The organism is Moraxella nonliquefaciens, from assembly GCF_001679005.1.
Lineage (GTDB): Bacteria > Pseudomonadota > Gammaproteobacteria > Pseudomonadales > Moraxellaceae > Moraxella > Moraxella nonliquefaciens.
The window spans coordinates 235,944-351,286 of the sequence record NZ_LXTW01000003.1 but is presented as its reverse complement, the minus strand read 5'-3'; the positions used below and the strand labels follow the sequence as shown (position 1 = coordinate 351,286).

The following is a 115,343-nucleotide window of genomic DNA, read 5'->3' as shown; positions in this document are numbered from 1 at the left end:
AGCCTGAAAATTGGTACATCACCAACCCCAATTTGGGGGCAAGTGTGGACGTGGACTATCTGACCGACACGCTAAAACACGCCAAAGAGTCGCATGATAAAAACACCTTGCAAACCGCCCTTGCCAAGCATTTAAATGTAGAAATTGGCATCTCACTTAGAGCCAACCGCTGGGCAGGAGCGGAGTTTTGGGAGCAAGCAGGACGACAATTTACGCTTGACGAACTCATTGAAAAATCGGAAGTGATTACAATGGGCGGTGATGGCGGTGGTCTTGATGACCTTTTGGGCTGTGCGGTCGTTGGACGCTTGCCAACCCCAAAATACATCTACACAGACGATAACAATGTCCGCCATGAAGTCAAACAGTGGTGGGTGTGGGTGCGTGCGTGGTGTCATCCGATTGCCTTAGAGCGACGAAAACAGGACGAGCCACGCTATCGTGATTTTGAAACCGATGGCGACCTTGTTATCGTGCAAAATGTGGGCGATGATGTGGCAGAATTTGCTGACATTGCCAAAAAAGTCTATGACAGTGGCAAACTGGATAAAATCGGTCTTGACCCTGCTGGGGCGGACGATATTGTCATCGCCCTTGAAAGCATTGGCATACCCAAAGACACGCACATTACAGGCGTGTCGCAAGGTTGGAAATTGGGCGGTTATCAAAAAGTGTGCGAGCGTAAGATTGCCAGTGGTGATTTGACGCACGCAAATCAGCCCCTAATGGCGTGGTGCGTAGGTAATGCACGGGTCAAGCTGTCAGGCTCTGGGGTAAGTATGAGTAAGTCTGAGAGTGGTAACGGTAAGATTGACCCTGTGATTGCCATGCTAAACGCCGTGGCACTTATGAGCCAAAACCCACCGCCGCCAAAGTCGGCTGATGATGTGGGGGTTTATTTTTAACCAAAGCAAGCAAAAGAACCAAAAGGCGATAGGCAGGCTGTTACAAGAAACCCAAAGGCAGGTTTATTAAAAACTCTCATAAGACTAAGCCAAATCCGCCATCGCCAATTGTGCCAGATAGTTTGAACGGCTTTTGTATAGCGATTTATGAGCCGAGACTTTTTCGTCAATTTTGGCAATCAGATGGTTAGGTAAGGTAATGTTGATTTTGTGGCTTTTTACATCATATTTTGATAAGTCCACATCTACCCATGCCCACATCATGCCATCAAATTGGCTGTTTTGGGTGTGTGCATCAAAATTGGTGGGCAGTGGGATTTCTTCGCCGTCTTCTACCAAGCCACTAAAATACACATGAAGACATTCTAACGCCATTTTGTGTATGTCTTGCAAGTCATCGCACGCACTGGCAAGATTTGGCACATCAGGAAAAAAGATGCCGTGGGCGGTTTTATCATCGCCTTTTAAGATTGCAATGGGGTATAACATCATCGTCTCCTAGTTATCAAGGTGTTGCAAGGGCTAATTGCTTAGCCCTGCTTGTCTCATAATGCTGTCAATGGTGAGTTGTGGCAAATCTTTTTTTTGGGTGGGGAACAGTGACACGACCTTTTTTGGTGGGGTGTTTAAATTGCTGATGACTACCGCCATTTGATTTGACACGATACCAACCGTCAGCTTTTATGAGTTTAATGACTTCTCTACTGCTTACCACCCATCACCTTGCTGTGTTATTGATATGTATGTTATACTTCTAGGGTTATAATTGTCAAGTGGTTTTTAAGGTATTTTTTATTATCCAAATAAAAACCAGCCAGATTGTGTCTAGTTGGGTTTTTTGATGGTTTGGATTTCGGTTGGGATTTGGGTGAGTTTTTCGCTAAGTTCATCGTCGGAGAGTTTCTTGATTAAATTCAACCAAGAAGCGCAACGTTTAAATATATAGAGAAAAAGAGTAAGATGTGCAGTGTTGTACTTGTTACCTCAACTTTCACATATCAGAAACGTTTGCAAAAATATACACATCTTACTCTTGAACAAAGATACCAAATTTCATCTGATTTGAAAAGCAATATTTCTATTAGTGAAATTGCTAGACGACTGGGCTGTCATAAATCCATCATCAGCCGTGAAATTAAACGCAATACAGGCGTGGGCAATTTTGCAAAAACTTATCATTCATGAGAGCATGGCACTAGGGCGTGCCTGCCCTTTATAACACTATTTACAATATAGAATATTTTAGAAATAAACTAATCGTTTTTGCATGAAAAATGGCTAAATCTTGTTTTTTATCGTCAAAAGCTCGTTTGATAGAACGACCATCAAACTTCGCTTTTTCCTTGAAAAACGTGCGATTCCCCTGCTTTTTTAAACAGGCATTTTTCATTGCAAATACAAAAGGCAGGCACGTCCTAATGAGAATACCAATGAACTCATACAGCAATTTTTACCTAAGTCTGCCAGATTAGATGTGATTGACGATGAATAAATACAGCAGGTCTAAGATTATTTGAACAATAGACCAAGAAAAGTGCTGGGTTTTAGAACACCTCTTGATATAAAATCTGATTTTTGGTGCGTTGCAGTTGGTGGTTGAATCTGTCAGTTAAAAAATGAGTGAACCAACTCTAACCGAAGTATCACGCACCGAGGCACAGGTATTACAGAGCTTTATCGCACAGGTGGACTTTTGGAAAAACCAACATGGCGATAAAGCCAGTACCATTGAGATTACCTACTATCCTGATGATGATGGCTTTGAAGTTAGTAACAATGAAGCTAACAACGGTGTGCTAAAACGCAATCGCACCACGGTGTTTCGTGCTGACCTGTTGGCATGGGCATCTAACCAGTTACGCCAACTACAAGGCTATGACAACAGCCAAACAGTAACCGAGTTTAGCTTGTCTTATAAAAATGACCGCTATGGGGTGCGTGCTGCCCTTGCCAGTGAAGCTAAAACCACAGACAAGGCAGATGATGCAAAAGCACCAAATGAAGCATAACACAATCAAAGATAAGGAAAGTAAATTTCCTTATCTTTTTATTTGGAGCTAATATGCCATTAAACAGCGACTTTCAAAAACCCACAGTAGATGGGCTAATTACGCTCTTTGAGCTTGACGCAAGTAAACTGGGTGCGGGTATTTTACGCTTTCACGGACACAATCACGACAAAAACGATGGCGTGATTACTTTTCGTGGCAAAGCGTACAACCCCCAAGCCCTAAATGTTACAGGGCTTGAAATGCGTTCAGATGGCAGAGCAAGCACACCGACCCTAACCCTTGCTAATAACATTGCAGGGGTACAAGGGGCGGTATCTGCCTACTGTTTACAGTTTAACGACTTTGCAGGGGCAAAACTTACCGTCATTACCACCCTTGCCAAATACCTTGACCCCATCAATTTTGACGGTAGTAACCCCACCGCTTCTGATGAATGTAAAGAGCAAATTTGGTTTGTGGAACAAAAAACATCAGAAAATGCCCAACAGGTAACCTTTGAGCTTGCCAATCCTATTGACCTTGAAGGTCAAAAAATCCCTGTCAGAGAGATTACCAATTACTGCCACTGGGCGGTTGTGGGTAAGTATCGTGGCGAAGAATGTGGTTATACAGGGGCGGCCATGTTTGATGAACACGACAAGCCGACCGACAACCCCATTTTGGATAAATGCGGTGGGCGTATGAAATCGTGCGTGTGCCGATTTGGCAGAAATAAACCTTTGCCCTTTGGTGGTTGCCCAGCCGCTGGTTTGATTTAGGGGGAGCGTATGAATGACCATTACCCACAGCTAAAAGGTAAGACTTTTAAGACATGGCAAGAGCTTTGGCAGGCGATGACCGATAGAGATTTTGATGAAGTTTATGGCTTGTATCGTGAATGCGAACGCAAAAGAGCGTTAGGGCATTACCGAAACAGAAAATTAAAGCAAGCCAAAAATCTTATCGGTATTCTTTTATACCGCCAAAAACTTCATCAAGTCAAACAGCCGTTAATCTTGACCAAACGACGCTACGCCGAGCCATTGACCAATCCTAAAAATATTGATGAGATTTGGCAGAATTTGACTGATGAAAATTATGATGAGATATACCGCTTACATTGTCAGTACGCCAAACAACAGCACAATAAAGACACAAAGCGAGCATGTGGCTTAATTTGGAAATTCAGGCAACATTGCAAATTGGCAGGATTTGATTATCCCAAAAAGTGCGTTACCAAAGGATTTAGACAATCTAAACATCACCCTTGGCAAAAAATGATTGAAAGCGATGTACAATTTTATCAAAACACTCACAGACAGCAAAGACAAAACCGAGCTTAAAACCAAAGAATTTGCAGAGGTAACAACACCGCTTTGGCTGGTTCAAAAACAGCTGGATTTAATCCCACCTGATGAGCGGTTAAACCTTAATTCTAAGGTGTTAGACCCTTGCACAGGCGATGGGCGGTATTTGATGATGTATTTGATGAACCGCTTGACTGTGATTAAATGCCCAAATGATTTGTATCAGGCGATAAGCACATTACACGGCATAGAATTACAGGCGGTGAATGTTGCTAGGGCAAGGCACAATTTATACTTATGCACCAAATTCATCGCCCAATCAAAAGGTCTAGCGGTGGATTTTGACAAGGTTAAAAAGATTTTGGCTAAGAATATTCATCAAGGCAGTTTTATCAAAAAGGACAAAAAATGATACTCACCGAACAAACCAAAAGCTTTATCCTCAACCACGCCTTTGACTGCTACCCTGCCGAGTACTGTGGGCTTATCATAGATGAGGACTATTACCCCTGTGATAATGTTGCTATAAATCCTACCGAGCATTTTGAGATAGACCCCAAAGATTTTGCCCGTGCTGAAAGTATGGGGCAGATACAAGCCATCGTCCATAGCCACCCTGACGGCGGTGTGTTACCGTCTGATTTGGATAAATTACAAATTGAGCTACATGGCTTGCCGTGGGTCATCGTGGCGGTGTCCAAGCAAGATTATGGCGATGAGCCTGCCTTTGGCGTATATGAACCGTGTGGGTACAAACCGCCACTTTTGGGGCGTGCTTATATCCACGGTGTGCAGGATTGTTATAGCTTGGTGCGTGATTATTACAGCCGTGAACTTGATATTGAGTTGCCAGACTTTGAGCGTACCGATACTTGGTGGGAGCATGAGAACCATGAGCCGTTATACGAGAAAAACTTTGCCAAAGCAGGCTTTATGACTGTGGATAAGTCTGTGGGTAATTTACAAAAGCACGATGTCATCTTGTGCCGTGTTGGGCGTACCCATCATGTTAATCATGCCTTGATTTGGCTTGGCGATGATGGAGCGTTAAAAAGCGAAACCACGCCACCTGTCATCGGTAACACCCTAATCCTACACCACCCCTACGGACGGCAGTCCGTGCGTGAGATTTATGGCAAGGGGTGGGCAGATAGGACGGCGATGGTGGTTAGGTATAACAAACTTCATAAGGGCTGATATGCTCCAAGCTGTCGCCAAGCTCGTTTTCGGCAAGGCGTAACTCATAAGTGCTTTGTAAGTTTAGCCATGTTTGGGCATCACCCCCAAAATAGCGAGCCAGACGTAAGGCGGTATCAGCCGTAATGCCACGGCGTTCAAGGACAATGTCATTAATGCGTGCAGGGGTAACGCCCAGAGCTTTTGCTAGGGCATTGGCAGACATGCCTAATGGCTTTAAATAGTCTTCACGCAAAATTTCCCCTGCGTGTACAGGTCTCATGCCATTTTTAAACATATCGGCTCCTTAATGATAATCCACAATCTCAACATCATAAACGCCGTCTTCGCTCCATACAAAGCAAATGCGAAATTGGTCGTTAATGCGTATGCTGTACTGACCTTCACGGTCGCCCACGAGTTTCTCTAAGCGGTTGGCTGGTGGTGAACGTAAGGCATCTAGTGTTACAGCATTATCAAGATAGGTTAGTTTGCGAGTTGCGACCGATAAAAAGTTGCCAAATACACGGCTCTCCCCTGTTTCAAATAGGGTCTTAGTATCTTTACATTTAAAACTTTTTATCATGATAACAACCTGTTGTTTTAAGAGTTTTATTATATACCGATAAACGATAAATTTCAACCATTTTAAGGCAAAACATGAAAACCATCATTTTACACGGCATACTTGCCAAAAAATTCGGTAAATCCTTTCGTCTGTCAGTGGGCAGTACCAAAGAAGCCATGCGTGCGTTATGCGTACAGTTGGCAGGCTTTGAAGCGTTTATGATGAACGCTCATAGGCAGGGGTTACGCTTTGCTGTGTTTCATGATAAGCACAATGTGGGCGAAAATGAGCTTGACATGAACCACACCGCCAAGATTATCCGTGTCGTGCCAGTTGTAGAAGGCTCAAAAAAAGCAGGTGTGCTTGAAACCATCATCGGAGCGGTCATGGTGGTCGCTGGTATCGTGGTTACAGGCATGACCTTTGGGGGTGCTGGTGCGGTCGGTGCAGGATTGATAGGAGCAGGCATTGGCCTCATGGTAGGTGGTATCGCCCAAATGCTCATGCCAAAGGTGGACACCCAAGATAACAACCAAGACGGCAACAAAGCCAACAAGGGCTTTGGCGGTGCGATAACCACAATCGCCCAAGGCAATCCTGTACCAATTTTATACGGCGAGCGAGAGATTGGCGGTTTTATCATGTCAGCCAGTCAGTTGCCAGAAGACATGCTCTAATGCGTGGCGATGTATTCACGCAGGGCATCGTTCATGGCAGTTTGCCAGCCCTTACCCTTTGATTTAAAGTACTCCACAATATCGCTATCAAAGCGAATGCTCACCGCTTGCTTGGGATTATCGCTGATCGGTCTGCCAATTTTGCTTTTTAGCTCAGCATAATTTTGGCTGACGATGGCACGCTCCCAATTAAAATCATCATCACTCTTTGCTACCGCATCAGGGGCATTGGCAAGAAGTAGGTTTGGGTTTGGTAGGTTTGATTTTGTCATGGCATTATCCGTAAATGGCTTTGATGAATTTAGCGGTTTCTTGTTTGTCCGTGGGGCGAATAGAAATGATGTGGGGTTTTTCACGGTCAGTCCATACCATAAATACCACACGATTGCCCAAAATACCATAACTTTGCAATCGCTCTTCGCCATAATATACACGTCCGTCCACTTGGGTTATCATGGGATTATCAAAAATTACTTGTGAACCGATAAAATCAATGCCGTGCTTTTCAATATTGGCAAGGCGTTTGTTTTCGTCATAACTAATTGGCATGGGGGGTTGACATGGAGTCGCTCATCTGTTCTTAATTATTGTATATACAAAAATTTAAATCGTCAATGATTTTTTAAGGTAAAATTATGAATGTTCATGGCTCAAAAAAAGGCAGCAGCAAACAAAGACAACCCATCATTGCAAGAGACTCTGCTCAATCCAAAACTTACATCAATATTCTATATGGTCTGTGTGAGGGGCAAATTGCAGGGCTTGCAGATGGGGGCAAATCCATCCGCTTGGATGACACGCCACTCATAGGCGACAACGGAGAGAATAACTTTGAAGGGGTCGAGTGGCATTTTCGTGCTGGCACAAATGACCAAATTCCCATCAGCGGTTTTGCCATGGTAGAAAACGAGATGGCGGTAGGTGTTGAGTTACGCTCTGATAAGCCCTTTGTGCGTACCATTAATAACCGTGAACTCTCAGCGGTGCGTGTGCGTCTTAACTTTAACGCCCTAAAACAGCACCATGAAAAGGCGACATTACAGGATATGCCATCAGCTATGCCATTGACATACAAACCGATGGCGGTGCATTCAAACAAGTGTTAAGCGATACTGTGCGTGGTAAGTCATCGCAGGGCTATAAAAATCGCACCGCATTCACCTGCCAAACAAAGGGGCAGGCGAAAAAGCGGTAGAGCTGGGGAGTTGGGGATTTTGCTATGATGACAGGTTTAAATTTTCATCATCTCCACCATTTTTACCATACAAATCAAAGGCTTAAATCATATTTTAATTTAAGTCTTTTATTCGCCAATAACCTCACCCCAAACACCGCACACAAATGCCCGAATCTGCTGCCAACTGTCATCATCAACCACAGCCTGCTTTTCGGACAACGCCAACTCATGTGTGGTCTTTCTAAGTGCCAAATATGCTTGCGTGAGTCTATCACACCAGTCATCAGACCACAGTCCTGCCTTTGCCACCTCTTCAAAAATACGCACATTATCCGACCAAATGGCAAGATTGGGATGGGCATGGGCATGGGTCAGCACCATAAATTGAGCCAAAAACTCAATGTCAATCAGCCCGCCAAAATCCTGCTTGATGTGAAATGGTTGAACTACGCCATGTTTATTCGCCTGATTGGATTTACTACCCAAATGCTCTTTCATCTTCTGACGCATGGAGATGACATTTTGGCGTATCTGCTTAGCATCTCGGTTGGTGGTCAGTATCTGATGACGGGTATGATCAAAAGCATCTAACACGGTCTTATCGCCTGCAATGCCCCTTGCACGTACCAGTGCTTGGTGTTCCCATGCCCATGCCTTATCACGTTGATAACCATCAAAACCCTGCACCGAGACAACCATCACGCCTGCATTACCAGATGGTCTAAGTCGCATGTCCAACTCATAGGCACGTCCATCACGGGTCTGTGTGGTCAGATAAGTGATGACTTTTTGGACAAGGCGAGATGCAAACTTCATACCACTGATGGGTCTGACATTCTTACCAACTGTATCAGCGGCCTCACTGATATCATGTAAAAATACCACATCCAAATCCGAGGCATACGACATCTCAATCCCACCCAATTTGCCATAACCAATAACAGCAAAACCACAGGCCATCTCATCTGTTATCATACCATTGGCACGTAACGGATGACCATATTTGGCAACCAGTTCATCATAAGCCCTACTAAGAGCTGATGATAACACAACTTCGGCGATAAAGGTTAGGCTGTCCGACACCTTCATGATATGACGCAAGCCCAAAATATCAGCAGTTGCCACAGCCAATACTTGCGACTTTTTAAAGGTACGAATGGCACTTAGATACTGTTCATCATCAAAGGGCAATACCCGAAGTAGCTGTTGTCTTAGTATGTCAGTCAGTTCCATCTTATCAGGTAAATGCAAATAACGCTGTTGCAAAAAGTCATCAAGGAGCATAGGATGCAAGGCAATCTCTCGTGCTATCCATGGGCTGGCTGAAAGCATGGGAATTAGCCCCATGGTTGCATTCGGATTCTCCGCCATCATCACCAAATAAATGGAACGACGACAAATGGACTCCAAAAGTGTGATAAGGCGTGGTACAGCATCATCGGCACGCTCTGCCCCATCACTTTTGGCATGATGACACAGTGCATGAATCAAAATAGGATACGCTTCATCAAGACGAGCTTTGGCATCGGGTTTTAAACCGCCAACCAGTTTAGACCGCCAAAACTCATCTAACAAAGCCAAGCTGTCAGCACTAAGCAGTTGCTGCAATGTGCACGCCATCTGTGCCATCTCGCCCAACGACTGCGTAGGGCGTTGACGGTCGGTAACCATGCGGTCAAATGGGGTGCTGACATGTTGTCTGTGACTGTCCAGTACTGTCAAAAATTCTGATACACCATCAAAGCCAAGCACTTGTGCAATCGCCACAAGTTCATCACCCATTGGCAGTCTTTGGGTCTGTTCATCATGACGGGCTTGAATGGCGTGTTCTAATCGCCGTAAAAAACGATAAGCATCCATGAGTTTGGTGCATTCATCATCATCTAAATAATTAAGCTCACCGAGCATAGATAACACATCCAGACAAGATGACAACTTACCCAACGCCACATGATGACCGCCATAGATGAGCAAGAATGCCTGTGCAATAAACTCAATATCACGAATGCCCCCCACACCCAGCTTGACATTATCGGCATCTTGACGTTGGGCTTGTTGTGCCATGATGAGTGTTTTCATCTCACGCAGTGCCAAGAAGGCGGTATAATCAATATAATAACGATATACAAAATTATTTATCACCGCCAAAAGCTCATTGGCAAAGGGTGTAGATACCGTATTTACCACTCTTGCCTTTAACCATGCAAAACGCTCCCACGTCCGCCCATGTTGATTAAAATACTTTTGTAGTGCTGATAAACTCATGATGAGTGGACTGCCATCACCCCACGGACGCAGTCGCATGTCCACACGAAACACAAAACCATGCTCACTGTGGTCGTTGAGTAGGCGAATAATCATTCGTCCCAGTGTGGTCATAAACTTCTGATTTTCCACGCTTTTTTTGCCCTGCTCGCTGACATCTGTATCGCCTGCCCCCATATGCACAAAAATTAGGTCAATATCACTGGATAAATTGAGCTCTTTTGCTCCCAATTTACCCATGGCGATGACGGCAAATTCATCGGGCATGGTTTTGATATTTTTGGTGTTTTTGGTGTTTTTGCTATTTGTATCTGTCTGTGTCAGGTATACACCGCTGGTCATAGGTATGCCATAACGTTTTGTTGTCTCATGCCATGCATAGTTTTTAGCAAAGCACACACACGCATCAGCAAAGCTGGATAATTCCGTGGTCAAATGCTCTAAGCTTATAACCCCCAACGCATCTTGCCATATCCATTTAACCATCAGCATGGTACGAAGTTCTCGCATCGCTTGCATGACCGCTGATTCATCAGCCCCATAATATGACCGGTCGACATCTTGTATGTCATCTGTTATCTGTGCTGTATCACGCTTTTTATCATCTTGTTTTGCATCATCATAACCCACACCACTCATACCTGCACACATTACCACAAACTCTCTGATTAACCCATCAAATACGGCACGATCAAGAGATTTGTCAAAACCAAATCTGCCCAAAAACGCACCTATCTGTGATGGCTGTTTTTGATAAATACCAAAGGCAAAAGGGCTGGCAAGGGCAAGCGTGGCAAGTTCGTCATCATTGGGGCAAAAATCAAGCATGGCAATTCACCAAATTGATGGATTAAATATTGTTACTTATTTTACACCAAATTTGAAAAATTAGGCTAAATTAGGCTATAATACCCAAAAATAACCCATCAGCATCATGACACACACTCTACTGCTCGTCACCAAAAGCCCCCACGACCGTCAAGGCAAAGAAGCCCTAACGACTGCCACAACACTGCTAGATAACGGTGAGCGTGTCTTAGTGTTCTTCTATGGTGATGGGGCGTACACCGCCAATCGCTTGATGTGGCAAAGTGCTGATGTGCCCAATATTAGCCATCTGTGGGTTGCTCTTGCTAAAAGATATGGGCTTGATTTGCCTGTTTGTGTCAGCACCGCCTTAGCACGAGGCATTACCGATGCGGATAATGCTCACCGCCACAGCTTAGATGGTGAGAATGTCCTACCCCCTTTTCGCTTGGTTGGACTCTCTCATTTGGCACTATATATTGATGATGACACAAAGCTTATACAGTTTTAACCATGAATATCCTAATCAAACTTACCAGCGATAATGAACTCATCGCCTATGAAGCACTTGCCCTTGCCTTTGTGCTGGCAGCCTTTGACCATAATGTCAGATTGTTTTTTGATACACCTGCTCATGTGTTGCTTGACGATCCTAATAGCCGTGTGTATGGCATGGTACAGTCGCTTGATTTGTATGACATAGATAAGGCATGGCATGACTTCAACGACACACAAATGACCGCATTTGATGATAATATTAGGCGTGCCTTGTCTGATGAACGATGTGTATTTGATGACAAACGTGCGTTATTTGACAGTGTGCTTGAATTTTAATCAAAAACCAATATCATAATCATGACAAATACCAATCCCCTACCACCTACCAAACTCACTTTGGATGCTGATGGACATTTGGGCGATCACACGCTTTGGACGCCTGCCATCGCCCAACATCTTGCTGATACCTTAAACATAGAGCTAACAGACATCCATTATCGCATATTAATACAGGTGCGGGCGTTTTTTGACCAATACCATCACAGTCCCACCACTCGCCCACTCATCAAATATTTATCCACAAGCTTAGCCGATGATGAGATTGACAACGCCAAACTACAACGGCTTTTTAATACAGGTCTGGTTGCACGCCACATCAACAGACTGGCAGGACTGCCAAAACCACCTAATTGTTTATAAATACTTAGGGCATGAGCAACATTTATAAAATCTTTATAGACCTCCAAAGATGGGCATACCCTAATGATTACACCCTAATGATTATGCTAAGTTACATTTTATTACAGTAAAATAATAAAAAATTAGGTAAGATAGATTTTGTGAGTTTTTCTCACTCATTTTATGACATTTTAACTGATTTTAACTGGGAGATATTTATGAAAAAGCTACTTGTAGTTGCTTTGGCAGGCATGTTCGTTCTAACAGGTTGCAACACCATCAAAGGTTTTGGCAAAGATGTTTCAAAAACTGGTGAAGCTGTTACTGGCAGTGCCCAAAAAGTTCAAAACAAAATCTAACCGATGCCCATCAAACAAGCCTAATCTTGATGTAGATTGGGCTTTTTTATGTGGGCTTTTTTATGTTTGAAGTCTTTTCATGTTTAAGCTCGCTTTAACCGCATGGCATTTGCCACAACAAACAAGCTGGATAAACTCATGCCAATGGCAGCAAGCCAAGGCGGTACATAACCCATGCCTGCTGGCACAAGAATGAGCGTGTTATACACCAATGCCCATCGCAGATTTTGGCGAATGATTTGGTGAGTTTTTATTGACAGATTGATGGCATGATTGATGATGGATAATCTGCCATCAAGCAGTACACCATCTGCTGATACCTGAGCCAAATCGCTCGCTCCTGCCATCGCTACCGAAACATTAGATGCACCAAGCACAGGCGCATCATTAATGCCATCTCCTACCATAAGAACAGTATGCCCATCTTTTTGTAACTCTTTGATATGATTGACTTTATCAGTTGGTGACAGACCATGATAAGCACAATCTATACCAAGCATTTGGGCAACTGTCAACGCATAATCGTTGGGGTCGCCTGTCAGCATAAGCGGGGTAATGCCTTGTTTTTTTAGGTTATCTATCGTCTCTTTGGCATCTGTACGTATCACATCATTAAAATAAAAACGTGCCACCATCTCCCAGCATTCACCCACCAAAACGGACAGTCCCACCGACATATTCGCCCCAAAGGTATGCAGTTTCTCTGGTATTATATGACCGTCACCGCCATTTAGGACAAAACCATCATGCCCAATACGATAGCACAGATTTTCCACAAAACCCTCCACACCTCCTGCTGTATGGTGTCTGATGTTTTGTACTTTTGGTAAGTGCAGACCGTGAGCGGATGTTAAAATCGCTCGTGCCACAGGGTGTTTTGAGCCAATTTCTAGACTTGCCGCCACTTTTAGCCAATGTGCTTTATCATACATGGTAAAATCCACATGCAATAGGTTGGCTTGCCCTACCGTGAGTGTACCTGTTTTATCAAATGCCACATGACTTACCTTGGAGAGACTTTGGATGACATGACCTCGGGTCGCCAAAAATCCCACACTTGCCAGACGATTGGTTGCCACTGTCAGGGCAATGGGAGTGGCAAGACCCAACGCACACGGACACGTTGCCACCAGTACCGCCACTGTCGCCCATAAGGCTTGGGTTTTATCCACAAACAGCCAAATCACAAAAACCAATACCGACAGCACAAGCACCCGAGCAACAAACCACCGTGCCATACGGTCAGCATCTTGGGCGATTTGTGGTTTTTCACTCATCGCACGGTTCATCAAGCGGTCTATGAGTGCCATTTGGCTGTTATCTGCCTGTGCTGTTACAAGCATCACAAAAGGCTGTGCGTCATTTTGTGAACCACCTGCCAACATATCTCCTTGCTTTTTGACCATCAAATCACTCTCACCTGTCAAAAGACTCTGCGAGAGTGTGGCGGTGTTTGATAACAGCACCCCATCACAGGCGATTTGTTGCCCTGCTTCTATCCAGATGACATCACCCACATTTAGGGTTTGGGCAAGCACTTTATTGTCATCTGCCACATCATCGCCTACATGAATATTTTGCCAATGGTTTATCAATTCATCATCTGGCACACCATCGGAAAACTGCATGACAAGTTCATGACAAGACCCAAGCCGTCTGATAAGCACAGGCTCAATCACAACCAAATCATTTGCCATGTTGGACGCTTTTAGGCGTGCATTTTGTTCAATGTAGCGACCTGAGAGCAAAAAGAAAACGAACATACAGACCGAGTCAAAATAGGTCTCACCAGATTGGGTCAGTGTGGCATATACACTTGCCCCAAAGGTTGCAATAAGGGCAACAGAGATAGGCACATCCATATTGACCTGCCTGGCTTTGATGGCATTAAAAGCAGAACGAAAAAATGGCACGCCTGCATAAAAAATCACCGGCATGGTAACAAACAATGCCACTGCACGTAAAAAATGACGATGTTCGTCCGCCATACCCGAATAATCGCCAAAATACAGTCCGATAGAAAACATCATCGCCTGCATTGCCCCCACCGCTGCCACACCCAGACGGATAAGCATTTGCTTGTTTTGACGTTTTATCATCGCCTCGTGTGTGTCCTGCCGATAAGGGCGAGCGTCATAGCCAACCGAATGCACCGCCCCCAAAATGTCGCCAATACTGCAACGGCTCTCATCCCAGTTTACACGCATACGCTGTTCGGTGAGATTAACCTGACAGGCACGTACCCCATCCATACCACGTAAGCGGGTCTCTATAAGCCATGTACACGCTGTGCAACGCAAATTTGTTACCGACAGCTCTGCTGTGCTAGCACCATCTTCATGATAGACAAATTGGGCTTTGATATCGTCATGATTATAAGCATCAAAATTGGCAAGTGGTAGCGGTGCGGTTGGACTTATCTCACGGCGGTCAAGATAATACTGCGACAATCCAAGCTCAACAATGCTCTCGGAGGCAAGTTGACAACCCAAACAACACATGGGGTGTGACTGATTAAAAATCACAGTAAAAAACGGTTCACTGGGCAACTTCTCGCCACAATGAAAACAATGCCCATCAGGGGGCAGTACTAGACTTGTGTCAATGGGGTCTTGATGGGTCTCGGTCATGACTGTTAGGCTTGGCAAATTTGGGCTATTATAACATGGCTTGGATAGAATGACGGCGGTGGTGTGATAGGTTCATTGCTTTTAACCCCAAACCCAAATGGCAGGCAATGCTGTAATTGATACCAACAACAAGGCATAAAGACGATGGCATCAGCTCCCAAGATAAATGTGGAGCTTTAAGCCAGATATTGACAACCTGTCTTTGGCATATACAACCTGTCTTTGGCATATGCAAAGATGAGGACTATGGGATATCAGTATGCCCCCAATCATCACTGTGGAAACGGACGTTGTTTATCAGCATCTATCCACGCCTGCACCCATTCATCAGGCGGTAGGCTTATCTCATCATAGCCAAGCGATGATAACACTTGTGCAGTTGGAATGGGTTTGCCTGTCATAAAGTTGGTTACTGCCGTACGAAGCAGCACATGACAGGTACACCTACCCTTAACCCACATCGTCTGCTCCATGTAGAACCACTTATCATCAATGGCACATACCCTAGTTTTCATCAGCACTTTATCAAACAGACGCACACGTTTGCGATATTGAATGGTACTGCCTGCCACTACCAAGCCCCACCGCTGTTGCAAGAGTTTTTTGCCCAGACCTGTACGAATGGCAAAATCATTACGCCCCAAATCAAACAACGTCAAAATTCGCCCATTATTCATCTCAAAGAAGTTATCAATGTCATTGATGTTGGCAATAAAACGATACTCGGTTGTATCAGTCAGACCGATTAGTGTGCCTGATTTTTTGCTTTTGTGATAAGCGGTTGCACTGCTGATGATGTTTTGGGTTAGGCGTAAAAATGGATACATGACACACTCACATTAATGGTTGATGATGGACGATGAATGATGAAAGGTGAATGATTAAAAGCACCTATCTTTTGCGTTTGGCAGCAAGCATGGCTTGAATGTTTGCCAAATAATCTGTGGCAACTTTATTGGGGTCGGTAGATTTTTTGCGTTTGGCAGGATAATCAATGTGGTCAGTGGGCAACTCATCTAAGAATCTAGATGGCGTGGTTTGGCGATATTCTTTACCTGCCCTGCGTTTTTGGGCATACATTAAGGTCAGCTCATGCCTTGCCCGTGTGATGCCCACATACATTAGGCGACGTTCTTCTTCTATCGTCTCAGAGGCAATGGAGTTACGGTGTGGCAAAATGTCCTCTTCTACACCAATAATATACACAAAATCAAATTCAAGCCCCTTGGCAGCATGCAAGGTCATGAGATTGACTTTGTTAGTATTTTCCTCTTCTTGTTGTTGTTCTAGCATATCTAGCAATACCAATTTGCGAATCACCGCATCAATGCTTTTTTCATCATCATCCTCGGCACGGTCTATGAGTGCATGGATGGATGAGTATAGTGATTCAATATTGTCAAGGCGATTTTTTTCTTGTTGAGGAGTTTTGCTGTCTTCTTTGATGTGGTCAATATACCCTGTCTCCACAATCATCTGTCGCACAAGGGGCATGGGGTCTGGGTTATCATAAAGTTCACGAGTATAATGTTCAATAAATTCACCAAAGCTGGCAAGTATGCCACCTGCCTTTGCCCCCACCGCTGATTTTAGTCCCGAATGAGAGCAGGCGGACAGCAGTGATAAGCCATATTCCTGGGCAAACAGTCCAAGTTTTTCTAAGGTTGCCGAACCCATGCCACGCTTAGGGGTATTAATAATTCGCAAAAATGCAGCATCGTCATCGGGATTTAGAATGATACGTAAATAACTCATGACATCCTTAATCTCAGCACGTGCAAAAAATGACGTACCTCCCGATAACCTATATGGTACTTGTAGTGAACGCAGTTCAGCTTCTAATGGACGAGCTTGAAAGTTGGAGCGATACAGCACAGCATACTGCTCCCATGAGTTATTATATCTTAGGCGGTGTGTTACTATCTCTTTTGCCACACGTTCTGCCTCTATTGCATCATCAGAGGAGTTTAACACCCGAATCAGTTCGCCATGGCCCTTATCTGACCACAGTGATTTTTCAAAAATATGTTCATTATTGGTAATCACAGCATTGGCAGATGCCAATATGCGATTGGTAGAGCGGTAGTTTTGTTCAAGTTTTACCACGTGTAATGTTGGAAAATCCTGCTTTAACAACGCCATATTCTCAGGTTTCGCCCCACGCCACGCATAGATGGACTGATCATCATCGCCCACCACCGTGAACCTTGCCCGAAAGCCCACCAAAAGCTTGATAAGCTCATATTGGGCAGTATTGGTGTCTTGATACTCATCTACCAGTAAGTAGCGAATGCGATTTTGCCATTTATCACGCACCCTTTCATTGTCTTTTAAAATACGCACAGGCAGAACAATCAAATCATCAAAATCCACCGCATTATACGCACGCAAATGGCGTTCATACAGTCCATACAGATGAGCAAAAATCACATCCTCAGGGTCATTTAGCGTACTGATGGCATCCTCTGGAACGACCAGTTCATTTTTCCAGTCGCCAATCATCTTCATCGCCTTACCCACCATGTCTGCACGCTCCGCCCCTGATAGGTTATCACGCACCATGAGTTCAGCAAGCAGACGCTTACTGTCATCTGCATCCATGATACTAAAATTGCCTTTTAAGGGGGTGTGCATGAGTTCATAACGCAAAAATTGCAAACCAAACTGATGAAAGGTAGACACTGTCAATCCACGAATTTTATCGTTTGGCAGCAGCTTTTTGACACGCTCTTTCATCTCTCGTGCCGCCTTGTTGGTGAAGGTCATCGCCGTGATGCGTTCAGCAGGCATGTTGCAATTTTGGATAAGATGAGCGATTTTTTGAGTAATTACAGAAGTTTTGCCAGACCCTGCCCCTGCCAGAACGAGTAGAGGACCTACAACATGGGCTAGGGCTTCTTGTTGGCGGGGATTTAATTGGTTCATAATCTAAATTCTTTGGGCAAATGGTTGGCTATTATAATGGATTTTGACAAATTGGGCAAAAGTTTATGGCATATTTACCAATGACGCTAAGACATATTATCGCCCAAATGATTAAAATGATAAATCCCATCAATTTTTTAAAACACCATCAAACTGGGCATGCCCCATTTACAATCATGTCAAATTACAATCATGTCAAATTACAATCATGTCAAATAAAACAAGCACCATACCGCACAGACACCCAGCACAATTCCCATACCATTGATTTTAGATATCTTTTCTTTAAAAATAAACAATCCCACAACTGCCCCCAAACACATCACCCCAATATTCATGCCTGCAAAAACCAATGTTGGGTCATCTTTATAGACCTGATGAGCTTTGATATAAAATAAAATATTAAAAAAGTTTAAACCCCCGAGTAAAACCCCACTGATTAGGCTCTTGCCCTGCCATTTGGTCTTATTAGCAATTAAATAAATGAACAACAAAAAAAATGCCAATATAAAACTTATAAGCAAAGTATTGGCAAAGGCATTACCCATTTTTGACATTTGTTTAAATAAAACATCAATCACACCATAGCCTGCCCACACCCCACCCAATATTAAAGCGGTGCTTTTGACATTTAATTGACCATCTGTTTTGGTGCGGTTATTTTTTGTATTGGGTTTATAAGTTAAGGCGATTAATGATAAAAACGCCAAAATAATGCCTAAAACCTTGGCAAGCGTTAAACTCTCCCCAAAAATGGTAAATGACGCTAATATCGGTAAAAATAATGCCAAACGCTGTGCCACATCTGATTTGGCAATGCCAACCTGTGCTACCGCCTTTGCCATGATGATAAATACACTCGGCAAAAGCACACCTAAGGCGATGATAATAAACCCCCCATTTGTCATGATTTGACTGACATCAAAATCAGGCTTTAATAACAACACACATAAAATAATGGCGGTGATATAGTTCACCAAAATGGCTTGGGCGATATCAAGGTTTTGATGGCGGGCGGTTTTTAAAAATATGGACACCAACACACTGGCACAAATGGCAAGGACGAGAAAAAGCATTTTTGAAACATCTTGTTACAAATTTGGGCGAATATTATAACCATAACCGAGAGATTGTCAATATTTTTGTGTACAATTTTGCACTATTATTTTGCACAACAATGAAAGCACACACAAATAATAAAGGGTGATTGTAATCACTTTGACACACAATCACCCCATACATTTGCCCCAATACATTCACATCACACGCCCATCACACCAATCTGGCACTTGCCAATTCTGTCAGCTGATACAGAGCATGGCGGTATTTATTATTGGGCAGTCTCATCAAAGCATCTTGGGCAAGGGCGGTTTCTTCTTGTGCCCGATTTTTGCAATATGCCAACGCCCCTGATGACCTAACCGAAGAGATGAGCATTTGGACATCGTCTGTTTTGCCTGTTTGCACAGCGATTCTAAGTTTGTCATAATCGTCGGTATTGGTATTTTTTAAGAGTTGTAAGGTTTTGATGATCGGTAAGGTTGGTTTGCCCTGAGCTAAGTCATCACCTAAATTTTTGCCCATCGTTTGGCTATCGCCCATAAAGTCCATCACATCATCAATCATCTGAAAAGCATTACCAAAATGCTGTCCAAAATCGGATAAATTGGCAAGTAATTCTTTATCATCATGCCTGCCATGAAGTAGAGCCGACCCTACGCACGCCATCATAAACAGCCGTGAGGTCTTGCCATCGATGATTTGCAAATAGTCGCTTTCGGTTGTCTCAATGTTGTGTTGGTGCTGCAATTGTAACACCTCACCTTCGGCGATATCACACGTTCCATCCGAGAACAGCTTTAACAAAGTCATATCCCCAAACCCTGTCAAAAGGTTAAATGAACGAGCAATAAGATAATCACCCACCAAAACAGCCGTTGCGTTATTCCAGGTAGCATTGGCAGTCGGTCGCCCTCGTCTCATACCCGATTCATCAATCACATCATCATGCACGAGCGTGGCAGTATGGAGCATCTCGGTGATTGCCCCCAGTTCTAAACTTGGTTGATATTGCTTATCTTTTATCATGCGTGAGATAAGCAAAGTCATCAAAGGACGCATGCGTTTACCGCCTGCATTAATGACGTGGTCAGAGACTTTCATGACAAGTTGAACTTTGGAATTTAGCGAACCAAAAACTTGTTTGTCCATGACAGCAAAATCATCAGCAACAACGGATAAAATGTCAGAATAAGTGGGCGTGGTCATTGTCATTCTCAAAATAAAAAATAGATATAATAGCACATTTGGGGCGTTGGGCAAAAGCGTTATTTGGCACATGGTTGTGAACTGTCATCGTTCTGTGAGAATTTCTCCCAAAGAGATAACCACAAATTATCAATTTATCAAAACACATAAACTATTTTTAAATTTTTTGTCCATTCCCCACTTTTTGCCTTGTCAAATCAGGCAAAACTGTGCATAATATCCTTTTGACCAAACCCAATGGAACAGGTAGGTATTATGTCTTTTTTAACCCACCATACAGAAATTGATGATGTGAATATTGAAAAAATCACCCCACTAATCACCCCCGCCGAACTAAAACGCACCTACCCTCTATCAAGTCAAGCATTTAACACTGTATTGCACGGTCGCAAAGTCATCGAAAATATCCTAGACGGTGTGGACAAACGCATTTTGGTTGTGGTTGGGCCTTGTTCCATCCATGATGTCAATGCCGCCCACGAATATGCAGACAAATTAAAAGCATTGGCGGATGAGTTAAAAGGCGAGTTATTTATCGTCATGCGTGTCTATTTTGAAAAACCACGCACCACCACAGGCTGGAAAGGTCTTATTAATGACCCAAACATGGATGACAGTTTTGACATTAAAAAAGGGCTTGGCATGGCAAGAAAGCTACTTTTGGAGCTTAATGAAAAAGGTCTGCCCTGTGCCACAGAAGCCCTTGACCCCAACACCCCCCAATACATACAAGACTTAATCAGTTGGTCAGCCATCGGAGCCAGAACCACCGAAAGCCAGACTCACCGTGAAATGTCAAGTGGTCTGTCTTGCCCAGTTGGTTTTAAAAATGGTACGGACGGTTCAATGACTGTGGCGGTAAATGCCATGCAAGCGGTCAGCTCTGGGCATAGTTTTTTGGGCTTATCATCAGATGGTCAAGTCTCCATCATCAAATCCAAAGGCAACAAATACGCCCATGTTGTCTTGCGTGGCGGTAATGACCAACCCAACTATGATGAAACCGCCATTGCAGCTGCCGAAAATGAGCTTGCCAAAGGTAAAACAAACGGTAAAATCATGGTAGATGCAAGCCACGCCAACTCAGGCAAAGACCCATATTTACAGCCCATGGTCATCCAAAATATCGCAGGACAAATCCAAAAAGGCAACACATCCATCATGGGACTCATGATTGAAAGCCACCTAAAAGGCGGCCGTCAAAATATCCCTGCCAACCTAAGCCAATTAGAATATGGCAAATCAGTAACGGACGGCTGTCTTGATTGGGAAAGTACGGTTGATGTGTTACGCAAATTTGCCAAAGACGTCAAAGAGCATCTGCCAAATCGTTGACAGTTCATGGTAAAATAATGTGGTAAAATGACACCAAATTCATCAATCAAGGCGGAGAATCCGCCTTGATTTTTTATTAATTTTGTAAATCTTCCTTCAAATCTACCCCCTTTAATCGCAACGCATTTGCCAACACCGAAAGCGAACTTAGTGCCATGGCAATACTTGCCATCATCGGATTTAATGCACCAATCATCGCAAGTGGAATGCCAATGATGTTATAAATAAAGGCAAAAAATAGATTTTGTTTGATGTTATCTAGGGTCAGTTTGGCGATTTTATAAGCGTGATAAATGTTCATCGTCCTACTTGCATCCGACTGTATAAGCCGTACACTCGCCGAGCCTGTCGCCACGTCTGTTGCACCCCCCACCGCCATGCCAATATCCGCTGTGGTCATCGCCAAGGCATCATTAATGCCATCGCCTATCATGGCGGTTTTATGTGTTTTTTGTAAGTGTTTGATTCTTAGGGATTTATCCTGTGGCGACAACTCTCCGTAACCGTCTATGTCCAGCTCATCTGCCACCTTATCCACCACACTTTGACGGTCGCCACTTAAAATGACAGGTGTGATGCCATCTGCTTTTAATTTATTTATCAGCATATGTGCATCTGCTTTTAGGGCATCGGATAAGGCAAAAATACCCGCCAGTTTGTCATTGATTGCCACAAATACAAGACTGGCTGTGGGGTTGTCATTCATAAAGGCACATGCTTTTTCGTCCAGATTGACACTGACAAAATCACTCGTTCCCACTTTTACCACACCCACGCCAGATATCTCGCCTTGTATGCCATATCCTGCTTGACTTAGGATATTTTTGGCGGTGAATGTGGGGGCGTGTTTATCATAAGCATAAGCGGTAATGGCATGGGCCATAGGATGCGTGCTGTGAGATTCTATGCTTGATGTAACACCAAGCAGTGTGGGCATGTCGCTAAGGCTTAGACTGTCCACCACCACAAGCTGTCCGTTGGTGAGTGTGCCTGTCTTATCAAAGGCCATCGCACCAATCTGCCCTGCTGTCTCCAACGCCACCGCATCCAAAAACTGCACTCCATGGCGAGATGCCACGCCCATGCCTGCCATAATCGCTGTGGGCGTGGCAAGTCCCAACGCACATGGGCAGGCGATGACAAGCACAGCAACCGCTCGCATAAGTGCAATGTCAAACTGCCCCAATACATACCAATTCCCCAAAAAAGTCAGCACCGACAACACCACCACCACTGGCACAAAAACACCTGCCACACGGTCAGCAAGCCGTGCAATCGGAGCTTTGGTTCCCTGTGCGTGTGACAGTGCCTCTGTCATCTGTCCAAGCGTTGTCTGTGCACCCATCGCTTGGGCTTTATAAGTAAAACTGCCATCCACGACCACGCTTCCTGCCAGCACTTCATCGCCATAAGATTTTGATAAATAAGCACTTTCTCCTGTCAGATGAGCTTGGGTAATCTCCCCTTGACCATCTGTGATGACCCCATCTACCGCAATTTTATCGCCATGTTTGGCTTGCAATATATCGCCTACTTTGACATCCGCCAATGCCACATCCACCCACATTTGGTTGCGTTTGACTTTGACCGTGTGTGGTAGTAGCTCCATGAGTTTGGATAGAGCGTTGAGACTGCCTGTTTTGGTGCGATATTCTAAGTATTTACCAAGACTTACAAAAGTCAAAATCATCACACTGGCTTCAAAATATACATGGGCATCTACCAGCCATGCATAAGTAGAATACGCCCAAATCATGCTCGTCCCTAGTGCCACCAGTACATCCATACCAAGCAGTCCGCCCCTTATCCCCGCCCACGCTCCTTTATAAAAAGGCATGGCAAGGGCAAATTGGGCAATGCTTGCCAATATAAACTGTACCCAATTTGGGGGCATGAGTACGTGCAAACCTGTCATCATACCCACCATGCCCACCCAAAACGGCAAAGAAAGCACACCAAGAGCAATCAAGCGATATGGCAGCTTATCGTTACTGGATATGGGGATTTGGGATGAGCCATCAATAAAATCTCCGGTAAAACCCGTCTTTTTTATCCATGTCAAAATCTCATCATCAGGGATGTCGCTTTCGGTACTAAGAGTCAATGTCTCTGTGGCAAAGTTCACCTCAGCACGCTTTACGCTGTCTTTTTTGTTTAATACTTTTTCTAGGCGAGTGGCACAGGCTTGGCAAGTCATGCCATGTATGGTTAGGGTATGAGTTTGATTTGGCATAGTGTTCTCTTTTGTTTATCAGTTAATAAAATGCGAACACGTTGGACAAATATCAAGGGGAAATATCGCCCAATGACCAAAATACTTAAAAAATTTGAAAGTCTTGCCTGCCAAAATCAGTCTAGGCGTTTACCTTCTTTATTGATATAAAATTGCTCACCATGTCGCTTTACCTGAGCTTTGCCATTTTTAAAACCCTGCAAGATGCGGTCATATTGGGCAGGAATAAGCATTTCATCGCCTTTATTGATAAAACCATATTGACCATTTTGCTTGACACCTGCAAAACCCTCCGAAAAGTGTTGGGCATCATCGTACTGGATGGGAATCATCACCTTACCCACTTTATTAACAAAACCATACTTGCCGTGTTGTTTCACGCTTGCAAAGCCTTCTTGCAAGCAATCAACCTCATCATACCCTGTTACCTGTGGTTTTTCACAAGCTAAGGCAAATGCTGGTGATAAAGATAGAATGATGATAAGAGGTTTTAAAAATTGTTTCATGACATCTCCATCAGATTAAATTCATTGATTTATTTTACAAAAATTTTTGGAAAAAACAAACATTTCATAAAATACTTTTAGCCAAAACTCTTAGCCAAAATAAAAATAAGCAACCATCATATTTACATGGTTTGACTTTATTTTAAAAATGCTCCATAGCCAATATTATCCGTTAAATCCTCGCATTCATAACCAATCTCGGTCAGTGCATCCACGATTTGTCGTCCGCTGGTGAGTGTGGCTTGTAGCCCCACCAAAATCCGCCCTTCTGCTGCACCATGATTGCGATAGTGAAATAAGGTTACATTAAAATCTTGTCCTAATTTTTCAAGAAAGTTTAATAACGCCCCTGGTCGTTCGGGAAATACCACACGGAATAAGCGTTCATCAGTAAGTCGTCCATGCCCACCAATTAAATATCGGACATGCGTTTTGGCAATCTCATCATCGGTCAAATCATGTGCCTTATAACCCCCTTTGCTCAGATGTTGCATGATTGTGGCACGCTCGGTTTGACCATCCTTTAAGCCAATACCAACAAAAACTTGGGCAACATTGGGGTTGGTAGCATCTAGGCGGTAATTAAATTCGGTAATATTTCGTCCTTGCAAACTGCGACAAAAATCCAAAAATGCTCCTGCCTGCTCGGGTAACTGCACAGCAAAAATTGCCTCTTTATTCTCACCAATTTCAGTACGTTCAGCAATATAACGCAGGCGGTCAAAATTCATGTTCGCCCCTGAGACGATTGCTACACAGTTTTTGTTAGTAAGATGATGCGTTTTCATGTATTTTTTGAGTCCTGCCAAAGCTAATGCCCCAGACGGCTCAACGATGTGGCGATTTTCTTCAAAAATGTCTTTGACACTGGCACAAATTTCATCATTGTTGCACGTTATCGTATCATCAATGAGACTGCCTTGTCCGTTTGATTTGGTCAAATTGGCAATTTCAAAAGGAATTTGTCCAATTTGGGCAACCGCCACACCGTCAGCAAACAAACTCACTTGTGGTAAGCGAGTGCGTTCACCGTTTTTTAGGGCAACTTTTAGACATGCCGCCCCTTCAGATTCTACGGCAATAATCTTGACATGTGGAGCAATTTCCCCCAAAAACGCCGCCACGCCCGCCACAAGACCGCCTCCGCCCACAGGCACAAAGACGTATTCCATCTCTTGCCAGTCTTGCAACAACTCCAACGCCACTGTACCCTGCCCTGCAATCACAAGCTTGTCATCATAAGGGGCGATGTAGGTCATGCCATCTGTTTGTGATTTTGCAATGGCAAAACGGTTAGCCTCATCAAAACTATCGCCGTGCAAAAATACCGTACCACCAAAGGCTTTAACAGCTTGTACTTTAATATCAGGTGTGGTTTTGGGCATGACAATTAAGTTATTGATTTTTAAGCGATTTGCTGAATATGCTACCCCTTGTGCATGATTGCCAGCAGAGGCACAAATAATGCCTTTTGCTTTTTGTTCCTCGGTAAGTTGACTAATACAGTTGTATGCTCCACGTAGTTTAAAGCTAAATACAGGTTGTAAATCTTCTCGTTTTAGGCGAATGTCATTGTCAAAACGAGTGGATAATTTGTTCGCCTTTTCAAGAGGTGTTCGCATGGCAACATCATAAACGGTTGCGGTAATGATGGCACGGACATAGTCAGATAGGACGGTCATCAGAGATTTCCTTTTATCAAATGTATCATATTTTTTATTAACACGTATAAAAAAACACCCCAAAGGTCAGTTGTCCAACTTTTGAGGTGAGATTCACATAAAGGTTTTTATCAAATCAACAATTCATCATTCGGTAGGGTTTTGTGACAGTGAACGCACATAGGCTGCAAGTAACATAATACGCTCGTTACCCAGCTTAGTTTGCCACTCGGGCATCACGCCAGCACGACCATGACGAATGGTTGTTTGTACCGATTCACGATCACCGCCAAATAGCCAAATATCATCAGTTAAGTTCGGCGCACCAAATGAAGTTAAACCTTTGGCATCAGCACCATGACATAGCACACAGTTGGCCTCAAAAATAGACTTACCTTGTGCCACCAATGATTGATTAAGCTCACCATTATCTACCCCAGGACCATGTCCGCTAGCGATAGACAGTACGTATTCAGCAGCAGCACGAACACCAGACTCGCCCAGTTGTTTCTGCCACGCCGCCATTGCACCGACACGACCATTATGAATGGTTAGCAATATTTCATCTGCATTACCACCATGGAGCCAGTCATCGTCCGTTAGATCAGGATAACCTGTTGCACCTTTGGCGTTGAGACCATGACACAGAGCACAGTTTTGTAAGAACAGACGGTTACCCACTTTTTGGGCTTCTAAATCACCTGCCAGCATATCCACATAAGGAGCCAGCAGTTTGACCTGTTCATCAATTTGAGACTGCAAATCCGAATCTGACTCAGTATTTTGACGTTGTTCAGCTTGCAGTTTAGAAAGTTTTTCCAAAACAGGCACAGCACCATCTGCCCCAGCTACGGCCAAAATGTTTTGCTCAAAGTTTTGGGTGAACACTCTGTTGTTAGCTTGTAGTTGGCTGTTAAGTTCATTCTCTGATGTCCAAGGCACCTCTTGACCATCAACTTCTACGGTAGTAACACCCTTCCAAGCACCTGGTTGAATGGATGGATAAAGAACAAAATATCCCAACCCCCAAAATAGCGTACCAAAGAATACCACAAGCCACCATTTTGGCAAGGGCTTATCATATTCACGAATACCGTCGTATGAATGTCCTGTTGTCTCATCTTCTTCTAGTTGCGGTTTGGTTTTTAAGGTCAAAACAAGCACCCCAAAAATAAAAATCCAACAAGCCAGCGAAAAGATGGTAATCCAAGAACTCCAAAAAAAGCTCATTGTATATCCTTAGTGCGTTGTGATGGCAACTTTTCTATTTGGTTGTCATCTAACGCAAGTTGTGCATCTTCTTCAAAGCGTTTTTTGTTTTTTGGTGAGTATGCCCACCACGCAACGCCAATGAAAGCGAAAAAAGCTACCACGGTTGCAATACTATGTAAAACGCCCCAATTCATTAGCGTTGACCTTGCATGGCAATACCAAGCTGTTGCAAATAAGCCACCAGTGCGTCAAGCTCTGTTGCTCCTTGTACCTGGTCAGGTGCCGCCTCGATATCAGACTCAGTATAAGGCAAGCCAAAATGGTCTTTAAAAATACGCATTTTTGCTTGAACCCTAGATCCATCCACTTCATTTTTGGCAAGCCAAGGATAAGCAGGCATGACTGATGCAGGCACTACCGCACGTGGATTAATCAAATGGTCAATGTGCCATTGGTCAGAATAACGACCGCCAACACGAGCAAGATCAGGGCCGGTACGCTTAGAACCCCATAAGAATGGGTGATCCCATGTAGACTCTGCGGCACGGCTATAAGGTCCATAACGCTCAACTTCGGCACGAAGAGGACGAATCATCTGAGTATGGCATACATGACAACCTTCACGGATATAAATGTCACGACCTTCTAATTCCAATGCTGTCCATGGACGCATGTTGGGAAGTGGCTTATTCACACCGCCTTGCTCTGGTGTATTTTGGTCAAAAAGCAATGGATAAATCTCAACCAAAGTTGCAAAGCTAATCGCAATCACAATAAAAACAACGAGTAAGCCGGTATTTTTTTCAACAATTTCATGTGTAATGTTAGACATGGCTGCCCCCCTTATGCTTTGACAGCATCATTATCAAAGACTTCATCACGACCTGTATTAACCTCATCAGGCTCAGCGATATGTTCAGGCACACTTGGCATTTTGATGGTTTTGTAGCAATTATATGCCATCACCAGCATGCCACCCACATAAAGCAAGCCACCTAAGGCACGCACCACATAAGGCCAGTGTGATACCACAACTGTCTGGATAAAGTCATAAGAAAGTGTACCATCATCGTTGGTTGCACGCCACATCATACCTTGGGTAATGCCTGAAATCCACAGAGCGACGATATACAAGACTGTGCCTGTGGTTGCAAGCCAAAAGTGCACCGTGATTAAATTGGTTGAGTACATTTTTGCTTTATTATAGATGCGTGGCAACAGCACATAGATAGAACCAATGGTTACCATACCAACCCAGCCCAATGCACCAGAGTGTACGTGTCCGACCGTCCAGTCAGTATTATGACTGATGGCGTTCACTTCTTTGATGGACAGCATAGGACCCTCAAAGGTACTCATGGCATAAAATGACAATGCCACAATCAAAAAGCGAATGATGGGGTCAGTACGCAATTTATCCCAACTGCCAGATAAGGTTAGCACACCATTAATCATACCACCCCAAGAAGGTGCGAACAGAATCAGCGAGAACACCATGCCCAAAGATTGGGTCCAGTCAGGCAATGCTGAATAATGCAAGTGGTGACCACCTGCCCACATGTACGAAGCGATTAATGCCCAAAAGTGAACGATGGACAAACGATAAGAATACACAGGGCGACCGATCTGCACGGGGATGAAGTAATACATCATGCCCAAGAACGCTGCTGTTAAGTAGAAACCTACCGCATTATGCCCATACCACCACTGAACCATGGCATCTGTTGCACCGCCATAGAGCGAGTAAGATTTCCACATACTCACAGGAATGGCAAGGTTATTGACGATATGAAGCAGTGCAATGGTGATAATAAACGCTGCAAAGAACCAGTTAGCCACATAGATGTGCGATGTTTGGCGTTTGATGAGCGTGCCAAAGAATACAATGGCATATGCCACCCACACCAAGGCTATACCAATGGAAATGGGCCATTCTAGTTCGGCATATTCTTTGGCAGTGGTCAGACCCAATGGTAAGGTAATGACCGCCCCCACAATGACCGCTTGCCACCCCCAAAAGGTAAACCAAGCAAGATAAGGGGCAAACAGCCTTGTTTTGCAAGTACGCTGAACAATGTAATAAGATGTTGCAAAAAGTGCACAACCACCAAAGGCAAAAATGACCGCATTGGTGTGAAGTGGTCTTAAACGTCCAAAGGACAGCCAAGATGTATCAAAGTTAAGTGCTGGCCATGCAAGCTGTGATGCGATAAACACACCAACCGTCATACCAACGATACCCCAAAATACTGCCATGAGCGTGAAAAGACGAACAATTGTGATTTCATATTCATGGTCAACGGATGGGGCTACTGCTGTTTTAGATAGACTCATGGGATAGGTTTCCTGTGCAGCCCGATTTGTGTCGTTGTTTGGCAATGGTGCCAAATTTACGTTTTTTAACTATAATTTTTTAACTATAATCTTTATTGTAACGCAAAATTTGCCAAATATCATCATTTCAAATCAGTTTTTAGGAAAAAACCTTAAAAAAAGTAAGGAAATGTAACAATCTAACAATGACCACACAATTTCCGATAAACTGGCTTACTCATGATGAGTTTGGCTTGCGTTAAATCCATACCCACAATAGGGTATTGCGATGAGTTTTTCACCATGTATTATACAATACAATTGTAAGTTTTCGGACATGTTTTGTAAAAAATAAGTAAAAATTTTCACATTTTTTACAAATTTTTTGTAACTTTCGCCAAGATTTGACGATTTCAATCAATTTTTTCAATCAAAAATACCTGATTTTGCCAAGTTTAAAAACTTTCACTCAATTTATCTTTTTGATTAAATGCAAATACAATCGTTATTTGGGTTTTTATTTAAATTTTAGACACAAAGCTGGTAAATACTTGATAAACGTTGGCTGGTTTTTGTGGTAATTTTATAAAAAATCTGTTTTTTGGTGATTTTTGCATTATAATAAAACACTTAATAATAAAAAACTTATTTTTATCGGATGATTTTATGGCAAAATTTTTAAGTCAAGCATGGTTTGATAGCCTCCAAATCCTAAACAGCAACGCAGGCGAACTGCACCTACCGCCAAGCCTTGCCAATCTTATTATAAACGTCAACATCATAGGTGATGACCCCAAAGAATTGCATTTAGATGCAGGCAAATTGGGTCAATATCATACCAGTCACGCCATCAGCACCATCAATATTGACAGCGACACGCTCACTCAAATCATCCTAGATAAGGATGCCAATATTGCCCTAGAAGCGTTTATGATGGGCAAAATCCGCATTGATGGCAATATGTCAGCAGTTATGGCATTACAATCTGCCAAACCAAGTCCAGAACAAAAAGCACTTTATCAAAAGATTTTGAATATGACAGAATTTTAAACATGCTTAGCTTTTGACATTCATCACAAAATAAAAACCAAGATGTGTGTCCATTTAATCCTTTTAAAAATCATACAAAAGGTGTAAAATATGGGTAGGTTAGGCTCTTATAATGCCATTTAAACCTAGCAATACAGTAACTTAGCAATACAGTACACGCAAACCATATTTTTGCATAAAAAACATGCCATTTTTCACTTTTTATGGCACGTGCAAAAACATAAATGCCCCATTTATTCCAAATTGATAAAACCAGTATCAATCATCATGCCCAGCCAAGAGCGAACACTCGCCACAACAGCTAAGGTAATATCATGTCAGAACAATCAGATAATTCTGTAAAAAACACAGAAGACAGCGGTAGCAAACCCGAAGTTTTTGACCCCAAAGGGGGCAATGCCACACCTGCCACCGATACCGTTGCCCCACCTGCCAAAAAAGCCAAAAAACCAAAACCTGCGCCCGAAAAACTCATTCCCCATTCCAAAGACATGGATGCCTCCAAAAAACGGATACACCCACGCTTTGTCTCGGGCAAGTATCAAAACATTCGTTTGGTGAGTATGTATGTCATTTTAGTGATGTTTTTGGTATTGCCGTGGATAAAATGGGGAGGGCATCAGGCGATACTCTTTAATGTTACCGAGCCTAAATTTTATGTCTTTGGGGCAACTTTTATGCCACAAGACTTTTACTTCTTCGCTTTTGTCTTTATGATTGCCGCCTTTATGCTGTTTATGGTAACAGTATATGCAGGGCGTGTGTTCTGTGGTTATGCTTGCCCACAGACCATCTATGTACACCTGTATCAACATGTAGAAAAATGGGTGCTTGGCGAACGTAACAAACGCATAAAATTTGATAAAGAGCCAGCTAGCATCTCAAAAATATCCAAACTTGTGCTTATCCATGCCATTTGGGGCGTGATGAGCATGATTACCGCCGTAACGTTCATGTCGCTTGTGGTTGGAACGGATTATTTATTTTTTAATGGCAATCCCATCTTCTTTATGGAATGGAGCAAGCTGACCTGGGTATTTTTTATCCTAATCACCTTTGTCACTCAGACCAATGCAGGCTATATGCGTGAACACATGTGCGTACATTTTTGTCCTTATGGGCGATTTCAGTCGGTCATGTTTGATAAAGATACGCTCATCGTGTCTTATGATTATGACCGTGGTGAACCTCGTGGGGCTCGTAAAAAAGGTGCTCACCCTGAGAGTTATGGCGATTGTGTGGATTGCACCATGTGCGTACAGGTGTGCCCTACTGGCATTGATATTCGTGATGGTCTACAAGTAGAATGTATCCAATGTGCCGCATGTATCGATGCCTGCAATGAAATCATGGACAAAGTGGGCTATCCTCGTGGTCTGATTCGCTACACCACCGAACGTCAGCTTGTCCACAAAGAACAAACCAAAATTATCAGCTTTCGTATCTTTGCCTATATCTTTATCCTAAGCGTGCTTATTGTGGTAGCAGCAATGATAGCAGCAGGACGAGACCCCTTAGAGCTTGAAATTCGCCAAAACCGTCAAAAAGTCAGTAGCGTTGGGCGTGATGGCTTGGTAGAGAACAGCTATGTCCTAAAAATCGTCAATAAGACTGATGAGCGACAAGTCTACAAAGTCAAACTAGAACCTGTTGATGGCTTAACCCTAAAATCTCGCTTTAAGGAATTGCCACTTAAAGCCAATGAGCCTTATGATTTGCCTGTGAGTATCTTTGGCGACCCTGCCAAAGTCAGCGGTACTATCCCTGTTACCATCACTGTTTATACCGAAGATGGCAAGTACAGTACCAGCAGACAAGATGTGTTTGTCTACAAGCCCTAAACAGCCCCCCAAAAAATACACTCACAAAACCCTGTCTGAGACAGGGTTTTGTTGTGATACTTGTTGGGATATTATTTAGGACATTCCAGTATTTTTAATGGGTAATATTTAAATCATATCTAGTTTATCTTTATCCAAACGCCTTAATGGATATTTTCATAAAAAATGGCAAAGTGAGCATGTCTTAATCTTTTAAAAACTCATTTGATTTTATAAGCCATCTTGTATGACAAACCCATCATCCCACATATAGCATATTCACATCGCCCATCCCCTGCCATACCTGATGCGTGGCAATGGCTAATACGCCAATCTCACCTGATTTTTGCATGTCTGTTAGGCTTTGCCATACCTTATGGCGTGTGGTACTGTCAAGCCCTGCAAATGGCTCATCAAGTAGCAACACTTTTTTGGGCGATAAAAGCAGACGAGCCAGTGCCACACGCCTGCCTTGACCACCTGAGATGGCCATACCATACTCACCCAGTGGCGTGTTTAGTCCTTTGGGTTGAGATTTTGACCAGTCCAATAAACCCACTTTATCAAGCACCGCCCACAGTTCATCATCGGTCGCAGACGGCTTACCCAGTCGCAGATTATCGGCAAGGCTCTGGTCAAAAATATCTACATTTTGCCCCAAAAAACCAAATGCCCTACCAAAATCCACTTTATCTATGTCATCACAAAGACCGGATGCTTGCACTAATATCTCGCCATTGATGCGTGGTATTTCCCCTGCCATCGTGGCAAGAAGTGTGGATTTGCCTGCCCCTGATGCCCCCATGATGAGTGTGGGCGTGCTTGGGGTTAAGGTTGCACAGATGCCATCCACGCTCATGATGGCTGATGGCATTTTTATGGATAAGTCTTTTAGAATTAGGGTTGGGCTGCCATCAATGGGCTGTTTTTGGGAGGTAACATCTGCACCCATCAGCTCATTGATGCGTGTTTTGGCATTGATGCTTCTGCCATATGCTAACGGTTCGCTCACCAGTGCCGAGATAATCTCCATCAGCCCAAACACCCCAAGTGTCAGAGCAAGCACAATGGCAGGGTTTAAGGTGGCATGACTGTTCAGGTTCGTCAGTGTAAAAGGGGTAATACCTTGCTCAAATATCCGCCCTGCCATCAGCAGCAGCATTACCACCGCCAATGCGATGCCAAGCTGAATTAGGGCTTGGGCATTACGTCTGTGGCATAAGCTTGCAACCGTCAGTTCATGGTGTCTCTCATCATGTTCGCTAAACTTACGCACACTATCCTGCCATCTGCCCCATGTGATAAGAGCAGTTAGGGCAGGTAAGGTATTGATGAGGTTACTTTTGCGTAGCACAGCAAGTTCACGCTCACGCTTTGCCAGAGCGATGCCTTTATACAGTGTCATGAGTGCAATAACAAACGCCAGTCCCATATGCAGTATAGCAATCCATGCCGTCGGTATCATCAAATACACCATCAATGATAGCACCACCACCGCCGTCGCTGCTATGATAAGTGGCGAGAGTACACGTAAGACAAATTCATCCAGTGTATCAATGTCCTTAACCAGTCTTTGCATGGTCTCGCTACTACCGCCTTTTTGTAGTCGCAAAGATGGCGGTAATCTTGCCCAATGTGCAAAAAATTTCACTCGCAAATCACGAAGTAGCCCAAAGACTGCATGGTGCGATACCATCAAATCGCCATAACGGGCAAAGGTACGTATGATGGCAAAGCCACGAATCAATGCTGATGGTAAAAGGTAGTTAAACGTGTGTGTCCCCACCGCCAACACCCCTGCCACGCCCGCCATCGTAATAAACCACCCAGAGAGCATGACCAACCCCAGTACCGACAGTACGGTTGCTATGCCTAACAGCCATGCAATAAGCCATAAAAATTTTTGGCTAAGCAATAAGTCTCTTAGGCGAAATTTTAGGCGAAATTGACGGTTGGTCTTATTTGTCATGATACACCGCTTGCTTTTGTTGTTTTTGCTGATATAATGCCGTCAAGTCATGGACAACATCAAAATCTACACCCACCTTATCATGCGTGACCCAAATCACGGTCTTAGCATTACTTACACGGTGCAATAACGCCTTTATTTGCTCTGCTGTTTGGCTGTCCAAATGCTCGGTTGGTTCATCAAGCAGCCATACTTTGGCATTTTGTAATAATAATTGGGCAATGGCAAGCCTTTGTCCTTGACCACCTGACAATCCACCACCACGCTCAGCAAGCACGGTATTCATGCCATCTGGCAGTTGGCTTATCGTCTCCCACAGTGCGACATCTTTTAGTACTTGCACCAATTCATCATCTGTGGCGGATGGTTTGGCAAGGCGTAAATTATCACCAATAGAGATGGGTAATAATGGCGTACTCTGTGACAGATAACCCAACTGCGTGCGTAATACATTCATATCAAGCTCATCATAACGCATCGCCTTGCCATCAGTATAAACAATCACATCACCCACAAAATCACCAAAGCCAAGTAGGATTTGTAATAGCGTGGATTTGCCTATGCCACTTGCTCCCATCAAGACAGTACGCTTACCTGCATCAAAGGTTAGGCTAATGGGCGATAATCGCACACGCCCATCATCGCCAAATACCGCTACGTTATGAAGATGAAAAGCAGGTGCATCGCTTAGGTTTATCACCATATTGCCCCCTGTTTTGACTTTAAAATTTAGCATGGGAGCGACCGCTTTGGCACATGCCAGAGCTTGTCCTTTGACATGATATTCCGCTCCCAGACGACGAAGCGGGGCATAAAATTCAGGCACAAGCAACAGGATAAATAACGCTGTACCATAACTTGTCAACACCTGCTCTTTTGCCCATGGTAAAATCCCCATCAAGCCAAAACCTAAATACACCGCTACCAGTGCAATGGATAAAGCGGACAAGAACTCTAACACCGCACTGTTTAAAAAGGCAATTTTTAACACATCCATCGTACGTTTGCGATAATCCTCGGAACTGCCTGCAATGTCTGATACAGCAATATCCACCGCCCCCAGTCGTGACAAGGTGTTCACCCCACGAATCCAATCCAAAAACCGCCCCCCAAGCTGTGCCAGAGCGTCCATCTGTTCACGGCTTTTGGCAGCGGTGGCAATACCGATGATTGCCATAAAAATCGGCACAAGTGGTGCGGTAATTAGTAATACCAATGCTGATGTTACACTATAAAATGCCACGCACCCCGCCAAAATCAAAGGCGTGGTAACGGCGGTCATTTTTTGGACATGAAAACGAGCATAACCGACCATGTGGTCAGGTTCATCAATGATTTTGCTTGCCAATGCCCCATCTGCCCCAAAATCACGCCTTGCCTGCCCAAGCTCCCCCAATTTGGCAAATAGGCGTTGCCTGATTGATTTGGCAACCAAAAGACCTGCATGGCTTAGCAGTGCATCACGCCCATAACCGATGGCAATGCGTAGTATCAAACACAAAAAAAGCAATCCCAAATTAAATAACAGACCACTGCCCACCACCCCATCAGGCAGGGGAACACCCTGCACAAAACTGCCAAACCACCCATCAAAGAGCCACACCAACACACACGCCTGCCCCACCAGTACCATCACGCCAACAATATCCAAAAAATACGCCATCGTCATGGCTTTTTTGACAGGTTTAAACGCTGTCTTTAAAAAGGCATTTGCCATGATATCATCTTGGGAGCGTCTGGGTTTTTTGCGTTTTTGCTTTGGGGGTTGTGGCGATATTGATTGCTCTACATGGGGCGGTTGTATGGGCGGTACAGTTGGGGTCATCGGTTCGGTCATGGTATTATTATTGTCAAATTTGCATTACATTATCGCTAAATTTAACAATAATTTCAAGGTAAAAGACACGCCAAAAAATAACGCCCCGTAAGCCCTACTGTCAGGGCTGTTGTCAGAGCTAAAACTCATGCCACACACCGCACCACAATCACACTCACATTATCAAGTTCGGCCTGTGATGTCATCCGTCTCAACTGTCTAACGCTGTCATTGAGCCAATCTTTTAACACCATGTTATCATCCATTGGCAAAAACTGCCCGTCTAATACGTCCGAAAAACCATCACTACACAGCAGTAAACACTCGCCCTTACCCAAACTGATGTGCTGATGACTTGGCGTGATGGTGGATGTATCACCATACTTATCCACACAAAAATAGCCTGTGAGTGCATGATAACAACTGGCATAACAATGAGTACTATCGCCATCATCTGCCAAACCTGCCAACTCATCCGCCTTTAACTCATTGATAAAATTATGGTCTTTAGTCAGGCAATGCCAACCGCCACGATATAAATACGCCCGACTGTCACCCAAGTGCTTAATCATCACACCGTTATTATCAGTATAAGCACAAACAAGCGTACTACTACTGCCATCAAAGCCTGCCTTATCCGCCAACGTGTCATTTAGCCGATGTTGCAAAACATCAAAATCCAACAACCCCCGCTCGCCATACATCTGCCGAACCAGTCTTAACAGCGTGCGTGACGTGATGCCTGCCTTGGGGCTGACTGCCACGCCATCTGCCACCGCCACACAAAAATCATCGCATTCATCAAGTGTTGAGATAATACCCTTATCCTGATAAATCTTGGTATTGACAAGCACGGCGTCCTGTTGATACGGTACACCGCCACGCCAAGTTAGGGCTTGGATTTGGTAGGTCATACTCTCTCCCATAGCCCAAAAATGGGCTATTTTAATCAGGCTATGTGTTAAATTACTCTGAAATTGTTTTATTTAACAACTCAATCATTTCTATGCCGTGCTTTTGAATAATCTCATCGGTTAGCCATTCTCCACATTCAAACATTTTTCTCTGTTTAAGGCTAAGTGAAGGATACCGCTTAACATCATATCCAGCCTTTTTCTCAGACGGCATTTTATTGCTCAAAGATGAATTTTGACTGTGATTAATTAGACATAAATTACCAAAATGATCAATACTATCAAGTTTGGGGTTGTTATTTGGTGGATTTTGTGGGTAATAATGCTCCACCGAGTTTCTGGCGGTAAACATAAACCCTTGTGATGCATCTCTACGCCACAAAATATAATCCAAACGGTTAAAAATAAAATTCTCTACCTCCGTGCCTTTATCAAGAAAATCACAGTTGCTAATTTCTTTTATCTCGTCTTTATAAATTAAGTCAAAATATTCATCACCTTTGCCGTCATCATAAAAGCGATTAAAATAAAATTTATCACATAAAATTTCTAGAAACTTAATATTTTCACCTGCCGATAAAATAACCGCTTTACCAGTTTTTGGACAATCTTTTAATTGTAACTTGCTTTCATCATTAAGCCATTTTATATAAGCAAATAGCCAATATTTATAATTCTTTGCTGTGAAAGAGTAATGAAACATTGTTTGTAATAGCTTTATTTGTCTATCTTTTGCCAAATCTTCAAATGTATTAGCATGGTAATTGCTAGAATTTTCTGAATTAGATTTTTTAAATTGATAGATATACCAATCATCTCTATCATCAAGCCCATCATGCTTAATCACATAACGGTCAAATAATAAACGAATGTTTAGCAAATGTACGGTAAATTTTCTGATTTTAGCTGAGTTATTGTATAAACAGGATTGTTCAAACTGCTTATTTAAATTAACCGCATCTAAGCGATAAACCTTCTCTTCATCGCCAGCCCATTTCTCAGGATGTACATACAAATACAAAACCTGTGCCAAAAAGTTAGGAAAATCAATGATAGAAGTAAAACGTTCATATTGAGCGTCTTGACTTGGCTTATCGTCTTTTATCAATGCAAAGTTCGTGCTAAGAATTTTTCCCAATTCACTTGGGTATGAATTTTCATTTTGAACTTTGTCTTTTTTTGCCTTCTTTTTTGATTTTTGAAAATTTTCTTTTAAATTGTCAAAATTTTCATACAACCAAAAATACTCGCCTTTATCTTGAAAAAGCTCATGACGCTCATCAGCAGAAAAAGACGACACCGCATAACGACTCATGTCCGAACAAGCATTCCAAACCGCAGAAAATACCGCTCTATCATCAACATCCAGCTTACTCATCAATTTCGCCTTGATGACTTCATGCTGTTCTAATTGCTCGCCACGGTTATTCATGCGTTCAAAATATTGGTTTAAATCGGTGTTTTCTGGAATTTCTGTGCGTATGATTTGTACGTTATTCAATAAAACAGATAAGAAATTATCGGAAAATGACTGTTTTTGCAAGTAGTTATATATAACAGAGATTTGACTATTGCCATTTAATTCGCCTTGTTTCTTAATGATATTAAGTTCATCACTTGAATTTTGGCGATGTTCAAAAGACAAATTTAATTTAAAAGAATGATTAAGAACTGATAAAATCAAAAACAGCGTGGTCAATCTTTGTTGTCCATCAATAACCTCAAAAGCATTATCTGCACGCTTTTTAACCGTTAAAGCCCCAAGATAATATCTCTTATCATTATTTGTTTTGTAATATTCTTGTATGTCCTTAATCATCTGTCTAACTTCATCATCCGACCAAGCATAATTGCGTTGATAGATAGGAATAACATAATTATCCATTTCTGCAAAAAGTTCTTGGATTATAAATTCTTTGATGTTATCATTGCTATTCATGATTTTCTCCTTAAGTTTTTATTGGGCTGTTGTGTCATCATAAAAACCCGATAGCAGGTCATTTAAATAAGTAACTTTCTTACTATTAGTCCGTTTCTTTGTTCTGCCAATATCAAACATTAATATCTGCTCTGGCTTAACAGCTTGACCCAAAGCAAGGTACAAACTACCTGATTTAAAAATATAGTTTTCAAGTGATGAAAAATAAATACGCTCGTTATAAAACCTTAAAAAGTAAACCCATCTGGCAATCTTAATAACGGCATTTTTTAACTCATAATCACTAAATTTGTCATAATACATCATCACCATAATAGTAAATGTCGTAAATAAAAAATAATCGCCTTTATTTACTTTGGCATTTTCTTTTAGATGGTTAAATAAATTGATGTTTTTATTTGGTATATTAATTGAAATGCCATTATCTAACAAACCATCTTTAGCAAATAAATCGGCATACATATTCTTGTAATGTTCCACATAATCAAAAAACCATTCACCATCTAAAATCACCCCATTCATCTGCACGTCATGAGCATATCTGGCTTGTAATTTTGGGTGTTTTGTCTGCTCTTGTTGATTTAACCCCTTAAAGACATCCACGTTTTGTTTGTTAAAAAACTCAGCTTCTTTATGAGATTGCCATCGCCGATGACGATATAAGACATCATTGATAATCAGCTTTAACCAAACTCTATCTCTGGGTGCCGAAATCGTCTCATTAGCTTGATACTCCCAACGCTCCACCAAGCGATGAATGGCAGGACTGGCAAGCCCCCTTAATTCTCGCAGATGATACGCCTTTAACAAATCATAAGCCTCCAAACTTTTGCCACGAGAGTTTTGCGAATCAAAATACTGAAAAGCTTCGTCAATGTCGGTTAAAATAACGGTAGCAAAGGTGCATTTGTCAAGGATAAAGTTCTTAAAATCATCACTAAGACCCAAATCCACCACATAGCTTTTTAGGTATTCATAATTTTGCTTGATATGCTCAACACTTTGACTGTGGTTGAATTCATTGTTAAGAAAATTAGGTTCGCCAAATGGATTTTTGTTATCATTTAATACATATAGCAATAAAAACAAACTGGTCAGTCGCTGTTGCCCGTCCACGATGTTATATTCATCTTTACCTTCATCTTTATGCAAGACAATCACACCCAAACGGCATTCTTGGGTTTTGTCCTTTATAAAATAAGAATAAATATCATCAACAAGCTGTTTGATGTGCTTGGTTTGCCATTTATAGGGGCGTTGGTAATCAGGAATGGTTAGCTGATATTCAAACATCTTATTGACGGTTTTGATACTAACCTTTTCATCACTTTTGCACATGGTAACTCCCATTCATTTATCTGTTGTTTTATCATCAAGGTTACGGTGGTTAATTTGCCAATGACACAGGCTTTTTACTTTATCAAAAGATCATTGTAGTTTATTTTGGGTGCTAGTAGCATGGCATGATTTATTATTGCTCGCCGCTCACCCGATACATCAAATTTACAACCAGCTCATCAGAATTGACATCATCTCCCATGCTCTCAAACAATCCGTCAGCTATCGGTAGCCCCAAGGGTCTGACCCGATGAGCATAAATCAACTCAATCAGTTCATTTTTTTCGTCTTTTGTCAGCGAATTTGCCTGCACCCACCATAAGGGCGTATCAGTGCTTGGCATTTTGGCTTTGATTTGTGTTATCACCGCAGAGATACGCTCATCGCCATTTGCCCTATAAGATACGCCGTGATAAACCCCTTGAAAATCTTCACACAAGACACACAGCTCTGCATAAAAATCAAAGGTGTATCCGTCATGTTTATTTAGATGAGATGCAATGTTGTCGGTCAGCATTTTTATAAAACTAAGCGGATCATGGTAGCAAATCATCGCCGTGGCATATGCTGGCAATGTGCGTCTGTCATCTGCAATCATGGCTATCAGATGTTCGCCTTTTTCATGCCACAGTTTGGCCTGGTTAGCCTGATTGGGGTCATCAGGGTTGTAAAACCTAAATAAGGCATCTTGGGGCTTATGCTTATATACTCTAAGACCATAAGACCGCTTAATGCTCCAAAAATGTTTACGCTGACACTTAGCTGTATCAATGTCATTAGGGTCTAGGTGCATGACATCATCCCAAAATACCTGATGACACGCCCCAAGCTCATCGGTTTGTATCAGCACATAATTCTCTAAATCATTGTCATACACTAAATGCCATACATTTTTTAACATACGCTCTCTTGATATTGGTTACTATTTAAAAAAACATCATGCCCTTGGCACGATGTCATTATATCCCAACATACGTCAAGTTATGTCGCACAGTTTATTCCACATCATCTTTTTTTGATGTCCCACACATCATCGCCAAATTTGGCAAGCCACCAGTCCAGCATTTCGCTATCAGGCACGGTTGCACTGATATGATAATGGTGGTCAAATTCTTGGATAATCTGATCAGTGGATAAGGGCGTTTCGGTAAGATGAAAGCCTTGATGTTTGTCAATACAAAAAGACAGGCGAACCTGACTGCCGTCGCCGATGCTAAAATGCCCTTTGGCAATGTAGTCTTGCAGCTTAAAGTCATCAGGACGCTCAAAATCAAACAGGGAAATGGTGGCGGACTTGATACGATTGACCGCCAGATGACGAATGTCTTCATAACCTTTGTATTTGACAACCAAATACAGGCGTGGCTCTTGGCGTACCAAGGCTAAGGGCATGACGGTGTCGGGTTTTGGTTTTTTTCTATGGGCTTGATAGATGATGTCAAGATAGCGATTTTCAAACAGGGCTTGGCTAATACTGGCAAACACATCATCGTCTATCGCTGGGGGCAGTAAGGGAAAAGTGGGTGGCACGCTTGCCACTTTGTTTCGCCACGCTGAGACTTCGGGCTTAGTTTGGTTTCTTAGGTGGCGTTCGGCACTTTCAAAAAAACCATTCAGACCATGACTGATGTTAGCAGGCAACAAAAACCTTAGCTCATCATAAGCCAAACTCAGTAGTAAGGACTGCTCCGCTGAAAGCCCCGCCAGCTCTAAGGTTTTGGCGTCTTTTGCCCACGCATAGCCATAGGGCTTGGCTCTGTCATCTCGCTCAATGGCGAAATGATGACTTATCATGTCAAGCTGTCTTTGAATGGTGCGTTCACTGCGTGGATAGCCTAGATTTGCAAGTTTTTGTTGCAGGTCTTTGGCGGTGATTTTGCCGTGTCTTGGGATAAGGCGAAGTAGTTCTAATAAGAACAAGACTCCGTCTGAATTACTCTTGCTCATGGATTGTCAATGCCTGTGTTGCAGGGCTACTGCCCACTAAATATTAAACCCAACGTGCTTACCTGTTGGTAATTCCACATCAATGCGTAATTTTCCACCCATGGTCTCTACATAGCATTTTAGTGTAGACAGCTTAATCTCTGCCCCGCGGTTCTCAATGGCGGATAAGGTCGGCTGGGTAATGCCCATGGCTTCGGCAAGCTGTTTTTGCGACAGCTCCAACTCTTCACGCAACTGATAAAGCTTGTAATCCAAAATCATCTCATCTGCCATTTTTTGCACACGAGCCAAACGCTCTTTTGGTGATTTGGCGAGCATATCATTAAGATTTGCCATTTTTACTCCTGTTTTGTTAATTTATCCAAATGCTGCTGATGTAAACTCATCAGCAAGCGGTATCATCTGTTTATAAAACTGCTTTTCATTGCCCACTTTGTTGCCTGCACATAGCACAATCGCTTGTCGTATGGGGTCAAACGTATAAAAAGCACGATAAGGGTCACCCCCGATTTGGATACGCAATTCTTTCATGTTGTTAAATTTTGAGTCATATAAAGTATCGGAATAAGGACAAAGCAATCGGCGTCCGTATTATTGTAAGCCACGTGTCATCGGACGTTTCTATGCCTAGCCAACCTAATTTTACCACAGGTTTTGTAGGGGCGTGTTGCACACGCCCTTGGATAATATTACTTTATAGGGCGTGCTCAGCAAGCCCCTACATGCATCTTTAGATTTGTGGTAATTTTAAAGTTTTGTGTCTTATGCGATATACATCACGAGTCCAATATCGTGTTTAGACTATATTAAGACATAATAAATTTATTCTTGTCAAACAACAACCTTGCATAAAAAAAATAAGGGCAATCACTCGCCCTTATTTTGGTCAATCAGCTCACTTATTTTGGTGCAACCATCTCTTCTGGTCGTACCCATTCATCAAATTCTTGCTCGGTCAATAGCCCAAGCTCCACCGCTACCTGTTTTAGGGTTTTGTTTTCTTTGTAAGCGGTTTTGGCAATTTTGGCGGCATTTTCATAGCCCACATGACGGTTTAGGGCAGTTACCAGCATCAGCGAATTATGCAAAAAGTAGTCAATCTTTTCTCGCACAGGTAGAATGCCTACCGCACAGTTGTCATTAAAGCTATTACAAGCGTCCGCAAGCAGGCGAATGGATTGCAAGAGATTATAGCCAATCACAGGCATAAAGACATTGAGCTCAAAATTACCGCTCGCCCCTGCCATGTTTATCGTTACATCGTTGCCCATGACCTGAGCGACCACCATTGTCATGGCTTCTGACTGCGTGGGGTTTACTTTACCTGGCATGATGGATGACCCCGGTTCATTTTCTGGAATGGTAATCTCGCCCAAGCCACAACGAGGGCCACTAGACAGCCAGCGGACGTCATTAGCGATTTTGTTTAGGCTACCTGCCAAGGTCTTTAATGCCCCAGAGGCGAACACTTCGGCATCACGGCTTGCCAACGCTTCAAATTTGTTAGGGGCGGTTACAAAGGGCAGACCTGTCAGCTCGGCAATTTTTTGGGCAGATTTGACGGCATAGTCAGGGTGGCTGTTTAGCCCTGTCCCCACGGCCGTTCCCCCTAGTGGCAACTGGTACAAACCTTGCAAAGCGTTATCAATGCGTGCCAGTGCCAAATCAAGCTGTGCCACATAACCGCCAAATTCTTGTCCCAAAGTCAAAGGGGTGGCATCTTGTAAATGTGTGCGTCCGATTTTGACAATGTCATCAAAGTCAGCAGACTTTTTGGCAAGGGTATCACGCAGTGCTTGGATTGCAGGGATAAGAGTGCGGTTAATCTCTACCGCTGCTGCCACACGAATGGCGGTTGGAAAACTGTCGTTGGTGGACTGGGCGTGGTTGACATGGTCGTTGGGGTGGACGGGTTTATAAGTGCCTTTTGGATTGCCTGCGATTTCATTGGCTCGGTTGGCGATGACTTCATTCATGTTCATGTTGGACTGCGTGCCAGAGCCTGTCTGCCACACGACAAGCGGAAATTGGTCAGCAAGACCGCCTGCAATCACTTCATCACACGCCTGCACAATCAAATCACGCTGGCTATTCTCAATCCGCCCAAGCTCGGCATTAACGATAGATGCACTTTTTTTGACGGTTGCCATAGCGACAATCAAAGGGCGTGGTAGGGTCTCACCCCCGATTTTAAAATTATCACGGCTACGCTGAGTTTGGGCGCCAAAATAAGCATCGGCAGGAACTTGTACTTCGCCCATGGTGTCTTTTTCAGTGCGAAAATCGCTCATAAAAATCTCCTTGTTTGGTGGTTAAATTTGTTACAATGATTGGATTACTATACCATCATTAACATCAATCATCAAGCATCAATTATTATCATTTTTACATGGAAAAAACTTATGTCAAATGCCTCACTTAGTAAACACATCCACCAACGACGCAAAATTCTGACCAACAAGGAGCGTGCTAATTTCGCCTTAATGGCAAGTTTATACCTACCCAAACTTTTGCCCCATTTACCAAAAAATGCCAACGTTGGTCTATATTTGGATGATTTTGGTGAACTGCCTACTGCACCGATTTTGACCTTTTGCCAAAAGCATGATTTTGTACCTTTTTTACCAATAACAATCAAAGACAAACCCCTACGCTTTGCTCCTGTTTTTATGCCATTGTATAAAACCCCCTTAAAACGTCATCCATTTGGCATGAAAGAACCTGCTGATAAACATGGCATTTGTGCTGATAAATTAGACCTCATCATCTGTCCACTTGTGGCGGTAGATGGCAGTGGCAATCGGCTTGGTATGGGGGGTGGGTTTTATGACCGTACTTTTGCCAATTTTTGTGGGTTAAAGATTGGTTGGTGTTATCATTTTCAAGTTGTGGACAGCTTGACGGTCAATGAATGGGATAAGGGCGTGGATATGGTCATAACAGATAAAGGGGTGATAAGGTTTTAGACAGTGTTAATCAATAAAGATTTAAAGGGCTTACCCAAAAAATCGCAATTTACTGGGAAAATCTTAATCAACCGATTTTACAAACAATCTTAAAACTTACAATACCATAGACGCCAGCCATCCAAACAAAATCAGTGGGATGTTATAATGGATAAAGGTTGGTATCACGCTGTCTTTTATGTGGTCATGCTGTCCATCCACGTTTAGCCCCATCGTTGGGCCAAGCGTTGAGTCAGATGCAGGCGAACCTGCGTCTCCGAGAACGCCTGCACTTGCCACAAGTGCCAAAGTTGCCATCGGACTAAACCCCATCGCCATGCACAATGGCACATATATAGTGGCAATGATTGGCACGGTAGAAAAGGAAGAGCCAATACCCATCGTAACCACAAGCCCCACCATCAACATGACAAGGCTTGCCAGTGCTTTATTTGCCCCAAACATCTCCACCGCTGATTGTACCAGTGGCTGTATGTGTCCTGTGGCACTCATCACCTCGGCAAAGCCTTGGGCACTAATCATGATAAACCCAATCATCGCCATCATTTTAATGCCATCATTAAAAACATCGTCCGCCTGATTCCAGCCGACCACGCCTGTCGCCATAAAAATGGCAAAACCTGACAGCGACCCTAAAATTAGTGAATTAGTGTTTAGTTGAATGATAAAAGCTGCGATGATGGCGATGAGTGTTACGATGATTTTAAAGCCCATGTTGTTATCAATCACCTGCTCATCATTGCCTTTGACCGCTTGGGTTTTGGCGTTGTCATAGATTCTGGGTTTACGATAACTGATAAAAATCGCCACAAATAACCCTGTTAGCATGCCCAAAGCAGGAATGCTCATCGCTTTGACCACTGAAATGCCAGAGACATCAAGCCCTGATTTGACAAGATTTGCCATGATGATTTCATTTAAAAAAATATCCCCAAACCCATAAGGGACAAACATATAAGTATTAACAAGCCCAAAGGTGATAAGGCAAGTGATGAGCCTTCTGTCCAGTTTTAATTCATTAAACACCGTCAAAAGCGGTGGAATGAGCAGTAAAATAAAGGCAATGTGAATGGGGATTAGGTTTTGGCTTAGGCAGGCAAGCAGCACAATCACACCAAATACCGCCCACTTAACACCGCCATGTTTGGCATGTTTGACCATCAAAATCGCTTTGTCTGCCAATGCCTTTGGTACGCCTGAATGAGCAATCGCCATTGCAAATGCCCCAAGTAAGGCATACGATAAGGCAATGCCCGCCCCACCCTTAATACCATTTTGAAAATGTGTCAGCACGCCTGTTGCCCCATTTTCTGCATCTGTCAAGGGCAATCCTGCAAATAAGCCACCCACAACTGCCCCCAAAATCAAACTTAGCACCACATGGACACGAGCAAGCGACAGCCCTACCATGATGATGACCGCCAACAGTACAGCGTTCATTTTATACCTTTTATAATCAAATGATAATCAAAACACCAATTATAACCCATTTTTAAAAAAATACACAAGATAAAAACGTTTTGGCATGATTGGCATAATGATAGGCACGATGATGGATGTGGGAAATTGGCTTAATTTTTCATGAAAAATTTGCTATAATAAAGGGTTTAAACTTTAACAGCGAGACAACTCATGGGCTTTAACTGTGGTATCGTAGGCTTGCCAAACGTTGGCAAATCCACCCTATTTAACGCACTGACCAAGGCAGGCATCGCCGCCGAGAATTTCCCTTTTTGCACCAAAGACCCAAATACAGGCATTGTGCCTGTGCCAGACCCACGCTTAAAGGCGTTGGCAGAAATCGTCAAGCCTGAACGTGTGCTACCGACCAGCATGGAATTTGTGGACATCGCAGGGCTTGTGGCAGGAGCAAGCAAAGGCGAGGGCATGGGCAATCAGTTCCTTGCTAATATCCGTGAAACGGATGCCATCGCCCATGTGGTACGCTGTTTTGATGATGACAATGTCATTCATGTGGACGGACGAGTCAATCCTTTATCTGACATTGAGACCATTAACACCGAGCTTGCTCTTGCCGACCTTGAAGTGGTGGGACGCGCACTAGCCAACAATGCCAAAAAGGCCAAAGGCGCAGACAAAACCGCTCAGACGCTTTTGACGATATTTCAAAAGATTGAACCATTTTTGGCAGATGGCAAACCTGCACGCATGGCAAATCTTGATAATGATGAGAAAAAACTCATCAAATCCTATGGACTCATCACCCTAAAACCCGTCATGTATATCGCCAACGTGGCAGAAGATGGGTTTGATAACAACCCCCATCTGGATCTGGTGCGTGAGTTTGCCCAAAGTGAAAATGCCATTGTCGTGGCACTGTGCAACCAAATTGAAGCGGAGATTGCCCAACTTGACGAAGAAGAAAAGGCGGATTTTTTGGAGGGCATGGGCATGAGTGAGGCGGGGCTTGACCGTGTGATTCGTGCAGGATATGAGCTTTTAAACCTACAAACCTACTTTACCGCAGGGGTCAAAGAGGTGCGTGCGTGGACAGTGCCTGTTGGTGCAACCGCCCCAGAAGCTGCTGGGGTGATTCATACCGATTTTGAGCGTGGCTTTATCCGTGCTGAGGTCATCGGTTATGATGATTTTATTGAACATGGTGGAGAAAAAGGTGCAAGCTTGGCAGGCAAATCTCGCCTAGAAGGCAAAACCTATGTCGTCCAAGACGGTGATGTCATGCATTTTAGATTTAATGTGTGATTAAAGCATGCCTATCTTAGCATTTACCACAACATTTTGATACCAAACATGCCAAACTTTACCCAACTGTTTAGCACCCTTGATGATGGCCTAATTGTCCTGTTTATCCTATTGGGTTTGGGTGTGTTTAGCCAAAATAACACCATCATCATGGCAAGTGCCTTGCTCATCATCATCAAGGTTAGCCCATTAAACGCCCAAATCATGCCCATGGTTGAAAAGCATGGGCTGGGTTTAGGGATTTTTATTTTAACCATTGGCGTGCTTGCTCCGATTGCCAGTGGTAAGATTAGTGCCGAAGTAATTTTAAAATCATTTGCCAGTGTCAAATCTCTGCTTGCCATCGCCGTTGGTATGCTTGTGGCGTATTTAGGTGGGCGTGGGGTCAAGCTGATGACAGATGAACCGAGTGTCATCGCAGGTCTGCTTATCGGTACGGTAGCAGGTGTGGCAGTATTACGGGGCGTACCTGTGGGACCGCTGATTGCAGCGGGGATTTTATCGCTATTTTATTGGCAAAAATAACGGTTGTCGCTTTTATCCAAAGCACCCACTTGATACAAATCTTTGGATAAAGGCGGATAAAGCAAGATTTTCTCTACCATTGACCCCATTTTAGAATAAGGTCTTTTAGAACATGACATAAATATGATATACTATACCATTTTATAATCTTTAAACCAATCTTAACAAACAAAGGTACACCTATGAAAAAAATTCTCATACCCGCTTTGATGATTACTTTGGGTTTATCTGCCTGCCAAAAAGCAGAAGAAGCTCCCGCCGAGCCACAAGCAGAGGCCGCAGCACCTGCCCTGACCACTCACAGCCATGATGAACATGATCACAATGACCACGCAGAACACGCTCACGAGCACGGCGAACATGCTCACAGCCATGACCACGCTCATGATGATGGACATCATCACCATCACCCTGCTGACAGCGAAAAATACCAATGTGGCGATAAAACCATTTATATCGCCGTTCATAACCACGATGGTGACATTGAAGCACACCTAACCACCGATGACATTACCTATGACCTAGAACAAGACACACAAATCAAAGAACGCTTCATCACCGATGACAGCATCGCTGGCGATGATAAAGGCATGGTACTCACCATTGATGGTAACACAGCCAAAATCACCACACAAGACAACACCGTCATCACAGAATGTATCAAAGCAAGCTAAAAAAGAAATTGTAAAACAAAAGACCTGAATCTCAGGTCTTTTTGGTATCATCTGCCAAAAGGATTAGAATGGGACAAGAATGACTCTCATTTTAACCGTGAAACATCCACAAGAATGACTCTCATTTGACATTAAAACCATCATCTCACACACCAAAGTACCATAACAACCTTTTGATTTTTATCATATTTTTAAAAAATATCCACCGCCTTTTTACTTTTCCCCAAAATCTGTGGATAAACCTGTGGATAACTTTAAAATTTGAGTTGTGATGCCACGATTAATCGGTAATTGCAGTTGATTGGATAAAATTTATACATTTTTTTATTAAATTTTTTTATATTTAAAATCAATGAGTTATAAAAAATTTTTTCATCAAATCCATCAATACAATCAGCATGTTTCACATCCATCTGTGGTAATTTTCTGCCTTATGAATAAATCTGCCTTATGAATAAATCTGCCTTATGAATAAATCTGCCTTATGAATAAATCTGCCTGATGAATAAATCTGCCTGATGAATAAATCTGCCTGATGAATAAATCTGCCTGATGAATAAATCTGCCTGATGAATAAAACAGGCAAATAAAAAACAGCAAAACCTCGGTATTTGCTGTTTTAAAAGATAAGTCATTTGTCATAAGGGATGAACACGCCTTAGCACTTTAACATTATCATGCCCTTTATCTTTTAAATACACCGCTTGTAAACCACTCATCACACCTTTTTTACAGTACAGTAGATAGGTTTTTGATTCATCCAATGTGTCAAATTCTGTGGCAAGTTTATAAAAAGGAATGCAAATGTGTGGCACATCAAGTGGGTCATCATCGCTCTCATCGGTTGCACGAATGTCAATCACCACATCGTTTTTGCCAATGGCGTGTGCCGTATCAATGGCATGGATGTCGCTCGCTTGGTCGACGATGGTGCGAATGTCTATGGTCATGGCAGTATCAATGGCATGCTGTAATACACCAAAATCAAAATCACTTTCGGTGGCGATGAGTTTATGCTCTACCGCCTTAACCGTGGGACTCTTTGAGATGACCCCACAAAACTCAGGCATGGACTTGGCAATCTCTGCCGTACCGATTTTTTCAGCAGCAGCAATAATCTCCGCCTTGTCTTTGGTAATGAGTGGACGCAGTACCAAAACATCACTTGCCTTATCTATCATGGCAAGGTTGGTGAGTGTTTGGCTTGCCACTTGCCCCAGAGCTTCGCCTGTTACTATCGCATGAATGCGGTTTTTTTGGGCAATCACACTTGCCACACGCATCATCATCCGCTTTAAGACCACGCCCATTTGACCATCATCAATTTTGGTTAAAATCTCACCCACCACAGGCTCAAAATTCACCGTGGTAAAACGTACCTTATGCGATGAACTGTATCGCTGCCAAAGCTGATATGCCATTTGTTTGGTGCCAATCTCATGTGTGCGACCGCCCATATTAAAAAACAAATAATGCACACGACTGCCACGTCTGATGAACTCATGGCTTGCCACACCCGAATCAAAACCGCCTGAGATGAGCGATAACACATCTTCTTGGGTGCTCATGGGAAACCCACCCATACCATCATGACGTGCTTTAATAAAGAACATGTTATCCTGCTCAATCTCAATTTTGATGGTAATGTCAGGATTTTTAAGCTGTACTTTGGCACTGGCTATCGCTTGATTGAGCCTGCCGCCGACATATTTGGCGACATCCATAGAGGTAAATGGGTGTCTGCCACGTCTTTTGACTCGCACGCAAAAAGTTTTGTCCACAAGACTGTCTTTGACTTTGGGCAAGGTCTGTTCAAAGATGTCATGCAAATCGGCAAAAGGCGACACTTCAACTTCTAAGACATGATGAATCCCTGAGGTGCATTGCATTTTGTCAAGTATGTGTAGGCGTGCCGATGTATCACGATGACGCACCTCAATATAATCCCAATGTTGAACCACGACCACCGTTTCATCAAGAGGTTTTAGCGTGTTACGCAAATTCCCTGCCAAAATCTTGACAAATCGCTTACGCACGCTATTGCTTTTCATCATGATTTCAGGGTGTAATTTGATGATGTATTTCATAAAAATCAGACAGAATAAAAAGGTGTATTATACACCTTTTTGTTATAAACTTCCTGTAAAACTAGTTTTCCGTTCGCTCTGAGCCTGTCGAAGGGTGGCGGAAAACCGTTAGGTTGCCCAAGCTCACCACGAACGGTTTTCTTTAATCTGGGGTTTTGTAGGAAATCTTATTTATAAAAACTTCCCACAACACGCCTTAAACTTCTCGCCACTGCCACACAGGCACGGCTGTTTGTTGGTTAAGGTAACAGGCACGGCTGGGTCAAGAAAATACCACCGCTCGCCTATCTTGACAAAAGCGGATAATTCATCATGCACCTGTTCGCCATCGCCATTGTCAAAATAGGCTTTAAAATGCACTTGGGCGTGGCGTTTGCCGATTTTGTTATGACTTATCACGTCAAGGCGTGTCCAGTTCATGCCGTCCGCCCATGCTTGCAAGGCAGGTTTATCAAGCCTATCTTGCTGACTTGGGGCGGTGGTGGCGATGATATAGTCCACGTTTTTTAGATAAAAAGAGCCAAACCTTGACCGCATAAGATGCTCGGCGGTGGGAGTAGGCGTGCCGTCATGATAAGGCTGACAGCACACTGCATAAGGGTTACCCGAGCCACAATAACAATCCATCAGGCACGCTCACAGATTTTTTCTAACAAATACTGCTGGGCGTCGTGAATGTCCGTGCCATCTTTGTCATGATGAACCTGATTCCACTCACCACGACCGTCCAACTCCCACGCCTGCACGTTATCATTAAGGTAATTTATCAAGCCATCTTCATAAATACGCCCAAAGAGCTTTTTATCCAAAATCGGAAATGCCACCTCCACACGGTGTAATAGATTTCTGTCCATCAAATCAGCACTAGAACAATAGAGCTTCTCATCACCGTCATTATAAAAATAATAAACACGAGTATGTTCCAAAAACCGCCCCACGATAGAACGCACATGGATGTTCTCCGACAAATCCTTAACCTGTGGACGCAGACAGCAAATGGAGCGAACAATCAAATCAATCTCTACACCAGCACGGCTTGCTTCATAGAGTTTATTAATAATGCCACGCTCGGTGATGGCATTGCATTTTAGGATGATGCGTCCTTTTTTGCCGTTTTTGACATGACCAATCTCATCATCGATGAGGCGTACCAGTCCATCATGTAAGGTAAAAGGAGCGTGCATGATATGATGAGATGGCAGTGGTCTGCCCATGCCTGTCAGTTGTCCAAACACCCCCGCCACATCTGCACAAATCTCTTGGTGAGCGGTAAACAGTCCATAATCAGTATAGGCTTTGGCGTTGCCAGCGTGATAATTACCTGTACCCAGATGGGCGTAACGGCGAATTTTACCATTTTCTCTACGTACGATGAGCATAAGTTTGGCATGTGTTTTATAACCAACCACGCCATACACCACAATCGCCCCAGCGTCGGTTAGCATATTGGCAACAGCGATATTACTGGCTTCATCAAATCTGGCACGTAGTTCAATGACAGCAATCACCTCCTTACCATTACGGGCGGCGGCTGCTAAGGCTTGGACAATCTCTGAGTTCGTACCAGAGCGATAAATTGTCTGTTTAATGGCAAGTACATCAGGGTCGTTTGCCGCTTGCCACAACAGATTAATAACAGGTGTGAACGCCTCAAAAGGATGATGCACCAGCACATCTTTGTTATTCATCACACAAAACATAGACCTGTCGTCTTTGGCAACCTTAACCATCTCCATGCCTTTAAATGGTTGGGCAGTGGCGTGTGTAAATGGAGCAAATTTTAAACTAGGTTTATCAAAACTTGTTAGCATACGTATAAGATTTACAGGGCCATTGACACGGTACAGTTGAGACTCATTTAACTCAAACTCTTTTAGTAATAACTCATACAACTCTTTGGGGCAGTTGGTACTCACCTCCAAACGTACCTTATGCCCAAAACGGCGATTATCAAGCTCACCCTCTAAGGCCTTGGCAAGGTCTTCAACGTCATCGGACAAGTCAAGGTCAGCGTTACGGGTCAGCCTAAACTGATGACAACCTGTTACTCTCATCCCCAAAAACAGCTCACCGACATGCTCATGAATCACCGCTGAGAGCATAATATGATGGTCTTTACCTCCTGTTAGTTCATCAGGCAGACGTATCACACGAGGTAGTGAACGTGGAGCAGGAACGATGGCAAGCGATAAATCACGCCCAAAAGCATCTTTACCCTCCAAACTTACGATAAAATTCAAAGATTTATTGACCACCCTAGGAAATGGGTGGGCAGGGTCAATGCTGATTGGTGTCAAAACGGGCAGTACTTGATTAAAAAAGTACTCACGCATCCACGCCTTTTGAGCATCAGTCAACTCATGACGTTTCAGGTAACGAATGTCTGCCTTGGCAAGTTCTGGCAAGATGTCTTCATTTAAAATACGATACTGCTCTTCTACGGCACGATGTGCTACCTGACTAATCTCTGCCAACAACTCAGACGGTTTTCTCCCATCAAGACTGCTGGATTTGTCACCATTTTTCATTTTTTGGATAAGTCCTGCCACCCGAATCTCAAAAAATTCGTCCATATTAGATGAAAAAATGGTCAAAAAAAACATACGTTCTAATAATGGGTGGTGTGGATTGGTCGCCTGAGCGAGCACCCTAAGCTGAAAACGTAACGTGGATAAATCACGATTGATAAAACAGTCAGGACTAAAATTACCCCATTCATCCACAATCTTTTTAATATGGTGTAAATCCGTCGGTGCAGGGGTCTGACCGAGCACACTTTGCATGGCTTGGTTTTCTATGCTGACGGTCGCATCTTGGTGTGTGGCGTCATTGGTCTTTGGTAAGCGTGGTGCGTGTGGCAAGGTCATGGGTTTTCCTTAATAAGTTTTTTAATAACAAAAAGTAGTAAAATCACCATCTATCTTATCATCATTTTATGAAAAATTTTATGAAAATTTGATAAAATTTTAAAGCCCTATCCTGTCATTTTTCCAACCATATTTGCAGTTTTAACCCCTTTATATCATGGTGTGTCTACCATCATTTATTTTATAAATTAACATCAAATTTTCATTGCTTTTTTGTCTTTGATTGGTTATAATGACCGCTGTTTTTTTGAGAGCCCTTCGTTTCCCAACTCACAAAGCAAGTAAGCCTTTGGCATTTTATTTGCTCAACTCTCAAACGCAACTAAATAGGTTTTATATGACTACTACTATTAGCGCCAAACCCGCTGAGGTTGTACATGACTGGTATGTCGTGGACGCAGAAGGCAAAACACTGGGTCGCTTAGCTTCTGAGATTGCTTCTCGTCTGCGTGGCAAACACAAGCCATCGTACACCCCCCACGTTGATACAGGTGATTACATCATCGTCATCAATGCTGACAAAATTGCTGTTACTGGCAAAAAAGCTCAGGACAAAAAATACTACCGCCACACAGGTTATCCTGGCGGCATCAAAGAGACCAACTTCACAAAACTTCTTGCTCACAAGCCAGAAGATGTGCTTCATAAAGCTGTCAAAGGCATGCTACCAAAAGGGCCTTTGGGTTATGCGATGATTAAAAAGCTAAAACTGTATGCAGGTACTCAGCACCCACATGCTGCCCAAGCACCAAAAACACTAGACATCTAAGGAGATACACATGGAAAAGAATTACGGAACAGGTCGTCGTAAGACTTCTACCGCTCGTGTCTTCTTGTCAAAAGGCACTGGTAATATCGTCATCAATGGCAAAAGTCTAGACGAATACTTTGGTCGTGAGACTTCTCGTATGGTTGTACGTCAGCCCCTAGAACTTCTAGAATCTGCTGACAAATATGACCTATATATCACAGTTACCGGTGGTGGTGCAAGTGGTCAAGCAGGTGCCATCCGTCATGGCATTACTCGTGCATTGATTGAGTCAGATGAGACACTAAAACCTGCTCTAAAAGCCGCTGGTTTTGTCACTCGTGATGCTCGTGAAGTTGAACGTAAAAAACTGGGTCTACGCAAAGCACGTAAACGCCCACAATTTTCAAAGCGTTAATTTTTGCGTTTTCAAAAACTCTCGGACTTCGGGAGTTTTTTTGTATGTGTTTTTTTGATTAGAATAATTTAAATCAACATGGATTTTGAATTACCAAATAAATTCACAATTAATAATAAATATTATTATCGTATAATAACAACCCTCTATATTCATCAAAAATGACAAGAATTTATACAAAACTGAATAATTTGGTAAATTTTGTCTAATTTTTATACAATTTTAAATTTTTTTGTAAATTCATGACATTTTTTAAGGATTTTTTCGCAACTTTGTAAAAGAACGATTTATTTTATTACAAAAATAGCTTAAAATAGTCATGTTTAGAAAAATAGGCACAGCAAATGTGGTTATGATAAAACGTTGTTATAACCACACACCCAGTATGGGATAATCCCCATCATTTTCTGGAGGAAGTTTTAATGAGCCATGCCGAAGGCGTGAATGTTAAACGCCGTAGAGTTTTGATTGCATCCACTGCCGCCATCGGTGCGGTTGGTGTTGGTGCAATAGCCACCCCATTTGTGCGTTCTTGGTATCCAAGTGCCAAAGCAGAAGCTGCAGGTGCCGCTGTCGTCGCTGACATCGCTGGTATCGAAAATGGGCAGATGATTACGTTAAAATACCGTGGCAAACCCATCTTTGTGGTCAAACGTACCGAAGATATGCTTGCCAACCTAAGTAAGGTAACTCCTAGGCTTGCTGACCCTGAGTCTAACGGATCTGTACAACCTGAAAACTGCAAAAACGAGACACGCTCCATACAACCTGAGATACTGGTTGTTGAGGGTGTCTGTACGCATTTGGGTTGTGCACCGATATTTAGACCCGAGGTTGGTGCAGCAGACTTGGGCGGTGCTGATTGGATGGGTGGTTTCTTTTGCCCCTGCCATGGCTCTATGTACGACTTAGCAGGTCGTGTTTATAGCAGCATGCCTGCACCCTTAAACCTACCTGTACCTATCTACAAGATTGAAGACACCATCTTGACCGTTGGGGAGGCATAATATGAGTATCGCTAAGAAATTTATGGGCTGGGTTGATGCTCGCTTTCCTGCGACAGAAACTTATGAATACCATATGTCCAAATATTATGCACCAAAGAACTTTAACTTTTGGTATTTCTTTGGTGTGCTGTCCATGGTTGTACTTGTCAATCAATTAGTGACAGGTATTTGGCTAACCATGATGTTCAACCCCAGTGCCGAAGGAGCATTTGCATCGCTTGAATATATCATGCGTGATGTCAAAGGTGGCTGGCTTATTCGCTACATGCACTCCACAGGAGCATCCGCTTTCTTTGTGGTCGTTTATCTGCACATGTTTCGTGGTCTTATGTATGGCTCTTATAAAAAGCCTCGTGAGTTGGTGTGGATTATTGGCATGGCGATTTATCTGTGTCTGATGGCAGAGGGTTTCTTTGGCTATCTGCTGCCTTGGGGTAATATGTCGTTTTGGGGCGCTCAGGTCATTCTAAATCTACCTGCCGCCATTCCTTTTATCGGCGATGGTTTGGCTGAATGGGTTAAAGGCGACTACATCATTTCAGGCATTACCCTAAACCGTTTCTTTGCACTACATGTTGTGGCGATTCCTTTGGTGCTTGTTGGCTTGGTATTCATGCACTTAGTTGCCCTACACCACGTCGGTTCTAATAACCCAGACGGTATTGAGATTAAGAAACTCAAAGATAAAAATGGCGTACCATTAGATGGCGTGCCTTTTCATCCTTACTACACCGTGCATGACATGGTCGGTATCGTCGTGTTCTTTATATGTTTCTTTGCTGTGGTCTTCTTTGCCCCAGAGGGTGGTGGCTACTTCCTTGAAAAACCTAACTTTGAAGTTGCAAATGCTTTAAAAACACCTGCTCACATTGCTCCTGTTTGGTACTACATGCCATTTTATGCCATGCTTCGTGCCACACCATCCATGTTTGGTTCTGCACTGCCTGGGGTGATTGTGATGTTTGGTGCGATTGCCATCTTGTTTGTCATGCCATGGCTTGACCGCTCACCTGTAAAATCCATCCGCTACAAAGGTATTTTGTCTAAGATTGCATTGGCCATCTTTGTGGTGAGCTTTCTAATCTTAGGTTATCTTGGTGGGGTATCTTCTACACCAACAGGTACGCTTGTTGCTCGTATTTGTACCATTTTATACTTCTTGTACTTCATTTTGATGCCATTTTATACATCCATGGAGACGTGCAAGCAACCCCCCGAACGTGTTACAGGAGGAGATCACTGATGAAAGCATTTACCCTAAAATCGCTTGGTGCTGGTCTTCTGCTGGTCAGTGGTATGCTAATGTCATCATCTGCCCTAGCGGCAGGTGGTCATGGCTGTGGTGAATTTACCGAAGCTGATGGCAGTAAAGTTACCCTAGAATGTAGTAAAGCTCCCATTGACCTAACCAACAAAGGCTCACTACAACGTGGTGCCCAAACGTTCATGAACTACTGCGTGGGCTGTCACTCGGCCCAATACGTGCGTCATTCACGCATTGCCCAAGATCTAGAAATACCGCCAGAACTCATGGAAAAATACCTCATGGTAACCACCGACCAAATCGGTGACCATGTAACCGCTAAGATTGACCTTGATACTCAGGCTTTATGGTTTGGTGCAGCACCACCTGATTTGTCGTTAGAGACTCGCCTACGTGGTGATGATTGGGTGTATACCTATCTGTTATCATTTTATGAAGACCCAAGCCGTCCTTGGGGTTCTAATAACTTAGTACTTGCCAACGCTGCCATGCCCCATGTATTACACAATATGCAAAAAGAGCTTGGTAAAGAAGAGTATGAAGCTCGTGTGGGCGATTTGGTAAACTTCATGGCATGGATGGCAGAGCCTGTACGTCATGAACGTAAAATATATGGTGCGTTTGTGCTACTGTTTTTGCTTGTCTTGCTCATTCCGGTATATCTGCTTAACAAAGAATTTTGGAAAGATGTCAAGTAAACTGCCCCAACCAAAAAGACCGATACATCATCGGTCTTTTTCATTGATAAAATTTACACACTTTTACCAAAATTTTTGTTACACTAAATACCCAAAAACAGAACCATTCACATCATGGCAGATTTTTCTCATCTTCTACCCACCCAATTTCTACTCTATGGCGATGATGGCTATGACAGCCATGTGGTGCGGTTTTTGTTAGAAGAAAAAGGCATAAACCACCAATTCTCCTACTTGCCTGATGACCGTCCTGAATACCTTGCTGAACTAAACCCCTATAACACCCTACCTGTACTTGTAGGGCGAGATTTGGCATTGTATGAATTGATGGTGATTTTTGAATACCTAGAAGAAAGACATGGTGCTAACAAATTATTACCACCTACCCCCAAAGAGCGAGCAAAAGTACGCCAGTTGGCCTGGCGACTGCGACAAGACTGGCTTTCGCTTGGACGGATTTTAATGACCCATCCTGACAGCTTTGACCCATCAGAGGCGACTTATGCCAAAAAGACCTTGACCGATTCGCTCATCACGCTCTCCCCTTTGTTCATTCGTCATAATTATTTCATGCAAGATGAGTTTGGGCTGTGTGATGTGTTATTATTACCACTTTTGCACCGCCTACCAACACTCGGCATTAACCTGCCTGATAAGCTGTGCAAACCACTACTGGCGTATCAGACACGACTGTCGGCAAGAGAGAGTTTTCAAAAAACGCTCGTTACCCCTATTGACGATGATGATTTTTAATCATTGCACTCACTTTAACCAACCACAAGGAGACAATCATGCTTACCCCAAAACGACCCTACTTTGTCCGTGCCATGCACGAATGGCTTAGTGACAACAGTTTTACCCCTTATTTGTTGGTAGATGCCACTCACCCCCAACTGCTCGCTCCTAGTGAATACGCCCGAGAGGGCAAATTGGTACTTGCCATCTCTTATCAAGCCACCAATAATCTTATGATAGACAATGATGCTTTGTCTTTTCAAGGGCGATTTGGCGGTGTCTCAAAAGACATTTGGATACCCATGCAAGCAGTAGAGGGCATTTATGCCAAAGAAGACCCAAATGAGGGCTTTTTCTTTGACCCTAGCGAATATGACGGCTACACCCCCCCACCTGACAACCCTGATGACATAGATGACACTGACGATGACGGCGATGATGAGCCACCCAAAAAAGGTGGACATTTAAAATTTGTATAAATTCATTTAAGAAATAAAGGCAATTTAAAAACAAGGGCGATATAATCATGAACTGCACCCCAAAGCTCGCCACCCACACACTAACCTTTGGGGTGCTTTCTATGGCAAAATACACCACCGACTTTAAACTGTCTGTAATAGCATATTATCTAAACGGACACAGTTACAAACAAACCGCTAAACAGTTTAACCTATCCACAGAAGCATTGTTGAACAGTGGGTCAAACTCTATCAAACACACGGTATTGATGGTATTCAAAGACGAAGTACCAAAGCTGTCTATGACACAGACTTTAAACTTAACGCAATCAAACAAATTCAAAATGGCAAATCCCTAACTCAGCTTGCCATAGAGCTTAATCTACCACAACCTGCTTTACTGTCAAACTGGTTAAAGTCTTATCAAAGCTTTGGTATAATGGGACTCACCCCCAAACCCAAAGGCAGAAAAGCAATGTCAAACAAACAAAACAACAAGCAAACCAAGTTAGCAAGCCAAACCAGACAATGAAAAAAGCGTTGATGACTTACTTGCTGAACTTGCCTATCTTAGAGCAGAAAACGACTACCTAAAAAAGCTAGATGCCTTAATTCGTCAAAAGGAACAAGAAGCACAACAAAAGAACAAGTCCTGATTGTTCAAGAATTAAGGCATAAACACAAACTTAACAACCTACTGGCAGTTTCAAACCTGCCAAGAAGTGTGTTTTATTACCACCTAAAACAAAACAAACAGCAAGACAAAGACCTATCCCTAAAAGAACAAATCAAGCACATTTACCACACCCACAAAGGCAGGTATGGGTATCGTAGGATTTGTGCAGAGCTTAATCAAACACTTGCTGGTCAGGGCATTGTCATCAACCATAAAAAAGCACAACGACTCATGCGAGAGCTTGGTTTAAAATCCAAAATCAGACAACGAAAATACAAAGCTTACTCATCTTATCAAGGCGAACACCAAGACAAGATAAAAGACAATGTCCTACAAAGAGACTTTAAAGCCACAAGACCTAATCAAAAGTGGGCAACTGATGTGACAGAGTTTAAGGTGCAAGATAAGGCACAAACTGGCGAAGTGATAGGGAAAAAACTCTACCTATCGCCCATCATAGACTTGTTTAATGGAGAAATTGTCAGTTATGCTCTCAATGAACGACCAGACTATGGGTTGGTCAAAGAGATGCTTGATGATGCCTTAAATAAGTTAAGCTTGGTAAACAAAGACGATAAACCCATCATTCATTCAGACAGAGGTTGGGGTGTGTGGTGATTTTGTGGTTTGAGGGGTGTAGAATAAAGACCAAACTAAAAGGACTAAGTCCTGTGAAGTACAGAAACTTAGTCCTTGGTCAAACCACTTAGCTTTATCAACCTAACCTTTAATCTTGTGTCTAAGATTTGGGGGTCGGTTCATAACCGCCCTTATTTTATTCTAAATTAATTTATTTTAATTTATTCGAGCGCCCAATCTCTCATATTTTTTGCCCTTTTGATAATCACATAAAGTATACCCACCACTAATAACACAAAAACCCCCACCACAATCGCCACATTAATATCACCGCTCTTGATATATTCAAAAACAAAAACCAATAAAAATAACGCAATCGGAGAAAATATATACAGCCCAAACCAGCCAATCACACTAATATAATGATAAATACCTGTTAAATCATATTCTTCCAAATCCGCCAATTCTTCATATTCACTCATCTCATAATAATCGTCCACTTCTGCTTTGGCATGCCTGCTAGGTAACTTTGTTAAATAAGCAAAACCCACCACCAATAATAGATAGGCAACCATCCCCACATAAGAGTCCATAACAAGCATCACAAAAGCCAATAAAAATGTTACCACCGCTAATAAAATACATAACATCGACCAAGCAATACCACCCCCACCAATGCGTGCCTTGATTTGCTGTTGTTTTAATCTTTGAGCAGACAATTTATCATGTAATCGCTGTTTATAATCAGCATTCTTTTTATTAAATCTATTATGACCCAAATTGTGTTGCCTTTTTTCATCTGCTGATTTGTCGGTATTATTGTCATTTTTAAATTTAATATTTAAAGGTTTTTTGGTTTTTTCTTTTTTATAATCTTCGATGATTTCAATATCTCGAATGACCCGTTTATTTAAAAAGAAAAACACCAAAGATGGAATACCAAATAATACCAATGATGTGATAAATTCATAGATTTTCTTTTGTCTGTCATGTTGGAATTTGGCAAGTTGTTCATTAAATTCATATATCTTTTTTCCATCCACTTCCATATCATATAACAGTCCATCAGCATATAATACCGTTGCTGTTTGGTCTTTATAGGCATACGCTTTTTCACATTCATCATAATTATCATCAGAGCAGTGTAATTTAACATCGCCAATGACAAAATAATGATGCGTGCGAGAGTATTTACCACCACCTATTCGGACATATTCATATTCGGCAGGTACGGTGGCAATAACGCTGGATAATTGTGATTTATCCGTGATAAAGTCATCTTGGAATAATATGCCTGAATTAATGACAAAACCATACGCCAAAGCAAAAATGGGCGTGGTAAAGATAAATTGATTATTTCTAATGGGCGGATTTCTGTAATGATATACCGAAGATAAAATCAACACCACCATGATGATTATGATGAATATCTGCCAAAAACCCAATAGCAAATATCCACAAATCAGCAGTAGCGACCACACCGCCGCATTTAACCAAAAGAACATGATTGGCGTGATACTATCAACAATGTCCAGTAATTCTTGTTTTAGTGAAATAATCTTTTGCATAGGACTGTCCCAGAAATTTGCCCCATTATACCCCATTTTATCATGGTTTTATCAGAGTTTTTAGGCTATAATAATCACCATTTTTATTATTTTAAATAAACTTTTAAAACAACAGGTACGCACATCATGACAGCCAAACGCCAAATTCTTGTTACCAACGCCCTACCCTATGCCAATGGCTCTATCCATATGGGGCATCTTTTGGGCTATATCCAAGCTGATATTTGGGTGCGTGCCATGAGGTCTATGGGACATGATGTGATTTATGTCTGTGCCGATGATGCTCATGGGACAGCGATTATGCTTCGTGCCAAAGACAATAACATCACACCAGAGGAGCTAATACAAAGCGTACAGATTGAACATAAACGAGACTTTGACCGTTTTGGTGTATCTTTTGATTATTATGACAGCACACACTCAGACACCAATTACCAATACAGCAAAGAGATTTATCTTGCCAATCACAAGGCAGGCAACATTGTCATCAAACCTGTGACTCAGCTTTTTGACCCCAAAAAACAAATGTTTCTGTCCGACCGCTTTATCAAAGGCACCTGCCCAGCATGTAAGGCAGATGACCAATATGGCGACTCGTGCGAAGTGTGTGGCAAGACCTACAATGCCACCGAACTTATCAACCCACGCTCTACCCTAAGTGATTCAACACCCATCAAAAAAACATCTGACCATTATTTTTTTAAATTACCGAACTTTACCAAGTTTTTACAAAAATGGACACGAGATGAAGGACGATTGCCCGCCTCTATCGCCAATAAATTAGACGAGTGGTTCAAGGCAGGACTTACCGACTGGGATATCAGCCGAGACGCTCCTTATTTTGGCTTTAAAATCCCAAATACAGACGATAAATATTTTTATGTGTGGGTAGATGCTCCAATTGGCTATATGGCAAGTTTTAAAAATTACTTGACCACCCATCGCCCTAATTTGTCATTTGACGACTATTGGAATCCGAACAGCACCACCGAAGTGTATCATTTCATTGGCAAAGACATCGTTTATTTTCATGCTCTGTTTTGGCCTGCCATGCTCTCTGGGGCAAATTATCGTACACCCACAGCTCTATTTGTGAATGGTTTTTTGACCGTTAATGGTGAAAAAATGAGCAAATCTCGTGGCACATTTATCAAAGCTGAAACCTATCTAAAACACCTAAACCCTGAATATCTGCGTTATTATTTTGCCTCAAAGTTGTCTGATAAAGTGGAGGATTCGGATTTAAATCTTGATGATTTTATCACCAAAGTCAATGCTGACCTTGTTGGTAAAGTGGTGAACATTGCCAGTCGCTGTGCTAAATTTATCAATACTCAATTTGCCAATAAACTCTCCGATACTTGTGCCGAACCCAAACTTGTCAATCAATTCATCCATGCTGGCGAACACATCATCAAACACTACGAAAAGCGTGAATTTAGCAGTGCCATTCGTGAAATTATGGCACTTGCCGACCTTGCCAATCAGTACATTGATGACAAAAAACCATGGGCAATTGCCAAAGAAAATCCAAACAGCCAAGAAGTCCAAGACATCTGTTCGGTGGGGCTAAACCTATTTCACAAAATCATGGTCTATTTATCGCCTGTGTTGCCAACGCTTGCCGAGCAATCTCGCTCATTCTTAAATGTTGAGACGATGAATTTTGATGAACGTTTTAACGTCTTAACGCACTCTATCAATGAATTTAAGCCACTTTTGCAACGCATTGACCCCAAAAAAGTGCAAGCCATGGTTGATAACTCAAAAGAAAACCTACAACCAACCGACACCAAAAAAGCCCAAAAATCCAAAAAAGAGAGTAAGCCTGTGGAAACCACCGACCAAAACACCTTTATTAACATTAATGATTTTGCCAAAGTTGAGATGAAAGTCGCCAAAGTTCTTGAATGCAACCACGTCAAAGGGGCAGACAAATTACTGCAATTTACCCTTGATGTGGGAGATGTGGATGACAAAGGTGAAAAACAAACTCGCAATGTGTTTAGCGGTATCGCCAAATTTTATCAACCCGAAGAGTTGCAAGGCAAAACGGTGATTTGTGTAACCAACCTTGCCCCCCGTAAAATGAAATTTGGCATTAGTGAAGGCATGATTTTATCAGCTGAAAAAGATGGGCAATTGACCGTTGTATTACTGCCCGACAGCATGGTAGCAGGAGCGACTTTGGCATAAATCATGATATTTAAGACTGCCACGACACAAGGTGGCAGCTAACAACATAAACGGAATAAATATGTTACATGATATCGCTGTTCTCATTGATGCAGATAATGTCAGCCATCAAAGGATTGATTGGATTTTTGAGCAAATCAATCATCTTGGTCAGATAACCACCAAACGTATTTATGGTGATTTTACCAAACCGAATTTATCATCTTGGGAAAATGCCATTTTAAAATACGCCATTGAGAAAAAACGCCAAAGCAGTTATAGCACAGGCAAAAATTCTAGCGACCTTGCTCTTGCCATTGATGCCATTGATTTGTGGCATGCAGGTAAGTATGATGGTTTTTGCATTATCTCATCAGACAGCGATTTTATTGGTTTGGCATTACGCCTAAGACAGGGCAATGTTCAGGTCTTTGGTTTCGGTGAACATAAAGCCATTAAAGAATTTCGTCAAGTATGTTCAAAGTTCTTTGAATTACCATGCACACCATCTGTTCATGTCTCACCAAAAAACCCAAATACCACCATACCGACAGCAAAAATTCCTGCCAGTCAATTAAAATGCAACACTAAACTACTAAATGCCTTAAAAGATGCCATTAACAACAGCAAAATGGATAATGACGGTTGGGTAAATTATGCCGTATTTTCATCTTATTTTCAAAAAAAATATCCAACCATTAAATCTGATGATTACGGTTATGATAAATTTTATGAGCTGATTGATGTCATAGATATCTTTGAGATTAAAAAGGAAAATTCTACCATTTATATCAGGATTAGACCCACCATAAACTCTACAAATTCAATTAATACACAATGGTCCGGAGAAAAACTTGATAAAGAATTAACTTTAATCAATGCCATCAAAGAAAGTATTGCCAAAAACCAAGAAAATGGTTGGGCAAATTTTGGTACGGTCATTCAATATTTAAACAATCATTATTCAAAATTAGAACCAAATACTTATGGTTTTAAAAAATGGGGTTTATTGATTAAGAAGATAAGTTTATTTGAAACCAAACAAGTTAACAAGACCACGTTAAATGTCCGTGAAAAACCAAATAATTCAGAGCTGTCAAAAGCCAAAACTGACAATTCTGACAAAATAAATAACCAGCAATTACTCAGTGATATCCTAGCCGCCATTAATGAAAATAACTCAAAAGATGATGCGTGGATACATATTGGTTATTTAGGCACTCAATTAAAGAATAAAGGCTATAATCCAAAAGATTTTGGTTGTAAAACTTTTAGGCAACTCCTGCTAAACACTGATGGCGTGATACATCAAAAAATCAATCACGGCGATTATTTTTCTTTGAGTGATAAATCACAAATAAAACCTATAACACACAACAATCTCAACTCGTCCGATGATGACAACTTAACCGATACTAAACTGTATCAATTACTGCTTAAAAACAAAGACAAAATTAAAGAATTGTTGTTAAGATACGCCAATCTTAACACGCTTGACTTTTGGCGACTTTTAAGCAAAAATTTACCTGATGAGTTCATGGATGATGTCAGTCAAAACCATGACTGCTTTGTCCTTTTTGTTCGTTGTGAATTGCATGAACTGGACTTGATGGCACAAGAAAATGGATTCTTATTCTGTGCATCTGGGGCGAACACTCATTGATGTCATGATACAATCAAAAAAGCACCCATCCAAACATGAGTGGTTTTTGCCAATGTTAATCAAAAATACCACTTGACTTATTTGAGTAATAAGGTTTTATCAGACAAATAAAAACCCCCAAACTAAAAAGATTGGGGATTTTAATGTATAATGATTAATCATTCATCATCTTCATCAACCTTGTTCTCGCCATCTTCTGACAAAATGGTAACAAGAATGTCAGCAGTAATATCGTGATGTAGCTGAATGGTAACTTTATATTCACCCACTTGACGCAGTGTGCCCTCTGGCAACTTCACTTCTGCACGATCAACTGGCAAGCCAGAAGCGGTCAGTGCATCAGAGATATCACGAGTACCGATAGAACCGAACAATTTACCTTCATCACCTGCTTTGGCACGCATGATGACATTCACGTCTGACAGAGCATCAGCACGTTCTTGGGCTTCTTGTAGTTCTTGGGCTTCTTGTGCTTCTAGCTCAGCACGGCGAGTTTCAAACTTAGCAATATTTGCTTCATTAGCAGGCAGTGCTTTGCCTTGTGGGATGAGATAGTTACGACCGTAACCTGCTTTTACATCAACAGTCTCGCCAAGCTTACCAAGATTAACGACACGCTGTAATAGAATAACTTGCATGATGGTCTCCTAATTACTTGTGGTTGTCGGTATATGGCAATAGAGCCAAATAACGAGCTTGTTTAATGGCAACTGCAAGCTGGCGTTGATACTTAGTAGAAGTACCCGTGATACGGCTTGGAGTGATTTTACCATTTTCGCTGATGTATTGTTTTAAAAGTTCAACATCTTTATAATCAATGTGGGTAATGCCTTCTGCGGTGAAACGGCAGAATTTACGACGACGATAGAAACGAGCCATGAGTTATCTCCTTAATTATTCGCTTGCATTGTCTTCACTCTCAGTTTCCTGAGTGCGAACATCGTTACGGCGGTTGGCTTTACGAGTGCGTTTGTCTTCGGCTTCTTTTGCCAAAGGAGATTGTTCGGTAATGGCTTCATCACGGCGAATGATAAGACTGCGAATGATGGCATCGTTGTATTTGAACAACTCTTCTAACTGTGCCAATGTCTCATCGTTACACTCAATGTTTAGCAAAACATAGTGTGCTTTGTGGATTTTATTGATTGGATAAGCCAATTGACGGCGACCCCAATCTTCTAGGCGATGGTTATTACCGCCATTATCTTCTACGATAGAACGGTACTTAGTTACCATGTCGGCAACTTGGTTGCTTTGGTCTGGATGTACCAGTAGCACCACTTCATAATGTCTCATAAGGACTCCCTACGGATTAAAACAGCCATTATCACAGATAACAGCAAGGAGATTGAAAATTGATTGATACAAACCAATCATTTAACAAGGTTGGCTATTATACACGAATTTTTTTATAAAAAAAAGGGTGATTTAAGATTTTTGGATATTTTTATCCATCTCTTCAAGCAGTCTTTTTTGTTCTTGGATGCGTGATTTTTGTTTGGTTTTGGCAATATTTACCTCTATTATCCCACGTAAAACCTGCCAAATCGCCCCCAAAAATAGCAACATAATAAACACCGCCAAAATTGGTAAAAAAGCATTTCTTGCCTCTGATACATCGCCCATCAAAACACTGTGAGCCACATTTGCTACCGCAGGGGCAATCTGTCCTGTGCCCGTCAATGTATCACCGGGGGTCAAAAGCACTGCTAACGCCAACGCCCACAACATGCCACCAATGGGGCGTGGCATGACACGTGCCACAAATATGAGCAAAAGTAGCACCAAAGCAGACGCACCCATATATGCTAAAAACGGCAAGTCCTTATCTGGAATGTCTTTAACCAAATTTGACCACCAAATCACAAGTTTGGCAATGTATTCGCTAATAACATCTAAGGGTAGGCTTTTAACAAGCTCTTTTAACCATTGCATAATTTGTCAGTTACAAAAATAATCTTCCCATTGTAGCATGTTTTTGGAAAAATTAATAATTTTTAATCATATTTTTTGTCTTGCAAAGATTTGGCTTTGACAAGGGCTTGCTGGGTTAATACATGCGTTGGTGGTGCTTGAACATAATAGCCTTGTTCGTTAAGTTTGGCTTTAACTTGATGAATGTCCACCTGAGCCAATTTTTGTCTTGATGACAAATCTAGGTGCATGACAAATTGACCAAACCCCAATGTTGACCGCATATCAGATGGTAATACCTCAAACCAATCACAAATCTCATCGGTATCATCAGGATAATTTGGGCGGGCGATATAGACATACCAGTCAGGGTTTTTTGGAAATTTATAAATATCACAGTGCATTTTTGTACCTTAAACATTAATATTTCATTGCATAATAATTGCATGAACTCAATTTTACAAATTATTTTACAAAATTTGCAAATTTTGCTTGTAAATTGTAGCATTTTTTTTCATAATAGGGATGTTTTTCAGGAGAGTGTTGCAAAAGCAATCACCGAAGGCGTAATGTTGTAAATCTTAAATTTATTTTTTAGGATTTAAAGCCCCCTATAATCGCTCAGGTAACAAGGACTGAAAGACTTAATTTATGATAACACATAAATTAACCACTCTGGAGAGCGTGCTTGCACCACCGAAGGGAACAAGTGGGTGATTTGATTTGACAACTGACAAATCACCTGACGAAAATCTCAGGTAACAGGACAGATGGGGTGTTTTTTGACAATCTACCCATAGGATTTTTTGTTTTTATTGTTGTTAATAACTTTTTAATACTTGTTAATAATAATCAAGAAAATCCCATAAAGTCATAAAGTTAAGGACACCTCATGACCGCTCCACAACGCACCCCTTTATTTGATGCTCACACCGAACACAATGGCAAACTTGTTGATTTTGGCGGTTGGGAGTTACCTGTCAATTATGGCTCACAAATTGATGAACACCATGCCGTGCGGACAGACGCAGGCATGTTTGATGTCTCGCACATGCTGGTTACCGACATCAGCGGTGATAACGCCAAAGCCTTTTTACAAAAGCTACTTGCTAACGATGTTGCCAAATTAGGCTTTGTCGGTAAGGCTTTATATTCTGCCATGCTAAACGATGATGGCGGCGTCATCGATGACCTTATCGTCTATCGCATGAACGAAGATGAGAGTGCTTATCGCATCATCTCAAACGGTGCAACCCGTGAAAAAGACTCTGCACACTTTGCCAAAGTTGGCGGGGCATTTGGTGTAACTTTGACCCCACGCCATGATGTTGCCATGCTTGCCATCCAAGGGCCAAATGCCATCGCCAAACTTCTTGCCGTCAAGCTTGAATGGACAGACAAAGTCAATGCCCTAAAACCCTTTGTCGGTGTGGATTTGGGTGATGATTGGTTTGTCGCTTATACAGGCTACACAGGCGAAGATGGCGTTGAGGTGGTCATGCCAGCAGATGAGGCGGTCTTGTTTTTTGATGAGCTTGTCAAAGCAGGTGTTGCTCCGTGTGGACTTGGTGCCAGAGATACTTTGCGTATGGAAGCTGGCATGAATCTATACGGCAACGACATGACAGACGATGTCAGCCCCCTAGAAGCAGGCATGGCATGGACGGTTGATTTAAAAAATGAAAATCGTGATTTTATCGGCAAATCCGCCCTTATCGCCCTAAAAAATGACGGCATCAAAATGCGTCAAGTTGGGTTACTACTTGCCAAAGGCGGTGTACTTCGTGCTGCCATGGAAGTGATTACCGAAGATGGGTCTGGCATCACCACCAGCGGAGTATTCTCCCCAACTCTAAACCAATCCATCGCCATCGCTCGTGTGCCTGCCAGCTTTACAGGCGAGCATGCCAAAGTTATCATGCGTGGCAAAGAGATGGATGTGCGTGTACTCAAATTACCATTTGTCAGACATGGCAAAAAGCAATTTGATTGATTGTATACCGAAAAACTGACCAAAAGCATCAAGCGTGCTTTTGGGTCTTTATGTTCGTTTTATTATGTTTAGAAATTGATTTAGGAATTGAAATCATATGAAATACCTATGTGCAGGTTTGGTTATTTTATTATTGGTAGGCTGTGATGCCAAAGACACATGCTTAGATGATGGCGGTCGTTATGATGAAGCAAGCAAACAATGCGTCTATCAATAGCTTGACAATCCTTGTACACCGCTTTTAAGTACACCCTTTTAACCCATTAACCCCCATTTATTCACCAAACTCACAGGAGAGACCCATGAGTAATATCCCCGCTGATTTAAAATATGTTGCCAGCCACGAATGGCTAAAACTAGAAGATGACGGTATCATCACCGTTGGTATCACAGACCACGCCCAAGATTTGCTGGGTGATGTGGTATTTGTTGAGTTGCCAGAAGTCGGTCGCACCGTCTCTGCTGATGAAGAGATTGCCGTTGTAGAATCAGTTAAAGCAGCGAGCGATGTCTATGCCCCAATCGCAGGTGAAATCGTTGAGATTAACGAAGAGCTGGTAGACAGTCCAGAGCTTGCCAATGAAGACCCTTATGGCAAAGCATGGTTCTTTAAAATCAAACCTGCCAATGTGGCCGATTATGATGACCTACTTAGTGCCGAAGAGTACCAGAGTGCTTTGTAAGCTGTTTAAATCATTAAACTGTTCAAATCATCAAGCAAGGGTAAAAATTTGCCCTTGTTTAAATTGTTTAAATTGATTAGCCATTGGCAAATTTGATTTTACCACATGCCCCATCTGATATACCTTTATCCTGTATTATTGGCAATTAAATGGGCAAATAATTGATAAAATATCAATCATCCATCAATGGTTAATCAATTTAAACACCCATTGACTAACTTTTAAAGCCCAGCACAAGGAAAACTTTATGTCATTTAACAATTTTTCAGAATTATTCTATGAAAATGCTTTTGTTCATCGTCATCTTGGTAAAGATGCCAATGAACAACAAGCCTTATTACAAACCGTTGGTTTTGATGATTTGGACAGCTTTATTGATGCTGTCGTTCCCAAAGCCGTTCGTCTGAATAAAGATTTGGATTTACCAAAAGCCATGAGTGAGCATAATGCCTTGGCAAAACTGCGTACCATGGCAGATAATATTACCGTCGCCAAAAGCTATATCGGTCAAGGCTACTCCCCTACTCGCCTGCCTGCGGTCATCCAACGAAATGTGCTAGAAAACCCCGGTTGGTATACCGCCTATACTCCCTATCAAGCTGAGATTGCCCAAGGTCGGCTTGAAGCTTTACTTAATTTTCAACAAGTTTGTATTGACCTAACTGGCATGGATTTGGCAGGGGCAAGCCTGTTGGATGAAGCAACCGCCGCCGCTGAGGCGATGGCGATGGCTAGGCGTGTGAGTAAATCAAAATCCAACGCCTTTTTTGTAGATGAGCGTACCTACCCACAGACCCTTGATGTCATTCATACTCGTGCCAAATATTTTGGCTTTGAAATTGTGATGGGCGATTTTGATGTTGCCAAAAATGGTGAGTTTTTTGGGGCATTTTTCCAGTATGTCGGTAAAGATGGCGATGTGGTGGATTTGACCGATGTCATCACCGCTGTCAAAGACAACGGAGCTTATGCCATCGTTGCCAGCGATATCATGAGCCTTGTGCTTTTAAAATCCCCTGCTGATATGGGAGCTGATATTGCTTTGGGAAGCACACAGCGTTTTGGCATTCCGATGGGTTTTGGTGGGCCACATGCTGCCTATTTTGCCTTTAAAGACAAAGACAAACGCTCGGCACCTGGTCGCATCATTGGCGTATCAAAAGACGCCCAAGGTAATACCGCCCTACGCATGGCACTACAAACCCGTGAACAACATATCCGCCGTGAAAAGGCCAATTCAAACATTTGCACAAGTCAAGTACTCCTTGCCAATCTGGCAGGCATGTACGCCGTCTATCATGGGGCGGTAGGGCTAAAACGCATTGCCACACGCATTCATGCCCTAGCGGTCGCCTTTGCCAAAGCGGTCAAATCATCAGAGCTGGCAGTGCGTCATGATGTGTTTTTTGATACCGTACTGGTTGAATGTGGAGGGCAGGCACAAACGATTTTTAAGACCGCCAAAGACAAAGGCTACAACTTATGGCAGCATGACAATGGCGGTATTTCTGTATCATTTCATGAACTCACCGATGAAGCAGAGTTTGATGAACTGTGTCAAATCTTTGGGGTCAAAGGCAGTCTTGATGCCATCCAGATTCAATTGGGCGATTTATTAAGACAAGATGACATTTTAACCCATCCTGTGTTTAACAGTCATCACACCGAACACCAAATGCTACGCTACCTAAAATCCTTAGAGGATAAGGATTTGGCGATGAACCGTTCAATGATTTCATTGGGTTCTTGTACCATGAAATTAAACGCCACCAGTGAGATGTTGCCCATCACCTGGGATGAGTTTGCAAATGTGCACCCATTTGCACCCAGCGAAGACACCAAAGGCTACATTCAGATGATTGAGAGCCTACAAGCCCAGCTAAAAGCCATCACAGGCTTTGATGAAATCAGCATGCAGCCCAATTCAGGGGCATCTGGTGAATATGCAGGCTTGCTCGCCATTCGTCGCTATCATGAAAGTATGGGTCAAGATGAGCGTAATGTCTGCCTAATCCCCCGCTCAGCACACGGCACCAATCCAGCAACTGCCCAGATGATGGGCATGAAAGTTGTGGTCGTTGCAACCGATGATAATGGTAATGTGGACATTGATGACCTAAAAGCCAAATGTGATGAACACAGCGATAAGCTTGGTGCTTTGATGATTACTTATCCATCAACGCATGGGGTTTTTGAAGAGGGCATTCGTGATATTTGTGATATGATTCACGCTCACGGTGGACAGGTGTATATGGACGGTGCTAACATGAATGCACAAGTTGGCATCATGCAGCCAGCTGATGTCGGGGCAGATGTGCTACACATGAATTTACACAAAACTTTTTGCATCCCACATGGTGGTGGCGGGCCTGGCATGGGGCCAATTGGTCTAAAATCACACTTAGCACCTTTTATCTCAAATCATCGTGTTGCACCTGTGTTTAATGCCCAGTCTGACTGTTCGGCGGTTTCAGCCGCTCCTTATGGTTCGGCAAATATCCTGCCAATTTCATGGATGTATATCACCATGATGGGTCGTGATGGTCTTTTATCAGCCACCAAACAAGCACTGCTTAACGCCAATTATATCGCAACTAAGCTAAGCGAAGATTATCCTGTTTTATATACTGGTAAAAATGGGCGTGTGGCTCATGAATGTATCATTGACATTCGCCCATTAAAAGCACAAACAGGCATCTCTGAAACTGACATTGCCAAGCGTTTGATGGATTATGGCTTTCATGCACCAACCATGTCATTTCCTGTGGCAGGCACACTCATGATTGAACCAACAGAATCTGAAAGCAAAGCAGAGATTGACCGCCTCATCAGTGCCTTAAAGCAAATCAAACAAGAGGCCTTAAAGGTGCAAACAGGCGAAGATGGTTGGACACCAGATGACAATCCACTTGTCAATGCCCCACACACCGCCTTTGTTATAACAGGCGAATGGACGCATCCGTATAGCCGTGAAGAAGCTGCCTTCCCATTACCTTATATCAAGGCACATAAGTTCTGGCCTTCGGTGGGTCGGGTGGATGATGTTTATGGCGATAAAAATCTGATTTGTGCTTGCCCGAGCATTGAAAATTACGAATGATACTTTAATGCCCAAATAATACTTTAAGCACTAAAAAAATCCGCTCAATAAAATTGGGCGGATTTTTTAAACTTGACCATAAAAGCAGGTACGCCCTTTGGTAGAAAATCAACCTTTTAACACCGAAAAAATCTGCTCTTTGACCACATCAATGGATTGAATACCATCAAATTTATGATAAGATGGGGCATTCTCACCAGACTGAGCCACTGCTTGATAATGACCCACGAGTGTGGCGGTCTGGGTATGATATACCGACAGGCGGTCTCTGACCACATCTTCTTTGTCATCATCACGTTGCACCAGCTCCTCACCTGTTAAATCATCTTTGTCATCTGCCTTTGGCGGATTGTGCATGATGTGATAGGTGCGACCTGATGGCAGGTGAACTCTGCGACCTGACATGCGATTGACAATCTCATCGTCAGGGACGCTAATCTCAATCACATAATCAATGTCCACGCCTGCATCTGCCAACGCTTGGGCTTGGGCGATGGTACGTGGAAAACCATCAAAAATACAGCCATTGGCACAATCTGGCTTGGTCAGACGGTCTTTGACCAAATCAATGATAAGTTCATCAGAGACAAGCTGACCTGCATCCATCACACTTTTGGCAAGCCTGCCAAGCTCTGTGCCGTTTTTGATGGCAGAACGAAGCATGTCTCCTGTGGAAATTTGGGGAATGCCAAATTCCTTTGAGATGAACTGAGCTTGTGTGCCTTTACCTGCCCCTGGGGGTCCTAATAAAATAATACGCATAAGTACGCTCCAATAAACCACAAAAAATAACACTATAAACCACATCGCTTCATTGTTCAAGTGGTATTTGACCATTATCCGCCATAAAAATGACTGTATTGACCAAATGACGGACTTATGGGACGATTTGTGAGATTTCTAGATTGACCGTATTTTGCCCTTTTTGTAATATCACAGGGTTCGCCATCAAATCACCTGATTTACTGACCGCTTCACCACTGTGGCTAATACGAGCATTTACCGCAAGGCTTGCCCCCACTTCACGCCCTGCCGTCAAAGTGCGTTCGGGCATCATGGCATCTAAATCACTAAGCGACACCGTTACCCCTTGCATCAACTCACGTACCGACAGGCGTTTGACTGCATAAGGGGCACCGCCTGCCACATCCACGATAGAGACAAACAGTACAGCGTTTTCATCAATTTTAGGCAACAACGTATTTATCACACTCACATGAACATTGACCCCTGCCATCATTTTGGCTTCTTGGGCATGAATGGTCGCCATCAGTTCATCCAAACTTGCCAGTGCCGATTGTCTGTTTGCACCACCTTGGTTGGTGATGCTCTCACGCAGTTTGGCAACCCACGCCTTTGCCATCGTAAAGTTATTAGCACGGGTCTCGCCCATCGCCATCATCATCATCGCCCCTTCATGGTCTGGGGTATTTAAAAGCACACCACGCAGAACATCACGAGCAGTGGCATCTAACACGCCATTATTGGCAAAAAAACTGGCCTGAGCATAGGTCATGGCAATATCATCATTATTTTGATCAAGACGATAGGCACGAGACAGTGCTTCTAAGGCTTGGGGTGTGGCCTGCAATGCCATGAATAACTCTGACAGTCGCATCCAGCGATTTGGGTCATGAGCATGATGATAAACATTGATTTGCATGGCATTGATGAGTGCGGTACTGTCAGCGGTTGCCCATTTGGGGGGCGTATCTGTCTTAGCCGTCAACAGATCATCTGCCACTTGCCCTACCGTATCCATATCTTGCCATAACTTAAACACAGACGTACGATCGGAGACTGTTAGATAAGCAAGTCCTGCCAATACAGGTATCCATACCATGACAATGGCACGGCTTTTTATACTCATAGGGGCATGGGTTTGGGCATGGGTTTGGGCATCTAGTAACTGGCGTTTTAGTTCAATCTCGCCTGCCTTAAAGGTCGCATCATCAATACGCCCTGCATCTTTATCTGCCTGCAATTCAGCAATTCTCTCACCAAATACTGCCACATTAACCGCCATGAGTTGGTTGTCTGCCATCCCTTGAATGCTAAACCACGGATAAATCACCACCCACGCCAACACCACCGATAAAAGCATGGCTAAACTAAAAAACAAGAACAGCGTGGGGGTCATGGCGTATCCTTTGTATTTTGAGTATGGATATTTTGCGTATGGGTATTTTGGGTTTGGTCTATGTGACCCATAGAATGCTGATGCTTGGTCAAAATTTGGGCAACACGCTCTTCTTCGGTTTTGGACAAAGCACTGATCTCATCAACCGCCACCGCTCGCCCTTTTTTGACTTTTAAGAGCCAACCTAGGATAAATACCACAAGCAAGATGGGCGGAAAAAACCACAAAATCCACGTAGATGGACGCACAGGTGGCTTATAACTGATAAAATCGCCATAACTGTCAAACATAAACTGGCGAATCTCGGTATCGCTCCTGCCGTCCTGTATCATCTGATAGGTTTGGTTTTTTAAATCCACCGCAATCGGAGCGTCCGACCCTGCTAAGTTTTGGTTTTGGCATTTAGGGCAACGTAACTCTTCGATGAGTGCCTTATAACGGGCTTCGTCTTCGGCACTTTTAAATTCATAAATCTCAATCGCCCCAAAACTTGCCGTACTTATCATCAAAGTCCCGACCACCGCCAGTACGGACAACGTGTGTTTTAAACAAAATTTCATCATTGGCACGCCTGTGTTCTTTGGGTTTGGTTCGCTTGGGGGTTAGCTAGGGCGTCCATGCATGGTTTGATACTTGCCGTCCAGTTGCCTTCGTGTATCTCGCCTGTGATGTGCTTATAGACCACGCCATTGCCGTCCACCACGAACGTTTCAGGAGCTCCTGTCAGTCCCAAACTTAGCCCATATTTGCCGTCCAAATCCTGCACCGAGTATATAAACGGGTCTTTATATTGGTTCAGATAACCCAAAGCATCGGCAAGCTCATCTTTGTAATTTATGCCCACCATGGGCACACCTTGGGCGTGTAGCGTCATCAAAAAAGGGTGTTCTACTTTACATGTTGGACACCATGACCCCCACACGTTCAATAAAAATGGCATTTTGGGTAGATTGTCATTACTCATCATGCGATTTGGGTCAGACAGTAAGGGCAAGCGAAACGCTGGTAAAGGTTTGTTCATGCTTGTGGATACAACAATGTCAGTTGGCCGACCCAAACGGTTAAAGAACATAACCATAAGCAGAGCAAAGATGATAAATGGCGTTAAAAATATTATCGTACGTTTTTGGGTGCGTTTCATGGCATCATTCCCTTTGTTTGGCTATCGGTTTGGGCGTATTTACCATCTGCATTTTTGTTGGTTTTTGCCAATTTCGGTTTAACTTTTTTCATGCGATAACGTTTATCAAGCATGGCAACAACACCCCCCAACGCCATAACAATAGAGCCAAGCCATAACCAACGTACCATTGGCTTGACATGCACACGTACCGCCCAGGTATTGTTATCCATCTTGCCATCTTTGATTATCGGCTCGCCTAAGGCAACATATAATTCATTAAACAGACTCACTCGCAGTCCCACCTCGGTCATTGGCATCATAGAGACAACATAGTTTCGCTTTTGAGGATAGAGCGTGGTGATGAGCTTACCGTCTTTTTTGACTTGTATGCTTGCACGTGTGGCATCATAGTTTGAACCTTGTATCAATTCAAACTCTTGCAAATAAAAATCATAACCCTGCACGTGCGTGCTATCGCCTACTGTCATTGCCACGTCTTTTTCCACACTCAATGCACTCACACCTGCCACGCCCAATGCCGTTATCAGCACACCAATATGGGCGATTTGCATGCCATAATAGCTTGGGCTAAGTTTATGCAGTCCATCCATCAGCCCCTTAGCATGGCGAGTTTTATCTTTGATGTCAAGTCCGATAAACAGCAACACCCACGCCGACAGGCTTGCTGTGATATAAATGGTGTGGTCAAAAGATATGCTCTTACCAAGCAGATTTATCATATACCAACCTACCGCACCAAGCACCAAGCTACACATGGCGGTCAAAATGAGCAGTTTTGGCAGTGGACGACCATCATATTTATATCGCATGGTTGCCCCCACACCCATAAAGGCAAGTAACACCCATGATAATGGCACAAATAACGCATTAAAATACGGCGGGCCTACCGATACCTGACCCAGTTGAAAAGCATCAGCGATGAGCGGATACAGTGTCCCTAGCAGCACAACCAGTGTCGCCACCAAAAGAATGAAGTTATTGATGACCAAAATGGTTTCACGTGATTTTAACTGATAAAAACTCTCCACGGTCAAACGCCAACCACGCAGTGCAAACATCAATAAGCCACCGCCGATTACCGTTCCCAAAATTGCCAAAATCGCCATGCCACGAGTTGGGTCAGCGGCGAATGAATGAACAGAGGTAATCACCCCTGAACGCACCAAAAATGTCCCCAAAAGCGACAGAGCAAAGCCAAAAATGGCAAGCATGATCGTCCATGCCTTGAACACACCACGCTTTTCGGTAACAGCAAGCGAATGGATAAGAGCGGTACTGGCAAGCCACGGCATCAAGGAAGCATTTTCCACAGGGTCCCAAAACCACCAACCGCCCCAGCCCAGTTCATAATACGCCCACCATGAACCAAGGGCAATGCCCAAAGTCAAAAATATCCACGCTGCCACTGTCCATGGGCGAGACCAACGTGTCCACACCGCATCAAGACGACCTGCCCACAGACTTGCCATACAAAAAGCAAACGGCACGGCAAGCCCCACATAACCCATATACAACATGGGCGGATGAAAAATAAGACCGGGGTCTTGAAGTAAAGGATTTAGATCCGCCCCATCCACAGGCAGATTTGGCAACGTCCGCACAAAGGGATTTGATGTAAAGGTCAACATGGCAAGCATCATCACTTGCACCCCACCGAGTACCGACAGCACTCTGGCTTGCATGTTCAATGGCAGTCCACGACTACACACCGCCACAAGCATGCACCACGTCGCCAGTATCGTCAACCAAAGCAGTAATGAACCTTCATGCCCACCCCATGTCGCCGACAGCTTATAGTACCACGGTAAAAGACTGTTAGACTGATTTGCCACATACACCAAACTAAAATCGTTATATAAAAAACCTGCCATGAGTGCCAAAAAAGACATCATCATCGCCAAAAACCCTGCCACAGCAAGGCTTGGAGCAAGACGTTGCCAAGCGATTTGATGTTTTATCACACCCAGTGCAGGCAGGATGGTTTGTAGCATTGCAAGCACCAACGCAAGCAATAAGGCAAAATACCCCAGTTCGGTGATTAGCATAAAGACATTCTCATGAAGTTAGCGGTGGTTATTTGGTTTTATTTTTAGGGCGTGCCTGCCTTTGGTATTTGTCATAAATTTGGTATTATTTGTCATAAAAAAGCAGACATGCCCTAAATGAACAAATACCATCAAACCACCAAAAGTCCATCAAAAAAACACCGTAATCAAGTGCAACCAACCTGCCAATAATCCTGTTATTGCCCCCAAAATGACCAACGTCATCTCATCTTCTTTAAAGGCAGGTCTTAGTAGATTTTGAAATTCATGGGGTGATAACTCACGAATGCGAGATTCAAACAACCCAAAGATTTTGCTTGCCCGAGATGTGTTTAGCTTGGGGTCTCTCATGGGTATCATGGTGGCATTGATGGACTTATCAATGATGGTGTCTTTAAAGGCGTTTAATTCTTTATTATCCATACCCACTTTTAAAATGGATTTGACCACAGGCGACTCTAATAATTCATATAAATGCACTTTCATGAGTTCACGAGTTTTTGCTGAACGAGCACCATACATCATCTCACTCATGATATTTTCAAGGGTAACAAGTTCATTTACAACAATATTAGCAAACACACCAGAGACCTCATCTTGACGTTTCATGAACCCACCTTGCCAGTGGTAGACATGAAAATGGGGCAACATGGGTTTAAATTTACCATCTTCATAACAAAATAGACGGATAAAGGGAATTTTTTTGGGTTCAACAGGATTAAACACCATCCAAATGGCAATCCAGTTGGTCAAAGCTCCCCAAATCGCTGCAAAAAACGGTACTGTCCAATGCTGTGGCACAAAATAAAAAATCCCCATTTGAATAATCCCAAAACCAAAACCGATCACAGCACTGATTTTCCAAATGAAATTAATCTCTTTTTTACCCACTCGCAAAAACATATCCACCATGAGTTTGCGGTCGCTCTCCATGCGTTTGACAATCATCGCACGCATGTCTACCAATTCTTCAACATTATTGGTTAAGTCAATCACCAAAGACCTCATCACCTCTGGCATCTGATTGTGAGCGTGCGCATAAATTCGTCGTCTGATGGCATAGGGTGTATGGTTCCACAGTGTGTAGTAGCGTTCAAACATCACCTCATCGATGAGACTCTCCAAATTCTTATCCACGGCTTCGGTGATGAACCGTGCCATCTCCTCAGGTTCCATCGCCTGCAAAAATTCATCAATATTACCCAGTTTGGATAAGGTTTGATCAACGATGACCCCTGATATTTTGCCAGCTTTGGCAGGAACAATGCCTTGCCAGCCCAAACCCTGTAAGCCCCATGGCATACCACGCATGCTAATACCCCAAAACTTAATGGGGTAAAATAACATCTCTAACGCCATCCACACATGAGCCCACGTAACAAAAGCCGTTACAGGAGCAATGGTGAGCATGGCGATAAATTCAGGATGTTCAGCTAAGGCCTGCCAGATGGAGTTAAACATAAATCATCACTTGTTAGGGGTTTAGCAATGGACTAGACGATTGGCTAATTGACAAAATCAAAATTTAAAACAAAGGATAAACAAAAACGGCTAATTCTACCACAGTTTTGTTTATTTTGCCAAAATCATCATACAAATCTTTATCCAATATCTGGTTTTAAAGATTGATAAATTTGAATAAGTCCTTGAAAATATGCTATAATTACTGGTTTTTGTTATTATTTTTTATCATGATTCCATCACATGCTAACGACGATATCAGCACTCGTATTTTTTTACGTCGTGTGGTTGTGGCGTCGTTGGTTGTACTTTTTGGCATGGTTGGGCTGTTTGCTCGGTATGGTTTTTTACAAATTCATCAGTATGACAAATACCAAATCAACGCTGACAACAACCGCATCAAACTCATCTCCAATCCGCCATCACGAGGTTATATCTATGACCGCAATGGCATTTTGCTTGCCGATAATGTGCCAGTTTTTTCTGCTGTCATCAGCCCCGATGAGATTGATGACCCTAAGTATACCTTAGAACTTTTGACACCCATTTTTGGTTTGACCGACGAAGATATTGCCGATATTTTGGCAAGAATAGATAAATCCAGAAAAAACCCCATCACCATCAAGATGGACTTGACCGAAGAGCAGATTGCTCAATTTAGCGAAAGAAAGCCTTTTTTTCGGGGGGTTAATATTCAGACCAAACTTACCCGAGTTTACCCTCATGACGAACTGTTTGCTCATGTCATCGGTTATGTGGGGCGTATTAACGACAAAGAAGCCAAAAAAATCGCCGAGGATGAATACAAAAAATCTCTATATGCTGGCACTGACCTTATCGGAAAAATAGGCATAGAAGCCCAGTATGAAGAGGTTTTGCTTGGCAAACCGGGTTATCAGTCTGTGGAAACCAATGCCTACGGTGATATCCTAAGACAGCTAGACGCCAAACCCCCTGTGGCAGGCAATGATTTGTATTTAAGCTTAGATTATGGACTACAAATGGCAGCCCAAAAACAGCTGGCGGGGCGACGTGGAGCGATTGTGGCACTTGACCCCAAAAATGGGGACGTGCTTGCTTTTGTCTCCAATCCCAGTTATGACCCCAACCCTTTTGTCTCTGGCATCTCCACCAAAGAATACAGCATGCTCCAAAAAGACATCGATCAGCCCCTATACAACCGTGCCTTACAAGGACTTTATCCGCCTGCATCCACCATTAAGCCCTTTGAGAGCATGGGCTTTTTGCATTATGGCATCATGGGTTGGGATGATACCATTTTTGACCCTGGTTATTTTAGCCTGCCAGGCGATAGCCACCGTTTTCGAGACTGGAAAAAAGGTGGACACGGCACGGTCAATATGAGTAAATCCATCATCATGAGTGTGGACACCTATTATTACAAAAACGCCCATCGCCTAGGCATTGATAAACTTCATGACTGGATGAGTGAATTTGGCTTTGGCAAAAAAACAGGCATTGACCTGCCCAACGAAAAAGGGGGCATCATGCCATCGCCAAAATGGAAAATGGACACCTATGGCAAAGAATGGCTACCAGGCGAGACCATCTCTGTCTCTATCGGACAAGGGGCGTTTTTGGCAAGCCCCCTACAAGTTGCCAATGCTACTGCCATGACCGCCATCAAAGGCAAACACCTCACACCCCACCTGCTCAAACGCTCCGAAGGTCAAGCCTCTGTCAACATCATTGATAAACCCGACGGTGTGATTCATTTTAACGGCAAAGAATCCGATTGGGAGAGAATGCACATTGCCATGGAGGACACCGTCAAGCGAGGTACGGCAAGAGGCATTTATACCTCGCGTTACCGCATGGCAGGCAAAACAGGCACAGCACAGGTCAAATCTATCGCCCAAGGCAAAACCTACAACAAGACCGCCATCAGCTCTCGCCATTGGGACCATGCGTGGTTTTCAGGTTTTGCCCCTGTGGATGACCCTAAAATCGCCATTGCAGTCATCGTTGAAAATGGTGGTGGTGGTGGTAAAGTGGCTGCCCCCATCGGGCGGGCATTGTTTGATTATTGGATACTCCAACGTGAGACCAACCCCATAACACCCCCTGATGATGAAGAGTTGGCAAAAATTCGTACTGCCAAGCGTGAAGCCATTAAAGCCAAAATCGCCAAGGCACAAGATAAAGAACACAAAAAAGATGAATAAACCAAAAAACCTAGCCATCATGACAAAATCAAACAACTCCCATCATAAAATGACCAACCATGTACGTATCATTGGTGGACAATTTAAGCGTCGCAGTATCAATTTTGTTAATGCCGATGGATTAAGACCTACCCCTGACCGCTTGCGTGAGACCCTATTTAACTGGCTTATGGCAGACATTTATGATGCCAAAGTGCTAGACGTCTGTGCAGGCTCAGGCGTGTTGGGTTTTGAAGCACTATCAAGAGGAGCCTCTTGGGTCGTCATGGTTGAACCCAACCCCGCCCAAGCACGTACCCTCAAACATAACGCCGACATCCTAAAACTCACATCAAGCCATTTATCCATCATCAATGACACCGCCCAGCACGCCCTACCCACATTCAGTACACCATTTGACATCGTCTTTATAGACCCACCTTATCTGCTTGACATTTGGCATGACATCATCAGCGATATCATAGAGCATGGACTTTATCACGCCAACACACTGTGTTACATTGAGAGCGATACCGCCTTAGATGGCATACTTACCCCTTTTTCTGCCAACCTTGTTAAATCCGCCAAAGTCGGTCAAGTGCATGCAGGACTATTTACCCTACCCACACAGGTTGCTTAAAAAACACTGCTTAGGCGTTTACTTTCTGGATGGATTTATTTAAAATAATAATCAGTGCCAAAGCCATTTTATCCCATTTTATCCCATTTAACGCCTGACAAAAGCACAAAAATAACGTTCGGGATTGGCACAACCATCCCACTCTTTTACCGTCATCTATGAAGGTTCTCATGAAACGCATTGTTCTTAGCACATTCTCTTCTGCTCTAAACCACATAAATGCACCCCACAACGTTCGTTTGATACCTTTTCATGCCATTATTGATGGTAAATCCATGCTTGACATCGCTGGATTTTTTGCCAATTTCTTTGACATCAAGCCCATCATGTGGGTAGATAAAAAAGGACATGTTACCCCTTATGATAAAATCCGCAACATAGAACGTAGTATCAACCACATGGCAAAGACCGCCTTTGCTCATATTGGCAATCAAAACGCTTTTATCTACCTAGTAGATACTTCCATGAATTTTTATACCAGCAACCTTAAAGAACTTCTTAACAATTATTATGGGTTAGCTAATGTGCCTGTTATTTCCGTCTCTACCGTCTCTCTTGCCAACCATGGGTCAAAAGGTGTGGGCTTAGGTGTGTATTATGACAAATTGCCTAAAATTACCAAACATCTTAACCATCAAACATCTTAGATGAGTAGAATATGTCCAAACATAAAACGGATTTTGATTTAAACCACCAAATATTACCATTTATCAGGTCAATCATTCTTAGAATGTGTTGAATGGTCATATTATAAAGGGCAGGCACGCCCCAATAAAACCATGACAAACAAAGGAACAACCATGAAACGTATCGTTCTTAGCACCTCAACATCCTGTATTGGACATTTATCGGCACGACACGGCATTTATCTGGTGCCACTTCATATTATGGTTAATGGAAAGCATTTTTTAGACAGTAAGGAGATTGATACCGCCCGCCTAAGTCAAATGCTCTATGACAACCCACATTTGGACGTTCATTCAACAGCACCCACCTGCCAAGAGATTGAGAGGATTTTTGATGAACTGTATCAATCAGAGTATCAAGAAGTGCTAATTTGTACCGCCGCTTCGGTGCTTAGTCAAGCCCATGAAAATTTCTCAAAAGTCATCCCCAAATACGTCGGCAAGATGAACATTTATCTGTATGACACCAAAACCATCAATATCAACGAGGGGGCATTGGCATTTGAGGCAAACCTGATGATGCAAGAAGGCAAATCCATGCTTGACATCATCAAGTACTTAAACACACTGCGAGCAAACAATACATTCATCATGAGTCTGTCCGACCTGAGCATTTTAATACAAAGAAAGCGACTCTCCGCCCCTGCTGGATTTTTTGCCAATTTGCTTAATATAAAACCCATCTTATGGATTGATGATGATGGCTATGTTGTGGTAAAAGAAAAAGTGCGTAAATTTGAACGGGTGATGCATCACATGACGGACATCATCATAGAACAAATTGCCAACCGAAATGCCTTTATTTATATGGTAGACACATCCATCGGACTACATACGCATGAATTTAAAAGGCTCTTGGCAAATGAATATGGACTTTATAACATTCCTGTCATTCCCATATCTACCGTTGCACTCGCCAACCATGGGCCAACAGGTGTGGGCTTGGGTGTGTATTATGGCAACATACCCAGAGTATTTCAATATCTAAGCTGATGACAAAATAACAGATGGATGGCAAATTAAGCATTGTCAGCCCAATCTTAAAATCCAAAAAAATACAAGCCTTATATGGCTTGTATTTTATTTGTGCTTATCTATCATCAAATCAGTGATTGAACCGCTTGCACGACTTTATCAGTAGTAATGCCAAAATGGTTAAACAAGTCTTTGGCAGGGGCAGACTCACCAAAAGTCGTCATACCAATGACCTTGCCATCAAGTCCCACAAATTTATACCAATAATCAACAATGCTCGCCTCTACCGCCACACGATGACGGACATGGCTTGGCAAAACGCTTTGTATGTAATCACGGTCTTGTTTTACAAAAATCTCAGCGCACGGCATAGATACCACACGCACGCCCACGCCCTGTTCGGTCAAGATTTTATGAGCTTGTATTGCCAGTGCCACCTCTGAACCTGTGGCAATGATGATCGCTTGTAAATCGCTTTGCTCTTTGGCAAGCACATACGCCCCTTTTTCAATCAAGGCAACTTGTTCATCCGTGCGAGTTTGATGGTCAAGGTTTTGGCGAGATAGGATGAGTGATGTTGGAGCGTTCGTGGTGTATAGAGCCATCTTCCACGCCACAGCGGTCTCTACTGCATCACACGGTCTCCATGTGAAGTGGTTTGGTGTTTGGCGTAGACTTGCAATCTGCTCCACAGGCTGATGAGTAGGTCCATCCTCACCAAGACCAATGCTGTCATGGGTATAGACATTAATGACACGTTGTTTCATGAGCGATGACATACGCAGTGCATTACGAGCATACTCCATAAACATTAAAAACGTGGCGGTATAAGGGATAAAACCCCCATGCAACGCCACACCATTGGCGATGGCGGTCATGCCAAATTCACGCACACCATAATGCACATAGTTGCCATCAGTATACGCTTGCACACTCTTAGCACCATGCCACAGAGTCAAGTTTGAACCTGCCAAATCCGCCGAACCCCCCAAAATCTCAGGCAACAATGGAGCAAATGCAGCGATGGTATTTTGGCTTGCCTTACGAGTGGCGATGCTCTCTGCTTTGGTTTGGCAGGCTTTGATAAAATCGTCCGCTTTGGCAGAGAAATCTTGTGGTAACTGACCTGACAGTCTGCGTTTAAGCTCATCAGCCTCATTGGGGTATTTGGTTTCATAATCAGCAAACTGAGCATTCCAGTCATTCTCTAAACACTCGCCCTTATCACACGCATTCCACGCTTTATAAATCTCATCAGAAATCTCAAAAGCATTGGCATTATCCCAGCCCAATGTCGCTCGGGTCAGTACAATCTCATCTGCCCCAAGTGGCGATCCGTGGCTAGCTTCTTTACCTTGCTTATTGGGACTGCCCATACCGATGACGGTTTTGCAGATAATCAGCGTTGGTTTGTCCGTCTGGGCTTTGGCTTGCACAGTTGCTTCACGGATTTGCTCATCATCGTGTCCATCCACACATAACACCTGCCAATGATAGCTCTCAAAACGTTTGGCGGTGTCATCAGAAAACCAACCCTCCACCTCACCATCAATAGAGATGCCATTGTCATCATAATAAACGATGAGTTTACCAAGTCCTAGCGTACCAGCCAATGAACAGGCCTCATGCGACACACCTTCCATCAGGCAGCCATCTCCCAAAAAGCAGTAGGTATGATGGTCAATGATGGCGTTATCAGGTTTGTTAAATTGCCCTGCCAAGGTTTTTTCTGCCAAGGCAAAACCCACCGCATTGGCAATGCCCTGCCCCAAAGGCCCTGTGGTTGTCTCAATGCCATCAACATAACCGTATTCAGGGTGTCCTGCGGTTTTGGCGTGTAATTGGCGAAAGTTTTTAATGTCATCAATGGTCAAATCATAGCCTGACAAATGTAGCAAGGCATAAAGGAGCATGGAGCCGTGTCCATTTGATAACACAAAACGGTCTCGGTTTGCCCATTTGGGATTTTTTGGGTTATGGCTTAAAAATTCACGCCACACAACTTCGGCAATGTCCGCCATGCCCATGGGTGCCCCAGGATGTCCTGAATTGGCTTTTTGGACAGCATCCATGGCAAGAATGCGAATGGCGTTGGCGTTGTGGCGTTGGTTTAGGGGGGTTGGCATGGTTTTTTCCAGATAAAAATTTGGCATATTATAGCATGATTTTATCAGCTGTATAAAGACTAATAGTAAAACACCTGTGCAGTATGTTTCGCCTTTTGTTCAATGAGTTTTTGCCAGTTTTGTGGACTGCTTTTTTCAATAATTGCGATTAATATTTTATTATGTATGACAGCTAAGTCCTGTATCATCATAAGTGTAAGTTCATTCGCTTGTCTGCGTTTAAATGAATAACCATCGGATGTTTTAACAAGTCTGCCTTCATTTTTTATCATCTCTTTTATCTCATCATATTTTTGTTTATCATCTGTAATAATGGTGATATCTTTTGCCAATATATAATCTTTATCCACTTTTTTTTCATAAAATTTTGTTAGGCATTGTTTTAAAAATTCATTGATTGATATATTTGATATGTGGCATGATGTTTGATTGTTAATTATCTCTAATGTGGTATTTATTTTTATTTTATACGTGTCATTTTTTTCATTTACGGTATTAATATCACCATCAATCTTATTAGAGATGATATTGTCAAAGTTAGTATCATCCAAAATGTCATCAATAGCCATAAAATTAGGTCTAATGTATTGAATGATATCACATAACATTTCATCGCTTATCATACCTACCATGGGCATGATTGCTTTATTACGTTCTTGCCAATAATCAAAAAGACCTAAAAGCCAGTTTTGCAAAAATTGATACTCACCACCATGACACAGTATGGGCTTTTGGTATTCCAAAGTATCAATTACATCATTTGGCAAACGGCTGTCTGTCAATATCACACCATAACCAAAACAAATTCTACTCACCCATGTTTTGCCAAATTTTTCTAACAAAGACTGTCTTAATGCCTGCATGGCAGTATCTGCTTGATGAAATGGTGAACCACCTGTATTAACATGACCCATTTTATCTTGATAATACCAAATTCCATTTTGACAGCTTACCTGCCCTCCCTTAATTTCCAATACAAATAAGCCATCATTGGTACAAAGTAAAAAATCAATCTCTGCAAAGCGTTTTTTTGAATGATGGCACAGTTTTACAGAGTGCATGGCAACATATTGGTTTTTATTCACAAAACTTTGCTTTAAGTGATTAAATATTATTTGCTCTGCTTTGCTGTCTGTATGATACAGCATGGGGGGAATCATTTTCATGATTGTTTAGCCGTTTTTTCAATCTTCTTGATGATTGTTTGTAATTGTTGGTCTTTATCAAAGTCAAACCATCTCATTTGTCTAAAATATTCCAAAAAACCTTTTTCATCAATTGTATGATTAATTTTTGGTTTTTTGCCTAATGTTTTTATGATGACCTTATCTCTTTTGGCAGACAATTCAATATTCTCTGGTAATATAATTTCATAAGTGACAAAATCTAAATTTTCATGCTCATTAATATGTAACAATAATTGTTTTGTTAATGCACTAAAATCACCAAACCAAATATTAGATAATGGTGTTTTTATTTCTTGAACATTGGTTAGTCCTGAAATAATCGTTATATTTTGTACCAACTGCGTAAATAACTTTTGACTGTAATTTTGTTTATTAGCATAGCATTTAAATTCTTTGGGCAGTCCTTGCCAGCCTGTTGCCACAGCAAACAATAAACTTGCAAGCAACATATCTAACTCACTAAGGTTGTCTTCGTAAATACCGATTTTTTGCCAAAGTTCTAATACATCATCACGACTGATAAATAAAATCACCGAACGTTGCAATGGTTTTGGATATTTTTTTAATAAATCGTCGGTAGATTCATTGGAAAAACGCAAATGCTCTCTCATGTCCTCAACAAAAGACAAACTCTGCTCATTGCTTGATATTTTAGCCAAGGTATATAAAATAATATCTTTTGCACTGGAAAATTCACTGTTATCTTTGTAGGCAATTAAGGATTTGATAAGTTCCAATAACACTTGTCCAATAGTATTGGACATGGTTTGGTACTGCCCTGAACTCCTGACCCAATCACCGATATCTTTTAGCAGTTCATCTTCTTTTTTATCATCCAAATCAAAATGGTTTTTACCATATTGAATATAATTTAATAATTGACCTGCTTTTTTATTGGTATTAGATAATATCATCAGATGATTGATAATAGCGGTAATGGCATTTGCTTCATTTTGGTTTAAAGAATTAATTAATGGTAACTCACCAAGCAACCCTAAATTTTGATACATTTTAATGTCATGAGTATTTTTTTTATCAAACAACCTTTCATTGGCTTTTTTTATTGGTAATGTTAAAGAATTGGCACTGTTTGATAAACGCTCCAAAAATATACTTTCATCATTAATATTTTTAAATGTTACATGCTCAATGTCAGATAAAGAAATCGGAGCAGGAACTAATAGCACGTCCACACCATGAAATCCATCTACATGAATGTCTATCATTTGCCAAGAACCGTTAACAAAAGCTGGCAACTCTTTGATTTGTCTTTTATCCAAATCATCAGTAAAATCTTTTTTTAAAGTTAATACACAAGGTTTTAAAATTCGTTTATCTTCATCAATATTATATTCATGAATATTTTGTGGAACTGTATTAAACAATGGAATATAATCACCAAACCAAGCTAGGCAATCATGATAATATTTATTTCCCAAAAAACTAATGGGTGGCACCATACCAATGGATGTCATGTATGCCAAATTAAGATGATTAGTTGCAATATGCCACGTAACTGGTTTTTTTGTTGTTTTTGTATTAGTCTGCATGATGTTCTCCTTTAAAAATAAAAGTTGCTTTATAGTACTTCTGTTTTTAAAATAACATTACCCAGTTCATTTTTATGGGTTGGCATTAAATCCAAAGCACTTATCCAGTTATTATTGACATGATTTTTTTGAGCACTTGATAGCAAGATAAGTTTTTTCTTCGCTCGTGATGTCATGACATACAGTTTCTTTTTTAAGCCATCAATATCTTCTTTTTTTGTTCGCAAATGATTGATATCGGCTAAAAATACGGTATCAAATTCCAACCCTTTGCATGCTTGATGATTAATGATAACAATACCTCCTTCACCAAAATTAATATTATTTTCATTTTGAGAATTTCTAAAAATAATGTTTATATTACCCTCGCTGTTTCTTTGCTGTAATTCATTAAAATATCTCTGACAAATGGCATTATTTGGAGCAATAATACCGATTAATTCTTTTGGCTTATTTATGGCGGTTAAAAAAATACGATTAATAAGTACACCAAAGTTATTTTCATCATAGTAATATAAAATAGGAGCCTCTTCATTCATCGTTGATGATAGCAAATCAGGTAATACGCTACCGCCTGTATAAAACTGCTGACATAACATGGCAATGGCATGAGTATTTCTATGATTGTCTGTTAAATCAAATACTTCTTCATCTTCATCCAAATTAAGAATACAGCAAATATCTTCTAGGCTACTATTATTTTCTCCAATACGCTGATTTTGATCAGCAACCACAAAAATATTCTTAAACCCAATTAGTAACAAAGATTCATAAAAACCCTTTGCCATGTCCTGCCCTTCGTCAATCACCAAATAATAATTGCTAAAATCAGGTAATGTCTTATCAGGATTATTTTTATACTGCTTGATGTTTAAAATGATATTATCCCAATCATTATCAATATAATTTTCTGTGATATTTATTCTAGGAACTGTTTTATGAAATATTTTTTTATAAATTTGGTTATTAAACCAATCAAGATAAGTAGCAAGATGAATTTGTGTCGTCGCCGTATCATGAGCATCTGCAAGTTGTTGATTTGACTCATTGAGCAATTTGTTGTATACCAAACAATGATACATCTTTTGTTCACGTTGTAGCCTTTTGATACGAAACAATGCCACCACAGATTTACCTGTACCTGGCCCGCCTGCAATCAAATACCGACCTTCATTTGGCAATGCCATGATTTTCTCTTGGTTTTTGGTCAAATCCTCAATATTGGGCAGACCAAATCGTCTGGACTTATCCATAAAATCTCCTTATTTAATAAAATCAAAAATAGACGGTGTGCGTTCATTACCTTTTATCATAACACGGTCTAACAGCACATTGCCACACATACAGCTTGTCTCGGGTAACAATAGGCAACAATGGCACGCCGCCATGTTTAGCAGTGCCGGCCCTTGCCCACCATGACTGCCACACACAGGATCTAGTGAGCACCACCAAACACGCTCAAAGACACGAGTTAATATCTGTATCATACTTTTAGGTTCAGACAACTCAACCAATCCACCAAGTGTGCCATCTACATCTGCAACTGCTGTATAAATCAACACGCCTGCCATGGGATTATCAGGGTTGCTGCTGCTGTAAATTTTCTCTTTTAATGATGCAGCTGGGTAACCTGCCAGATTTTCAAGTTCTTTGATGAATAAGTGTGAAAATGCGTGCAAAAATAAAAATCTGGCATTGACCACCATCTCTTTTTGATTTAGTGTATAAGCATGAATACTGCCCAACAGTCGCTTAGCAAAAACATCTGCTCGTTTTTGGATTCGCTCATCTTGTTGCCACTGCCTAATGATGCGTTCATCAAAACTGATAAAAATCCCTTCACCATAGAGCTCCAAAGCAGGTAACCAATCACTAACACCCATCACATCAGGCGGTATGATTCTATCGTTTTTGTCCTTTTGATGGACAGTACTTGGACTGTGGTTGTCAGATTCTATGCTGTTGGTACTTTTCTTTACACTTGTTTGAATCTCATCTGATGATAAGTCGCCACCACGAGTAAAGCCCTTGAACACCAAAATCTCTTTGAGTTTACTCACCGCCACAACTTTATCAATGAGTCTGTCAAGTCTGATAAATTCATCTTGATTCATGCTTTGCAAGGTATGATGGAACTCATCACTGACATGATGGGTAACAAAATCTTCCTCATCATCAAAATCTTTGTGTGTTGTTAGAGCCTCATACTCCAACTCATGTAATGGCTTTTGTTGAAACTCCCCATCAAAGTTGGGATAACCCTCACGCAACGATTTAATCGCCTCCTCTAAGGATGTGGTATCACAATCAAATTCACCTTTTAGACGATTTTTAAGTGCTCTTTGTTCATCAAAGTCAATATCATCTCTTAAAAGCTCATCTTTCATCTCATGGCAATACAACCTATCAACCAGCGTACCACGAGCAATGCGAGACTCTGGGGGTATGACCAGTGCCTCTTTGGTGATGGGTGTATACACCCGTGTGTCATTAACCTCCATGATGTAGGCTGTGGGCTGTTGTTTTAATGCGTCTTGATGGCTGTCTTGTGCTGTATCTGGTTGCCCATCATCAACTTTAAAACACGCATCATGCAACCAAGGTTGCTCATGACCTTGAAAATATCTTGGTTCACCAAAGCTAAATGTATTTAAAGCCCCACACGTACAAATCACCGTGTTTTCTTTATAGCGACCATTTGCTCTGGCATGCCAGTATAGTTTGTTAGCATGCCAATCGCACTTTTGTTTGCTGTGCTGATGGGCAATGCGATACCAAGGCACATCATACAGATAACCACGGTTGTCCACTTGCACCAGATACACCTGTTCAAGCTCGCCATGGCAATGCAATTCATGACAAAACAAAGAGGGTTTGTCATATACTTTGCCAAATTTGTCAAAACCGTCAAGTTGTCCATCACTGTCTTTTTTATGACTGTTTTGTTGTAATTGCCTGCATTTTGTGCACACAAACCAGCTGGGAAATACCTGAGCAGGAATATAATTGCCACTGCCGTGTTCAAACTCACCTTCATTGTCTATCTTGCCCACAGGCGGACGTCTTAACTTTTGTGTCAAGCCCAAGGATTTTTTGATTTGTTCAACATACAAAATCTCCTGACCAAATGGGCGTCCATCTTTGTGCGTCCAATAACTGATGTCTTTGACCGTAACGCAAAACTGCGATGTACGCACGATAGAACCTACCGCACAATGGCGTAACAGGTGTGACAGTCTGACATTGCTAAACTTTAACCCTCTCATAATATCCCCAGCACCCCTGTATCCTCTACATTACGCATGCTTTGCAAAGTCGCCCAAAGCCCCCTTTCATCTTGCCCATGAACATACATTAAACTTCTGCCCGTGCCGTCCTGAGCCTTGTAGTACAATTTTGGCGAAAAACGTCTGGCAGAGAGCCTCTGAGCATGCCCTTGCCACTCTTGACACAAATCATCAATATGACGCACAATAGCATCTGCTCGGTCAGGGTCTGCCTGACAACAAAATCCTTTATAAATATCAATAATCTCTTTGATGTTTGTATCTTTGGCACGGAATGTATGAGCCTTATCATTGCCAAGCATGGATAAAACACCATGTCGTACCGCAATGATAAGCCCTGCATGCAATGCTCGGCGACGGGCTTGATGTGTATAAGGGGTGATGCTGGTTGGCTCTACATGGCGATAAAAAGACTGATGATAAGGGTAGAAATTTTCATAATGTGATAAACTTCGAGCTTGGTCTTTATAATAATTGGCAAACACAATCCCTGCAACATCGCCACGCCCCACACGACTGCTTGCTTGAATGTACTCAGCGGTTGTGATGGGCTGACCGTTCATAATCATAAGTGCCAAACGAGAAACATCAAGCCCTGTGGCAACCATGTTGGTAGCAAGCACCACACTGACCGACTCAGGGTCGTTTCTGTCTTTGGCAAGCTGTCCAAAAATGCGAGTGTTATCACTGTCGGTGTTATTACTGGTAAGCTGTTTGATGACCGCCGATTGCCGTCCTTGAATGTCTTTTGCTACCACATCATTAAAAAAATTTTCATCAAAACCCAACTCTGCAAGTTTGTCTTTTGCACCCAATCTCATATTATCATCATAACCGAAAAACTCATTGGCATAATCTTGATAATAGGATTTAACGTCTGACAAAAATGCCTGATGGCTATTGCCCACAGCTTTTAGACTGCCATGATACACCACTTGTGTCCACCAAGAATCTACCCAATCAGTGTACTCCTGTTGGCTGTACCCAAACTGAACAAAAGGAGCAATCATCAGCAAAGATGCCAAAGGTGTCAATGCTTTGCGACGGCTAAGTATTGGGGCAAAATAACCCACATACAGTCTGCCTGCTCGTACATCAAGTGGTACTTCTTTGGCAAAAAACGCATCATCAGCAGACAAACCTTGCGGGGGAAAAATCGCCAAATCTTTGGCAAACAGTCGCTGTACTTGGTTTTTGGCTTCTTTGATGGTGGCGGTTGATGCCACATATTTAGGACGTACCCCTTTGGCACTAATGACCGTCTGTAAGGCAGATTCGTACATTCCTGCGACCGAACCCAACGCATTGGCAATCAAATGCAACTCATCTTGAATGATAAGCTCAGGCGGACGATTTGAGCCACAACCAAAAAAGGCAGATGAACTCTCATGCCATGCAAACATCGCACATTTATCTATGGTAGCAAGCAGAACAGTTGGCGGGGTCTGATATAGCATCTCATCAACGATTTGACAAGGTAACTTTGTATCATGCTTGCCATAATCACATGCTTTATTATGACAAGTGATATAAAAACTGCTCCCATCTGTGTGAAAATTTTGATGGTCAAAGGTTGTATGACACCATGGGCATTGGGTAATGATGAGTGAACTGTACTCATTTTTTTGCCTGGCTTTTTGTAGTCGCTCTTGGGCATCTTTTAAGGTATTTGGACTTGATGACTGCCCCACCCAAAGTCCGATACTGATTGACTCTTGCCCAAACATGGCATCGCCTTTACGGATAAGTTCCAAGGCACAGATTAGGCGAGTGGCTCGCAAAAACTGCTGAACGGTGAGTAACTTTAAGGTATAACGCATGAGTACCGTCGTGCCAGCTCCTGAATCTGGATATTTTAGGCGTCTGTATAAAATCTGATAAGCCGTCAATCCAAGATACGCTTCGGTCTTGCCACCTCCTGTTGGAAACCAAATCAAATCAACGACATCACGAAAATCATCGCATTCAAGCGTGGTAGATTTTAACGCAGTCAAGATAAACGCCAACTGAAAGGCACGCCAACTTTTCGTTGAGTGAGTCATTTGCATGTCCATGGCACGATTGGCATAAGCAAAAGCAGTGGCAACCATCTCATCAGATTCAATCAGTTCAATCCCTGCATACATACGTTCACATGCTGTGGTCATGGCGGACACCAAACGCTCGCCTGCCGATTTATTTTGGGCGTCAATGCCTTTGAGTTCATGAATCTGAGTATTTATCCATTGGCGATAACACCCCACAAATTCTTTTAACTCTTGGCATACCATTTGGGTGTTGGTGTGCGTCTTTTGTAAAAACGCCATAGACAGTACATTTTTTATTGACTCATCATTTATGTCGGCGGTAACCTGTGGCACTTCCTGAATGGGCATAAAATCCGACATAATCTCATGTACTTGCCCATTTTTTAGCATCCAATGAGCTGCCGCCCCATGTCCGACTGCATAGACTTTTTTGTGGCGGTATTGTAACTGTATTTCTTGTTCACTTTGACTAAGCAGGGCATGATCCACATCAGGATAATCACCTACCACGCCCAAATCTATCACACAAGAGAGTTTTACATCAAATAGCGTTTTTAGGGTCTGCTCTTTTCTATGGTAACTCTTAGTCTCGGTGTTTTGTTTTTTATCATCAGACTCATCATCTCCCAACTGCTGGGTATTGACAAGACTTACTGTAACGATTGTGCCATGAGCGTGCGGTGTTGTGCGGATATTAATACACCCCAAACATCTTTGTCTGTTGTTATCATGTGTGGTAAAAATATGGTGATTTTTTTGAGCATCATCATGACGGATAACAATGCTGTCCATGGATAATGACAAACAATCTAATTGGTACGTATTTTTAACATAACGACCTTGTTCATCACGATTTTGACCACCAGTTTCATTATCAACGTCAACAAAACGCTTGGCAGATGCCATGACTTGAATTTGCCAAACCTTATCTGCCACAAAAAATGAAAAACCCACTGATGATGGTGGTACGTAGCGAAGTTGCTTAACCGATTCGGCGGTCTGGTTTTTATATTCTTGGGTAAATATGACATCTGTTGCCGTCTCATCAGTTGCATCAGTTGCATCATAAGCTGGGTCAATGCCCATTCTTGCTCCAATAGGAAACAGCACACCTATTACATATCTGTCAGATGGTAATCCCACATACTTTTGTGATTGTTTAAGATTAGCACCTGATAACTCTGCCTTTACCCACTCCACCATGCGACGGCGTCGTTGTGCCATCAAATCTTTGGCATCTGTCACCTCATTCATAAAAAATCTCTTTTGCTCATAACTGTTTTATTTTAAGATGTTTTATTTTAAGATAGGTGCTTAGCAAATACAAGAAGCATCATCACCAAAAAACCGCTTGGCTTTAAGACCAAACGGCTTTAACACGTCATCTAAGCACTTGCATGCCGTCCATATAAGGCTGTAATGCCTTAGGAATATTGACCGTGCCATCAGCATTTTGATGATTTTCTAAGATGGCAAGTAAAGTACGTCCCACCGCAAGCCCTGAGCCGTTTAGGGTATGAACAAGCTCTGTTTGTTTACCGTCTTTGACCCTCGCTCCCATACGCCGTGCCTGAAAATCGCCACAGTTAGAACAGCTACTAATCTCACGGTAAGCATCCTGAGATGGCAACCACACCTCAATATCATAAGTCTTAACCGCCCCAAAACCCATGTCTCCTGTGCATAACATGACGACACGATAGGGAAGCTCCAACGCTTGCAAAATACTCTCAGCTTGTGCCGTCATCTCTTCTAGGGCTTGCATGGACGTATCAGCACGCACAATTTGTACCATTTCTACCTTTTCAAATTGGTGCTGACGGATAAGCCCACGAGTATCTCGCCCTGCTGACCCAGCCTCACTTCTAAAACAAGGCGTATGAGCGGTAAGCTTCATCGGTAAATCGTTTGGGGAGAGTATGGTATCACGCACAGTGTTGGTAAGTGGCACCTCGCTTGTGGGTATCATATAATAACCATCTGACACCTTAAACAAGTCCTCTTCAAATTTGGGTAATTGTCCTGTTCCCTTTAAGCTGTCGGCATTTACCATATAAGGCACGTACATCTCGGTATAGCCTTTGGCGATATGGGTGTCTAGCATAAACCCAATCAATGCTCGGTTTAGTCTGGCAAGTCCGCCCTTTAATGTGCTAAATCTTGCCCCTGTCAATTTGCTTGCCAGTGCAAAATCAAGCTGTCCTAAGCCCTCGCCAATGTCGGTATGGTCTTTAACCTCAAAATCAAAGACCCGTGGCGTACCCCATTTGCGTACTTCCACGTTGTCGCTCTCGTCTGCCCCCACAGGCACGCTGTCATCGGGTAGGTTCGGTATGGCAAGGCTTGCGTTTGTGATGACTGCCTGCAACTCCCTAAGCTTATTTTCAGCGGCTTTCATCTCATCGCTTAGCTTTTGCATTTGGGCAAGCAGCTCATCAGCATTGCCACCACTGCGTTTTAATTCGCCAATCTTTTTTGCTCCTGCATTTTTTTGGGATTGTAGCTCTTCGGTATAAACTTGCAGCTCTTTACGCTTGTTTTCTACGTCCGTCCAAAATGCCACATCAAGTTCATAACCACGAGTTGCCAGTTTGTCTTTTAGGGCAACCAAATCGGTGCGTAATAATTTTGGGTCTAGCATGATTTACCTTTTACCAACTTTACTAAATTTTGCCCATCATATCAAATTTACCACAAAATTTCACTTGTTTTTGTTTTTTGGGTTTATTTTTTGGCAAGTTTTGGGTAATATAGGCATTTTACTGAGAATTAACCGCCATGAGTCAAGCCAAAATAAAAGCCAAAAAACAACAAGCACTCTATCCCTACACCTTACAACCTATCGCACTGAACATGACGGATGCTGAATTTAAGTCGGCACAGCTTGCTTTATTTGAAAAAACCGCCCAATCGGTCGGCTTTAAATCCATTGGCACCAAAGAGTGGATTATTTTGGGTGTGCTGGTCGTGCTTGCCATTTTGGGGCTTGTGTTTGTCAGTGGCTACTCCACGATTATTTTTTGGGTCATGCTCTTTGGCGTTGGTATCTACCTTGCTCTACGGACACTTGGACTACAATGGTACATGAAAAAAGAGTTTGAAAAGCAAGTTGCCAATAGTGCTCTGCCAGATGAGATGAACGGATTAAAACTTGGCGTGCAAAATCATGGACTTATCATGTCCATCCCCACCAAAAATGCCCCCACTGCCCAAATGCGTGGCATGAACCTACGCCATGCCCCCACACAACAACAGGGAGTCATTCCATGGTCAGCGGTCAACCAATGGGATGAGACTGATGGCTTTATCTTTATCATGTTTGAATTAAATGGGCAAAGGGGCAGTCAAATCCTGCCCAAACGCCTAAGCGAGCAACATTTTCCCATAAATACCGTCATCAAACACTTACAAGAAGTTACACCAAAGGGCTTGAAAACCGATAACATCACAATATAATAATATAAAACCACAAAATCCACAAATATAGTAAGTATTTATTGAATAAATTTATGCCAGTCATCAAAATCATTAATTTTACTTATCACAAAATGATGATATGATGATATTATCAATCAATAACAACTGATTGCAATAGTAAACCAACCAAACGGAGAAAGTATCATGAGTACCAATCAAATCGGTCTTGAAAAAGCAGAACTAACCCCCGCCATCAAAGCCCTAAATGCCCTATTGTCAAGCTACCATCTATTTTATATCAACGTACGTGGCTATCATTGGAATGTCAAAGGCGAACATTTTTTTACCTTACACCCAAAATTTGAAGAGCTCTACACCGAGCTACAATTACAAATTGACGAAATCGCTGAACGTATTCTAACCCTAGGTGGTACACCGCTACACGCTTATAGTGATTTTGCCGAGCGTTCTGGCATCAAAGAAGACAAAGGCGTGTTTGATGGTCGTGCTTGTGTTTTGGGCGTGGTTAAGGGACTACAAACCCTCATTGAAGAGCAACGTGCCGTTATTGAGATTGCCGAATCAGCATCTGACCAAGGTACTGCTGATATCGTAACAGGCTACATTCAAGCCCAAGAAAAAGAAATTTGGATGTATAATGCTTTCTTAGGCTAATCCAAAATCATTTTAAATCAAAATGCAACAAAGACCCCAAAAAGGGGTCTTTGTTGTTTCGGTCTAAAATACCATGAATGTCATCAACCAAATGCAGGCACACGCTTAGGAATGGTGCTCAAAAACTCCATGCGAGCCTGACTGTCCGTCTCATACACCCCAAGCATACACGTGGTGCGAGTGGTAGACTGCTGTTTGCCCACACCACGCATCATCATGCACATGTGGCTTGCATCCATGACAACTGCCACGCCACGACAGTCAGTCAACTCATGAATGGCTTGGGCGATTTGCTTGGTAAGATTTTCTTGGATTTGTAGACGCTTGGCATACATATCAACAATACGAGCCAATTTGGATAAACCCAATACTTTGCCATCTGGCAGATAGCCGATATGTGCCACACCAAAAAAAGGTAAAATATGATGTTCGCACAGCGAATAAAATTCAATGTTTTGCACCAGCACCAAATCAGGATTATCACTGGCAAAGATGGCACCGTTGGCAACTGTGTGCAGGTCTTGATGATAACCTGCTGTCAAGTCGCCAAAGGCTTTGGCGGCACGCATGGGCGTATCAAGCAGTCCTTCACGGTGCAGGTTCTCGCCACTGGCTAGGATGATGTTGGCGTAATGTTGGGCGGTGTCTTTTGCATTAAAAGAAAAAGTGGGGTTGGCGGGGCTGTCGCAATCGCAATGTTGGCACATAGTGTTATCAAAATAAAAATAAACGTAATATTATAGCGAAAAAGACAAGGTTTGCCAAATGATTTATGTGTGATTTGTCATGTTCATGGATTTGCTCTTATGGCACTGTTTCATTTCATCAATGATGCCATAAAAGTAAAGTAAATGGTCATTTGGTATTAAAGTTTACAATCGTTTCTAAATTTTCCCCAATTAATAAAATCTGTGGTATAATGCCAACACTTTTAACATAAATATTTAATCAAATCAATGGAGCAACCGATGTTATTAAAAGGTCAAAGATTTGTGGTAACAGGCATCGCCAGTAAGCTGTCTATTGCATGGGCGATTGCCGAATGCTTGCACCGTGAAGGGGCAGAGCTGATTTTAACCTACCCCAATGATAAAATCAAAAAACGGGTGGACATGGCTGCCCAAACTTTTGGGGCAGTGGCGGTATTGCCTTGCGATGTCAGTTCGGACGATGAGATTGGCAAATGTTTTGATGAAGTGGCTGGCATTTGGGGCGACGGTGTGGATGGTGTGGTACATGCCATTGGCTTTGCTCCTGCCGAACAGCTAAACGGCGACTTTACAGAGGCAACAACTCGTGAGGGTTTTGCCATCGCTCATGATGTGTCCAGTTATAGTTTTGTGGCACTTGCCAAAGCCAGTCGTGAACTGCTTGCCAAACGTCAAGGTTCACTATTAACCTTAACTTATGAAGGCAGTATCTCTGTATTGCCAAATTACAACGTCATGGGACTTGCCAAAGCCAGTTTAGAATCATCAGTGCGTTATTTGGCAAGTTCGCTTGGTAAAGATGGCATTCGTGTCAATGCCATCAGTGCAGGACCCATTCGCACACTTGCCGCCAGTGGCATCGGGTCATTTCGCAAAATGTTGGACATAACTCAAAAGGTCAGCCCCCTACAACGTAATATCAATCAAATGGAGGTAGGAAATGCTGCCTTGTTTTTGCTATCGCCTTGGGCAAGTGGCATTACAGGTGAGATTTTGTTTGTGGATGCAGGCTTTAACACCGTAGGACTAAGCAGTGAGCTTATGGAGTTGGTAACGGACAGTACTGATTAGGATATGATTGCTTTGTAAAACCTTGTAACATTTTAACAGCACACAATCAATCACACCTTGTTTTGTGTGCTTTTATTTTTGTTCAAAGTTTTGTAAACTAGCTGATTTGTTATTACTCATTCATCAGTCATGCAAAACCAACTTCCCACCTGGGTACTGTGTGGGGCGGTGGTGCTGGCATTTAGTGCTGGCATTTTAAACACAACCGCACTCATGGGCTTTACTCACGTTTCAGCATCGCACGTTACAGGCAACATCAGCTTGTTGGCGGTTACATCCTTTCATCATGACTGGCAAAACCTGTGGTTATTGCTTATATCGGTGGCTTCATTTTGGCTGGGCTCGGTGCTAAGCGGTATGATTATCGGTGGCAGTGAATTGCACATCAAACGCCATTATGGTTATGCCATGCACCTAGAATTTGTCCTATTGTGTGGCAGTTTATGGCTGTATTTATCGGGCAACAACTATGGACAAATGCTGATTGCCATGGCGTGTGGACTACAAAACTCCATGGTGGCAACTTATCATGGGGCAGTGCTACGCACCACGCATCTAACAGGGCTAACCTCTGATTTGGGGGCGACTGTGGGGCATTGGCTTGTGGGGCGAAAGGTAAGCCTTGCCAAAGTGGCACTACAAAGTGCATTATGGTGGGGGTTTTTTGGTGGTGGCTTTGTGGCGGTGTGGCTTTATGCCAAATACGGTTATTGGTCAATGTTATTGCCCATCACCGTCATTTTTGTCTCAGCAATCAGTTACTCTCATATGGAAAAATGGTTTCACCATTCTAAACGTATGATTAAATTTGTAATAATCAAACGCAAAAGAAAAAATAGGATAAAGGGCATTTAGAGTGTGTCTGATTTTGCCTATGTGTGCTATTTATCCACTTTAAAACTTTGCAAATCAGGCAACTCGGGCAATTCTTTTAAATCACTCAAACCAAAGGCATCCAAAAACACCTTGGTGGTATGCAATAACGCAGGTCGCCCCAATGTCTCTTTATGCCCCTTTTCTATTATCCAGCCCTTATCAAACAGTTGGCGTAAGATGTGGCTAGACACACTCACACCACGAACATGCTCAATGTCTAAGCGTGTAACAGGCTGTTTATAGGCGATAACACTTAGGGTCTCTAATAAGGCTTGGCTTAGGGTTTCTTGACGTTCAGGGAATGCCTGATGAATGATGTGGCTGTATGAGTCCTTAATTTGCAAGCGATAGCCACTGGCGGTTTTGGCAAGAGTTAACACGCCATGCGACAGACGCTCTTGTAAAACAGCAAGTGCCACGTCAAATTCATTTTGACTTACCATCAAATGCTTTTTTAAATCCTCTGCCGTCAATGGCGACTCACTGGCATGTAATAGTACTTCAATGTAGCGACTTAACGCTGTGGCAGTAGCATGAATCTGCTTGATATCATGGGCGGTGTCGCCCTTTGGCATGATTGTGGATGAGGGTTGGTTGTGTTGCATAAAGCTGCCTAATAACTCATAATAATTGATAACTAATGAAGCCAATATAAAGTCTGCTCGGACAAGTCAAAGCCTGTGTTGTTGATGTTAAATAACGGGTCTTTTTGTTTGCTCTTTTGAAAGATGGGAGCATCCATGACCTCAAGCTGAAAACTTTGGATAATGTCCGTGTTTGTCTCGCTGTTTAGCAGGGCATCATCACCGCAAGCAAAGCCAATCAGACCTCGTTTTAGCAGTTCTAGCACCGCCACAAAACTCACAACCACACCCACACGCCCCTGAGTTTTATCCAGCAACTGAACAAATGTACCAGAGCCTTGTTGGCTTAACATTAGGCTGATTTTGGCAATACGTTCAGGCAATGGCACAGGGTCGGTCTTGATGTGGTGCATTTGATAATCAGGCTTGATTTGCATATTAATCAAGCTGTTGATGAGTATTTGGGGCGAGTAATTTGGTAACTTAGCTCTCATGGCTTCACGAGTAGGCAGGCTTACAAATGCCAAAAATACATCACGTTCTAGGCGGATTAGGTTATCTAATCGGCGACTGGCTTCTTTGATTTGGGCGTACTCTTCTAGCCGTCTGATGAGCCGTGCTTTGGGGCTTAGTTCTTCTTCTGTAATTTTGGGCTTAGGCAACAGAAGTTCGCTTTTTATGGTGATAAGCGTACTTGCCATAAGCAAATAATCACCTGCCAACTCAAAATAAGTGTCATCAAGTTCTTTGATGTAGGTCAGATACTGCTCGGTAATCGGTAAAATGGCAGTTTGGGTCAAATCAAAATTGTTCTTTTTGACCAAATACAGCAAAAAATCAAGCGGCCCTGCAAATTGTTCAAGCCATATCGCAAATGCTTGGGGCGGAATATATAAATCATCAGGCAAGGATGAAACAGGCGTATCAAAAATACGGATGTAGGCATCGGATTGGGGTGTATTCATTAATTTTAATTTTCTTTAATTAAATGGCGGATATAATAAGACAGTTTTTTTGCTAAAATATCATGCGGTAATTGACTTTTCACAATGCTTACCATAACGTCATCTAAACCAGAATTTTCTACCAATGTAATGCCTTGAATGTCTAAAAAAGTAAGCATAGTAGATAAAGCCGCGCGTTTATTACCGTCTGTAAATCCACGTCCTTTGGCAATGGCAACGGCATACCAGCAAGCAAGTTCAAAAACATCATTGATATTATTATAAAATACTTGCTGTTCTACTCGTGCCAATGAACCTGCCAAACGTCCAATATCCACACCATTTACACCGCCTGATATATCAATGACGTTATCATGAATTTCCACAATCAATTCAAGGCTAATGATTGGTATCATCATTTATCCTTTAACGCTTCTATTTCTTTTTTGTGCTGTTTAATAACTCGTCTGGCAGAATTTTTAATCAATCTATGTACCGCAGGATTTTGACTGTCCAAATCCATAGGGATAATTGGCTCAATTTGCTGTTTTTGAATGTCAGATTTTAAAAATTCTTCAAAAGAAATCATTACAATCTTCCTTATTTCAACTTCGCAAGCGGTCTAATCCCAATCGCTCGCTTGGTTTTATCCAGCTGTTTTTGGGCGACACGGCGAGCCTTGACTGCTCCCATTTGCAAAATCTCTTCAAGCTCCTTAGGATTTGCCATAAGATGGGCGTATTTTTCACGCATGGGAGCAATCTCAGCGTCAATCTTATTAAATAAAATCTCTTTGGCCTCCCCCCAACCGATACCACGTCTATAATGGTTGGCAAGGGCATTTATCTCATCAGATGTTGCAAAGGCTTTATAAATCTCAAAAATATGACATTCATCAGGATTTTTGGGCTCTTCTGGGGTTTGTGAGTTGGTTACGATTTGTCCGATGGCTTTTTTTAACGCCTTTTGTGGGTCAATGGTTGGATTGCCATCGCCAAATAATGGAATGGTATTGCCATAGGATTTGCTCATTTTGCGACCGTCAAGCCCTGTCAGTAGGGGCGTGTTTTCATCCGTTACCGCCATCGGAAGCGTGAACAGCTCTTTGTATTTAAAATTAAACGTCCCTGCGATGTCTCGTGCCATCTCAATGTGCTGAATTTGGTCTTTGCCCACAGGCACATGCGTGGCGTTAAACATCAAAATGTCCGCACTCATGAGCACAGGATAGCCAAACAATCCCATGCTGATGCCAAAATCAGGGTCGGTGTCTTCTTTGGCAAGGTTGATATCCACGCTTGCCTTATAAGCATGGGCTCGGTTCATCAGACCCTTAGCACAAGAGCAATTTAAAATCCACGCAAGCTCAGGGATTTCAGGAATGTCCGACTGGCGATAAAAGGTTACTTTGTTGGGGTCAAGACCACAGGCAATCCAAGTGGCGGCGATGGCACGGGTGGAGCGATGAATCTCATCGGGGTCAAAACATTTGATGATGCCATGATAATCCGCCAAAAAGAAAAAAGCGTCATCGTCTAAGTTTTGTACCGCTTGAATGGCAGGACGAATCGCTCCAACATAGTTGCCCAAATGGGGAATGCCTGTGGTGGTAATGCCTGTTAAAATGCGTTTGGTGCTTTGTTCGGTCATGATATTCTCTTAATGCCAATGTTAAATGGGGCATGTCTGTTGTCTTTGCCGTGAAAAATAAAAATAAATGATAAATTATAGCAAATTTTGTTTAAGATGTTAATTTACTCATAATAATTCGTGCCATCCACCTGCGTTTTAAAGCGTCGATGAAACCACATCCATTGGGTAATGTCTTTTTTAATGCTACTCTCCATCATATCATTGATACGCTGTGCGTCCGCCATCTCATCATCACTTGGGTAGTTGTCAATGATAGGCGATAGGCTAATATGATAATGTGGGCGTTTGCCTTTGGGGATATTATCAGGGGTCTGACGAATCATGTCAAAAACAATAAAAACGGGCGGATTTTTTTTATTCATGCCCACAAATCGTCTTTGGGCGGTAATGGTGGCAGATGGCACACCAAAAAATCTCGCCATCACACCATGTTCTAACCCAAAATCTTGGTCAGGGCTATACCAAATAACCCTACCATCTTTGATTCTGGTGATGAGTTTTTTCATATCACGGCTGTTAATTTGTTCATCAAAAATACGACGGCGAGCATTATACACAAACCACTCCAAAAGTGCATTGTTTTGTTTGCGATACATACAATCAGCCCCAAAAAACTGCGTACATAAACGCCCACCCAAATCCAATGTTGTAAAATGCCCGCCCAATAATATCACGGCTTTATTTTCTTTTTGAGCATTGATTAAATGCTGTAAACCTGAGATGCTAAATGTGCGTTTAAAGACATTAGGGCGAAACCATGCGTTTAGTGTCTCAAAAATACCAATGCCTTGATTAACAAAAACTTGTTTGGCAATGCGTATTTTTTCATCATCGCTCTTTTGGGCAAAGGCAAGGGTTAGATTGGTCAGCGTGTCTTTGACCCGTGTTTTTATTAAGAGATATGCCATCTCTCCGAGTTTTCTGCCAAGCCAAAACTGAACACGCAAGGGCAGATAAATCAGTGGTAAAAATATCATCAAGACAAGCCATATTCCCCAGTATTTTGGCAATAAAAATTCCCATTGGAATACAGCTTTGTCCGCCATGCTTGTTTGTTTGTGCGTGGCGGATAAATCAGGCATTTTTTTTATGTCTATTTGTGAACCATTTGGCAGTGGGGCGTGGCTTTGTTTATCACTTTGGCGAACGTCTCCACAGCATTTTTTATCATTCATGATGTCTGCCTGTGTTTGTATTTTTATTTTGCCAAATTCTCAAGCTCATCCCAACGCACAAGTTTATCCATCAACAATTCATCAATCTTAGCAAGTCGCTCGCTGTATTTGGTCGCCAACGCCAAATCAGCAACAAAGAGCGAACCATCCGCCAGTTTTTCACTTAGTTCATGTTGTTCAGTTTCAAGGCTGGCAATCTCATTTGGCAAGCCATCAAGCTCACGTTGCTCTTTATAGGACAATTTGCGTTTTTGCTCTGTTTTGGGTGGCGTGATTTTTGGTTTTTGGGTCTTTTGCACGTTATCCGCTTTATCCGCTTTGGGTTTGTGTGATTCTTTACGTGCTTTTTGGGTCAGATAATCTTGATAACCCCCCACGTATTCACAAATGACACCACAACCATCCTTGTCCTTATCAAATACCCACGTCTGTGTTACCACGTTATCCATAAAAGCACGGTCATGGCTGATGAGTAAAACCGTGCCATCAAACCCTGCAACAAATTCCTCCAAAAGCTCTAAGGTTGCCATATCAAGGTCATTGGTTGGCTCATCTAGCACAAGTACATTGGCAGGTTTTAGCAGGTTTTTGGCAAGCAGCACACGAGCCTTTTCACCCCCTGACAAGGCTTTGACAGGCGTTCTGGCACGGTTTGGGGTGAATAAAAAGTCCTGCAAATACCCTAAAATGTGTGTGCGTTTTCCACTCACATCCACATAGTCCGAGCCCTCAGAGACATTTTGGGCAACCGATTTTTCACCGTCCAACTGGTCTTTTAGCTGGTCAAAAAAGGCGATATTAAGATTGGTGCCAAGTCTGAGCGTACCTCCCACTTTGGCAGAATCATCAAGCCCAAGCACAGTACGAATTAGGGTAGTTTTGCCCACGCCATTGCTGCCGATGATACCCACTTTATCGCCACGCATGAGCAGGGTTGAGAAATTTTTGACCAGCGTTTTGCCATCATATTGCAAGGTTAGGTTTTTGACCTCACAGACGATTTTTCCTGATTTTTCGGTGGTGTTTTGTGTGATGGCAATGTTACCAACCACATCACGGCGTTGCTTTCGCTCTTCACGAAGTGCCTTTAATGCACGCACACGCCCCTCATTGCGGGTGCGTCTTGCTTTGATGCCTTGACGAATCCACACCTCTTCTTGGGCGAGTTTTTTGTCAAATTCTTCAAAGGATTTGGCTTCACAGGCAAGCTCTAACTCTTTTAATTCTTGATAGCGAGCATAGCCCTTGACGCCTTGTGTTACGTCATAAGTGGAGAGTTTGCCCCTATCTAATTCCACAATACGCGTGGCAAGATTGTCCACAAATTTACGGTCATGGGTGATGAACAGCACGGTCAGATTTTGCCCCAATAGGTAGCTCTCTAACCAATCAATACTCTCTACATCCAAATGGTTGGTCGGTTCATCAAGCAACAACACATCAGGTCTAACAACAAGCGTACGAGCAAGCAAAACCCGTCGTTTGCGTCCACCTGAGAGCTTGGCAAGTTTATCATCAGGATTTAGCCCCATGTTGTCAAGCAAGGTGCGAGCATGACGTTCTAACTGCCAACCATGCAACGCATCAATCTCATGTTGTACCTCTGTCATACGCTCACACGCCATCATGTCGCCTTGGGTGCATTTATCTGATAAGTGGCGGTATTGACCCAACAGCCCTGCCACGTGTTCATCGCCATTTATGACCACATCAAGCAAAGTACCATCATCGTCTGGCACATCTTGGGCAAGCATGGCAATCTTTATACCGTCTGCGATAATAATCTCACCGTCATCAGGGGCTTGTGTACCATCAATGAGCTTTAACAGCGTAGATTTACCCTCGCCATTTCTGCCAATTAAACACACCCGCTCGCCTGCATCCAGACTAAAATTTACATGGTCTAATACAGGAGCAACACCAAAGGCAAGAGATATATTTTTTAGATGAATGAGTGCCATAACTTGTTTTCAATATCGGTTTTCAATGATAAAATGGAGCAATTATAGCAAATTTTACATGCTTAGGGGAAATAAAATGACCGACATTCACGACCAAATCACCGATTTGCAAATCAAAATCGCCCATCTGGACAATACCACAGACACCCTAAATCATGTCATCACCCAACAAGACAGAGCGTTAAAAGACATGCAAGACCAATTAAAACTGCTATACAAATTATTAAAAAGCCGTGATGATGACGCCATCGCTTCATTTGATGTATTGGCGGACAGACCACCGCATTATTAGGGATTATAGGTAAGATTTTTATAAAATAACTGCATCATCACGACAAATTTTTGACAAAATCACAAAAAATAAAGACTTTGTAAATTTTTGCTATTGCTTTATGATGCGTTTTGTTTTAACATGTAGCGAACATTTGTTAAAACATTTGTTATACAGTTGTAAAATACCGTCGTATGAATGATGGATATTTTGGCAGGATTTTTAGATGTTGTGCAACATACAATTTTATAATCATCGGAGTGGTTTATGTTCAACTACAAACACCTAGCAGTGGCGATTGCATCCATCAGTGCAGTTAGCGTGGCAAGTGCAGCAGGTCTTGACCGTTCAGGGCAGGACGTTACAGCATTTTTACAAGATGGCACTTATGGCGAGGTGGTTTATACCTATATTGATGCAGATGTCTCAGGCAAGGACATATCAGGCAACCCAACCTCTGACATTGCCCAAGCCTATGATTTTGGGCGTTTTGGTGTCAAAGCAGACATTAATGACACGTTTAGTGTGGGCGTACTCTATGATGAACCGTGGGGTGCGGCGGTAGAGTATCAGGGTAATAGTAATTTTGTTAGTGATAAAGATGCAACCACTCAGACATTGGTGAGAACCACTGTGGCAGCCCTACAAAGAGACCCTAGATTTGATGCGGCAACCAAGCAACAGGTGTCTGGCATGGCGGGAAACATTCAAACTGCTCAGGATGCTAGGGATGTGGCAGGCTATCTTGGCAATTCCACGCTAACCAGAGCTTTCATCTCTAATGCTTTGAATAATATTGCAAATAAAGCCGAAGAGTTACATGGTCAAGGCACCAACGTAGAGATTCGCACCCAAAACGCCACATTATTGCTCGGTGCCAAATTGGGTGAAAATAAAAATTTGCAAATCTATGGCGGCCCACAGATGCAACGTCTGACAGGCGAGGTGCATTTACGTGGTGCTGCCTATGGACCAATGACAGGTTATGATGCCAACATTGGAGCGGACATGGGTTATGGTTGGGTCGCTGGTGTTGCTTATCATAAGCCTGAAATTGCCCTAAAAGCGGCTTTGACCTACCGATCTAAGATTGACCACGAACGTTCTATTGCTGAGACCATTCCTGTCACTGGCTATCAAAACTCTCAAAACTTTAAAGCAACCCTACCTAATTCTTGGAACTTAGACTTTCAAACAGGCATCAACCCAACCACACTGTTAAGTGCCAAAGTGCGTTATGTGCCATGGTCTGATTTTGCCATCCGTCCACCACAGTACGGCACAGTAACCGCCACAGGTAATAACAACAAACCCCTACCCATCGTAAATTATAGCAAAGACCAATGGTCAGCAGAGCTTGGCTTGGGCAGAAAGGTCAGTGATAAGCTGGCTGTATCGGGCAGTGTCGGTTATGACAGTGGTGCAGGTAACCCCATCAGTACGCTAGGGCCCATCAAAGGCTATTACAGTTTGGGATTGGGAGCAAAATATAACGTTACCCCAGAATGGTCGGTATCGCTGGGCGGTAAATACTTTAAATTCGGCGATGCAACCGCTCAGCTGCCCAATGGCACAAAAGTGGGTGAATTTGATGACAATGATGGCTATGCGGTCGGTCTAAAACTGGCTTACCAAAAAAGATAGCAAAAACACAACAAAAACAAAACCTCCAAAAAAAACGATTTGAGTAATCAAATCGTTTTTGGTTCATATTCATCGCCCTTTTGTCTGTACCTATTTGCACCGCTTGGGCAGAGTTGCTTTTAGCACTTGCAATGAAATATCAGAAAAATCGCATTTTGGTGTAAAATCTGCTATCATAAACCAAATTTTAATTGAATCACCTCATGAAAATCCTACCCAAAAAACAATTTCTCATCGCTCCATCCATACTATCGGCTAATTTTGCTCGTTTGGGCGATGATACAGCAGCCGTCTTAAATGCTGGGGCAGATGTGGTGCATTTTGATGTCATGGACAACCACTACGTGCCAAATCTAACCTTTGGGGCGATGATTTGTCAGGCTCTAAAAGATTATGGCATCACCGCTCCGATAGATGTCCATCTGATGGTAAAGCCTGTGGATAGAATGATTGAAGCATTTATCAAGGCAGGAGCGGACGTCATCACCTTTCACCCAGAGGCATCGGAGCATATTGACAGAAGTTTACAGCTTATCAAGGACAGCGGCGTCAAATGCGGTTTGGTGTTTAACCCTGCCACGCCCCTACACTACCTAGATTATACCATTGATAAACTTGACCAAATTCTCATCATGAGCGTAAACCCAGGCTTTGGCGGACAAAAGTTCATCAATGGCACCCTTCATAAAGTGCAAGCGGTTCGCTGTATGATAGATGAACGTGGGCTTGATATTCGCTTGGAGATTGACGGTGGTGTCAATGCTGACAATATCCGTGCAATAGCGGATGCAGGTGTGGACATGTTTGTGGCAGGGTCGGCAATTTTTGGCAGTGATGATTACAAAACAGTCATTGACAACATGCGTGATGAGCTTGGCAAGTCTGATTTGGCGAAATAATCACGGTAAAAACCCATGTCAAAATCACAAAATCACAAATCCACCAACCTTGTTCCCATTGGTGTAACCATCGGTCTTGGTGTTTTTGCTCTTGTGCTTGCCTTGGCAGGATATGGCTTTCGCTTATTGGCAGGACATGAGATGGAGGTAGTGATACGCCACGCGTCTGTGGTGGTGTCATTTTTTATGATTGTCATCCCTGCACTGTTTGTGGGTGGGGCAAAACTATTAAACCGATTTCATGGGACAAATATCCAAACCCGTAACGCCATAACACTCGGATATTTAACATCTGTTGTGGCGATTTTGACCATCATGGGGCGGTACAGCTGATGAAAATAAGTGATATCCTGCCCGATAAAATCGTACCCAAAGACATTCCCAAAGGCTTGATTTTAACGCTCATCATCGTCATCATGCTCACAGGTCTGTCTGCATATCGCCACGGTGAGGGCAGTTTTGGACAGGGCGTGCTTCACGTTCTGGAAAATTGGGTGTTATATTTACTGCTCATCCCAGGTTGCACCGCCCTTGTTAGCCTACCCATCAAATACCGAGACGACAGTTTTGATGTGCGTATGGCGTATTATTTGGGCATGTTTGTAGGAATGCTGTTCATGATGGCAAAATTAAGATATTGGCGTTAAAACGGTTGCAATGGCTGGCGGTTTTTGGTATAATATTGGGCTAATTTTGGCAAAAAGCCAATTACAGATGACAGAACACCACCCCAATTGGCGTGGTGTTTTTAGCTATGTATTGATAACCATCAGGAGAGACCATGCAACGCTACCCCATGACCCCACAAGGACACGCCGCCCTAGAAGCAGAATTAAAACAGCTTAAAACTGTGGAACGTCCACGCATCAGCACCGCCATTGCCGAAGCTCGTGAGCATGGCGACCTAAAAGAAAATGCCGAATACCATGCCGCACGAGAACAACAAGGACTCTGTGAGGCACGCATCCGTGACATTGAAGCAAAACTTGGCGGCGCTCAGATCATAGATCCGATGAACCTGCCCCAAGATGGACGTGTGGTCTTTGGTGTTACTGTGGTCATCGAGGACATAGACTCAGGCGAACAAAAACACTACAAAATCGTAGGTGAAGATGAAGCTGATGTTAAAGTTGGCAAAATCTCTGTTGGTAGTCCCATCGCCAAAGGTTTAATTGGCAAATCAGAAGGCGATGAAGCCAAAATCCAGACCCCCAGTGGTTTGGCAGAGTATGAGATTATTGACGTTTTGTACGAATAATGAGCAAATGGCATTTGTCAATCCAAAAAATATATTTGTTCATGACCATGCCAGAACCAAACATCATCATCTGCCATCAAGCATCTTAAAGACAGATTGGCAAATTAATCTTGCCTACATTTGCAATTTTTTATTTTTTAAAATGTTAAAACCCATGACAAAAACCTCATTATTTAACCTAATATTTGGTCTAACATTGGCACTTACCCTAACAGCGTGCGGACAAAAAGGGGCATTACACCTGCCCCAAAAATCACTTGTTTCACCCCAAAGTGAATCTATGGACACACCTGTTAGCACCAACCCCAATGACTATTAATGGCGAGCATTGATTTTATAACTTTCAAAAAAGAGAACCCCATGACTAAAATCATTCCCCTATTAAATGAAGATGGCATTGAAAAGATGAAAGTGGCAGGGCAACTTGCCAGCGAGGTTCTACAAATGCTAGACCCTCATATCAAGGCAGGGGTAAGTACGGGCTTTTTGGATGATTTGGCATATAAGCACATCACCGAAGTCCAAAACGCCATTCCTGCTTGCCTAAACTACCACGGCTACCCTTATACCCTGTGTACCTCCATTAATCATGTGGTCTGTCATGGCATGCCCAACCATGAACGCATCTTAAAAGATGGCGACATCATCAATATTGATGTAACGGTCATCAAAGATGGTTATTATGGCGACACCTCCGCCATGTGGATTATCGGTGAGGGTTCGGTCATGGCAAATCGTCTATGTAAAGTCGCCCAAGACGCCCTATATGCAGGTATTAGCGTGGTCAAAAACGGAGCAAAGGTTGGCGACATCGGTGCTGAGATTGAAAAAATTGTCCTGCCTGAGCGGTTTTCTATTGTGCGTGAATTTTGCGGTCACGGCATTGGCACTGAATTTCACTGTGAACCACAAGTGCTACACTACGGTAAAGCAGGAACAGGCGTGGAGCTAAAAACAGGCATGGCTCTCACCATTGAACCCATGATTAATCAAGGCGTATGGCAAACCAAAATCATGAAAGATGGCTGGACAGCAATCACCAAAGACCGTAAACTCTCCGCCCAATGGGAACATACCCTCATCGTTACCGATAACGGCTGTATCATTACCACAGGACGACCTGATGAAGACCTCAGCTGGGTAAGAAGCTAACATAAAAATACATAAAAACCCAGCGGTAACCAAAGACCGGACATGTATTTGTATTAGGTCTTTGGGCAGTCAGATTGTGGCAGATACCTACCATTTTATGTTAAACAGCCATTTATTAAATACCCCAATAAAGAGCAGTGATATGTACACCGATACCCACGCCCATTTGACTTATTTAGATGCCTACCAAAACAACAAATCCGCCCTACTTGCCAATTTAAAGCAAATGCAGGTTGGTCGCATCATGGCAGTCTGCTGTGAATTTGGTGAGATTGATGACATCAAAGACTGGGTAAAATTATCTGATGATGACATTAACATCGGCATGAGTATTGGCTTACATCCTTGTCAGGATAAAGCGATTTTAAAGGCGGTGAGTGTGGATGATTTTGTGCGTTTAAATGATGACAAGGTTTGGGCGTTTGGTGAAACAGGGCTTGACTATCATTGGGATGACAGCAAAAAGACAGAACAAAAACACAGTTTTGCTACACACATTCACGCCAGCCAAAGCCTAAATAAGCCCATCATCGTCCACACCCGAGCTGCCTATCATGACACGCTTGACCTATTAAAAGCAGAAAAATGCGAACATGGCATCATTCACTGCTTTACCGAAGATTATGCCTTTGCCAAAACCGCTCTTGATATGGGGCTATATATCTCATTTTCAGGAATTATCAGCTTCAAAAAATCAATAGAGCTGCAAAAGACCGCCAAAAAATTACCCCTTGACCGTATTTTGATAGAAACCGACAGCCCCTATCTTGCTCCTGTACCCAAACGTGGGCAAGACAACGAACCATCTTTTGTGCCATACGTAGCAAAGGCTTTGGCGGACATTTTTGGCAAAACACCTGAGCAGATGGGACAAATCACCAGTCAAAATTTTGATGAACTGTTAAATCAATAACAGATGACCATGGCATAAAATTTGTAAAAAGTAGTAGCAAAAAGTTATTTTTTTGTATATAATGACCAAAATATACAATAAGCGAGTGATTATGAAAATACAACTTTACTTTTGCCCCTTATTTGAGCAAAGTTAAGTTTATTTTTCATCACTCGCTTTTTTGTGTCTAAGTTATAGACGATGGCAATTTTGCCAAAAAATTTTGTCTAAAATTTGCCAAACAACCAATAATTTTGCATTTCAACCCATCATTTATGTTTGCCAATCGGAGTGTGTCATGACCAAAAAAGCCATTTTAGCCCTCGCTGACGGTACAATTTTTCACGGCATCAGCATTGGTGCAATGGGCAGTAGCGTTGGCGAAGTGGTATTTAACACCGCCATGACAGGCTATCAAGAAATCCTAACCGACCCAAGCTACGCCAAACAGCTGGTTACCTTAACCTACCCACACATTGGCAACACAGGCACCAACAGCGAAGACGGCGAGTCTGGCAGTGAACATCGCATTTGGGCATCAGGACTGATTATCCGTGATGCCACCATCATCAGTTCAAGTTTTCGCAACGATGAATCACTCACCGACTTTCTACAACGCCATGACACCGTTGCCATCGCCGAAATTGACACCCGAAAGCTGACTCGAATTTTGCGTGATAAAGGGGCTCAGCACGGTTGTATTTATACCATAGACAGCGACACGGACATCACAGCTGACGATGAAAACAAAGCGGTGCAACTTGCCAAAGAGTTTGCAGGTCTGACGGGGCTTGATTTGGCAAAAGAGTGCTGCCACCCACAAGGATTTGAATGGGTAGAAGGCACTTGGGAACTTGCTGACAACCCTGCCACCACCGCCAAATATGGCAAAACAGACAGCCCAACAGGCGGTTATTTTAAA

The 115,343-nt window shown here is 42.6% G+C and carries 112 protein-coding genes, 4 pseudogenes and 2 riboswitches (2 of these 118 cut by a window edge); of the genes and pseudogenes, 54 read left to right on the top strand and 62 right to left on the bottom strand.

Features of this window, described 5'->3' with window-relative positions:
* Nucleotides 1-905: the 3' portion of a terminase large subunit gene (locus A7456_RS02775; protein WP_227713245.1), read on the top strand. 832 nt of this gene lie to the left of the window's left edge; the window shows 905 of its 1,737 coding nt (coding positions 833-1,737); the start codon falls outside the window, past its left edge; its stop codon occupies nucleotides 903-905.
* An 84-nt stretch (nucleotides 906-989) separates the two neighbouring features.
* Here A7456_RS02775 and A7456_RS02770 read toward each other — a convergent pair whose 3' ends face one another.
* Together A7456_RS02770 and A7456_RS10855 are read right to left on the bottom strand one after the other, a co-directional pair.
* Complete coding sequence (locus tag A7456_RS02770) at nucleotides 990-1,394, bottom strand: type II toxin-antitoxin system HicB family antitoxin (RefSeq protein WP_067007336.1); 405 nt, start codon at nucleotides 1,392-1,394, stop codon at nucleotides 990-992.
* A gap of 33 nt (nucleotides 1,395-1,427) precedes the next feature.
* Nucleotides 1,428-1,620 (bottom strand): annotated as a pseudogene (locus A7456_RS10855) (type II toxin-antitoxin system HicA family toxin).
* A gap of 293 nt (nucleotides 1,621-1,913) precedes the next feature.
* Between A7456_RS10855 and A7456_RS02765 the strand changes: the two are divergent.
* From A7456_RS02765 to A7456_RS02740, 6 genes and pseudogenes are all read left to right on the top strand, one after another.
* Nucleotides 1,914-2,069: pseudogene (locus tag A7456_RS02765) on the top strand (helix-turn-helix domain-containing protein); the annotation flags it as partial.
* A 452-nt stretch (nucleotides 2,070-2,521) separates the two neighbouring features.
* Nucleotides 2,522-2,914, top strand: a complete 393-nt coding sequence (locus A7456_RS02760; protein ID WP_067007331.1) for a hypothetical protein — start codon at nucleotides 2,522-2,524, stop codon at nucleotides 2,912-2,914.
* Between the two features lie 53 nt (nucleotides 2,915-2,967).
* A complete protein-coding gene (locus A7456_RS02755) occupies nucleotides 2,968-3,675 on the top strand; it encodes a phage minor tail protein L (RefSeq protein WP_067007329.1) in 708 nt (235 codons plus the stop codon).
* Nucleotides 3,676-3,684: 9 nt separating this feature from the next.
* A complete protein-coding gene (locus tag A7456_RS02750) occupies nucleotides 3,685-4,239 on the top strand; it encodes a hypothetical protein (protein ID WP_067007326.1) in 555 nt (184 codons plus the stop codon).
* Nucleotides 4,187-4,615 (top strand): hypothetical protein, encoded by a 429-nt coding sequence (locus A7456_RS02745; RefSeq protein WP_067007324.1) that lies wholly within the window; start codon nucleotides 4,187-4,189, stop codon nucleotides 4,613-4,615. The genes A7456_RS02750 and A7456_RS02745 overlap by 53 nt, the downstream gene beginning before the upstream one ends.
* Complete coding sequence (locus A7456_RS02740; protein ID WP_067007321.1) at nucleotides 4,612-5,400, top strand: C40 family peptidase; 789 nt, start codon at nucleotides 4,612-4,614, stop codon at nucleotides 5,398-5,400. The genes A7456_RS02745 and A7456_RS02740 overlap by 4 nt, the downstream gene beginning before the upstream one ends.
* On the opposite strand, the gene A7456_RS02735 is transcribed toward A7456_RS02740, so the two are convergent.
* Nucleotides 5,372-5,677, bottom strand: coding sequence for a HigA family addiction module antitoxin (locus A7456_RS02735; protein WP_067007318.1), 306 nt, complete (start codon nucleotides 5,675-5,677; stop codon nucleotides 5,372-5,374). The genes A7456_RS02740 and A7456_RS02735 overlap by 29 nt on opposite strands.
* A 9-nt stretch (nucleotides 5,678-5,686) precedes the next feature.
* Nucleotides 5,687-5,965 (bottom strand): type II toxin-antitoxin system RelE/ParE family toxin, encoded by a 279-nt coding sequence (locus tag A7456_RS02730; RefSeq protein ID WP_067007315.1) that lies wholly within the window; start codon nucleotides 5,963-5,965, stop codon nucleotides 5,687-5,689.
* A 74-nt stretch (nucleotides 5,966-6,039) separates the two neighbouring features.
* Here A7456_RS02730 and A7456_RS02725 point away from each other — a divergent pair, with 74 nt between their 5' ends.
* Entirely contained in the window at nucleotides 6,040-6,624 is a 585-nt protein-coding gene (locus tag A7456_RS02725) for a tail assembly protein (RefSeq protein ID WP_067007313.1), read from the top strand.
* On the opposite strand, the gene A7456_RS02720 is transcribed toward A7456_RS02725, so the two are convergent.
* Together A7456_RS02720 and A7456_RS02715 are read right to left on the bottom strand one after the other, a co-directional pair.
* Nucleotides 6,621-6,896 carry a BrnA antitoxin family protein gene (locus A7456_RS02720; protein ID WP_067007310.1) on the bottom strand — a complete coding sequence of 92 codons (276 nt, stop codon included), beginning with the start codon at nucleotides 6,894-6,896 and terminating at the stop codon, nucleotides 6,621-6,623. The two genes, A7456_RS02725 and A7456_RS02720, sit on opposite strands and share 4 nt — an antisense overlap.
* A 4-nt stretch (nucleotides 6,897-6,900) precedes the next feature.
* Entirely contained in the window at nucleotides 6,901-7,173 is a 273-nt protein-coding gene (locus A7456_RS02715) for a BrnT family toxin (protein WP_067007307.1), read from the bottom strand.
* An 86-nt stretch (nucleotides 7,174-7,259) separates the two neighbouring features.
* On the opposite strand from A7456_RS02715, the pseudogene gpJ reads away from it, so the two are divergent.
* Nucleotides 7,260-7,819 (top strand): annotated as a pseudogene (gpJ, locus tag A7456_RS02710) (TipJ family phage tail tip protein).
* A 108-nt stretch (nucleotides 7,820-7,927) separates the two neighbouring features.
* Here the strand turns inward: gpJ and glnE are convergent.
* Nucleotides 7,928-10,894: a bifunctional [glutamate--ammonia ligase]-adenylyl-L-tyrosine phosphorylase/[glutamate--ammonia-ligase] adenylyltransferase gene (gene glnE / locus A7456_RS02705; RefSeq protein ID WP_067007301.1), complete on the bottom strand. Its 2,967-nt coding sequence runs from the start codon at nucleotides 10,892-10,894 to the stop codon at nucleotides 7,928-7,930.
* Nucleotides 10,895-11,000: 106 nt separating this feature from the next.
* Between glnE and tusD the strand changes: the two genes are divergently transcribed.
* The 4 genes from tusD to A7456_RS02685 all read left to right on the top strand — a co-directional run bounded on the left by tusD (nucleotide 11,001) and on the right by A7456_RS02685 (nucleotide 12,408).
* A complete protein-coding gene (gene tusD / locus A7456_RS02700) occupies nucleotides 11,001-11,384 on the top strand; it encodes a sulfurtransferase complex subunit TusD (RefSeq protein WP_067007298.1) in 384 nt (127 codons plus the stop codon).
* Nucleotides 11,385-11,386: 2 nt separating this feature from the next.
* On the top strand, nucleotides 11,387-11,707 hold the full coding sequence (locus A7456_RS02695) for a hypothetical protein (protein WP_067007295.1): 321 nt from the start codon (nucleotides 11,387-11,389) through the stop codon (nucleotides 11,705-11,707).
* A gap of 21 nt (nucleotides 11,708-11,728) precedes the next feature.
* Nucleotides 11,729-12,070 carry a TusE/DsrC/DsvC family sulfur relay protein gene (locus A7456_RS02690; RefSeq protein ID WP_066888678.1) on the top strand — a complete coding sequence of 114 codons (342 nt, stop codon included), beginning with the start codon at nucleotides 11,729-11,731 and terminating at the stop codon, nucleotides 12,068-12,070.
* Nucleotides 12,071-12,267: 197 nt separating this feature from the next.
* Nucleotides 12,268-12,408, top strand: a complete 141-nt coding sequence (locus tag A7456_RS02685; protein ID WP_062498678.1) for an entericidin A/B family lipoprotein — start codon at nucleotides 12,268-12,270, stop codon at nucleotides 12,406-12,408.
* An 83-nt stretch (nucleotides 12,409-12,491) separates the two neighbouring features.
* On the opposite strand, the gene A7456_RS02680 is transcribed toward A7456_RS02685, so the two are convergent.
* The 6 genes from A7456_RS02680 to A7456_RS02660 all read right to left on the bottom strand — a co-directional run bounded on the left by A7456_RS02680 (nucleotide 12,492) and on the right by A7456_RS02660 (nucleotide 20,231).
* The gene (locus tag A7456_RS02680; protein ID WP_067007292.1) at nucleotides 12,492-15,038 is read right to left on the bottom strand and encodes a heavy metal translocating P-type ATPase; all 2,547 of its coding nucleotides are present in this window, start codon (nucleotides 15,036-15,038) and stop codon (nucleotides 12,492-12,494) included.
* 28 nt (nucleotides 15,039-15,066) lie between these two features.
* Nucleotides 15,067-15,189, bottom strand: coding sequence for a hypothetical protein (locus A7456_RS11860; protein ID WP_265091064.1), 123 nt, complete (start codon nucleotides 15,187-15,189; stop codon nucleotides 15,067-15,069).
* Nucleotides 15,190-15,310: 121 nt separating this feature from the next.
* Nucleotides 15,311-15,865 carry an acyl-CoA thioesterase gene (locus A7456_RS02675; protein ID WP_067007289.1) on the bottom strand — a complete coding sequence of 185 codons (555 nt, stop codon included), beginning with the start codon at nucleotides 15,863-15,865 and terminating at the stop codon, nucleotides 15,311-15,313.
* 64 nt (nucleotides 15,866-15,929) lie between these two features.
* Nucleotides 15,930-17,963 (bottom strand): UvrD-helicase domain-containing protein, encoded by a 2,034-nt coding sequence (locus A7456_RS02670; protein WP_067007286.1) that lies wholly within the window; start codon nucleotides 17,961-17,963, stop codon nucleotides 15,930-15,932.
* A gap of 206 nt (nucleotides 17,964-18,169) precedes the next feature.
* Nucleotides 18,170-19,039: a hypothetical protein gene (locus A7456_RS02665; protein ID WP_067007283.1), complete on the bottom strand. Its 870-nt coding sequence runs from the start codon at nucleotides 19,037-19,039 to the stop codon at nucleotides 18,170-18,172.
* A gap of 196 nt (nucleotides 19,040-19,235) precedes the next feature.
* The gene (locus A7456_RS02660; RefSeq protein WP_197940243.1) at nucleotides 19,236-20,231 is read right to left on the bottom strand and encodes a polyprenyl synthetase family protein; all 996 of its coding nucleotides are present in this window, start codon (nucleotides 20,229-20,231) and stop codon (nucleotides 19,236-19,238) included.
* A 255-nt stretch (nucleotides 20,232-20,486) separates the two neighbouring features.
* Here A7456_RS02660 and A7456_RS02655 point away from each other — a divergent pair, with 255 nt between their 5' ends.
* Nucleotides 20,487-21,566 (top strand): 3-deoxy-7-phosphoheptulonate synthase, encoded by a 1,080-nt coding sequence (locus A7456_RS02655; protein WP_066888925.1) that lies wholly within the window; start codon nucleotides 20,487-20,489, stop codon nucleotides 21,564-21,566.
* A 76-nt stretch (nucleotides 21,567-21,642) separates the two neighbouring features.
* Here A7456_RS02655 and A7456_RS02650 read toward each other — a convergent pair whose 3' ends face one another.
* From A7456_RS02650 to ccoN, 7 genes are all read right to left on the bottom strand, one after another.
* Entirely contained in the window at nucleotides 21,643-23,799 is a 2,157-nt protein-coding gene (locus tag A7456_RS02650) for a heavy metal translocating P-type ATPase (protein ID WP_067007280.1), read from the bottom strand.
* Between the two features lie 116 nt (nucleotides 23,800-23,915).
* Complete coding sequence (locus A7456_RS02645) at nucleotides 23,916-24,305, bottom strand: WG repeat-containing protein (protein ID WP_067007277.1); 390 nt, start codon at nucleotides 24,303-24,305, stop codon at nucleotides 23,916-23,918.
* A 137-nt stretch (nucleotides 24,306-24,442) separates the two neighbouring features.
* On the bottom strand, nucleotides 24,443-25,987 hold the full coding sequence (gene ilvA, locus A7456_RS02640; protein ID WP_067007274.1) for a threonine ammonia-lyase, biosynthetic: 1,545 nt from the start codon (nucleotides 25,985-25,987) through the stop codon (nucleotides 24,443-24,445).
* 126 nt (nucleotides 25,988-26,113) lie between these two features.
* A complete protein-coding gene (gene ccoP / locus A7456_RS02635; protein WP_066888694.1) occupies nucleotides 26,114-27,196 on the bottom strand; it encodes a cytochrome-c oxidase, cbb3-type subunit III in 1,083 nt (360 codons plus the stop codon).
* Complete coding sequence (locus tag A7456_RS02630) at nucleotides 27,193-27,372, bottom strand: CcoQ/FixQ family Cbb3-type cytochrome c oxidase assembly chaperone (protein WP_066888696.1); 180 nt, start codon at nucleotides 27,370-27,372, stop codon at nucleotides 27,193-27,195. The genes ccoP and A7456_RS02630 overlap by 4 nt, the downstream gene beginning before the upstream one ends.
* On the bottom strand, nucleotides 27,372-28,010 hold the full coding sequence (gene ccoO, locus A7456_RS02625; RefSeq protein ID WP_066891896.1) for a cytochrome-c oxidase, cbb3-type subunit II: 639 nt from the start codon (nucleotides 28,008-28,010) through the stop codon (nucleotides 27,372-27,374). Before ccoO ends, A7456_RS02630 begins: the two co-directional genes overlap by 1 nt.
* Nucleotides 28,011-28,021: 11 nt before the next feature.
* The gene (gene ccoN, locus A7456_RS02620) at nucleotides 28,022-29,512 is read right to left on the bottom strand and encodes a cytochrome-c oxidase, cbb3-type subunit I (protein ID WP_066888699.1); all 1,491 of its coding nucleotides are present in this window, start codon (nucleotides 29,510-29,512) and stop codon (nucleotides 28,022-28,024) included.
* 645 nt (nucleotides 29,513-30,157) lie between these two features.
* On the opposite strand from ccoN, the gene A7456_RS02615 reads away from it, so the two are divergent.
* Both A7456_RS02615 and ccoG read left to right on the top strand, forming a co-directional pair.
* Nucleotides 30,158-30,541, top strand: coding sequence for an SCP2 sterol-binding domain-containing protein (locus A7456_RS02615; protein WP_066888928.1), 384 nt, complete (start codon nucleotides 30,158-30,160; stop codon nucleotides 30,539-30,541).
* A gap of 491 nt (nucleotides 30,542-31,032) precedes the next feature.
* A complete protein-coding gene (ccoG, locus tag A7456_RS02610) occupies nucleotides 31,033-32,382 on the top strand; it encodes a cytochrome c oxidase accessory protein CcoG (protein WP_067007420.1) in 1,350 nt (449 codons plus the stop codon).
* 238 nt (nucleotides 32,383-32,620) lie between these two features.
* Here ccoG and A7456_RS02605 read toward each other — a convergent pair whose 3' ends face one another.
* The 10 genes from A7456_RS02605 to fumC all read right to left on the bottom strand — a co-directional run bounded on the left by A7456_RS02605 (nucleotide 32,621) and on the right by fumC (nucleotide 44,575).
* Nucleotides 32,621-34,330 (bottom strand): amino acid ABC transporter ATP-binding/permease protein, encoded by a 1,710-nt coding sequence (locus A7456_RS02605; protein WP_067007271.1) that lies wholly within the window; start codon nucleotides 34,328-34,330, stop codon nucleotides 32,621-32,623.
* A complete protein-coding gene (gene cydD / locus A7456_RS02600; RefSeq protein WP_082995405.1) occupies nucleotides 34,320-36,047 on the bottom strand; it encodes a thiol reductant ABC exporter subunit CydD in 1,728 nt (575 codons plus the stop codon). The genes A7456_RS02605 and cydD overlap by 11 nt, the downstream gene beginning before the upstream one ends.
* 245 nt (nucleotides 36,048-36,292) lie before the next feature.
* Nucleotides 36,293-37,060, bottom strand: a complete 768-nt coding sequence (locus A7456_RS02595; RefSeq protein WP_067007268.1) for a PP2C family protein-serine/threonine phosphatase — start codon at nucleotides 37,058-37,060, stop codon at nucleotides 36,293-36,295.
* Nucleotides 37,061-37,112: 52 nt separating this feature from the next.
* The gene (locus A7456_RS02590) at nucleotides 37,113-38,999 is read right to left on the bottom strand and encodes a GmrSD restriction endonuclease domain-containing protein (protein ID WP_067007265.1); all 1,887 of its coding nucleotides are present in this window, start codon (nucleotides 38,997-38,999) and stop codon (nucleotides 37,113-37,115) included.
* 18 nt (nucleotides 39,000-39,017) lie between these two features.
* Nucleotides 39,018-40,337: a DUF262 domain-containing protein gene (locus A7456_RS02585; RefSeq protein ID WP_067007262.1), complete on the bottom strand. Its 1,320-nt coding sequence runs from the start codon at nucleotides 40,335-40,337 to the stop codon at nucleotides 39,018-39,020.
* 133 nt (nucleotides 40,338-40,470) lie between these two features.
* The gene (locus A7456_RS02580) at nucleotides 40,471-41,238 is read right to left on the bottom strand and encodes a hypothetical protein (protein WP_067007258.1); all 768 of its coding nucleotides are present in this window, start codon (nucleotides 41,236-41,238) and stop codon (nucleotides 40,471-40,473) included.
* A gap of 104 nt (nucleotides 41,239-41,342) precedes the next feature.
* Nucleotides 41,343-42,284: a helix-turn-helix transcriptional regulator gene (locus A7456_RS02575; protein ID WP_067007255.1), complete on the bottom strand. Its 942-nt coding sequence runs from the start codon at nucleotides 42,282-42,284 to the stop codon at nucleotides 41,343-41,345.
* A gap of 36 nt (nucleotides 42,285-42,320) precedes the next feature.
* Complete coding sequence (locus A7456_RS02570) at nucleotides 42,321-42,620, bottom strand: helix-turn-helix domain-containing protein (RefSeq protein WP_067007252.1); 300 nt, start codon at nucleotides 42,618-42,620, stop codon at nucleotides 42,321-42,323.
* A gap of 21 nt (nucleotides 42,621-42,641) precedes the next feature.
* A complete protein-coding gene (locus tag A7456_RS10845; RefSeq protein WP_145916045.1) occupies nucleotides 42,642-42,863 on the bottom strand; it encodes a type II toxin-antitoxin system RelE/ParE family toxin in 222 nt (73 codons plus the stop codon).
* Between the two features lie 320 nt (nucleotides 42,864-43,183).
* Nucleotides 43,184-44,575, bottom strand: a complete 1,392-nt coding sequence (gene fumC / locus A7456_RS02565) for a class II fumarate hydratase (RefSeq protein ID WP_067007249.1) — start codon at nucleotides 44,573-44,575, stop codon at nucleotides 43,184-43,186.
* 111 nt (nucleotides 44,576-44,686) lie between these two features.
* Between fumC and A7456_RS02560 the strand changes: the two genes are divergently transcribed.
* The gene (locus tag A7456_RS02560) at nucleotides 44,687-45,250 is read left to right on the top strand and encodes a 5-formyltetrahydrofolate cyclo-ligase (RefSeq protein WP_067007246.1); all 564 of its coding nucleotides are present in this window, start codon (nucleotides 44,687-44,689) and stop codon (nucleotides 45,248-45,250) included.
* Between the two features lie 96 nt (nucleotides 45,251-45,346).
* Here A7456_RS02560 and A7456_RS02555 read toward each other — a convergent pair whose 3' ends face one another.
* Nucleotides 45,347-46,690 (bottom strand): Na+/H+ antiporter family protein, encoded by a 1,344-nt coding sequence (locus A7456_RS02555; RefSeq protein WP_066893213.1) that lies wholly within the window; start codon nucleotides 46,688-46,690, stop codon nucleotides 45,347-45,349.
* Between the two features lie 192 nt (nucleotides 46,691-46,882).
* On the opposite strand from A7456_RS02555, the gene ychF reads away from it, so the two are divergent.
* The 3 genes from ychF to A7456_RS02540 all read left to right on the top strand — a co-directional run bounded on the left by ychF (nucleotide 46,883) and on the right by A7456_RS02540 (nucleotide 49,173).
* Nucleotides 46,883-47,974, top strand: coding sequence for a redox-regulated ATPase YchF (ychF, locus tag A7456_RS02550; protein ID WP_067007244.1), 1,092 nt, complete (start codon nucleotides 46,883-46,885; stop codon nucleotides 47,972-47,974).
* 66 nt (nucleotides 47,975-48,040) lie between these two features.
* Entirely contained in the window at nucleotides 48,041-48,499 is a 459-nt protein-coding gene (locus A7456_RS02545; protein WP_082995412.1) for a DUF441 domain-containing protein, read from the top strand.
* Between the two features lie 182 nt (nucleotides 48,500-48,681).
* Nucleotides 48,682-49,173 (top strand): hypothetical protein, encoded by a 492-nt coding sequence (locus tag A7456_RS02540; protein ID WP_067007238.1) that lies wholly within the window; start codon nucleotides 48,682-48,684, stop codon nucleotides 49,171-49,173.
* A gap of 465 nt (nucleotides 49,174-49,638) precedes the next feature.
* Here A7456_RS02540 and A7456_RS11325 read toward each other — a convergent pair whose 3' ends face one another.
* From A7456_RS11325 to ppk1, 4 genes are all read right to left on the bottom strand, one after another.
* Nucleotides 49,639-49,815: a hypothetical protein gene (locus tag A7456_RS11325; RefSeq protein ID WP_158512462.1), complete on the bottom strand. Its 177-nt coding sequence runs from the start codon at nucleotides 49,813-49,815 to the stop codon at nucleotides 49,639-49,641.
* Nucleotides 49,812-51,260: a tRNA uracil 4-sulfurtransferase ThiI gene (gene thiI / locus A7456_RS02535; protein ID WP_067007235.1), complete on the bottom strand. Its 1,449-nt coding sequence runs from the start codon at nucleotides 51,258-51,260 to the stop codon at nucleotides 49,812-49,814. The genes A7456_RS11325 and thiI overlap by 4 nt, the downstream gene beginning before the upstream one ends.
* Nucleotides 51,261-51,431: 171 nt before the next feature.
* Nucleotides 51,432-51,887 carry a YchJ family protein gene (locus tag A7456_RS02530; RefSeq protein ID WP_067007232.1) on the bottom strand — a complete coding sequence of 152 codons (456 nt, stop codon included), beginning with the start codon at nucleotides 51,885-51,887 and terminating at the stop codon, nucleotides 51,432-51,434.
* Complete coding sequence (gene ppk1 / locus A7456_RS02525; RefSeq protein ID WP_082995401.1) at nucleotides 51,887-54,127, bottom strand: polyphosphate kinase 1; 2,241 nt, start codon at nucleotides 54,125-54,127, stop codon at nucleotides 51,887-51,889. The genes A7456_RS02530 and ppk1 overlap by 1 nt, the downstream gene beginning before the upstream one ends.
* A gap of 337 nt (nucleotides 54,128-54,464) precedes the next feature.
* On the opposite strand from ppk1, the gene rplM reads away from it, so the two are divergent.
* The 11 genes and pseudogenes from rplM (at nucleotide 54,465) to A7456_RS12005 (ending at nucleotide 60,841) form a co-directional block, all read left to right on the top strand.
* On the top strand, nucleotides 54,465-54,896 hold the full coding sequence (rplM, locus tag A7456_RS02520; protein ID WP_066885873.1) for a 50S ribosomal protein L13: 432 nt from the start codon (nucleotides 54,465-54,467) through the stop codon (nucleotides 54,894-54,896).
* Between the two features lie 10 nt (nucleotides 54,897-54,906).
* Nucleotides 54,907-55,293 carry a 30S ribosomal protein S9 gene (gene rpsI / locus A7456_RS02515; RefSeq protein WP_062500901.1) on the top strand — a complete coding sequence of 129 codons (387 nt, stop codon included), beginning with the start codon at nucleotides 54,907-54,909 and terminating at the stop codon, nucleotides 55,291-55,293.
* 422 nt (nucleotides 55,294-55,715) lie between these two features.
* Entirely contained in the window at nucleotides 55,716-56,300 is a 585-nt protein-coding gene (gene petA / locus A7456_RS02510) for a ubiquinol-cytochrome c reductase iron-sulfur subunit (RefSeq protein ID WP_066885870.1), read from the top strand.
* Between the two features lie 22 nt (nucleotides 56,301-56,322).
* Complete coding sequence (locus A7456_RS02505) at nucleotides 56,323-57,543, top strand: cytochrome b (protein ID WP_172799030.1); 1,221 nt, start codon at nucleotides 56,323-56,325, stop codon at nucleotides 57,541-57,543.
* Nucleotides 57,543-58,262, top strand: coding sequence for a cytochrome c1 (locus A7456_RS02500; RefSeq protein WP_067007228.1), 720 nt, complete (start codon nucleotides 57,543-57,545; stop codon nucleotides 58,260-58,262). The genes A7456_RS02505 and A7456_RS02500 overlap by 1 nt, the downstream gene beginning before the upstream one ends.
* 114 nt (nucleotides 58,263-58,376) lie before the next feature.
* The gene (locus A7456_RS02495) at nucleotides 58,377-59,015 is read left to right on the top strand and encodes a glutathione S-transferase N-terminal domain-containing protein (RefSeq protein WP_067007225.1); all 639 of its coding nucleotides are present in this window, start codon (nucleotides 58,377-58,379) and stop codon (nucleotides 59,013-59,015) included.
* A gap of 38 nt (nucleotides 59,016-59,053) precedes the next feature.
* The gene (locus tag A7456_RS02490) at nucleotides 59,054-59,476 is read left to right on the top strand and encodes a ClpXP protease specificity-enhancing factor SspB (RefSeq protein ID WP_067007222.1); all 423 of its coding nucleotides are present in this window, start codon (nucleotides 59,054-59,056) and stop codon (nucleotides 59,474-59,476) included.
* Between the two features lie 47 nt (nucleotides 59,477-59,523).
* Nucleotides 59,524-59,814 (top strand): helix-turn-helix domain-containing protein, encoded by a 291-nt coding sequence (locus A7456_RS11685; RefSeq protein ID WP_067007219.1) that lies wholly within the window; start codon nucleotides 59,524-59,526, stop codon nucleotides 59,812-59,814.
* Entirely contained in the window at nucleotides 59,721-59,987 is a 267-nt protein-coding gene (locus tag A7456_RS12010) for a helix-turn-helix domain-containing protein (RefSeq protein ID WP_409455088.1), read from the top strand. Before A7456_RS11685 ends, A7456_RS12010 begins: the two co-directional genes overlap by 94 nt.
* Before the next feature lie 72 nt (nucleotides 59,988-60,059).
* A pseudogene (locus tag A7456_RS02480) lies at nucleotides 60,060-60,749 on the top strand (IS3 family transposase); the annotation flags it as partial.
* Complete coding sequence (locus A7456_RS12005; protein WP_409455087.1) at nucleotides 60,743-60,841, top strand: IS3 family transposase; 99 nt, start codon at nucleotides 60,743-60,745, stop codon at nucleotides 60,839-60,841. The pseudogene A7456_RS02480 and the gene A7456_RS12005, both read left to right, overlap by 7 nt.
* A gap of 90 nt (nucleotides 60,842-60,931) precedes the next feature.
* Here the strand turns inward: A7456_RS12005 and A7456_RS02475 are convergent, their stop codons facing one another.
* Nucleotides 60,932-62,278, bottom strand: coding sequence for a hypothetical protein (locus A7456_RS02475; protein ID WP_067007216.1), 1,347 nt, complete (start codon nucleotides 62,276-62,278; stop codon nucleotides 60,932-60,934).
* Between the two features lie 126 nt (nucleotides 62,279-62,404).
* Here A7456_RS02475 and metG point away from each other — a divergent pair, with 126 nt between their 5' ends.
* Both metG and A7456_RS02465 read left to right on the top strand, forming a co-directional pair.
* Nucleotides 62,405-64,474, top strand: coding sequence for a methionine--tRNA ligase (gene metG / locus A7456_RS02470; protein WP_067007213.1), 2,070 nt, complete (start codon nucleotides 62,405-62,407; stop codon nucleotides 64,472-64,474).
* Nucleotides 64,475-64,535: 61 nt separating this feature from the next.
* Nucleotides 64,536-66,116 (top strand): NYN domain-containing protein, encoded by a 1,581-nt coding sequence (locus tag A7456_RS02465; protein ID WP_067007210.1) that lies wholly within the window; start codon nucleotides 64,536-64,538, stop codon nucleotides 66,114-66,116.
* Nucleotides 66,117-66,274: 158 nt separating this feature from the next.
* Here A7456_RS02465 and rplI read toward each other — a convergent pair whose 3' ends face one another.
* The 5 genes from rplI to A7456_RS02440 form a co-directional block, all read right to left on the bottom strand.
* Nucleotides 66,275-66,754 (bottom strand): 50S ribosomal protein L9, encoded by a 480-nt coding sequence (gene rplI, locus A7456_RS02460; protein ID WP_066885843.1) that lies wholly within the window; start codon nucleotides 66,752-66,754, stop codon nucleotides 66,275-66,277.
* A gap of 13 nt (nucleotides 66,755-66,767) precedes the next feature.
* Nucleotides 66,768-66,995 carry a 30S ribosomal protein S18 gene (rpsR, locus tag A7456_RS02455; protein WP_003657491.1) on the bottom strand — a complete coding sequence of 76 codons (228 nt, stop codon included), beginning with the start codon at nucleotides 66,993-66,995 and terminating at the stop codon, nucleotides 66,768-66,770.
* A 15-nt stretch (nucleotides 66,996-67,010) separates the two neighbouring features.
* On the bottom strand, nucleotides 67,011-67,412 hold the full coding sequence (gene rpsF / locus A7456_RS02450; protein ID WP_067007207.1) for a 30S ribosomal protein S6: 402 nt from the start codon (nucleotides 67,410-67,412) through the stop codon (nucleotides 67,011-67,013).
* 132 nt (nucleotides 67,413-67,544) lie between these two features.
* Nucleotides 67,545-68,051 carry a hypothetical protein gene (locus A7456_RS02445; RefSeq protein ID WP_067007204.1) on the bottom strand — a complete coding sequence of 169 codons (507 nt, stop codon included), beginning with the start codon at nucleotides 68,049-68,051 and terminating at the stop codon, nucleotides 67,545-67,547.
* A 62-nt stretch (nucleotides 68,052-68,113) separates the two neighbouring features.
* Entirely contained in the window at nucleotides 68,114-68,434 is a 321-nt protein-coding gene (locus A7456_RS02440) for a YcgL domain-containing protein (protein ID WP_067007202.1), read from the bottom strand.
* A gap of 119 nt (nucleotides 68,435-68,553) precedes the next feature.
* Nucleotides 68,554-68,678: riboswitch (glycine riboswitch) on the top strand.
* A 17-nt stretch (nucleotides 68,679-68,695) separates the two neighbouring features.
* A riboswitch (glycine riboswitch) is annotated at nucleotides 68,696-68,810 on the top strand.
* Between the two features lie 112 nt (nucleotides 68,811-68,922).
* Between A7456_RS02440 and gcvT the strand changes: the two genes are divergently transcribed.
* From gcvT to gcvP, 3 genes are all read left to right on the top strand, one after another.
* Nucleotides 68,923-70,023, top strand: coding sequence for a glycine cleavage system aminomethyltransferase GcvT (gene gcvT / locus A7456_RS02435; protein ID WP_067007200.1), 1,101 nt, complete (start codon nucleotides 68,923-68,925; stop codon nucleotides 70,021-70,023).
* 302 nt (nucleotides 70,024-70,325) lie between these two features.
* Complete coding sequence (gene gcvH, locus A7456_RS02430; protein WP_064636723.1) at nucleotides 70,326-70,706, top strand: glycine cleavage system protein GcvH; 381 nt, start codon at nucleotides 70,326-70,328, stop codon at nucleotides 70,704-70,706.
* A 247-nt stretch (nucleotides 70,707-70,953) separates the two neighbouring features.
* A complete protein-coding gene (gcvP, locus tag A7456_RS02425; RefSeq protein WP_067007197.1) occupies nucleotides 70,954-73,806 on the top strand; it encodes an aminomethyl-transferring glycine dehydrogenase in 2,853 nt (950 codons plus the stop codon).
* 108 nt (nucleotides 73,807-73,914) lie between these two features.
* On the opposite strand, the gene adk is transcribed toward gcvP, so the two are convergent.
* From adk to A7456_RS02395, 6 genes are all read right to left on the bottom strand, one after another.
* A complete protein-coding gene (gene adk / locus A7456_RS02420) occupies nucleotides 73,915-74,568 on the bottom strand; it encodes an adenylate kinase (protein WP_067007410.1) in 654 nt (217 codons plus the stop codon).
* Between the two features lie 115 nt (nucleotides 74,569-74,683).
* Complete coding sequence (gene ccmI / locus A7456_RS02415) at nucleotides 74,684-75,946, bottom strand: c-type cytochrome biogenesis protein CcmI (protein WP_067007194.1); 1,263 nt, start codon at nucleotides 75,944-75,946, stop codon at nucleotides 74,684-74,686.
* On the bottom strand, nucleotides 75,943-76,509 hold the full coding sequence (locus A7456_RS02410) for a cytochrome c-type biogenesis protein (RefSeq protein ID WP_227713247.1): 567 nt from the start codon (nucleotides 76,507-76,509) through the stop codon (nucleotides 75,943-75,945). Before A7456_RS02410 ends, ccmI begins: the two co-directional genes overlap by 4 nt.
* Nucleotides 76,506-77,087, bottom strand: coding sequence for a DsbE family thiol:disulfide interchange protein (locus A7456_RS02405; protein ID WP_067007191.1), 582 nt, complete (start codon nucleotides 77,085-77,087; stop codon nucleotides 76,506-76,508). Before A7456_RS02405 ends, A7456_RS02410 begins: the two co-directional genes overlap by 4 nt.
* Nucleotides 77,084-79,135 carry a heme lyase CcmF/NrfE family subunit gene (locus tag A7456_RS02400; RefSeq protein WP_067007188.1) on the bottom strand — a complete coding sequence of 684 codons (2,052 nt, stop codon included), beginning with the start codon at nucleotides 79,133-79,135 and terminating at the stop codon, nucleotides 77,084-77,086. The genes A7456_RS02405 and A7456_RS02400 overlap by 4 nt, the downstream gene beginning before the upstream one ends.
* 150 nt (nucleotides 79,136-79,285) lie before the next feature.
* Nucleotides 79,286-80,596: a hypothetical protein gene (locus A7456_RS02395; RefSeq protein ID WP_066893259.1), complete on the bottom strand. Its 1,311-nt coding sequence runs from the start codon at nucleotides 80,594-80,596 to the stop codon at nucleotides 79,286-79,288.
* 230 nt (nucleotides 80,597-80,826) lie between these two features.
* Between A7456_RS02395 and mrdA the strand changes: the two genes are divergently transcribed.
* The 4 genes from mrdA to A7456_RS02375 all read left to right on the top strand — a co-directional run bounded on the left by mrdA (nucleotide 80,827) and on the right by A7456_RS02375 (nucleotide 85,080).
* Nucleotides 80,827-82,782: a penicillin-binding protein 2 gene (mrdA, locus tag A7456_RS02390; RefSeq protein WP_067007185.1), complete on the top strand. Its 1,956-nt coding sequence runs from the start codon at nucleotides 80,827-80,829 to the stop codon at nucleotides 82,780-82,782.
* Nucleotides 82,783-82,831: 49 nt separating this feature from the next.
* Nucleotides 82,832-83,401: a 16S rRNA (guanine(966)-N(2))-methyltransferase RsmD gene (gene rsmD, locus A7456_RS02385; protein ID WP_067007404.1), complete on the top strand. Its 570-nt coding sequence runs from the start codon at nucleotides 82,832-82,834 to the stop codon at nucleotides 83,399-83,401.
* 170 nt (nucleotides 83,402-83,571) lie between these two features.
* Nucleotides 83,572-84,048: a DegV family protein gene (locus A7456_RS02380; protein ID WP_067007182.1), complete on the top strand. Its 477-nt coding sequence runs from the start codon at nucleotides 83,572-83,574 to the stop codon at nucleotides 84,046-84,048.
* 153 nt (nucleotides 84,049-84,201) lie between these two features.
* Entirely contained in the window at nucleotides 84,202-85,080 is an 879-nt protein-coding gene (locus A7456_RS02375) for a DegV family protein (protein WP_067007179.1), read from the top strand.
* Nucleotides 85,081-85,187: 107 nt separating this feature from the next.
* On the opposite strand, the gene tkt is transcribed toward A7456_RS02375, so the two are convergent.
* The 7 genes from tkt to serS all read right to left on the bottom strand — a co-directional run bounded on the left by tkt (nucleotide 85,188) and on the right by serS (nucleotide 97,880).
* Entirely contained in the window at nucleotides 85,188-87,188 is a 2,001-nt protein-coding gene (gene tkt, locus A7456_RS02370) for a transketolase (RefSeq protein WP_067007401.1), read from the bottom strand.
* A 59-nt stretch (nucleotides 87,189-87,247) separates the two neighbouring features.
* Nucleotides 87,248-88,354 (bottom strand): nuclease-related domain-containing protein, encoded by a 1,107-nt coding sequence (locus A7456_RS02365; protein ID WP_067007176.1) that lies wholly within the window; start codon nucleotides 88,352-88,354, stop codon nucleotides 87,248-87,250.
* Nucleotides 88,351-89,925 (bottom strand): hypothetical protein, encoded by a 1,575-nt coding sequence (locus A7456_RS02360; protein ID WP_067007174.1) that lies wholly within the window; start codon nucleotides 89,923-89,925, stop codon nucleotides 88,351-88,353. The genes A7456_RS02365 and A7456_RS02360 overlap by 4 nt, the downstream gene beginning before the upstream one ends.
* Before the next feature lie 29 nt (nucleotides 89,926-89,954).
* Nucleotides 89,955-91,178 (bottom strand): AAA family ATPase, encoded by a 1,224-nt coding sequence (locus tag A7456_RS02355; protein ID WP_067007171.1) that lies wholly within the window; start codon nucleotides 91,176-91,178, stop codon nucleotides 89,955-89,957.
* Nucleotides 91,179-91,187: 9 nt separating this feature from the next.
* Nucleotides 91,188-93,191 carry a DUF1998 domain-containing protein gene (gene drmB, locus A7456_RS02350; RefSeq protein WP_067007167.1) on the bottom strand — a complete coding sequence of 668 codons (2,004 nt, stop codon included), beginning with the start codon at nucleotides 93,189-93,191 and terminating at the stop codon, nucleotides 91,188-91,190.
* Entirely contained in the window at nucleotides 93,188-96,493 is a 3,306-nt protein-coding gene (locus A7456_RS02345) for a helicase-related protein (RefSeq protein ID WP_145916043.1), read from the bottom strand. The genes drmB and A7456_RS02345 overlap by 4 nt, the downstream gene beginning before the upstream one ends.
* Before the next feature lie 127 nt (nucleotides 96,494-96,620).
* Complete coding sequence (gene serS, locus A7456_RS02340) at nucleotides 96,621-97,880, bottom strand: serine--tRNA ligase (protein ID WP_067007164.1); 1,260 nt, start codon at nucleotides 97,878-97,880, stop codon at nucleotides 96,621-96,623.
* A 137-nt stretch (nucleotides 97,881-98,017) separates the two neighbouring features.
* Between serS and A7456_RS02335 the strand changes: the two genes are divergently transcribed.
* Both A7456_RS02335 and A7456_RS02330 read left to right on the top strand, forming a co-directional pair.
* Nucleotides 98,018-98,695, top strand: coding sequence for a YcxB family protein (locus tag A7456_RS02335; protein ID WP_066893271.1), 678 nt, complete (start codon nucleotides 98,018-98,020; stop codon nucleotides 98,693-98,695).
* 165 nt (nucleotides 98,696-98,860) lie between these two features.
* Nucleotides 98,861-99,331 (top strand): Dps family protein, encoded by a 471-nt coding sequence (locus A7456_RS02330; protein WP_066885776.1) that lies wholly within the window; start codon nucleotides 98,861-98,863, stop codon nucleotides 99,329-99,331.
* A gap of 83 nt (nucleotides 99,332-99,414) precedes the next feature.
* On the opposite strand, the gene folE is transcribed toward A7456_RS02330, so the two are convergent.
* On the bottom strand, nucleotides 99,415-100,038 hold the full coding sequence (gene folE, locus A7456_RS02325) for a GTP cyclohydrolase I FolE (protein ID WP_082995397.1): 624 nt from the start codon (nucleotides 100,036-100,038) through the stop codon (nucleotides 99,415-99,417).
* A 261-nt stretch (nucleotides 100,039-100,299) separates the two neighbouring features.
* Between folE and A7456_RS02320 the strand changes: the two genes are divergently transcribed.
* The gene (locus tag A7456_RS02320; protein WP_066885774.1) at nucleotides 100,300-101,112 is read left to right on the top strand and encodes an enoyl-ACP reductase FabI; all 813 of its coding nucleotides are present in this window, start codon (nucleotides 100,300-100,302) and stop codon (nucleotides 101,110-101,112) included.
* 129 nt (nucleotides 101,113-101,241) lie between these two features.
* Nucleotides 101,242-101,967, top strand: coding sequence for a YoaK family protein (locus A7456_RS02315; RefSeq protein ID WP_066893275.1), 726 nt, complete (start codon nucleotides 101,242-101,244; stop codon nucleotides 101,965-101,967).
* 26 nt (nucleotides 101,968-101,993) lie between these two features.
* On the opposite strand, the gene scpB is transcribed toward A7456_RS02315, so the two are convergent.
* From scpB to A7456_RS02285, 7 genes are all read right to left on the bottom strand, one after another.
* Entirely contained in the window at nucleotides 101,994-102,563 is a 570-nt protein-coding gene (gene scpB, locus A7456_RS02310; RefSeq protein ID WP_067007395.1) for an SMC-Scp complex subunit ScpB, read from the bottom strand.
* Nucleotides 102,564-102,625: 62 nt separating this feature from the next.
* The gene (locus A7456_RS02305; RefSeq protein ID WP_082995396.1) at nucleotides 102,626-103,537 is read right to left on the bottom strand and encodes a segregation and condensation protein A; all 912 of its coding nucleotides are present in this window, start codon (nucleotides 103,535-103,537) and stop codon (nucleotides 102,626-102,628) included.
* 5 nt (nucleotides 103,538-103,542) lie between these two features.
* Nucleotides 103,543-103,932, bottom strand: coding sequence for a type II toxin-antitoxin system death-on-curing family toxin (locus A7456_RS02300; protein WP_082995395.1), 390 nt, complete (start codon nucleotides 103,930-103,932; stop codon nucleotides 103,543-103,545).
* On the bottom strand, nucleotides 103,932-104,105 hold the full coding sequence (locus A7456_RS11320) for a hypothetical protein (RefSeq protein WP_156629038.1): 174 nt from the start codon (nucleotides 104,103-104,105) through the stop codon (nucleotides 103,932-103,934). Before A7456_RS11320 ends, A7456_RS02300 begins: the two co-directional genes overlap by 1 nt.
* An 11-nt stretch (nucleotides 104,106-104,116) precedes the next feature.
* On the bottom strand, nucleotides 104,117-105,166 hold the full coding sequence (gene trpS / locus A7456_RS02295) for a tryptophan--tRNA ligase (RefSeq protein ID WP_066885768.1): 1,050 nt from the start codon (nucleotides 105,164-105,166) through the stop codon (nucleotides 104,117-104,119).
* Nucleotides 105,167-105,270: 104 nt separating this feature from the next.
* Complete coding sequence (locus A7456_RS02290; protein ID WP_066893346.1) at nucleotides 105,271-106,251, bottom strand: LpxL/LpxP family acyltransferase; 981 nt, start codon at nucleotides 106,249-106,251, stop codon at nucleotides 105,271-105,273.
* Nucleotides 106,252-106,367: 116 nt separating this feature from the next.
* The gene (locus A7456_RS02285; RefSeq protein WP_067007161.1) at nucleotides 106,368-108,305 is read right to left on the bottom strand and encodes an ATP-binding cassette domain-containing protein; all 1,938 of its coding nucleotides are present in this window, start codon (nucleotides 108,303-108,305) and stop codon (nucleotides 106,368-106,370) included.
* Between the two features lie 76 nt (nucleotides 108,306-108,381).
* On the opposite strand from A7456_RS02285, the gene A7456_RS02280 reads away from it, so the two are divergent.
* From A7456_RS02280 to carA, 10 genes are all read left to right on the top strand, one after another.
* Entirely contained in the window at nucleotides 108,382-108,597 is a 216-nt protein-coding gene (locus A7456_RS02280) for a SlyX family protein (RefSeq protein ID WP_066885761.1), read from the top strand.
* 246 nt (nucleotides 108,598-108,843) lie between these two features.
* Nucleotides 108,844-110,220: an outer membrane protein transport protein gene (locus tag A7456_RS02275; protein ID WP_067007158.1), complete on the top strand. Its 1,377-nt coding sequence runs from the start codon at nucleotides 108,844-108,846 to the stop codon at nucleotides 110,218-110,220.
* A 203-nt stretch (nucleotides 110,221-110,423) separates the two neighbouring features.
* Nucleotides 110,424-111,119: a ribulose-phosphate 3-epimerase gene (rpe, locus tag A7456_RS02270; protein ID WP_067007154.1), complete on the top strand. Its 696-nt coding sequence runs from the start codon at nucleotides 110,424-110,426 to the stop codon at nucleotides 111,117-111,119.
* Nucleotides 111,120-111,134: 15 nt separating this feature from the next.
* A complete protein-coding gene (locus A7456_RS02265) occupies nucleotides 111,135-111,452 on the top strand; it encodes a hypothetical protein (RefSeq protein WP_067007151.1) in 318 nt (105 codons plus the stop codon).
* A complete protein-coding gene (locus A7456_RS02260) occupies nucleotides 111,452-111,766 on the top strand; it encodes a hypothetical protein (RefSeq protein ID WP_066885749.1) in 315 nt (104 codons plus the stop codon). The genes A7456_RS02265 and A7456_RS02260 overlap by 1 nt, the downstream gene beginning before the upstream one ends.
* Nucleotides 111,767-111,900: 134 nt before the next feature.
* Nucleotides 111,901-112,377 (top strand): transcription elongation factor GreA, encoded by a 477-nt coding sequence (gene greA / locus A7456_RS02255; RefSeq protein WP_066885747.1) that lies wholly within the window; start codon nucleotides 111,901-111,903, stop codon nucleotides 112,375-112,377.
* Nucleotides 112,349-112,696, top strand: coding sequence for an LPS translocon maturation chaperone LptM (gene lptM / locus A7456_RS11680; RefSeq protein ID WP_227713248.1), 348 nt, complete (start codon nucleotides 112,349-112,351; stop codon nucleotides 112,694-112,696). The genes greA and lptM overlap by 29 nt, the downstream gene beginning before the upstream one ends.
* Nucleotides 112,697-112,737: 41 nt before the next feature.
* Nucleotides 112,738-113,529 (top strand): type I methionyl aminopeptidase, encoded by a 792-nt coding sequence (gene map, locus A7456_RS02245; protein WP_067007389.1) that lies wholly within the window; start codon nucleotides 112,738-112,740, stop codon nucleotides 113,527-113,529.
* A 142-nt stretch (nucleotides 113,530-113,671) separates the two neighbouring features.
* Nucleotides 113,672-114,442 (top strand): TatD family hydrolase, encoded by a 771-nt coding sequence (locus A7456_RS02240; protein WP_067007146.1) that lies wholly within the window; start codon nucleotides 113,672-113,674, stop codon nucleotides 114,440-114,442.
* 277 nt (nucleotides 114,443-114,719) lie between these two features.
* Nucleotides 114,720-115,343 carry the 5' portion of a glutamine-hydrolyzing carbamoyl-phosphate synthase small subunit gene (carA, locus tag A7456_RS02235; RefSeq protein ID WP_067007143.1) on the top strand. The gene runs 597 nt beyond the window's last position, so only the first 624 of its 1,221 coding nucleotides appear in the window; its start codon is at nucleotides 114,720-114,722; its stop codon lies off the right edge, out of view.

What these genes read in the sequence shown, in the direction of transcription:
- A7456_RS02770 (WP_067007336.1), bottom strand. Translation starts at nt 1,394, where the DNA reads ATGTTATACCCCATTGCAATCTTAAAAGGCGATGATAAAACCGCCCAC.
- A7456_RS02760 (WP_067007331.1), top strand. Translation starts at nt 2,522, where the DNA reads ATGAGTGAACCAACTCTAACCGAAGTATCACGCACCGAGGCACAGGTA.
- A7456_RS02755 (WP_067007329.1), top strand. Translation starts at nt 2,968, where the DNA reads ATGCCATTAAACAGCGACTTTCAAAAACCCACAGTAGATGGGCTAATT.
- A7456_RS02750 (WP_067007326.1), top strand. Translation starts at nt 3,685, where the DNA reads ATGAATGACCATTACCCACAGCTAAAAGGTAAGACTTTTAAGACATGG.
- A7456_RS02745 (WP_067007324.1), top strand. Translation starts at nt 4,187, where the DNA reads ATGTACAATTTTATCAAAACACTCACAGACAGCAAAGACAAAACCGAG.
- A7456_RS02740 (WP_067007321.1), top strand. Translation starts at nt 4,612, where the DNA reads ATGATACTCACCGAACAAACCAAAAGCTTTATCCTCAACCACGCCTTT.
- A7456_RS02735 (WP_067007318.1), bottom strand. Translation starts at nt 5,677, where the DNA reads ATGTTTAAAAATGGCATGAGACCTGTACACGCAGGGGAAATTTTGCGT.
- A7456_RS02730 (WP_067007315.1), bottom strand. Translation starts at nt 5,965, where the DNA reads ATGATAAAAAGTTTTAAATGTAAAGATACTAAGACCCTATTTGAAACA.
- A7456_RS02725 (WP_067007313.1), top strand. Translation starts at nt 6,040, where the DNA reads ATGAAAACCATCATTTTACACGGCATACTTGCCAAAAAATTCGGTAAA.
- A7456_RS02720 (WP_067007310.1), bottom strand. Translation starts at nt 6,896, where the DNA reads ATGACAAAATCAAACCTACCAAACCCAAACCTACTTCTTGCCAATGCC.
- A7456_RS02715 (WP_067007307.1), bottom strand. Translation starts at nt 7,173, where the DNA reads ATGCCAATTAGTTATGACGAAAACAAACGCCTTGCCAATATTGAAAAG.
- glnE (WP_067007301.1), bottom strand. Translation starts at nt 10,894, where the DNA reads ATGCTTGATTTTTGCCCCAATGATGACGAACTTGCCACGCTTGCCCTT.
- tusD (WP_067007298.1), top strand. Translation starts at nt 11,001, where the DNA reads ATGACACACACTCTACTGCTCGTCACCAAAAGCCCCCACGACCGTCAA.
- A7456_RS02695 (WP_067007295.1), top strand. Translation starts at nt 11,387, where the DNA reads ATGAATATCCTAATCAAACTTACCAGCGATAATGAACTCATCGCCTAT.
- A7456_RS02690 (WP_066888678.1), top strand. Translation starts at nt 11,729, where the DNA reads ATGACAAATACCAATCCCCTACCACCTACCAAACTCACTTTGGATGCT.
- A7456_RS02685 (WP_062498678.1), top strand. Translation starts at nt 12,268, where the DNA reads ATGAAAAAGCTACTTGTAGTTGCTTTGGCAGGCATGTTCGTTCTAACA.
- A7456_RS02680 (WP_067007292.1), bottom strand. Translation starts at nt 15,038, where the DNA reads ATGACCGAGACCCATCAAGACCCCATTGACACAAGTCTAGTACTGCCC.
- A7456_RS11860 (WP_265091064.1), bottom strand. Translation starts at nt 15,189, where the DNA reads ATGCCATCGTCTTTATGCCTTGTTGTTGGTATCAATTACAGCATTGCC.
- A7456_RS02675 (WP_067007289.1), bottom strand. Translation starts at nt 15,865, where the DNA reads ATGTATCCATTTTTACGCCTAACCCAAAACATCATCAGCAGTGCAACC.
- A7456_RS02670 (WP_067007286.1), bottom strand. Translation starts at nt 17,963, where the DNA reads ATGAACCAATTAAATCCCCGCCAACAAGAAGCCCTAGCCCATGTTGTA.
- A7456_RS02665 (WP_067007283.1), bottom strand. Translation starts at nt 19,039, where the DNA reads ATGCTTTTTCTCGTCCTTGCCATTTGTGCCAGTGTGTTGGTGTCCATA.
- A7456_RS02660 (WP_197940243.1), bottom strand. Translation starts at nt 20,231, where the DNA reads ATGACCACGCCCACTTATTCTGACATTTTATCCGTTGTTGCTGATGAT.
- A7456_RS02655 (WP_066888925.1), top strand. Translation starts at nt 20,487, where the DNA reads ATGTCTTTTTTAACCCACCATACAGAAATTGATGATGTGAATATTGAA.
- A7456_RS02650 (WP_067007280.1), bottom strand. Translation starts at nt 23,799, where the DNA reads ATGCCAAATCAAACTCATACCCTAACCATACATGGCATGACTTGCCAA.
- A7456_RS02645 (WP_067007277.1), bottom strand. Translation starts at nt 24,305, where the DNA reads ATGAAACAATTTTTAAAACCTCTTATCATCATTCTATCTTTATCACCA.
- ilvA (WP_067007274.1), bottom strand. Translation starts at nt 25,987, where the DNA reads ATGACCGTCCTATCTGACTATGTCCGTGCCATCATTACCGCAACCGTT.
- ccoP (WP_066888694.1), bottom strand. Translation starts at nt 27,196, where the DNA reads ATGAGCTTTTTTTGGAGTTCTTGGATTACCATCTTTTCGCTGGCTTGT.
- A7456_RS02630 (WP_066888696.1), bottom strand. Translation starts at nt 27,372, where the DNA reads ATGAATTGGGGCGTTTTACATAGTATTGCAACCGTGGTAGCTTTTTTC.
- ccoO (WP_066891896.1), bottom strand. Translation starts at nt 28,010, where the DNA reads ATGTCTAACATTACACATGAAATTGTTGAAAAAAATACCGGCTTACTC.
- ccoN (WP_066888699.1), bottom strand. Translation starts at nt 29,512, where the DNA reads ATGAGTCTATCTAAAACAGCAGTAGCCCCATCCGTTGACCATGAATAT.
- A7456_RS02615 (WP_066888928.1), top strand. Translation starts at nt 30,158, where the DNA reads ATGGCAAAATTTTTAAGTCAAGCATGGTTTGATAGCCTCCAAATCCTA.
- ccoG (WP_067007420.1), top strand. Translation starts at nt 31,033, where the DNA reads ATGGATGCCTCCAAAAAACGGATACACCCACGCTTTGTCTCGGGCAAG.
- A7456_RS02605 (WP_067007271.1), bottom strand. Translation starts at nt 34,330, where the DNA reads ATGACAAATAAGACCAACCGTCAATTTCGCCTAAAATTTCGCCTAAGA.
- cydD (WP_082995405.1), bottom strand. Translation starts at nt 36,047, where the DNA reads ATGGCAAATGCCTTTTTAAAGACAGCGTTTAAACCTGTCAAAAAAGCC.
- A7456_RS02595 (WP_067007268.1), bottom strand. Translation starts at nt 37,060, where the DNA reads ATGACCTACCAAATCCAAGCCCTAACTTGGCGTGGCGGTGTACCGTAT.
- A7456_RS02590 (WP_067007265.1), bottom strand. Translation starts at nt 38,999, where the DNA reads ATGAATAGCAATGATAACATCAAAGAATTTATAATCCAAGAACTTTTT.
- A7456_RS02585 (WP_067007262.1), bottom strand. Translation starts at nt 40,337, where the DNA reads ATGTGCAAAAGTGATGAAAAGGTTAGTATCAAAACCGTCAATAAGATG.
- A7456_RS02580 (WP_067007258.1), bottom strand. Translation starts at nt 41,238, where the DNA reads ATGTTAAAAAATGTATGGCATTTAGTGTATGACAATGATTTAGAGAAT.
- A7456_RS02575 (WP_067007255.1), bottom strand. Translation starts at nt 42,284, where the DNA reads ATGAGCAAGAGTAATTCAGACGGAGTCTTGTTCTTATTAGAACTACTT.
- A7456_RS02570 (WP_067007252.1), bottom strand. Translation starts at nt 42,620, where the DNA reads ATGGCAAATCTTAATGATATGCTCGCCAAATCACCAAAAGAGCGTTTG.
- fumC (WP_067007249.1), bottom strand. Translation starts at nt 44,575, where the DNA reads ATGAGCGATTTTCGCACTGAAAAAGACACCATGGGCGAAGTACAAGTT.
- A7456_RS02560 (WP_067007246.1), top strand. Translation starts at nt 44,687, where the DNA reads ATGTCAAATGCCTCACTTAGTAAACACATCCACCAACGACGCAAAATT.
- A7456_RS02555 (WP_066893213.1), bottom strand. Translation starts at nt 46,690, where the DNA reads ATGAACGCTGTACTGTTGGCGGTCATCATCATGGTAGGGCTGTCGCTT.
- ychF (WP_067007244.1), top strand. Translation starts at nt 46,883, where the DNA reads ATGGGCTTTAACTGTGGTATCGTAGGCTTGCCAAACGTTGGCAAATCC.
- A7456_RS02540 (WP_067007238.1), top strand. Translation starts at nt 48,682, where the DNA reads ATGAAAAAAATTCTCATACCCGCTTTGATGATTACTTTGGGTTTATCT.
- A7456_RS11325 (WP_158512462.1), bottom strand. Translation starts at nt 49,815, where the DNA reads ATGACAAATGACTTATCTTTTAAAACAGCAAATACCGAGGTTTTGCTG.
- thiI (WP_067007235.1), bottom strand. Translation starts at nt 51,260, where the DNA reads ATGAAATACATCATCAAATTACACCCTGAAATCATGATGAAAAGCAAT.
- A7456_RS02530 (WP_067007232.1), bottom strand. Translation starts at nt 51,887, where the DNA reads ATGGATTGTTATTGTGGCTCGGGTAACCCTTATGCAGTGTGCTGTCAG.
- ppk1 (WP_082995401.1), bottom strand. Translation starts at nt 54,127, where the DNA reads ATGACCTTGCCACACGCACCACGCTTACCAAAGACCAATGACGCCACA.
- rplM (WP_066885873.1), top strand. Translation starts at nt 54,465, where the DNA reads ATGACTACTACTATTAGCGCCAAACCCGCTGAGGTTGTACATGACTGG.
- rpsI (WP_062500901.1), top strand. Translation starts at nt 54,907, where the DNA reads ATGGAAAAGAATTACGGAACAGGTCGTCGTAAGACTTCTACCGCTCGT.
- petA (WP_066885870.1), top strand. Translation starts at nt 55,716, where the DNA reads ATGAGCCATGCCGAAGGCGTGAATGTTAAACGCCGTAGAGTTTTGATT.
- A7456_RS02505 (WP_172799030.1), top strand. Translation starts at nt 56,323, where the DNA reads ATGGGCTGGGTTGATGCTCGCTTTCCTGCGACAGAAACTTATGAATAC.
- A7456_RS02500 (WP_067007228.1), top strand. Translation starts at nt 57,543, where the DNA reads ATGAAAGCATTTACCCTAAAATCGCTTGGTGCTGGTCTTCTGCTGGTC.
- A7456_RS02495 (WP_067007225.1), top strand. Translation starts at nt 58,377, where the DNA reads ATGGCAGATTTTTCTCATCTTCTACCCACCCAATTTCTACTCTATGGC.
- A7456_RS02490 (WP_067007222.1), top strand. Translation starts at nt 59,054, where the DNA reads ATGCTTACCCCAAAACGACCCTACTTTGTCCGTGCCATGCACGAATGG.
- A7456_RS11685 (WP_067007219.1), top strand. Translation starts at nt 59,524, where the DNA reads ATGAACTGCACCCCAAAGCTCGCCACCCACACACTAACCTTTGGGGTG.
- A7456_RS02475 (WP_067007216.1), bottom strand. Translation starts at nt 62,278, where the DNA reads ATGCAAAAGATTATTTCACTAAAACAAGAATTACTGGACATTGTTGAT.
- metG (WP_067007213.1), top strand. Translation starts at nt 62,405, where the DNA reads ATGACAGCCAAACGCCAAATTCTTGTTACCAACGCCCTACCCTATGCC.
- A7456_RS02465 (WP_067007210.1), top strand. Translation starts at nt 64,536, where the DNA reads ATGTTACATGATATCGCTGTTCTCATTGATGCAGATAATGTCAGCCAT.
- rplI (WP_066885843.1), bottom strand. Translation starts at nt 66,754, where the DNA reads ATGCAAGTTATTCTATTACAGCGTGTCGTTAATCTTGGTAAGCTTGGC.
- rpsR (WP_003657491.1), bottom strand. Translation starts at nt 66,995, where the DNA reads ATGGCTCGTTTCTATCGTCGTCGTAAATTCTGCCGTTTCACCGCAGAA.
- rpsF (WP_067007207.1), bottom strand. Translation starts at nt 67,412, where the DNA reads ATGAGACATTATGAAGTGGTGCTACTGGTACATCCAGACCAAAGCAAC.
- A7456_RS02445 (WP_067007204.1), bottom strand. Translation starts at nt 68,051, where the DNA reads ATGCAATGGTTAAAAGAGCTTGTTAAAAGCCTACCCTTAGATGTTATT.
- A7456_RS02440 (WP_067007202.1), bottom strand. Translation starts at nt 68,434, where the DNA reads ATGCACTGTGATATTTATAAATTTCCAAAAAACCCTGACTGGTATGTC.
- gcvT (WP_067007200.1), top strand. Translation starts at nt 68,923, where the DNA reads ATGACCGCTCCACAACGCACCCCTTTATTTGATGCTCACACCGAACAC.
- gcvH (WP_064636723.1), top strand. Translation starts at nt 70,326, where the DNA reads ATGAGTAATATCCCCGCTGATTTAAAATATGTTGCCAGCCACGAATGG.
- gcvP (WP_067007197.1), top strand. Translation starts at nt 70,954, where the DNA reads ATGTCATTTAACAATTTTTCAGAATTATTCTATGAAAATGCTTTTGTT.
- adk (WP_067007410.1), bottom strand. Translation starts at nt 74,568, where the DNA reads ATGCGTATTATTTTATTAGGACCCCCAGGGGCAGGTAAAGGCACACAA.
- ccmI (WP_067007194.1), bottom strand. Translation starts at nt 75,946, where the DNA reads ATGACCCCCACGCTGTTCTTGTTTTTTAGTTTAGCCATGCTTTTATCG.
- A7456_RS02410 (WP_227713247.1), bottom strand. Translation starts at nt 76,509, where the DNA reads ATGATGAAATTTTGTTTAAAACACACGTTGTCCGTACTGGCGGTGGTC.
- A7456_RS02405 (WP_067007191.1), bottom strand. Translation starts at nt 77,087, where the DNA reads ATGAAACGCACCCAAAAACGTACGATAATATTTTTAACGCCATTTATC.
- A7456_RS02400 (WP_067007188.1), bottom strand. Translation starts at nt 79,135, where the DNA reads ATGCTAATCACCGAACTGGGGTATTTTGCCTTATTGCTTGCGTTGGTG.
- A7456_RS02395 (WP_066893259.1), bottom strand. Translation starts at nt 80,596, where the DNA reads ATGTTTAACTCCATCTGGCAGGCCTTAGCTGAACATCCTGAATTTATC.
- mrdA (WP_067007185.1), top strand. Translation starts at nt 80,827, where the DNA reads ATGATTCCATCACATGCTAACGACGATATCAGCACTCGTATTTTTTTA.
- rsmD (WP_067007404.1), top strand. Translation starts at nt 82,832, where the DNA reads ATGACCAACCATGTACGTATCATTGGTGGACAATTTAAGCGTCGCAGT.
- A7456_RS02380 (WP_067007182.1), top strand. Translation starts at nt 83,572, where the DNA reads ATGAAACGCATTGTTCTTAGCACATTCTCTTCTGCTCTAAACCACATA.
- A7456_RS02375 (WP_067007179.1), top strand. Translation starts at nt 84,202, where the DNA reads ATGAAACGTATCGTTCTTAGCACCTCAACATCCTGTATTGGACATTTA.
- tkt (WP_067007401.1), bottom strand. Translation starts at nt 87,188, where the DNA reads ATGCCAACCCCCCTAAACCAACGCCACAACGCCAACGCCATTCGCATT.
- A7456_RS02365 (WP_067007176.1), bottom strand. Translation starts at nt 88,354, where the DNA reads ATGAAAATGATTCCCCCCATGCTGTATCATACAGACAGCAAAGCAGAG.
- A7456_RS02360 (WP_067007174.1), bottom strand. Translation starts at nt 89,925, where the DNA reads ATGCAGACTAATACAAAAACAACAAAAAAACCAGTTACGTGGCATATT.
- A7456_RS02355 (WP_067007171.1), bottom strand. Translation starts at nt 91,178, where the DNA reads ATGGATAAGTCCAGACGATTTGGTCTGCCCAATATTGAGGATTTGACC.
- drmB (WP_067007167.1), bottom strand. Translation starts at nt 93,191, where the DNA reads ATGAGAGGGTTAAAGTTTAGCAATGTCAGACTGTCACACCTGTTACGC.
- A7456_RS02345 (WP_145916043.1), bottom strand. Translation starts at nt 96,493, where the DNA reads ATGAATGAGGTGACAGATGCCAAAGATTTGATGGCACAACGACGCCGT.
- serS (WP_067007164.1), bottom strand. Translation starts at nt 97,880, where the DNA reads ATGCTAGACCCAAAATTATTACGCACCGATTTGGTTGCCCTAAAAGAC.
- A7456_RS02335 (WP_066893271.1), top strand. Translation starts at nt 98,018, where the DNA reads ATGAGTCAAGCCAAAATAAAAGCCAAAAAACAACAAGCACTCTATCCC.
- A7456_RS02330 (WP_066885776.1), top strand. Translation starts at nt 98,861, where the DNA reads ATGAGTACCAATCAAATCGGTCTTGAAAAAGCAGAACTAACCCCCGCC.
- folE (WP_082995397.1), bottom strand. Translation starts at nt 100,038, where the DNA reads ATGTGCCAACATTGCGATTGCGACAGCCCCGCCAACCCCACTTTTTCT.
- A7456_RS02320 (WP_066885774.1), top strand. Translation starts at nt 100,300, where the DNA reads ATGTTATTAAAAGGTCAAAGATTTGTGGTAACAGGCATCGCCAGTAAG.
- A7456_RS02315 (WP_066893275.1), top strand. Translation starts at nt 101,242, where the DNA reads ATGCAAAACCAACTTCCCACCTGGGTACTGTGTGGGGCGGTGGTGCTG.
- scpB (WP_067007395.1), bottom strand. Translation starts at nt 102,563, where the DNA reads ATGCCAAAGGGCGACACCGCCCATGATATCAAGCAGATTCATGCTACT.
- A7456_RS02305 (WP_082995396.1), bottom strand. Translation starts at nt 103,537, where the DNA reads ATGAATACACCCCAATCCGATGCCTACATCCGTATTTTTGATACGCCT.
- A7456_RS02300 (WP_082995395.1), bottom strand. Translation starts at nt 103,932, where the DNA reads ATGATACCAATCATTAGCCTTGAATTGATTGTGGAAATTCATGATAAC.
- A7456_RS11320 (WP_156629038.1), bottom strand. Translation starts at nt 104,105, where the DNA reads ATGATTTCTTTTGAAGAATTTTTAAAATCTGACATTCAAAAACAGCAA.
- trpS (WP_066885768.1), bottom strand. Translation starts at nt 105,166, where the DNA reads ATGACCGAACAAAGCACCAAACGCATTTTAACAGGCATTACCACCACA.
- A7456_RS02290 (WP_066893346.1), bottom strand. Translation starts at nt 106,251, where the DNA reads ATGCCTGATTTATCCGCCACGCACAAACAAACAAGCATGGCGGACAAA.
- A7456_RS02285 (WP_067007161.1), bottom strand. Translation starts at nt 108,305, where the DNA reads ATGGCACTCATTCATCTAAAAAATATATCTCTTGCCTTTGGTGTTGCT.
- A7456_RS02280 (WP_066885761.1), top strand. Translation starts at nt 108,382, where the DNA reads ATGACCGACATTCACGACCAAATCACCGATTTGCAAATCAAAATCGCC.
- A7456_RS02275 (WP_067007158.1), top strand. Translation starts at nt 108,844, where the DNA reads ATGTTCAACTACAAACACCTAGCAGTGGCGATTGCATCCATCAGTGCA.
- rpe (WP_067007154.1), top strand. Translation starts at nt 110,424, where the DNA reads ATGAAAATCCTACCCAAAAAACAATTTCTCATCGCTCCATCCATACTA.
- A7456_RS02265 (WP_067007151.1), top strand. Translation starts at nt 111,135, where the DNA reads ATGTCAAAATCACAAAATCACAAATCCACCAACCTTGTTCCCATTGGT.
- A7456_RS02260 (WP_066885749.1), top strand. Translation starts at nt 111,452, where the DNA reads ATGAAAATAAGTGATATCCTGCCCGATAAAATCGTACCCAAAGACATT.
- greA (WP_066885747.1), top strand. Translation starts at nt 111,901, where the DNA reads ATGCAACGCTACCCCATGACCCCACAAGGACACGCCGCCCTAGAAGCA.
- lptM (WP_227713248.1), top strand. Translation starts at nt 112,349, where the DNA reads ATGAGATTATTGACGTTTTGTACGAATAATGAGCAAATGGCATTTGTC.
- map (WP_067007389.1), top strand. Translation starts at nt 112,738, where the DNA reads ATGACTAAAATCATTCCCCTATTAAATGAAGATGGCATTGAAAAGATG.
- A7456_RS02240 (WP_067007146.1), top strand. Translation starts at nt 113,672, where the DNA reads ATGTACACCGATACCCACGCCCATTTGACTTATTTAGATGCCTACCAA.